This window comes from Allobosea sp. UC22_33 (assembly GCF_042700715.1).
In the GTDB taxonomy this organism is placed as follows: Bacteria; Pseudomonadota; Alphaproteobacteria; order Rhizobiales; family Beijerinckiaceae; genus Allobosea.
The window spans coordinates 3,140,800-3,251,950 of record NZ_CP170556.1 but is presented as its reverse complement, the minus strand read 5'-3'; the positions used below and the strand labels follow the sequence as shown (position 1 = coordinate 3,251,950).

Genomic DNA, 111,151 nt, shown 5'->3' with positions numbered 1-111,151 from the left:
GCTTCCTGGGCACGCGCACCTTCCGCACCTACGACATCGCCGATCTCGTGCCGGTGATCGACTGGACGCCGTTCTTCCAGACCTGGGAACTGAAGGGCCGCTACCCGGCGATCCTGCAGGACGAGAAGCAGGGCGAGGCTGCGCGCGCGCTCTGGGACGATGCGCAGGCGATGCTGAAGCGCATCGTCGAGGAGCGCTGGTTCAACCCGAAGGCGGTGATCGGCTTCTGGCCCGCGAACGCCGTCGGCGACGATATCCGCCTCTATACCGGCGAAAGCCGGCAGGACGAGCTTGCGACCTTCCACGGCCTGCGCCAGCAGCTCTCCAAGCGCGACGGCAAGCCGAACATGTGCCTGTCCGATTTCGTCGCGCCGGAAGGCCTCGCGCCCGACTATATCGGTGCCTTTGCCGTCACGGCCGGCGCGGAGGAGGAGCGCATCTCCGAAAGGTTCGCGCGCGACAACGACGACTATCGCTCGATCATGGTCAAGGCGCTGGCGGACCGCTTCGCCGAGGCCTTCGCCGAGCGCATGCACCAGCTCGTCCGCAAGGAGTTCTGGGGCTATGCGCCGGACGAGACCTTCTCGAACGAGGATCTGATCCGCGAGGAGTATCAGGGCATCCGCCCGGCACCGGGCTATCCGGCCCAGCCCGACCATACCGAGAAGGAAACGCTGTTCCGGCTGCTGGAGGCGGAGCGCCGCATCGGCGTGAAGCTGACCGAAAGCTTCGCGATGTGGCCGGGCTCGTCCGTGTCGGGCCTCTACTTCTCCCATCCGGAGGCCTATTATTTCGGCGTCGCCAAGGTCGAGCGCGATCAGGTCGAGGATTATGCCGCGCGTAAGGGCATGACGATCGAGGAGGTCGAGCGCTGGCTGGCGCCGATCCTCAACTACGACACTGCTGCCTATCGCCTGCAGGCCGCGGAGTAGTTGCCTTCCAACGCGGCGGCGGGCATCACGCCTGCCGCAGCGATGGAGAGCGTTCGTGACGACTGACCAGGCAAGGCTGATCCGCAAGGCGGTGGCGGCGGATGAGCCGCGCATCCGTGCCATCCGCATGGGCGTGCGCGAGAACATCCTCAGCGATCCCTCGAAGGTCACGGACGCGGATGTCGCCTGGTATCGCGAGCAGGCGATCTTCGTCGTCGCTGAGAGCGCCGGCGAGATCGCGGGCTTTGCCTGCGCCAATCATCAGACCGGCCTGATCTGGGCCCTGTTCATCGATCCGACGCAGGAGGGGCGGGGCCATGGCCGCGCTCTGATCGATGCCGCGCTTGCCGGTTTGAAGGCGGCCGGCCATGCCCAGGCCTGGCTCGAAACCGGCGCCGGCACGCGGGCGGAGCGCTTTTATCGCCGCCACGGCTGGCGCGATAGGGGCCGGGGCCTCGACGGCCAGATCGTCTTCACCAAGCTTCTCTGACGCAAGAAAGCCGCCCGATGGGGCGGCTTTCGGCTGATGTTGCGAGATGGGCCGGTTCAGGCCGGAACGGCCGCAGGGGTCAGGCCGCCGAGGCCCGCTTCCCCGGCCTTGGTGCCGGCCGGCACGGCCGCGATCTCGCGCGAGACCGAGCGGCGCTCGGCGTCGATGCGCTCGATCAGAAAGAAGGCGCGTTCGGCGCTGCCGAGCAGGGCGAGGATGGCGCCGCGCTCCACCCACGGGAGCTCCGAGCCCAGCCGCAGGCAGCGCTCGCGCAGGGCGAGGAGCTCGGCATTGCGCGCTTCGGCCATGCCGGTCGCCGGGGCCCGCTCCTGTCCGATCGGGACGATGGTGGCGAGAGCATCCGAGACCTTGTCGAGCACCGTGTCGACGAGCGTTCGGCCCTGCTCGCCGAAGGGCTGGCGCTCGATGCGACGGGCGATCTGGTAGAGCGTCTCGCCGAGGCTTGCGGTGAAATCCTCCTCCTCGATCAGGCTGGCGACGAGATCGGCCCGGGCATAGGGCATCTCGGGCGTGAACATGCCGGAGGTATAGGCGCGGATGTCGCGGTTGAGGATGTCGATCGCGGCATAATGCTCCTCGATCTTGTCCGGCGCATCCGGCTTGCCGCTGGCGATGTCGACGAACAGCCGGGCGGCCTCGAGATAGCGCCCGGTCTCGCGCTGGATCGCCTGCACGGCCTGCGCATGGTCATGCGCCTTCACCAGATAGCGCGGCTGGGAATAGTCCTCGATATCCTCGGCCGAGGTCGCGCCGACCCGCGACAGCACGCGCTCGAACACGCCGACGAAGGGGAACAGGAGGACCGTGTTGAAGATGTTGAAGAAGGTCGAGTAGACGCCGACCGCGACCGGCACGAGCGGGAAGGTTTCCTTGCCGTCCTTGATCACGGGCACGCCCGGATCGCCGCCGAACCACTGCATCGCCCAGGTCAGCACGTCCATCGAGACGAAGAAGAGCGGGATCGTCACCATCACGCCGATGATGTTGAAGGAGATATGGGCGTAGGCCGCGCGCTTGGCGTTCTTCGAGAGGTTGAGGGAGGCCATCCAGGAGGTGATGGTGGTGCCGAGATCGGCGCCGAGCGAGAAGGCGACGGCGGTCTTCCAGTCGAGGATGCCGGCGGCGCCGAGCCCCATGACGATGCCGATGGTGGCCGAGGAGGAGTGGATCATCGCGGTGATGCCGGCGGCGATCAGCACGCAGTAGATCAGGTTGAGATAGGTGTCGGCCCTGAGCGCCGAGATCACGCTCATCACCTCCGGCATGTTGCGCAGGGGGCGCAAGCCGCCGGTCATCAGGTTGAGGCCGTAGAAGATCAGCGCGAAGCCCATGCAGGCGAGCGCGATGTTCTTGACCTTGTCGGTCTTGGCGAAGATGTGCAGCAGGGCGAAGATGCCGGCGAGCAGCAGGCCGAGCGGCCCGAGCGGCAGCGCGATCAGGCCGTTGCCGAGCGTCGTCCCGATATTGGCGCCCATGATCACGCTGATCGCGGGCCTGAGGCCGATGACGCCGGCATTGACGAGGCCGACGACCATGACGGTCATGGCAGTCGAGGACTGGATCACGCCGGTGATGAAGGTGCCGGCGAGCACGCCCTTGGACGGGGTGCCGGCGATGCGCGCAAGCAGCGCCCGCATCTTGTTGACGGCGAGCGACTGGATGCCGTTGCTCATGAATTCGAGCCCGAGCATGAAGATGCCCAGGCCGCCGATAACCGGCACGATGACTTGCGAGAAGATGTCGATCTGCATCGGAGATTCCCGGCGCGGCCGGCGCTGACGCACCGGCGAGGCTTGCGGCGCGGCCGCCACCGTCCCGGCAGGGCCGGGCCGAGTACGGCCGCAGGTGAGGTCTCGATCGATCGCCTTCTTCTAGAGTTTCCCCTGCGACAGTGTTGTGACCGCCGGCGCGACGATATTCGTCGGCCGGTCGTCCGAAGCGGTGTTCCGATGGCTTTGCGTCAGCCCGCCAGCGCGACCCGGCCCACGGCCGCCACGGGCCCGTCGAAGACGCGGACGCAATCGCCCCCGGCCATGCCGGCGACCTGAAGTGCTGCCTCGGCCCCCGCGAAGATCTCGTTCTGCTCGCGATGGCCCTCCGGCGTCAGCAGGGCCGCGCCGATCGACAGCGTGAAGTCGATGACGACATTGCCGCGCGGCATCGGCCGGCACAGCAATTTGCGCGTGCCGGAGAGCATCGAGGCGAGATAGCCCTTGTCGCCGGGCATGCGCAGCAGCAGGGCGAAGGCCCCGGGGCCGGTCTGGTCGATGGCCAGTGCATCGGGGAAGAGCCGGCGCAGCCGCTCGCCGAAATGGCGGATCAGGTCGTCGCCCGCGCCCTGGCCATAGGTCTCGACGAGCGCCGCGAACCGATCGATGCCGAAGATCGCGAGGGCGAAGCGCTCGGGCTCGCGGCCGCGTTCGTGACGGAACTGCCTGAGCGCGTCGGTGAAGTTGCGGCGCGCCGCGAGGCCGGTCGATGCGTTCGCGCGTGCGAGCGCCGCGGTCTCGCTCCACAGGCCCTTCTCGGCCGTGACATCCTGCTTCGAGCCGAAGATGCGGGTCGGCCGGCCCTGCTCATGGCTGACGCCGACGATGAGGCGCATCCAGCGCTTCTCACCGCTCGCGGCCTTGATCCGGCAATCCAGCGCGAAGCCCTGGCCCGTGCCGATCGCCTTGCTGCGCAGCTGGTTCATCTCGCGGCGCGAGCGCTCCTCGTAGAGATCCAGCGTCGCGCTGCGGTAGATGGCGGAGCCGCGCTGCAGGCCGAACAGGTCGTAGACGCCGTCCGTCCAGCTCAGCGTTTCATTGGCGAGGTTGCATTCCCAGGCGCCGACGGCCGCGATTGCGACCGCGCGATCGTAGAGGGGCTGCGTCGCCGCGGTAAGCTGCTGGCTGTTCACGGTCCGCCTCCTGATTGCCTAAGGGCAAGCTAGAGCCGACCCGGTTAAGCGACCCTTGCGCAGCGCGGGAAAATCCGCCGCCTCACTCGCGCCGGAGCGCCTCGATCGGATCGAGCCTGGCCGCGCGCCTCGCCGGGTAGAAGCCGAAGAACACGCCGATCAGCCCGGAGACGCCGACCGCGATCAGGATGGTCTGGACCGAGATCACCGAGGGCCAGCCGGCGACATGGGCGATGGTCAGCGCCGCTGCGATGCCGAGACCGACGCCGACCGCGCCACCGATGGTCGCGAGCGTCGTCGCCTCGATCAGGAACTGGGTCAGCACGGCGCTCTGGCGAGCGCCGACCGCGAGCCGAAGCCCGATCTCGCGGGTGCGCTCGGTGACCGAGACCAGCATGATGTTCATGATGCCGATGCCGCCGACGAGGAGCGACACGGCGGCGACCGCCGCGAGCAGCCAGGAGAGCGTCGTCGCGGCGGCGGTCGCGGTATTGGCGATCTCGGTGAGGTTGCGGACGATGAAGTCGTCCTCCTGATCCTCCGTGAGGCGATGGCGCTGGCGCAGCAGGGCGGTGACCTCGGCGATGCCCGGCGTGATCGCTTCCTCGCTGGCGAACTTGACCATGATGCTCTGGACCGAGCGATCGCGGGCATAGTTGCGCCCGACGATGCGGCGCCTGCCGGTGTCGAGCGGTACGAAGATCACGTCGTCCTGATCCTGCCCCAGCGCCGACTGGCCCTTGGATGCCATCACGCCGATGACCTTGAAGGGCACGTTGCGGATGCGGAACTGCTGGTCGAGCGGGTTCTCCTCGCCGAAGAGGTTGCGCGCCACCGTCTGGCCGATCACCGCGACGATCTCGCCCTTGCGCAGTTCCTCGGGCTCGAACAGCCGCCCCGACCCGATCTCCCATTCGCGGGCGGCGAAGAAATCGAGATCGGTCGCGGTGATCTGCGTCGACCAGTTGGCGCCGGCATAGACGGCCTGGGCGCGGGTGATGAGGACGGGCGCCGCGGCCGTGACGTCCTCGACCTCCTTGAGGATCGCGGCGGCGTCCTCGTCGGTCAGCGTCGAGGAGGCGCCGGCGCCCAGCCTGACGCCGCCCTGCGTGACGTTGCCGGACTGGATGATGGCGAGATTGGCGCCGAGCGACTTGATCTGCCCGGTGACGCGCTCGCGGGCGCCGGCGCCGATCGCGACCATGGCGATGACGGCGGCGACGCCGATGATGATGCCGAGCATGGTCAGCGCCGAGCGCAGGGCGTTGGCACCGATGGCGGACAGCGCCGAGCGGATCGCTTCGGTCAGGCTCATGCCGCGACCTCCGGCAAGCCGATCCCGGCATCGAGCGCGGCCAGCGCGGCGCGGGCGTCGGCCGGCTCCTGCCTCACATCGCTGAGCAGGTGGCCGTCGCGGAAGCGGATCAGCCGGCGGGCATGGCGGGCGACCTCGGCATCATGGGTGACGAGGATGACGGTGACGCCCTCGCGGTTCAGATCCTGGAACAGCGCGAGGATTTCGAGCGCGGTGCGGCTGTCGAGCGCGCCGGTCGGCTCGTCGGCGAGCAGGAGGCGCGGTTCGTTGACCAGCGCGCGGGCGATGGCGACGCGCTGCTGCTGGCCGCCGGAGAGCTGCATCGGGCGGTGGTGGGCGCGCTCGGCGAGGCCGACGCGGGCGAGTGCGGCAAGCGCACGCCGCTTCCGCTCGGCGCGGGCGACGCCGGCATAGACCATCGGCAATTCGACATTGGTGCAGGCGTCGATGCGCGGCAGCAGGTTGAACTGCTGGAAGACGAAGCCGAGCTTGCGGTTGCGCAGCTCCGCGAGCCCGTCGCCGGACAAGGTCTCGACTGCGACGCCGTCGAGCACATAGTGCCCACCGCTCGGCCGGTCGAGGCAGCCGATCAGGTTCATGAAGGTCGATTTGCCCGAGCCTGATGGACCCATCACCGCGACGAGATCGCCGGCCTCGATCGCCAGCGAAACCCGGTCCAGCGCGGTGACGCGGCCGGAATCGAGATCGTAGACGCGGGAGAGGTCGCGGGTTTCGATCAGGGGCATGGCATGTATTCCGTCTTCCGAGACGAAGCCTCACCGTCATGCTCGCCCTTGTGGCGAGCGTCCACGTCTTGAACGCGACGTTTGACCAGCGAAGACGTGGATGGTCGGGACAAGCCCGACCATGACGGGAAGCGCGCGGACAGGTCTTGGTTCCTGACCATCAGAACAGCCGCGGCCCGCGAGCGCGGGGGGCGGTGGGTTCGGGCGCCGTCGTCAGGCGCGGGCCGCCGCCGGTCACGACCTGCGCGCCGTCCTTGACCTCGCCGCCGAGCAATTCCGTGAAGGCGCCGTCGGTCGGGCCGAGCATCACCGGGACGGGCTTGGGCTGGCCGGTTTCGTCGAGCACATAGATGCGTCCCGGCAAGCCCTGACGCGGTGCCCCGCGGCCCTCCTGCATGATCGCCTCGAACCTGGCGCGGCGCTCGGGGTCGAGCACGGCGCCGATCTTCGTGACGATCTCGTTGCGCGCCGTGCGGAAGGCGGCGCGCCGTTCCTCCGGTGACAAGCCCGCCATGGCCTCGCGATTGCCGCGGCGCTCCTTGAGAATTTCTCCGATCGCCTGTTTCTGCTCGGGCGTCGGCTGCAATTCGGTCTCGATCCGTTCGCGCAGGGCTGCAGCCGCTCGCGGCCCGCGTTCGCCGGCATCGGGAAGCGCGACCGGGCCGGTGCCCGCAGCGGCCGGTGCGCCAGCCGCGCCGGCCGGGCGGAAGCGCAGGGCGGCATTGGGCACGCGCAAGGCGTCCGGCCGGTCCTCGGTCACGACCTGGAGATTGGCGGTCATGCCGGGCAGGAGCGCCATGTCGCGGTTCTCGACGCGGATGATGCCGGTATAGGTGACGACGTTCTGGATGGTCTGCGCGCCGAGCCGGACCATCTCGACCCGGCCCTGGAAATTGCGGTTGGGATAGGCGTTGACGGTGAAGGAGACCGGCTGGCCGGGCTTCAGCCGGCCGACATCGGCCTCGTCGATATTGGCGTAGATGTCGATGGTGCGCAGGTCCTGCGCGATCTGGAACAGGGTCGGCGCCGAGAGCGAGGCGGCGACGGTCTGGCCGAGATCGACCTGGCGCTGGACCACGACGCCATCGACCGGCGAGCGGATCTGCGTGCGTTCGAGATCGATCAGGATGTCCCTCAGTTTGGCATCGCGGCCGGCGATCAGGGCCTGGGAAGACTGAACCTGCCCCTCGCCGAGCTGGATATCGGCATCGAGTCCCTTGAGCTCGGCACGGGCCGAGGCGAGCTGGGCCTCGTTCGAGGCGAGCGAGGCCGTCTGGACCTCGACCTGCGTGCGGGCCGTGTCGAGATTCTGCTGCGAGCCGGTGCTGCGGTTGAAGAGCTGGTCCTGCCGCTCGAAGGTGCGCTTGGCGTCGGCGAGCTGGGCGGAGGTGCGGGCGCGCTGGGCCTCGATATCGCGGATGAAGGAATCCGCCTTGATCCGCGCGGCGCGGGCGCGTTCGAGCTGGGCGGTCTTGACCACGAGATCGGCACGGGCCTGCTCGAGATCGGCCTGGGCGGCGTCGCGGCGCGTGCGGATCTGGTCGCTCTGCAGGCGGGCGACGACCTGGCCGGCCTTCACCTGCGAATTATAGTCGGCGAGAACCTCGACGATCTGGCCGGAGAGCTGCGAGCCGACGAGGACGGTGGTGACCGGGGTCAGCGTACCGGTGGCGCGCACGGCCGCCGTGATGCGCCCGCGATCGAGCGCTGCCGTGCGATAGGGCGGCTCATTGGCGTTGCCGCCGGCCGGGCGCAGAGCCCAGTAGCCGCCGGCCGCCGCGAGAACGATCAGCCCGGTTCCGATCAGCCATTTGCGCAAGGTCGTGTCCCCATCCCGCCCACGCCTGGGTACGGGCCATGGAGAGCTTGCCAGAAAGTGCGCCGTCCGGCGAGTTAACTTCCTGCAATCTTTGGCTTAGCCCCAGCTCAGGCGGTGCGCGAGCCTTGCGTGGCGGCGAGCAGGTCGCGCAGCGTCGTGATCGTCGAGGAATCGGCGACGCCGTCGACCTTGTCCGGGCGCCAGTGGCGCTGGAAGGCGGCGACGACCGCCTCCAGCTTCTCGTCGAAGACGCCGTCAACGGTGACGCCATAGCCCAGCATGGCGAACATCGCCTGCAAGGCCTCGACCGGCTGGCCGCTTTCGCCGCGGGCGAAGAAGCGCCCGCCGCGGATCGGGGCCGGTTCCGTCCACAGGCCGACGCCGGCCTCGGCGAAGCGCCGCCACGGGAACTTCTCACCGGGATCGATCTTGCGGCCCGGCGCGATGTCGGAATGGGCGAGCACCCGCTCGGGCGGGATCGACCAGCGCTCGCAGATGTCGCGGCAGAGGTTCAGCGTCGCGACAATCTGCTCCTCGGGATAATCGGGCAGGCCGCCGGGATGGCCGGGATTGGCGATCTCGATGCCGATCGAGCTTGAATTGATGTCTGTCTCTCCGGCCCAGTGCGAGGCGCCGGCATGCCAGGCGCGTCTGCCTTCCGGCACGAGCTGGAGCGTGTGGCCGTTCTCGAAGACGAAATAATGCGAGGAGACCTGCGCGACCGGGTTGCAGAGCCATTGCAGCGCTTCGCCCGCGACCGGCATGCCGGTGTAGTGAAGGATCAGCATGTCCGGCCGGCGGCCCGGCGTACCGTCCGCGTGCTTGCGCTCGCCGTGATTCGGCGAGGGGAAGATCTTGGCGGCGAAGCGGCTGTCGGGCTTGGCTGTGTCGGTCATGCGTCGGCCTTAGCGCATCGTGTGATCGTAATGGAACCGCATCGTCATCCCGGATCGGCGCCGCTTCGCGGCTTGTCCGGGACGACCCACATATTTTCCGAGAATTCCGAATTCAGGCAGGCTCGGGCGCGAGGCTGCGGTTCATGCCGCGTTCGCGCTGGATCATATCCCAGGCGGCGTTGATGGCGGCGATGCGGCGGGTCGCGATGGCGATCGCCTCTTCCGGCAGGCCGCGGGCGATCTCGCGGTCGGGATGGGTTTCGGCGACGAGGCGGCGGTAATGCCGCTTCAGCTCGGCGTTGTCCATCTCGCGGCTGGCGCCGAGCACGAGGTAGGGATCGTCCGGCCGGCGGGCATGGCGCGCCTCGATCCGGGCGAAATCATGATCGGCAATGCCGAAGATCCCGGCGACCGACTGGAGATAGGCGTGCTCGGCCTCGTGGATCGCGCCGTCGGCGGCGGCGATCAAGAAGAGGCCGTCGAGCACGTCCTCCAGCAGGGCGGGCTCGTCCTTGAAGGCGCCGGCGATCTGCGCCGCATAGGCCTCGAAGCCGGCGCTGGTCTGCTTGGCGAGATCGAACAGGGCCTCGATGCGCTGCTGCTGGTCGGGCGGGACCTCGACGATGCGGCGGAACGCGGTGATCTCGTCGCAGGTCACGACGCCGTCCGAGCGCGCCATCTTGGCGGCGAGCGCGACGAGGCCGGTGGTGAAGACCAGCTCGCGCGGCGCCGGGCCGAAGGGCGCGCCTTCGCGGTCGACCAGGACATGGCCGGCGAGCGCGCCGACGAGCGCGCCCAGCGGGCCGCCGATCACGAGCCCGAGCCCGCCGCCGCCCAGAGCGCCCCAGAAAGAGGAAGCCATCACAAAATCGATCCCGGTGAATCCGAATGCGCGATGATGGGAGAAGGGGGCCTGCCCGCGCAAGAGCGCCTGGTGCGACGGCCTGCCGCGCCAAAAAAGCACTTCCGGCTGCGAATGAGGCCGAAATGGGGCGGCTGATTCGCCTGCTTGATTCGCATCCGGAGGCGGGGAGCCGGCGAAGTTTTTTGAGTGAGCGAATACATATGAATACTGAATAGTTAAATATAGAATAAATTCCTGTTTACGCTGTTTCTGAGCGATTTCCTGCGGATCGTGTCAGATTATCAACACATTCGAGCATCAGTTGAGCGCCCCCATCGGCCAGTCATGGCTCAATGGGGTTTAATTCGACATGCGATATATCTGTGGTGGTCTCGCGGCTGCGTGCCTGATTAGCCTCTCCGGGGTTGCCTTGGCCGAGGATTTCGTCAACGCGGAAACGGACCCCAGAGCTATCGTCCTTCGCGACGCCGAGATCGCCCGTGCCAAGGCGGCCGAGAGCAAGGGCGAGGATATCCAGGCCGAGGCTCCCAAGGCGAAGTCCGGCAGCCGCGCGGCCAAGGCAGAAGCCGTCAAGATCGAAACCGACAAGACCGAGACCCGCGCCAGCCGCGCTCTGGCTGCTCCCGCCGGGGCTGAGGGCATCAAGGCGATCGTCGCCCGCCATGCCGCCGCCAACGGCGTGCCGTTCTCGCTGGCCGACGCGGTTGTCCGCGTGGAGAGCCGCTACAATCCCCGCGCCTCGCATGCCGGCAATTACGGCCTGATGCAGATCCGCCATCAGACGGCGCGCGGCATGGGCTATTCCGGCGGCGCCGGCGGGCTGCTCGATGCCGAGACCAATGCCCGCTACGGCATGAAATACCTGGCGCTGGCCTACAAGCTTGCGGGCGGCGACACCTGCCGCACCATCATGAAGTACCAGAGCGGCCATATGGCGACCCGAATGAGCGGCGCCAACCGCACCTATTGCGCCAAGGTGCGCACGATCACCGCCCGCAACTGACCTGATGCAGCCCGGTTTCGCTTGACGCCGGGCGCGCCAGCGCGCATCTCCCCTCGCCAGTCGGCCGGACGGCCGCTCTCGCTCGCGAGGGAGGAAAGTCCGGGCTCCACGGAAACACGGTGCCGGATAACGTCCGGCGGGGGCGACCCCAGGGAAAGCGCCACAGAGATCGAACCGCCCTGCGCTGGAGAGCTTCGGCTTTTCCGGCAGGGTAAGGGTGAAAAGGTGCGGTAAGAGCGCACCGCGGACCCGGCAACGGGGACGGCATGGCAAGCCCCACCGGGAGCAAAACCGAATAGGGACGATGCTGCCCGCGCAAGCGGGCAGGGGCAGGTTTCTGTGCCTTGTCGTCCGGGTTGGTTGCTCGAGGCGCGCAGCAATGTGCGTCCCAGAGGAATGGCCGTCACGTCGGGGGAGCGATCTCCCGGCCATCCAGAACCCGGCTTATAGGCCGACTGGCACCTTGCTTCCCGGCTTTTAGACAGAATTCCCATAAGCGCGTCATCCCGGGCGACCGCAGGGAGACCCGGGATCCATGCCTGAGCGCTTCCGAGGAAGCTTCAGGCATGGATCCCGGATCTTCGCTTCGCTGCGTCCGGGATGACGGCGTGTGCTTGTCGACGACGGGCCTCAGGCCACCGTCGTCTCGACCGGGATATTGCCCTTCGTCGCGTGCGAATAGGGGCAGACCACATGGGCCTTCTTCACGAGGTCCTCGACCGCGGCCTTGTCGAGGCCGGGCACCGAGACGGTCAGCTTGGCGGTGATGCCGAAACCCTGGCCGTCGTCGCGGGCGCCGATGCCGATATCGGCCGAGACCTTCGCGTCATCCGGAATCTTCACCTTCTCCTTGCCGGCGACGAACTTCAGCGCGCCGAGGAAGCAGGCCGAATAGCCCATCGCGAAAAGCTGCTCGGGATTGGTGCCTTCGCCGCCGCCGCCGCCGAGTTCCTTGGGCGTGTTCAGCACGAGCTTGACGTTGCCGGTATCGGTCGCGGCCTGGCCTTCGCGGCCGCCGGTGGCGGAGCCATGGGCGGTGTAGAGCGTCTTCATGATCGAGTCTCCTTGCTTGAGTGAAGCGATGCTTGCTATATAGATTGTGTGCAATTAGATCGTCAACAATTAATTTGAGCAAGGCTGAGAGCGGTTGATTGTGGGGCCGCTTTCGGCTTTCGGTGAAGCAAGGTGATCGGCGAGGGCGCTATGGCGAAGCAGGACAAGGCCGGGGACGGGATGCCGCGTCTGGAGCAGCAGCTCTGCTTCGCGATCTATCAGGTCGGCCATGCCTTCAACCGGGCCTATCGTCCGATCCTGGCCGCGCTTGGGCTGACCTATCCGCAATATCTCGTGATGCTCGTGCTCTGGGAGCAGGATGGGCTGACGGTGAAGGAGCTCGGCGAGCGTTTGATGCTGGATTCCGGCACGCTGACGCCGCTGCTGAAGCGGCTCGAAGCCTCCGGCCTGATCCGCCGCGAGCGCGACGCGCGCGACGAGCGGCAGGTGCGCATCCATCTCGCCGAGAAGGGCGAGGGGCTGCGCGGGCAGGGGCGCTGCGTGCAGGAGGCGATCGGACAGGCGCTCGGCGGGACGGCCGGCGAGGCGGGCCGGTTGCGCGACCAACTCGACCTCGTCCGCGATGCGCTGTTGACGTCGGCGCGCGAGGGCTGAGCCCGCGCCTTTTGCATTGGCTGCCACAGTAGTCATTCCGGGACTGTGCGTAGCGAAGAGCCCGGAATCCACGACCGGGTGAGCGACTTACAACGCGGCATCAAATGTCCCAGCTAGTCGTGGGTTCCGGGTTCGCGCCTGCGGCGCGCCCCGGAATGACAAGGGTGCGCGCCGTTCGTGCCGCTTCCGGGCCGTCATGCTTTGCGCTCACCAAAAAAGAACGGCGCGCTTTCATAAAATTTTTCACAGGGCCGAGGCGCTTTTCCGCCTGCGTATAGGGCCGGATGGCGCCGAATTGCGCGTGCTTACGGATACTTAACCTTAACGAGCTGTGATGGCGGAGAGTCCCCGCCGGTGCGTCGTTGCACCTGCGATTCCATTGACGCCCATATAGGCCCATGCTATCCCAAATCATCCCGTCGAAGCCGGCAGGCAAACCAAGGGTCAGGCTCCGTGTGCCGCGCGGAATTTGGCTTGCAGGCGTGCCTTGCCCGCTTCGACGGGAAGTCCTTTCGCCGCGGGCGCATCTGCGCCGCGACGCCTTGAAGAGCAGGCCGGGAGGCGGCGTTGACGGACCGCTTCGTCTCGAACTTCACGAACCGGCTCGACGCCAAGGGGCGTGTCTCCATCCCATCGAGCTTCCGGTCGGTCCTGGCGAAGGACGGCTACGAGGGGCTCTACGTCCATCAGGGCCTCGACCTGCCGGCGCTGGATGCCGGCGGCAATGCGCTGAGGGCCACGATCGACGACATCCTCGCGCGCTTCTCGCCGTTCTCGGACGAGTGGGAATTGCTCTCGACGGCGCTGAATGGCACCTCGGAGGTGCTGAAGATCGACACGGAGGGGCGGATGGTGCTGAGCGAGGCGCTGAAGGCGCATGCCGGCATCGGCGACGCCGTGACCTTCGTGGGGCACGGCCACAAGTTCCAGCTCTGGGAGCCGGAGCGGTTCCGCGCGCATCTCGAGGCGGCGCGGACGCGCCTGCGCGACGTGAAGCGCACGCTCGGCAGTTTGACCATTCCAACGGGAGGCTCGGGCACATGACGGACCATGGCGACCGTTCCGGCGGAGCCATTGGCGGACCGGTTCGTCATGTGCCCGTGTTGCTTGCCGCGGTGCTCGACGCGCTCGCGCCGCAGGCCGGCGGGCGCTATCTCGACGGCACATTCGGGGCAGGCGGCTATTCGCGGGCGATCCTCGATGCCGCGCCGGACGTGACCCTGCTCGGGCTCGACCGCGACCCCTCGGCGATCGCCGGCGGGGCCGATCTCGTGGCTGCGATGGCCGGGCGGCTGACGCTGTCCCAGGCCAATTTCGGCGAGCTCGCCGAGGAGGCCGAGCGCTTCAGGATGACGCCGCTCGACGGCGTCGTGCTCGATATTGGCGTCTCCTCGATGCAGATCGATCAGGCCGAGCGCGGCTTCTCGTTCCGTTTCGACGGGCCGCTCGACATGCGCATGAGCAGCAGCGGGCAGAGCGCCGCCGACCTCGTCAACGAGGCCGAGGAAGGGCTGCTCGCCAATATCTTCTACCACTACGGCGAGGAGCGCCGCTCGCGCGCCGTGGCGCGGGCCGTGATCGAGGCCCGTCGCAAGGCGCCGATCACGACCACCAAGCAACTCGCCGATCTCGTCGCCAGCATCGTGTGGGGCGAGCCCGGCGGGGCGCATCCTGCGACGCGCGTCTTCCAGGCGCTGCGCATCGCGGTCAATGACGAGCTCGGCGAATTGGTCAGGGCGCTGCACGCGGCCGAGACCGTGCTGAAGCCGGGCGGGCGGCTCGTCGTGGTGACGTTCCATTCCCTCGAAGACCGCATCGTCAAGCAGTTCTTCGCCGAGCGTTCCGGCCGGGTGCCGGCGGGCTCGCGCCATGCGCCGGCCGTGGCCGCCGCGCAGCCGACCTTCAGGCTGGTCGCGAAGGGCGCCGTCGCGCCGACCGAGGCCGAGATGCGGGCCAATCCGCGGGCGCGCTCGGCCAAGCTGCGCGCCGCCGAGCGTAACGACGCGCCGTCGCGCCGGGCCGATGCCGGGCTCGTCGCGCTCTCCACCGTCCCCGACCCGCAGCCGCGCCGGAGGCCCTGAGCGTGATCAAGCTCCTGCATGTCATCGCCATCGGCGCGCTGGTCTCCTCGGCGGTCTATGCCTATTCGATCAAATACGAGACGACGCTGGCGACCGAGCATCTCCAGAAGCTCAAGGGTAAGACCCAGCGCGAGCGCGACGCCATCGCCGTGCTCAAGGCCGAGTGGCAATTTCTCAACCGGCCTGACCGCGTCCAGATGCTGGCCGAGCGCCATCTCGACCTGCAGCCCTTCGTTGTGACGCAGGTGGTCAAGCCCTCCGACATCCCGAACCGCGGCCCGAAGGTCGATACCATCGGCCGCAAGCTCGAGGATCTGGGCTTGGGCCTGCCGACCGAGACACCGCGCAATACCAAGGCGGGCGCGACCACGCCGAGGCCGATGCCATGACCGAACCGACAGAAAACGAGGTTCCGATGGAGCAGCAGCACGAGGCCGCGGAGGGCGCGGTCAAGCGTGGGCGCCTGGCCTGGCTGCGCGACGTCTTCCGCATGAGCGGCGAGAAGAGCGAGCCGCGCGTCGGTCTCGTCATCCTCGGCTTCTCCGCCCTGTTCCTGGCGATCACCGGCCGGCTGGTCTATCTCGGCGTCGCGCCGAACGAGCAGGTCGGCCTGCGCCGCGCCACCTCCAACGCCATCTCGGCCGCCCGGCCCGATATCGTCGACCGCAACGGCGAGGTCATGGCGACCGATATCCGCACGGTCTCGGTCTTCGCCGAGCCGCGCCGCATCCTCGACAAGGACGAGGCGACCGAGCTGCTGACGGCGGTGCTGCCGGATCTCGACGCCAAGGACCTGCGCGACAAGCTCGGCACCAAGAAGGGCTTCGTCTGGGTCAAGCGCGAGATCACGCCGCGCCAGCAGGCGGAAGTGCACCGGCTCGGCATCCCCGGCGTCGGCTTCGTGCCGGAGAACAAGCGCGTCTATCCCAACGGCAATGCCGCCGCGCATGTGCTCGGCTTCGCCAATATCGACAATGTCGGCATCGCCGGCATCGAGAAATACATCGACTCGCAAGGATTGCAGGACCTGAACGGTGCCGGGCTGGCGACCGAGGCGTCCGACCTGAAGCCGGTCAAGCTGTCGATCGACCTGCGCGTCCAGCACCTGCTGCGCGACGAACTCTCCAAGGGGCTTGAACGCTTCAAGGCCATCGCCGCCGCCGGAGCGATCATGGACGTGAATACCGGCGAGGTGATCGCGCTGGTCTCGCTGCCCGATTTCGACCCCGGCAACCCGGTCGATGCGCTGGAGAAGGACCGGATCAACCGGATGAATGTCGGCGTCTACGAGATGGGCTCGACCTTCAAGGCGCTGACCATCGCGATGGCGCTCGATTCCGGCAAGGTCAACATCAATTCGAGCTTCTCGACCGCCGGCGGCATGATGCGGTTCGGCCGGCAGGTCATCAAGGAATACCATGGCACCGGCCGCACGCTGACTGTGCCGGAAGTCTTCCTGCATTCGTCGAACATGGGCTCGATCAAGATGGCGCTGGCCGTCGGCGTCGACGGCCACAAGGCCTTCCTCAGGAAGATGATGCAGCTCGACCGGATGACGACGGAGCTGCCGGAAAGCGCGGCCCCCATCGTCCCGCAGCGCTGGGGCGAGATCAACACCGCGACCATCGCCTTCGGCCATGGCCTCGCCGTCGCGCCGCTCCAGGCGCTGACGGCGGTGGCGGCGCTGGTCAATGGCGGCTATCTGATGAAGCCGACTTTCCTGAAGCGGACCGAGGAGGAGGCGCGGCAGGTCTCGACGCGTGTCATCAAGCCGGAGACCTCCGAGGCGATGCGCTACATCATGCGGCTCAACGGCGAGAAGGGCTCTGCCCGCAAGGCAAATATCGAAGGCTATTTCGTCGGCGGCAAGACCGGCACGGCCGAGAAGGTCATCAACGGCCGCTATGCCAAGAACAAGAACTTCACGACCTTCACGGCGATCGCCCCCTCCGACAAGCCGAAATACCTGTTCCTCGCGATCTATGACGAGCCGAAGGGCTATGCCGAGAGCGGCGGCTATTCGACGGCGGCCTGGAATGCCGGCGTCACCACGGGCAAGGTGATCGAGCGCGCCGCGCCGATCCTGGGGCTCAACCCGCGCTTCGACCCGCCGCCGTCGCCGTTCCCGCTGATGGCGCGGCTCGGCGCCTGGGGTTCGCGCTGATCTCGGCCTATAAGCGGAAGCCATGACGATGACCGGATACAGCCTCGGAGACCTCTTCCCCGAGATTTTCGATGCTGAGGCCGCCAGCCAGCAGGTGCATGGCGTCGCCTTCGACAGCCGCAAGGTGACCGGCGACGACGTCTTCGTCGCGCTCGCAGGCGCCAAGGCGGATGGCGCGCGCTTCATCATGGATGCGGTCGGGCATGGCGCGATCGCGATCGTCTCGGGGGGACCGCGACCGGCGGACCTGCCGGCCGGCGTCGCCTTCGCCCAGGTCGACGATCCCCGGCTCGCGCTGTCCCTGGCTGCGGCGAAGATCCATCCGCGCCAGCCGAAGACCATCGTCGCGGTGACCGGTACCAGCGGCAAATCCTCGGTTGCCGATTTCACCCGCCAGATCTTCCAGGCGCTCGGCCATGAGGCGGCGAGCGTCGGCACGATCGGCGTGGTGACGGCCAAGGGCGCCGATTACGGCTCGCTTACGACGCCGGACCCGCTTTCGCTGCACGCCTCGTTCGACAAGCTCGCGGGCGAGGGCATCACGCATCTCGCGATGGAGGCGTCCTCGCACGGGCTCGACCAGCGCCGCCTCGACGGCGTGCGCCTGAGTGCCGGCGCCTTCCTCAATCTCGGGCGCGACCATCTCGATTATCATCCGAGCGTCGAGGAATACCTCGCCGCGAAGCTGCGGCTCTGGGATCTCCTGCCGGCCGGCGCGCCGGTGGTGATCAACCGCGACGAGCCCTATGCGGAGGAGGCGGCGCAGGCTGCGGCCAAGGCCGGGCATCCGATCATCGGCATCGGCCGCAAGGGCGAGACGCTCACGCTGTTGCGCAACGAGCGCGATGGCTTCCTGCAGCGCCTGACCATCGGTTTCGACGGGCGCGAGTTGACCGTCGCGTTGCCGCTGGTAGGCGACTTCATGGCCGGCAACGCGCTGGTCGCGGCCGGACTCGCCATCGCGACCGGCGAGGACAAGGCTGCTTCCTTGCAGGCCATTTCCGGCCTCAAGGGGGTCTCGGGGCGGTTGGAGCGCATCGGCGAGGCCAATGGCGGGCTCGTCGTCGTCGACTTCGCCCACAAGCCCGATGCACTCGCCGCGGTACTGACCACCCTGCGTCCCTACACGACCGGGCGGCTGATCTGTCTTTTCGGCTGCGGCGGCGATCGCGACAAGGGCAAGCGGCCACTGATGGGCGCGATCGCAGCCGAGAAGGCCGATATCGCCATCGTCACCGACGACAATCCCCGCAGCGAGGACCCGGCGACGATCCGGGCCGAGATCATGGCCGCTTCGCCGAAGCTCAGCGAGATCGGCGGGCGCGAGGAAGCGATCCGCGCCGCGGTGAAGATGCTGAAACCGGGAGATTTGCTGGTCGTGGCCGGAAAAGGTCATGAAACCGGCCAGATCATCGGCGACCGGACGCTGCCTTTCTCGGATCAGGACGTGGTTCGCAAGGCGCTATCGGAGTTGAAATGATGGGCGGCCCGCTCTGGACCGGAGACAAGCTGATCGCGGCGCTGCGGGCGCAGGCCGAAGGCGCCGTGCCGCCGGTCGTGACCGGCGCCTCGATCGACACCCGCACGCTGGAGCCGGGCGACGTCTTCTTCGCCATCACCGGCGAGGCGCGCAACGGGCATGATTTCGTCAAGGGCGCGCTCGACAAGGGTGCGGCGCTCGCCGTGATCGACGAGGCCCATGCCGCTCAGTTCGAGGGCGCGGGGGCTCTCGCCGTCGTGCCGGACGTGCTGAAGGCGATGGAGCATGCCGGCACCGCGCGCCGTGCCGAGCTCAAGGCCGGCATCGTCGCGGTCACGGGCTCGGTCGGCAAGACCGGCACCAAGGAGGCTTTGCGCCTCGTGCTCTCGCGCCAGGGCAAGACCCATGCGCCGGTCGCCTCCTACAACAACCATTGGGGCGTGCCGCTGACGCTGGTGCGCACCCCCGCCGACGTCGCCTATGGCGTGTACGAGATCGGGATGAACAGCCCCGGCGAGATCGTGCCGCTGGCGCGGATGGTGCGCCCGCAGGTCGCCATCGTCACCACGATCCAGCCCGTGCATCTCGCCGCCTTCGCCTCGCTCGAAGGGATCGCCGAGGAAAAGGCGGGTGTCTACTGGGAGCTGGAAAAGGGCGGCACGGCGATCGTCAACGCCGATATCCCGCAATCCGAATTGCTGCGCGACATCGCCAGATCCGGCCCGGCCGGGCAGATCATCACCTTTGGCGAAAGCCCGGATGCCGATGTGAAGCTGATCTCCTGCGCACTGAAGCCCGACCTGTCGACGGTCGAGGCCCGCGTCTTCGGCGAGCCCGTGACCTATCGGCTGGGCAGTCCCGGCAAGCATATCGTGCTGAACTCGCTCGCCGTGCTCGCTGCCGTCCATGCACTCGGCGCCGATCTCGCGCTGGCCGCGTTGGCGCTGGGCGACCTCAAGCCGCCGGCCGGGCGCGGCGCGCGCCAGGTGCTGCAGGCACCGGGCGGCAGGATCACGCTGCTCGACGAAAGCTATAACGGCAATCCCGCCTCGATGCGTGCCGCGATCGAGAATCTCGGCCGTCTGCCGGTCGAGGGCCGTGGCCGGCGCATCGCCGTGCTCGGCGACATGCTGGAGCTCGGGGCGACCGGCCCAGAGCTGCATCGGGGCCTCGCCGAGCCGCTGGTTTCGAACGGGATCGACAAGGTCTTCACCTGCGGCCCGCTGATGAAAGGGCTCCATGAGAGCTTGCCTTCCGCCATGCGGGGGGCTTATGCCGCAACCGCGAGCGAGCTGGAGCCGCTCGTGCTCGATGCGATCCGCGGTGGCGACACCGTCACCGTCAAGGGATCGCTGGGCACGCGCATGGGGCCGATCGTCAAGGCGATCCTCGCGCGTTTTCCTGCCGTGCCTGCCGAAGACTGATTCACAAGAGAACCCGCAGCATGCTCGTCTGGCTCGCCGACTTCGCCGGCACCTTCCCGGTGCTGAACGTCTTCCGCTACATCACCTTCCGCGCAGGTGGGGCGACCGCGACGGCGCTGCTCTTCGTGTTCTTCTTCGGCCCCTCGGCCATCTCCTGGCTCCGGATCAAGCAGGGCAAGGGCCAGCCGATCCGCACCGACGGGCCGGAATCGCATCTTGCCAAGCGCGGCACGCCGACGATGGGCGGGCTGATGATCCTGACCGGATTGTTCGTCGCCGTGCTGCTCTGGGGCAACCTGCGCAACCCCTATGTCTGGATCGTGCTCGGCGTCACCGCGGCCTATGGCGCGATCGGCTTCTATGACGACTATCTCAAGGTCACCAAGCAGTCGCACAAGGGCTTCTCGGGCAAGGCGCGCATCTCGATCGAGATCGTGGTCGCGCTGATCGCCTGCTATTTCGTCATGCAGACGCAGCCGCCGGCGATCGGTTCGGGCTTCGCGATGCCCTTCCTCAAGGAAGCGATCATCCCGCTCGGCATCCTGTTCCCGCTGGTCACCGCCTTCGTCGTGGTCGGCGCCGGCAATTCGGTGAACCTGACCGACGGTCTGGACGGGCTCGCCATCGTGCCGGTGATGATCGCGGCCGGCACCTTCGGCTTCATCTCCTATCTCGTCGGCAACGCGATCTTCGCCAACTACCTGCAGATCCATCATATCCCCGGCGCTGGCGAACTCGCGGTGATCTGCGGCGCGGTGATCGGCGCCGGCCTCGGCTTCCTCTGGTTCAACGCACCGCCGGCCCAGATCTTCATGGGCGATACCGGCTCGCTCGGCTTAGGGGGCCTGCTCGGCACCATCGCGGTCGCGACCAAGCACGAGATCGTGCTGGCGATCGTCGGCGGTCTCTTCGTCGTCGAGGCGCTCTCGGTGATCATCCAGGTCTTCGTGTTCAAGCGCACCGGCAAGCGCGTCTTCCTGATGGCGCCGATCCACCACCATTTCGAGAAGCTGGGCTGGACCGAGCCGCAGGTCGTGATCCGCTTCTGGATCATCTCCGTCGTGCTGGCGCTGGTCGGCCTCGCCACGCTGAAGCTGCGCTGAGAGTGCACGCATGACGCCCGTCACCGTTTTCGCTGGGCGCAAGGTCGCCCTGTTCGGCCTCGGCGGCTCCGGGCTCGCCACGGCGCGTGCGCTCAAGGCCGGCGGTGCCGATGTCGCGGCCTGGGACGACAACGAGAAGAGCCGCGAGAAGGCTGCGGGCGAGGGCATCGCCGTCGTCGATCTCGCCAATGCCGACTGGTCGGGCTTCGCGGCCTTCGTGCTCTCGCCCGGTGTGCCGCTGACCCATCCCGAGCCGCACTGGACGGTCGGCAAGGCCAAGGCTGCCGGCGTCGCGATCATCGGCGATGTCGAATTGTTCTTCCTGGAGCGGGCGAAGATCGCGCCGGGCGCACCGGTCGTCTGCATCACCGGCACCAACGGCAAGTCGACCACCACCGCGCTGATCGCGCATGTGCTCCGGCAAGCCGGGCGCGACGTGCAGATGGGCGGCAATATCGGCACCGCCGTGCTGGCGCTGGAGCCGCCGGCCGCTAACCGCATCCATGTCATCGAGTGCTCGAGCTACCAGATCGACCTCGCGCCCTCGCTGGCTCCGACCGTCGGCATCCAGATGAACCTGACGCCGGATCATCTCGACCGGCACGGCTCGCTGGAGAACTATGCGGGAATCAAGGAGCGGCTGGTCGCGGCGGCCGATATCGCGGTGATCGGCGTCGATGACGAGGCTTCCAAGCAGATGGCGCGCCGCCGCGCCGCCGGAGGCCGCCCGCTGGTCAAGATCAGCGGCGAGCAGCCGCTCGACGAGGGCGTCTTCGCCGGGGTCACGGCCAATCAGGGCCGGCTCGACACGCGCATCGTCGAGGTCAAGGACGGCAAGCCGCGCGTCGTCGCCAATCTCGCCGGCATCGGTAGCCTACGCGGCTCGCATAATGCCCAGAACGCGGCGGCGGCCTTTGCCGCCTGCTCGGCTTTGGGCCTGACAGCTGAAGAGATCGCGGCCGGCTTCAAGAGCTATCCGGGCCTGGCGCACCGCATGGAGGAGCTCGGCCGGATCGGCCGCGTCGTCTTCATCAACGATTCCAAGGCGACCAATGCGGATTCGACCGAGAAGGCGCTGACCTCCTTCCACGGCATCTTCTGGATCCTCGGCGGCAAGGCCAAGGATGGCGGCATCGACAGCCTGCGCCGCTATTTCCCGAACATCGCCAAGGCCTATCTGATCGGCGCGGCGAGCGACCTCTTCGCCGCGACCTTCGACGATGACGGGCGCGTCACTTACGAGCGCAGCGTCACGCTCGACAAGGCCGTGACCGATGCGACGCGCGATGCGCTGGCGGCGCCGGGCGAGGGCGAGATCGCGGTGCTGCTCTCGCCGGCCTGTGCCTCCTTCGACCAGTTCCCGAATTTCGAGGTGCGCGGCGACACGTTCCGCAAGCTGGTCTCAGGATTGCCCGGCTTCGAGCCCTTCGGCGGGAAGCGCTAGTTTCAACCCCGCCGCGCCGCCTCGATCTTGGCGACGTCGATCTTCCGCATCGTCATCATCGCGGCGAAGGCGCGCTTGGCCTCCTCGCCGCCGGCGGAGAGCGCTTCGGTCAGCGCGCGCGGGGTGATCTGCCAGGACAGGCCCCATTTGTCCTTGCACCAGCCGCATTCGCTTTCTTGCCCGCCATTGCCGACGATGGCGTTCCAGTAGCGATCCGTCTCCTCCTGGTCCTCGGTAGCGATCTGGAAGGAGAAGGCTTCGCTGTGCTTGAACATCGGCCCGCCATTGAGGCCGAGGCAGGGGATGCCGAGAACGGTGAAGGTGACGGTCAGCGCGTCGCCGGCCTTGCCGGAGGGGAAATCGGTGGGAGCGCGGAAGACCTCCTTCACCGCGCTGTCCGGGAAGGTCTGCGCATAGAAGCGGGCGGCGGCCTCGGCATCCTTGTCGTACCACAGGCAGATCGTGTTCTTGGCGATGGCCATGATCAGTCCTTTCGCTGTCGAAACTGGTGCGGGTGCAACTCCTCCCATGAGGACGACAATATGTGTCACGAGCGGCCTCCACATTTGATCGGCAGCACGAGTCCGATTTGAGGCGCGGGATCGATCGAAGGGCTGGACCCGCTGCCAGCGTGCCGCCGGGCGCGATGTGCCACTGTGGATGGCAGGCTTTGACACCGCCGATCCAGCGCATCGGAATCAATCGGTTAACCATTCATTGACAGAGTGATTCGCCGGCGAGGTCGACCGATCTCCGCCTCCGAGCCCTCATCCTGAGGAGCGGGCTTTCGTCCGCGTCTCGAAGGATGGTCCAGCTGTCTCCAGAGCTTTCTGGAGCATCCTTCGAGACGCGATCCGTCGGATCGCTCCTCAGGATGAGGGCTCGCCTCAACTTGGCGAAATGCCGACCGATGGAGCCAAACAATGGTCTCGCGCGCGGAACCTTCTCTCAGCGGTCGCTGGTGGTGGTCGATCGATCGCCTCATCCTGACCGCGCTCGTCGCCCTGATGGTCTCGGGCGTCGTGCTGCTGATGGCAGGCGGGCCGCCGGTCGCGGAGCGGCTCGGCCTCTCGACCTTCCATTTCGTCAACCGGCAGGCCGCCTATCTCGGCGCTGCGATGGTGATCTTCCTCGGGGTGTCGCTGATGACGCCGCGCCAGGTGCGCCGCGCCGCGCTGCTGATCTATCTCGGTTCGCTCGCCATGGTGGTGGCGACGCTCTATTTCGGCGTCGAGGTGAAGGGCGCGAGACGCTGGCTGACTCTCGGGCCGTTGGGCTCGGTGCAGCCGTCCGAATTTCTGAAGCCGGCCTTCGTGGTGATGGCTGCCTGGGCCTTCGCCGAAGGCATGCGCCGGCCCGACCTTCCGGGCACGATCCTGGCGCTGCTGCTGCTGCCGGTCACCATCGTGCCGCTCGTCCTGCAGCCCGATTTCGGCCAGACCATGCTGGTCAGCCTGGTCTGGTGCGGCCTGTTCTTCGTCGCCGGCCTGCACTGGTTCTGGGTGGTCGGGCTGGGGGGCATTGGCGCCGTCGGCATCGTCGTCGCCTATGAACTGGTGCCGCACGTCCGCGCCCGCATCGAGCGCTTCATGGACAAGGGGTCGGGCGACTCGTTCCAGGTCGATACGGCGCTGGAGAGCTTCGCGCAGGGCGGCTGGCTCGGCAAAGGTCCGGGCGAGGGCACGGTGAAGCGCATCCTGCCCGACGCCCATACCGACTTCATCTTCGCGGTCACGGCCGAGGAGTTCGGCATCGTGGTCTGCATGCTGCTGGTCGCGCTCTTCGCGGTCATCGTGATCCGGGCGCTATTGGTGGCGCAGAAGGCGGAGGACCCGTTCGTCCGCCTCGCCGTCACCGGGCTCGCGCTGCTCTTCGGCATCCAGTCGGCGATCAACATGATGGTCAACCTGCACATGATGCCGGCCAAGGGCATGACGCTGCCCTTCATCTCCTATGGCGGCTCCTCGCTGCTCTCGCTCGCTGTCGGGATGGGCTTCCTGCTGGCGCTGACCCGGCGGCGGCCGCGCTCCGTCGATTTCGGGCGCTGAGCCGATGGCGACGGGCAAGCTGATCATGCTGGCGGCCGGGGGAACCGGCGGCCACCTCTTCCCGGCGGAGGCATTGAGCCACGCGCTCCACGCCAAGGGCATGCGTGTGGTGCTGATGACCGATACGCGTGCCGCCGAATATGCCGGCAGCTTTCCGGCCGAGGCGGTGCATGCCGTGCCGGCGGCGACGCCGTCAGGGCGCTCGCCGCTGCAGAAGGCGGCGGCGCTGTTCGCCATCGCCAAGGGCACGTTCGCGGCGCGGCGGATCATCCGGCAGGTGAAGCCGGACGTCGTCGTCGGCTTCGGCGGCTATCCGACCGTGCCGCCCGTTCTGGGCGCCTCGCTTGCGGGCGTGCGCACGCTGATCCACGAACAGAACGCCGTGATCGGCCGGGCCAACCGCTTCCTCGCCGGACGGGCCGATGTGATCGCGACCGGCTTCGCCAAGGTCGGCGGTCCGACGGAAGCGCAGCAGGCCAAGTGCCGCCATGTCGGCAATCCCGTGCGCCCCGCCGTGATAGAGGCTGCGGCCCATGATTATGACCCGCCGGGCGAGGGCAAGATCAGGCTGCTCGTCTTCGGCGGCAGCCAGGGCGCGCGCATCATGGCAGATATCGTGCCGCCAGCGATCCAGCTCCTGACCGAGGCCGAGCGGGCGCGCCTGACCATCGTCCAGCAGGCGCGACCTGAGGACGACGAGCGCGTGCGCGGCATCTACGAGACGCTCGGCGTCCCGGCGACGATCGCGCCCTTCTTCAAGGACCTGCCGGCGCAGATGGCGGCGGCACAGCTCGTCATCGCGCGCTCGGGCGCCTCGACGGTGGCGGAGCTCACCGTGATCGGCCGGCCGGCTTTGCTCGTGCCGTTGCCGGGCTCGCTCGACCAGGACCAGGCGGCCAATGCCGCCTTCCTCGAAGGCGTGGGTGGGGCGATCCGCATTCTCCAGCCCGAATTCACGCCGCGCCATCTTGCCGCCGAATTGTCGAAGCTGATCGCACAGCCCGCGCACTTGACGACGATGGCGGCAAACGCGAAGAGCGCCGGCATTCCCGACGCCGCCGACCGCCTCGCCGATCTCGTGATCGCCACGGCCCATACTCCGAACTGACAGGATTCCAGGACCATGAAGCTGCCGCCGAAGCTCGGCTCCATCCATTTCGTCGGCATCGGCGGCATCGGCATGTCCGGCATCGCCGAGGTACTGCACAATCTCGGCTACAAGGTGCAGGGCTCGGACGCCTCCGACGGCGCCAACGTCAAGCGCCTCGCCGACAAGGGCATCACCACCTTCGTCGGCCACAAGGCGGAGAATCTCGGCGAGGCCGAGGTCGTCGTGGTCTCGACCGCGATCAAGCGCGACAATCCGGAGCTGCTCGCCGCGCGCGAGCAGCGCCTGCCGGTGGTGCGCCGCGCCGAGATGCTGGCCGAGCTGATGCGCCTGAAGAGCTGCGTCGCCATCGCCGGCACCCATGGCAAGACGACCACGACCTCGCTGGTCGCGACGCTGCTGGAGAAGGGCGGGCTCGACCCGACCGTGATCAATGGCGGCATCATCAACGCCTATGGCACCAATGCCCGCATGGGCGAGAGCGACTGGATGGTGGTCGAGGCCGATGAATCGGACGGCACCTTCCTGAAGCTGCCGGCCGACGTCGCGATCGTCACCAATATCGACCCCGAGCATCTCGACCATTTCGGCACCTTCGACGCGATCAAGGCGGCCTTCCGCTCCTTCGTCGAGAACCTGCCCTTCTACGGCTTCGCCGTGATGTGCATCGACCATCCGACCGTGCAGGGCCTCGTCGGCCAGATCACCGACCGCCGCGTCGTCACCTATGGCGAGAACCCGCAGGCTGATTTCCGCCTGATCGATATCGATCTCTCGGGCGGGCAGGCGAAGTTCACGCTGCTGATCCGCGACCGCAAGACCGGCCGCGACGAGGTCATCCGCGATCTCATCATGCCGATGCCGGGCCATCACAACGCGCTGAACGCCACGGCGGCGATCGCGGTCGCCTATGATCTGGGCATCCCGGTCCAGCGCATCCGCGAGGCGCTGGCCGGCTTCGGCGGCGTCAAGCGCCGCTTCACCAAGACAGGCGAGTGGAACGGCGCGTTGATCTTCGACGATTACGGCCATCACCCGGTCGAGATCGCGGCCGTGCTCAAGGCCGCCCGCGCCTCGACCAAGAACAAGGTGATCGCGATCGTCCAGCCGCATCGCTATACCCGCCTGTCGAGCCTGTTCGACGATTTCGCCGCCTGCTTCAACGATGCCGATACGGTGATCGTGGCCGATACCTATGCGGCGGGCGAAGCGCCGATCGCAGGCGCCGACCGCGATTCGCTGGTCGCCGGGATCAAGGCGCGCGGTCATCGCCACGCGCTGCCCTTGGAGAGCTCCGACAAGCTCGCCGGGATGGTGGCGGAGCTGGCGGGGCCGGGCGACTATGTTGTGTTCCTCGGCGCCGGCAACATCACGCAATGGGCCTATGCGCTGCCGGGGGAACTGGCGGCGTTGAAGGGGTAAGCCGGAATCGCCGCAATTGCGCCGTCATGCTTGGGCTTGAGCGCTCGCATGACGGGCTGTTCCGTCCCGGACCATCATGTTCTAAAGCGACGCCATGCCCTTCGCAGACCTCTCCTCCGCTATCCGCGCCTCGGCTCCCGATCTGCGGGGCCGGCTCCTCGCCAATCAGGAGCTTTCGGGCCTGACCTGGTTTCGCGTCGGCGGCCCCGCGCAGATCCTGTTCACGCCGGCCGATGACGAGGATCTCGCCTACCTGCTGTCGAAGCTGCCGGAAGAGATTCCGGTCACGGTGATCGGGCTTGGCTCCAACCTGATCGTGCGCGATGGCGGCATTCCCGGTGTCGTGGTCCGGCTCGGCGGCAAGGCTTTCGGCGAGATCGCGCTGGAGAGCGGCGACCGGCTGCGTGCCGGCACGGCGGTGCCGGACGTGAAGGTTGCGCGCGCTGCGGCCGATGCCTCGCTCGACGGGCTCGCCTTCTATCGCGGCATTCCCGGCTCGATCGGCGGGGCGCTGCGTATGAATGCCGGCGCTCATGGCGGCGAGACGACCGATGTGCTGGTCTCGGTGCGGGGCGTCACCCGCAAGGGCGAGATCGTGACGCTCTCCCATGCCGAGATGGGCTTCACCTATCGCAACAGCGCGGCCTCGACCCGCGAGATCATCTTCACTTCCGCCCTGTTCCAGGGGCGGCCGGGCGACCAGGCGGAAATCCAGGCTGAGATGGACCGGGTCACGGCAGCCCGCGAGGCGGCGCAGCCGATCAAGGAGCGCACTGGCGGCTCGACCTTCAAGAACCCCGAAGGCGGCAAGGCCTGGAAGCTGATCGATGCCGCCGGCTGCCGCGGCCTGCGCGTCGGCGGGGCGCAGGTCTCGGAGATGCATTGCAACTTCCTGATCAATACCGGCGGCGCGACGGCCGCCGATGTCGAGGGGCTCGGCGAGGAGGTTCGCCGCCGGGTCAAGGACAACTCCGGCTTCGACTTGCAGTGGGAGATCAAGCGGCTCGGGGTTGCGGCGTAGCCGGGGCTGCCGAGGCGCGGCGGCGTGAGAGGATCATCCCGACGATCGTGGAGCCCAGCACGATCGCGATGCCGAGGAACTGAAGCGGGCTCAGCCATTCGCCCAGAAGCAGGGCGCCGAGGATCGTCGCCATGGTCGGGCTGAGCAGCCCGAGGAAGGCGACGCCGGCACCCAGTGTCGTGATGCCCCTGATCCAGAGCCAGTAGGTCAGGGCCGTGCCGATGAGCACGAGATAGGCGAATCCGAGCCCGTTCAGGGCGGTTGGCACCGGCGGCAAGCCTTCGACGAATAGGGCAATGGGCAGCAGGATCAGGCCGCCGAGCGTGAGCTGCCAGGCCGCGATCGCCAGCGGCGAACCCAGCTTGCCCCAGCGTTCGATCAGCACGGTCCCGGTCGCCATCGATGCCGCGCTTAGGAGCCCGGCGATGATGCCGATCGCATCGGGCTTGGCGTGGGGATCGAGCACCAAGAGCGCGACGCCGACGAGACCGGCGAGTGCAGCGAGGATCTGGCCGCGCCCCGGACGCCGGCGGAGCAGGGGCCAGGCGAGCAGGCCGACGATCAGGGGCTGGGTCGAGCCGACGGTCGCGGCAAGCCCGCCGGGCAGGCGCGCCGCGCTGACGAAGAGCAGGGCGAAGAAGATGCCGATATTGGCAAGGCCGAGCGCCGCCAGCGGGAGGAGCTTGTCGCGCGGCGGCAGGCCAGGGCCGAGCGCCATCAGCAGCAATCCGGCGGGGAGGGCCCGCAGCGCGCCGACGAGCAGCGGATGATCCACCGGCAGCGTCTGGGTGAAGATGATGTAGGTCGTGCCCCAGATGCAGGGCACGAGGATCGTGGTCAGCAAGGTCCGGTTCAGCGGCATCTTGGCCTCCGATCGCGCGTCGCGCTTGGCTCATGGCGGCGCGGCTGCTAGTTTGATTTGATATGAGATAATTCGATATCAAATTATCTGACGTGAAGTTATTTGGCAAGGAGCCGGAATGAGTCAGGAGCGAGCCGGCGTTCAGGGCGGTCCGATGGATTCGATCCTGGCGCAGTGGCGGCGGGAGCGGCCCGATCTCGACACCAGCGTCATGGCGGTCTGCGGCGATCTCTGGCGGGCGGCGGACCGGGTGCGCGAGGGGGTTTCCGCCAATCTCGCGGGGGACGATCTCGATCTCGCCGGCCATGACGTGCTGCTGACGCTTCGGCGCCAGGGCAGGGGGCGGGCGCTCTCGCCCTCCGAGCTTGCGGCAGACATGATGATCTCGACCTCGGCGATGACGAACCGGCTCGACCGCTTGCAGAAGCGCGGGCTGATCGAGCGGCAGCCCGATCCGGCCGATCGCCGGGCGCTGCGGATCGTGCTGACCGAGGCCGGTTTCGCGCTGGTGGACCGAATCGTCGTCAGCCATGTCGCGACCGAGGAGCGGCTGGTCAGCGCGCTTTCGGGGGAGGAGCGGGCGGAACTCAGGCGTCTGCTCGCAAAGATCGGCTAGCGGCTGATTCTCTCGGGACCCGCGTGGTCATCCGGGGCTTGACCCGGGATCCATGCCGGAGCGCTTCCGATCGAGCTTCAGGCATGGATCCCGGCTCTTCGCTTCGCTCCGGCCGGGATGATCCGCGTTTCCTTGAAAACACGCGTGCTCGGTCCCGCTGCGAACGGGTTCCGCAGGGCCTTGTCCCGAAACGCCGACGACGCCCCTTAACGCGGCGTTCGTCTTGGTTAACGCGCTGTTAACCAAGTTTAACGAGGTTGGACGCATCGCAGGAGCGAAGCGTCGATGACCAAACATGTTGCAGTGCTGATGGGCGGATGGTCCGTCGAGCGGGAGGTCAGCCTCAACAGCGGCGCGGCCTGCGCGCGGGCACTGGAAAGCGTCGGCTACCGCGTCACGCGCGTCGACGTGCAGCGCGACATCGCCGAGGTGCTGGCGAAGCTGAAGCCCGATGTCGCTTTCAACGCCCTGCATGGCCGCTTTGGCGAGGACGGCACGATTCAGGGCGTGCTGGAGATCCTGCGCATTCCCTACAGCCATTCCGGCGTGCTGGCCTCGGCGCTGGCGATCCGCAAGGACCGGGCGAAGACCGTGGTGAAGGCGGCCGGCGTGCCGGTCGCGCACGGCGTCAACGTCTCGCGATTCGCCGCCGCCAAGGCGCATGTCCTGCCGCCGCCCTACGTGCTCAAGCCGATCGACGAGGGCTCCTCCGTCGGCGTCGTCATCGTCAAGAAGGGCAGAGAGCATCCGCCGCAGGAAATCGCCCGGCCGGACTGGCCTTGCGGCGAGATGCTGCTGGCCGAAACCTTCATCGCCGGGCGCGAACTGACCTGCGCCGTGATGGGCGACCGCAGCCTCGGTGTGACCGAAATACAAGCCGCAACCGGTGAGTTTTACGACTACGACGCGAAGTACGCGAAAGGCGGCTCGATCCACATCTGTCCGGCTCAAATTTTACCGAAAATTTACCAGCAGATCGAAGAGTGTGCGTTAACGGCGCATCAAGCAATCGGATGCCGGGGCGTCAGCCGATCTGACTTCCGCTACCACGACGAGAGCGACACGCTCGTCTGGCTGGAGGTCAATACGCAGCCCGGGATGACCGAAACCAGCCTGGTGCCCGAGTTGGCTGCCCATGCGGGCCTGGATTTCGGTGAGCTCGTCAAATGGATGGTGGAGGACGCCTCCCTCGATCGGTGAAAGCGATGACGACGAAGACCGTTGCCATGCCCCGATTCGCGCCTGCCCGGCCGCTCTCCCGGCTGCCGGTGGCGCCTGCCGCCCCCCAGCTGCTGGTGGGTGAGCAGCGCCAGGGCCGCTGGATGCGCCGCTCGCGCCGCAGCGCGATCGCGGTGCCGCTGGCGCAGCGCCTGCCGCAGAGCCTCGGCACCTGGCTGGCGCTGGGCTTCCTGACGCTCAGCCTCGGCAGCGGCTTCGTGCTCGGCGGCCACTGGCAGACCATGCAGGACAATTACGGCGAGCCGCGCCACATGTTCGCGCGGGCGCTCGGCTTCGGCATCGACCGCGTCACCATCTCCGGCCTCTCGGGGTTGTCCGAGCAGGAGGTCCTGGTCGCGGCCGGCATCGATTCGAAGACCTCGCTGGTGTTCTTCGACGCCGACGAGGCCCGCAAGCAGCTCGAAGCGACACCGCTGATTCGCGAGGCCGCCGTCCGCAAGCTCTATCCGGGCGAGGTCTCGATCGCGCTGACCGAGCGCGAGCCCTATGCGCTCTGGCAGGTGAAGGGCGAGCTTTTCGTGATCGCGGCCGACGGCACGGTGATCGACAAGATGGACGATGGCCGCTTCGCCTATCTGCCGCTGGTCGTCGGCGCCGACGCCAACAACCGCGCCGCCGAATATCTGGCGATCCGCAGCAAGGCCGGCGCCTTCGCCCAGCATATCCGCGCAGCGACCCTGGTCTCCGGGCGTCGCTGGAACCTGAAACTCGACAACGGCATGGATGTGCGCTTGCCCGAGACCAAGCCGGAAGCCGCGGTGCAGCGCCTCGTGTCGCTGGAGAGCGATTATCGCATCCTCGAGAAGGATGTGCTCGCCATCGACCTGCGCCAGCCCGACCGGGTGACGATGCGGCTCTCGGAAGAGGCTGCCGCGGCCCGCGCCGACCAGCTCAAGAGCAAGGCCAAGAAGAAGGGAGGCGAGGCGTGAACCACGTCACCTCCCAGGGTCTGACTCCCCGCATGCGTCCGCTGTCGTCGCGCAAGAGCGCGACCTTGTCGATTCTCGACATCGGCACCAGCAAGGTCGTCTGCCTGATCGCCGAGCTCAGCCCGGCAGAGACCAACGAGCGGCTGCGCGGGCGCACCCATGTCGCCCGCATCATCGGCATCGGCCACCAGCGCTCGCTCGGCCTGAAGGGCGGCGCGATCGTCGATCTCGAAAGCGCCGAGCGCGCGATCCGTGCCGCTGTCGACGCGGCTGAGCGCATGGCGAAGGTCGAGGTCCAGTCGGTCATCGTCAACCTGACCGGCGGGCGCATCGGCTCGCAGCATTATGCGGCGAGCGTCGACCTGCGCTCCGGCTCGGTCGGCGACAGCGATGTGAAGCGCGTGCTCGCGACGGCCGCGACCCATGCGCTGCGCCCCGGCAAGGCCGTGCTTCATGCCCTGCCGACCGGCTATGCGCTGGACGGCGTGCCCGGCGTGCTCGATCCGCGCGGGCTGATCGGCGGCAAGCTCTCGGTCGACATGCATGTCGTCGCCAGCGAAGCGGCTGCGGCGCGCAACGTCATGCTCGCGGTCGAGCGCTGCCATCTCGAAGTCGAGGCGGTGGTCGCGACTCCCTATGCGTCCGGCCTCTCGGTCCTCGTCGACGACGAATCGGAGATGGGCGTCGTGCTCGTCGATCTCGGCGGCGGCTCGACCTCGCTCGGCGTCTTCTCGGGCGGGCATCTCGTCCATGCCGACGCGATCGCCGTCGGCGGCAACCACATCACCATGGACGTGGCGCGCGGCCTCTCGACCCGCGTCTCGGCGGCCGAGCGGCTGAAGACGCTGCATGGCTCCTGCATCTCCAGCGCCTCCGACGAGCGCGACATGATCGCGGTGCCGCAGGTCGACGACGACGAGCGCGACATGCCGAACCATCTCGCCAAGTCGCATCTGGTGCGGATCATCAAGCCGCGCGTCGAGGAGATCCTCGAACTGGTGCGCGACCGATTGAACAATGCCGGCTTCTCGGCCCAGGCCGGGCGGCGCGTCGTCCTCACCGGCGGCGCCTGCCAGCTCACCGGACTGCCGGAAGTGGCGCGGCGCATCCTCGGCGGCCAGGTCCGGACCGGCCGCCCGCTCGGGATCAAGGGCCTGCCGGAAGCGGGCAAGGGCCCGGCCTTCGCGGCGGCTGTTGGCCTGCTGGTCTACCCGCAGGTCGCCCATGTCGAGCATTTCGAGCCGCGCGCTGCCGGTGCGCGCCATTTCGCAACCGGGACGGACGGCTACTTCTCGCGTGTCGGTCGGTGGCTGAAAGACAGTTTCTAGTGAGTACGGCGCGTCCGGTGGACGGGCCACGGCGTCAAACGTAGCAATCGGGACGGCTCCCGCCAGGCGCCGGACAAAGGATCAAAAGAGGCAACCATGGCGATGAATCTGCAAGCCCCGGACATCCGGGAACTGAAGCCCCGGATCACGGTGTTCGGCGTCGGTGGCGCCGGTGGCAATGCGGTCAACAACATGATCGAAGCCGGTCTCGACGGCGTCGATTTCGTCGTCGCCAACACCGACGCGCAGGCTCTCGCCCTGTCGCGCGCCTCCCGCATCGTGCAGATGGGCCTGCAGGTCACCGAGGGTCTCGGCGCCGGCTCGCAGCCGGAAGTCGGCCGCGCGGCGGCCGAAGAGGTCATCGACGAGATCCGCGATCATCTGGCGGGCGCCCACATGGTTTTCATCACCGCCGGCATGGGCGGCGGCACCGGTACCGGTGCTGCTCCCGCGATTGCCCGGGTCGCCCGCGACATGGGCATCCTGACCGTCGGCGTCGTCACCAAGCCGTTCCAGTTCGAAGGCCAGCGCCGCATGCGCATGGCTGAAGCCGGCATCGGCGAACTGAACGAGGCGGTCGACACCCTGATCGTCATCCCGAACCAGAACCTGTTCCGCGTCGCCAACGAGACCACCGGCTTCGCCGACGCCTTCGGCATGGCCGACCAGGTGCTCTATTCGGGCGTCGCCTGCATCACCGACCTGATGGTCCGTCCCGGCCTGATCAATCTCGACTTCGCCGACGTGCGCGCCGTGATGCGCGGCATGGGCAAGGCGATGATGGGCACCGGCGAGGCGCAGGGCGAGAAGCGCGCGCTGACCGCGGCCCAGGCCGCGATCAACAACCCGCTGCTCGACGACGTCTCGATGAAGGGCGCGCGCGGCCTGCTGATCTCGATCACCGGCGGGCGCGACATGAAGCTCTATGAGGTCGACGAGGCCGCCACCCGCATCCGCGAGGAGGTCGATTCCGAGGCCAACATCATCGTCGGCGCCACCTTCGACGAATCGCTGGAAGGCACCGTGCGCGTCTCGGTCGTCGCGACCGGCATCGACAAGCCGATCTCGTCGCTGGTCGAGAACGACGACACCGAAGCCCGCATCGCCCAGGTCGCCGAGCGCCTGAAGGCGGAAGCCCGCCTGCGCAGCAACGCCGCCGTCGCCACCGCCCGCCCGGTCGCCCCGCCGGCGCCCGTGATCGAGACGGCCCGCGTCGCCCCGGTTCAGATTCCGGAGCCCGCTCCGATCGCCCAGGTCGCGCAGGACATCCGCATCGAGCCGGTGCAGCCGCGCCCGGTCATGGCCGCTGCGCCTGCGCCCGAGCCCGTCCACCATGCCGAGCCGCACCTGCATTTCGACGAGAGCTTCATCCCGCCGATGCCGGAGCGCGCCGTCGTTCGCCCGACCCGCATGCCGCGCGTCGAGGATCTGCCGGCTCCGGGCCAGGCCCAGCTCAACGCGCATCGCGGCGCCCAGCCCGCACCGCAGCCCCCGAGCGCCGTCGAGCAGAAGCGCATGTCGCTGATGCAGCGCCTCGCTTCGGTCGGCTTCGGTGGCCGCAAGGACGAGGAGGCCGAGCAGGCTCCCACCCCCGCGCCTGTCCGCCAGATGCCGCAGGCCCCGATGCCGCAGGCGGCTGCGCCGAGCGCCGCCCATGCCGAGTACATGCGCCGCCCGGCGCCGCAGCCGGCCTCGCGTCCGGCCCAGGGCCAGCTCGACCCGCATGGCCGCGCCGCGCCGACTCGCTCCAGCGAGGAAGACCATCTCGAGATCCCGGCCTTCCTCCGCCGCCAGGCGAACTGACCGGACCCGAGCCCCTCACGGCTTTGTAACAAGCCCGCCGCGGATCATCCGCGGCGGTTTTTTCGTCGTTAGAAAATGTTTATCTTTCAGCGCTTTATATGATCCGCTCCGCCTGAGCAGCGCTGTAACACAGCGAAAGAAAGCGTGATTTTGAGAGGCGGCTCCAAACGCTTATCTTGCGGCGCATCAGAACGACAGCGTCGCCGGGTTCGCTCCGGTGCCGGCCTTGGATAGACATCGTGATCCTGCCACCCCGCCAAGGCGGATGAGAGGCGATCCCGATGATCAGGATTGGATGACGGAATGAGCTTCGATCGGCAGACGACCCTGCGCGCAGCCGTGACCCTGACCGGGATCGGCGTCCATTCCGGAGCCCCCGCCAGCATCTGCCTCAAGCCCTCCAGCGCCAATTCCGGCGTCGTCTTCCTGCGCACGGGCATCGAGGGCATGCCGCCCCAGCTCATTCACGCCAAGCACACCAAGGTCAGCGCCACCGAGCTCTGCACCGTGATCGGCGATCGCGGCCCGGCCTCGGTCTCGACCATCGAGCACCTGATGTCGGCCTGCGCCGGCATGGGCCTCGACAACGTGCTGGTCGAGATCGACGGGCCGGAAATGCCGATCATGGACGGCAGCGCCCGCGAATTCGTCGCGGCCATCGAAGCGACCGGCATGACGACGCTCACCGCGCCGCGCCGTTATCTCAAGATTCTCCAGCCGGTCCGCATCGAGCAGGGCCGCGCCTTCGCCGAGCTTGCCCCGGCCGAGCAGGGCTTCCGGCTGGATGTCGAGATCGATTTCGACAGCGTCGTGATCGGCCGTCAGCGCAAGATCTTCGACCTCGACGCGCAAGGCTATGCCAGCGAGATCTCTAAGGCCCGTACCTTCGGCTTCATGCGCGATGTCGAGCAGCTCTGGAAGGCGGGCTTCGCCCAGGGCGCCTCGCTGGAGAACACCGTCGCCGTCGGCGAGGACAAGGTGATCAACCCCGAGGGCCTGCGCTATGGCGACGAGTTCGTGCGCCACAAGGTGCTCGACGCGATCGGCGATCTCGCGCTTGCCGGCTATCCGATCATCGGCGAGTTCCGCTCCTATTGCGGCGGCCACCGGATGAATGTCCAGATCCTCCAGGCGCTGTTCGCTGATCGCGCGAATTTCGCGATCGTCGAATCCCAGCCGGTCTTCGCGGCGCCGCGCGCCGTGCAGATGGCTGCTGGCGCTCCGGCCGCTTTCGCGCCGGATCTGCACTGAAGCACGGCGGAACGCTGCTTCGCCTTCCTATCGCCCGTTTTTTGTCCCAGATGCCGCGGCACTGCGGAAACACGTCATAACCGATTTTCGGCAGTGGCGCGGGGGAAGCGTCTGAGGTAAGGCATGCTTCCCGGAAGCTGGATCGCCATGCGTCCTACCAGACGCAAAGCGGCGACCCGGTTCCTGGTTTCAGCATCGGATTGTTCCGACGAGTGGCTTCCACTTTTCGGTCCGATGCCTGAGGGACGATCGAAAGAGGACGGACGACGTGAGCGTGACGCGGCAAAGCCTTCCGGCAATCCATCGTGGTCTTTCGGCGCGCAGGGGCCTCGCCCTCGCGCTGGGCGCCGCCATGCTGCTCGGCGGCTGCGATACCCTGTCCTCGCTCAACCCCTTCGACAAGCCCGAGGTCTACAAGCCGGACCTGACGCCGCCGACGCCGGCCGACAAGCTCTATAACGAGGGCCTCGCCCGTCTGCAGAGCGGCGACAGCGAAGGTGCCTCGAAGAAGTTCGAGGATATCGACAAGACCGCGCCGTTCTCGCCCTATGCCCGCAAGGGCCTGCTGATGACGGCCTATACCAATTTCCAGGCGTCGAAATGGGAAGAGGCGATCACCGCCTCCAAGCGCTTCATCGCGCAGAACCCGGCGAGCCCCGACGCGGCCTACGCCCAGTACATCCTGGCCATGTCCTATTATAACCAGATTCCGGACGCGACCCGCGATCAGGAGCGGACGGCCCAGGCGATCCAGGCGCTGGAGCAGCTCGTCGCCAATTATCCGAAGTCGGAATACGTGCTCGACGCCAAGGAGAAGCTCCTGGTGGCGCGCGACCAGCTCGCCGGCAAGGAGATGAATGTCGGGCGCTACTATCTCGAGAAGCGCAATTATACCGGCGCGGTGAACCGCTTCCGCGAAGTCATCATCAAGTACCAGACCACGCGCCATGTCGAGGAGGCGCTGATGCGCCTGACCGAGGTCTATATGGCGATGGGCATCACCAACGAGGCGCAGACGGCGGCCGCCGTCCTCGGGCACAATTTCCCGGACAGCCCGTGGTACAAGGATGCCTATGCCCTGCTGCAGAGCGGTGGCCTGGAGCCGCGCGAGGATCGCGGTTCCTACATCAGCCGCGCCTTCCAGGGTTTCACGCGCACGGTCGGCGGCCTCGTCGGGATCAACCGCTTCTGACGGGATGGGACGCCCCTTGCATGATGGGCCACGGGCGATCCTGCCACATCCGAAAACGGGGTTGAGCGCCGATGCTGGCGCAGCTCTCGATTCGCGACATCGTCCTGATCGACCGGCTCGATCTCGGCTTCCATGAGGGGCTGAGCGTCCTGACCGGCGAGACAGGCGCCGGCAAGTCGATCCTGCTCGATGGCTTCGCGCTGGCGCTCGGCGGGCGCGGCGACGGTTCGCTCGTGCGTCATGGCGAGGCGCAAGGCCAGGTCAGCGCCGTCTTCGACCTGCCTTTGACGCATCCGGCGCGCAAGCTCGCCCAGGCGCAGGAGATCGATACCGACGGCGATCTCATCCTGCGCCGCGTGCAATATGCCGACGGACGCACCCGGGCCTTCATCAACGATCAGCCGGTCTCGGTGCAGATCCTGCGCATGGTGGGCGCGGCGATCGTCGAGATTCACGGCCAGCATGACGACCGCGCCCTGACCGATCCGGCGCAGCATCGCACGATCCTCGATGGCTTCGGCGCGCTGGAGGCGCAGGCCGAGGCAGTCGCGGGAGCGAGCGAGACGCTGAAGCGGGCGCGGCAGGCCCTGCAATCGCAGCGCCTGCGCGTCGAAGCGGCGCGCAAGGAAGCGGATTTCCTGCGCCATGCCGTCGAGGAACTCGGCAAGCTCGCGCCACAGACCGGCGAGGAGGATGCACTCGCTGCCACCCGCCAGGGCATGATGCAGGCGGAGAAGGTCGCCCGCGACCTCAACGAGGCCTATGAGGCCGTCGGCGGCCAGTCCTCTGCCATTCCGACGCTTGCTGCCGTGCTGCGCCGGCTGGAGCGCCGGGCCGGCCAGGCGCCGGAGCTGGTCGATCCTTCGATCGCGGCGCTCAATACCGCGATCGTCGCGCTGGAGGAGGCCGGTGAGGCGCTCGCCGCCGCGACGCGCGCAGCCGAATACGATCCGCGCGAGCAGGAGCGCATCGAGGAGCGGCTGTTTGCGCTCCGGGCGGCCGGACGCAAATACGACGTGCCCGTCGATGGTCTGTCGGTCCTTGCTGCGACGATGGCGAGCGACCTGACTGCACTGGACGAGAGCGAATCGTCACTGTCGCGCCTCGAAGCGGAGCTGAGCGAGGCCGAAGCAGCCTTCGTCGCGCTGGCAGAGGCCCTCTCCCAGGCACGGCAGGGGGCTGCGGCGCGGCTCGACGCGGCCGTGAAGGCCGAATTGCCGCCGCTCAAGCTGGAGCGGGCGCGCTTCATCACCCGCATCGACAGCGACGAGAACGCGCGCGGGCCTGAGGGCTTCGACAAGGTCGAGTTCTGGGTCGAGACCAATCCGGGCACGCGGCCGGGGCCGATGATGAAGGTCGCCTCCGGCGGCGAGCTTTCGCGCTTCATGCTGGCTCTGAAGGTGGTGCTGGCGGAACGCGGCTCTGCTCCGACGCTGGTCTTCGACGAGATCGATACCGGCGTCGGCGGCGCGGTGGCCGACGCGATCGGCGAGCGGCTGGCGCGGCTTGCCGGCCAGGTCCAGGTGATCTCGGTGACGCATGCGCCGCAGGTCGCGGCCAAGGCCGCGCAGCATTTCCTGATCGCCAAATCGGCGGCCGGGGAGGGCGAGGCCTCGCGCACCGTGACGCGGGTCACGGCGCTGGAGGACCAGGCGCGGCGCGAGGAGATCGCGCGGATGCTGGCCGGCGCCTCGATCACCGAGGAGGCCCGCGCCGCGGCCGGGCGCCTGCTGCAGGCGGCGGGCCTGCGCGGCTGAGGCTGTCAGGCCGGCTGCAATTCGTAGCCCGCACCCTTCTTCACGACCCGCTTGAAGCCCTCGACATGGCCGCCCGAGACGAGCCAGTTCTCGTGCGCGGCGCGTTCCAGGATGCCGCGGCGGGAGGCGAGCGCCGTCGCTGCGTCGAAATCATAGACGAAGCCGATATCCGGGTCCGAGGCCTGGAGGTCGGAGAGATGCAGCGCATCGCCCCAGAGCAGCAGGCTCTCGTTCCCGCCCTCGATCAGATAGCCGCTATGGCCGAAGGTGTGCCCGGGCAGCGGGATCAGCGTGATGCCGGGCCGGGCCTCGCCGGCCGGAACGGCACGGATGCGCCCGGCATAAAGCTTCTTCAGGGTCGCCGTGATGGCGAAGGCGCCCTGCTTCTTCTCGGGCACCCGCGCGCGATTGGCCTCGTTGCCGTAGAAGCCGAAATCGGCCTCGGGCACGATGATCTCGGCATTCGGGAAAAACGGCCGGTCGCCGTCGAAGAGGCCGAGCGCGTGATCGCCGTGCAAATGCGTGATCAGGACGCGGACGACGTTCTCGGGTGCGATCCCCGCAGCCGCCATGGCCGCGGGGGCATGGCCCATCGCCGCACCCCAGGAGGGGCCGGTGCCGGCATCGATCAGCGTGATCCCGTCCGGCCCCTTCAGCGCGAAGCAGTTGACGACGATGCTGATCTTCGGCTTGCCCCAGCGCGCGACCACCTCGTCGCGAGCGGCCTCGCCATCAGCATGGATGAGGACATCGAGCGGTGCCTCGAACACGCCGTCATGAAGTACCGAGACTTCGTAGGAGCCGATGCGACGGGACTGCTGGACCATGGCTGTTCTCCGCTTCGGCGTCGCGCATGTCTGGTGAGGTCGGGAAGCTAGTCGGGTGGTCAGCTTGCCGGCAAGGCGCGTCCGGCCGGGCCCAGCCCTGCGCGGGGCGCGGGAATGCCGCATTTCCTTTTGTGTCGCTTTGCTTTATGAGCCGCTGTCATCCGATGGTGCAGCATGCCCGTTAGATCGCCATACGTCCTTCGGGACGACGGGGGGCGATCTAGCTCTTTGTTTTGGCATCGGATTTGCCGAGAAGCGCATTCCGCCTTTCGGTCCGATGCTCTAGTGCCGCCTGAACCCATCGTCACGCTTTCGCGCCGTTCCTTCGTCGGCGCCGCAACCCTTAGGCCTTTATCGTATGTCCTTTTCCCTCACGAGCCCGCCGCTCGCGCGCGCGCTCGCCGATCGCAATTACTCCGACCCGACGCCGGTCCAGAGCGCCGTCATCGAAGACGCCGCCCGCGGGCGCGACCTACTGGTCTCCTCGCAGACCGGCTCCGGCAAGACCATCGCCTACGGCCTCGCCATTGGCGAGACCCTGCTGGGCACCGCCGAGAAGCTCGGCCCTGCGGCCGAGCCGCTCGCCCTGATCATCGCGCCGACGCGCGAACTCGCCCTGCAGGTGCAGCGCGAGCTCGCCTGGCTCTACGCTCAGACCGGGGCGCGGGTGATCTCCTGCGTCGGCGGCATGGACCCGCGCCGCGAGGCGATGCTGCTCGACGAGGGCGCGCATATCGTCGTCGGCACGCCGGGCCGCCTGCGCGACCATATCGAGCGCCGCCGCCTCGATGTCTCCGCGCTGAAGGCCGTCGTGCTCGACGAGGCCGACGAGATGCTCGACCTCGGCTTCCGCGACGATCTCGAATACATCCTGAAGACCACGCCGGCGGAGCGCCGCAGCCTGCTGTTCTCGGCGACCTTCCCGAAGGCGATCGTCCAGCTCGCCCAGAGCTATCAGCGCGATGCGCTGCGCATCGAGGTGGAAGCGACGCGGCGCGGCCATGCCGATATCGCCTACAAGGCCGTGCGCGTCTTCCCGAAGGAGGCCGAACTCGCCGTCGTCAACCTGCTGCGCTTCCATAATGCGCCGGTGGCGCTGGTCTTCTGCAACACCCGCAACGCCGTGCGCCATCTCGAGGCGATCCTGCTGGAGCGCGGTTTCACCTCCGTCGCGCTGTCGGGTGAGCTTGGCCAGAACGAGCGCAACGCGGCACTGCAGGCGCTGCGTGACGGCCGGGCACGGGTCTGCGTTGCGACCGATGTCGCGGCGCGCGGCATCGACCTGCCGGGTCTCGACCTCGTCATCCATGCCGAGTTGCCGAACGATTCCGAGGTGATGCAGCATCGCTCGGGCCGCACGGGCCGCGCCGGCAACAAGGGCACGAGCGTCCTGCTGGTGCCGCAGTCGCGCCGCCGCAAGGCCGAGCGCCTGCTGATGGAAGGCAAGGTCGAGGCCGAGTGGATCGGCCCGCCGACGGCGGAGGAAATTCTCGTCCTCGACCAGGAGCGCCTGCTCTCCGATCCGCTGCTGAGCGGCGACGGCTCCGAGGACGATGCCGGCATGATCGATGCGCTGATGGCGGGCCGTGAGGCGCGCGACATCGCGGCTGCTTTGGTCCGGCTTTACCGCACCCGCCTGCCGGCAGCGGAAGAGGTCGGCGACCCCGGCTTCGGCCGCGACGAGCGCCGCCCGGTCCGTACGAACGAGGATTACCCCGCGAAGCGCCCGTTCGGTGCCGGGCGCGAGCAGGGCGAGGACGGCGAGCGCGCGCGCAAGCCCGCCGGGCCGCGCGGCGACACCGTCTGGTTCCGGCTCGATATCGGCCGCAAGCAGGGCGCCGATCCGCGCCAGCTCCTGCCGATGCTGTGCCGCCGTGGCCGGATCACGCGCGACGAGGTCGGCGCGATCCGCATCTTCGACCGTGAGACCAAGGTCGAGATCGATGCCGACGTGGCCGATCGCTTCTACGATTCGGTCCGTATCCCGGATCGCGACAAGATCGTGATCGAGCCGACGACCGAGGCCGAGCGCCGCCCGGCCAAGGCTTTCGGGGACAAGGCCGAGCGCCCGGCCGCGCCGCGGAAGAGCTGGGGCGACGAGCCGGCTGGCGAGGACAGGCCGCAGCGGCCGCGATTCGAGCCCCGGGATGCGAATCAACGCGCACCGCGGAGCGATGACCGCCAGCCTTATCGCGCCGACAGCAGGCCGCCGCGCGACGACGCGCGCCCGCCCCGCCGCGACGACGGCAAGCCCGGTGGGGGCGGCTCCAAGAAGCCATATGAGGGCAAGGGCAAGCCCTTCGCCGGCAAGCCTTTCGCCGGCAAGCCCGAAGGCGGGCGCCCGGCCGGGGCTAAGCCCTTCGGCAAGGGCAAACCGCGCGGCGGCCCTCGCGGCTGAGATTCAGCATCAAACAAAAGCGCCGTCATCCCGGGTCAAGCCCGGGATGACGGCGCTATTTCTTTGAGGGGTAGCGCGCTTAAAGCGCCGTTGCCGTCGGGCGGTCGCCCCCCGTCCTCCTTCCTCAGCGCAGGCCGAGGAAGGACAGGATGGCGAGCACGACCACGACGAGGCCGACGAGATAAATGATGTTGTTCATGAAAAGCCCCCTGACGGAATGGAGCCTTGCGGCTCGATCTGGCAGGGGGTGAACCCATTTTGGGGACCAAGGTTCCCGTTTGGGCTCGCCGGCCTCAGCCGACGAGCTTGCGGTAGAGATGCCAGGTGGCGTGGCCGAGCACCGGCATGATCACGATCAGGCCGACCAGCATCGGCAGGCAGCCGAGCACGAGCAAGCCCGTCACCATCAGACCCCAGTACATCATGACGCGCGGATTGGCCTCGACGGCAGCGATCGAGGTGCGGATCGCCGTGGGCGCATCGACATGCCGGTCGATGATCAGCGGAAAAGACACGACCGAGATCGAGAAGGCGAGGATCGCCAGCAGCAGGCCGATCGCATTGCCGATCACCATCATGATCCAGCCATCGGCGGTGGTGAACACCGCCCGCAGGAAATCGGGGGTCGAGACGTCAGCCGGCAGGCCGAGCAGGCCGCGATAGAGGAACCAGGCGCTGAAAAGCCAGGCGAGGAAGATTCCGGTCAACATGGCGCCGAGCAGGGCGATCTGACCGATCGAGCGCGAGCGCAGCACCGCGAAGGCGTGAACCCAGGACGTATCCATGCCCTTCTCCCGCCGCCGGCTGATCTCATAGAGGCCGATCGCAGCGAAGGGGCCGAGCAATGCGAAGCCCGAGAGCAGCGGGAAGAGCAGCGGGAAGATATTGTAGCTCACCGTGAGCTGCGCCAGCATGATGCCGGCGATTGGGTAGATCAGCGCGATGAAGGCGAGGTGGCTCGGCTGGGCCTTGAAATCCTCCCAGCCGCGCTGCAACGCTTCGCTCAGGTCCCGCGTGGTGATGGTCCTGACCCGCGGTTGCGAGAGCGAAACAATGTCATGGACAGTGCCGTCGAGATTGGCCATGGCGTAACTCCCGGTTCCGGCCCGGTTCGCCATATGGCTGTCGACGTGAATCTTGGCGTCAACGGCCTGCGGCGTCGAGCTTCCAATTCCCAGCTCGGGAATTATACGCGTGAATGTCTGGTTTGTCGCAGGCTTTCGGAGCGGCGTAGCCTTGCATTCGTCGCAAAGGCTGCTGCCCTTTCTCGTCGCGATCATCTCGCCTAATGCTGTGGCATGAGCGACGCCGAAGATTCCGCCCCCTCCGAAACGCCCATCGCCGCGCTGACGCCGCGCAAGGCGAAGGCCGAGCACAAGCTGCTCGCGGCCGAGGTGCAGGCCGCCAACGACGCCTATTTCCAGGACGACCAGCCCATCATGGACGACGCGGCCTATGACGCGAAGCGTCGCCGGCTCGTCGCGCTGGAAGAGGCCTTTCCGGCGCTGAAGCAGGAGAGCGACGTCAGCGCCAAGGTCGGCGCCAAGCCCTCCGGCAAATTCGCCAAGATCCGGCATCGCGTGCCGATGCTCTCGCTCGACAACGCTTTCTCCGACGAGGCCGTCGCGGAATTCGTGGGGCGGGTCTACCGCTTCCTCGGCCGCAAGGAGGAGGACGGCATCGCCTTCACGGCCGAGCCGAAGATCGACGGGCTCTCGCTCTCCTTGCGCTATGAGAAGGGCGAGCTGGTCGCGGCCGCGACGCGTGGCGACGGCGAAGAGGGCGAGGACGTCACGCTCAACGCCCGCACGATCTCCGAGATCCCCAAGACGCTCGCCGGGCCGGATGTACCCGAGATCGCCGAGGTGCGCGGCGAGGTCTATCTGGGACACGCCGATTTCGCCGGGATCAACGAGCGCCAGCGCGAGAAGGGGCTGCCGGAATTCGCCAATCCGCGCAATGCCGCGGCCGGTTCGCTGCGCCAGCTCGACGTCAGCGTCACCGCCGCGCGACCCTTGCGCTTCTTCGCCTATGCCTGGGGCGAGATGCCGGTGCTGCCCGCTCCGACGCAGTTTGGCGTGGTCGAAGCGTTCCGGCGCTGGGGCTTTCGCACCAACCCGCTGATGAAGCGCTGCGAGAGCGTTGCGGAGCTGATCGCGCAATACCGGTTGATCGAGAGCCAGCGCGCGACGCTCGGCTACGATATCGACGGCGTGGTCTACAAGGTCGACGATCTCGCCTTGCAGGCCAGGCTCGGCTTCGTCTCGCGGGCGCCGCGCTGGGCGATCGCGCATAAATTCCCGGCCGAGCTGGCGACCACCGTCCTTGAAGCGATCGACATCCAGGTTGGGCGCACCGGCGCGCTTTCGCCGGTGGCGCGCCTGAAGCCGGTGACGGTCGGCGGCGTCGTCGTCACCAACGCGACGCTGCATAACGAGGATTATATCCGCGGCTTCGATTCCAAAGGGCTGCCGATCCGCGACGGCACCGATATCCGCATCGGCGACACGGTGACGGTGAAGCGCGCGGGCGATGTCATCCCGCGCGTCGAGGCCGTCGATCTCGCCAAGCGCCCAGCGTGTTCCAAGCCCTATGAATTCCCCACGCTCTGCCCGGCCTGCGGCAGCCACGCGACGCGCGAGCTCAACCCGCGGACCGGGAAGGAGGATGCCATTCGCCGTTGCACCGGCGGCCTGATCTGCCCGGCGCAGGCGGTCGAGCGGCTCAAGCATTTCGTCTCGCGCGACGCGCTGGATATCGACGGGCTCGGCGACAAGCAGATCGAGTTCTTCCATGGCGATCCCGAGCTGCCGGTCAGGGAGCCGGCCGACATCTTCACGCTGGCGACGCGGGACGCAGCGAACCTGAAGAAGCTCAAGGACAAGGAAGGTTTCGGCGCCGTCAGCGCCAAGAAGCTGTTCGATGCGATCGAGGACCGGCGCACGCCGCCGCTCAACCGCTTCATCTTCGGGCTCGGTATCCGCCATATCGGCGAAACGACGGCGCGGCTGCTGGCGCGGCATTACGGGTCGTTCGAGGCATTGAGGGCCGCCGGCATCGCTGCCGCCGACGAAGCCTCGCCGGAGCGGCAGGAACTCGACGCCATCGACAGCGTCGGACCGACGGTGGTCGAGGCGCTCATCGAATTCTTCGGCGAGCCGCATAACGAGGAACTGCTCGACCGCCTGCTGGCGCAGGTTTCGCCGCAGCCTTTGGAGGCTGTCGCCTCGGCCAGCCCCGTCGCCGGCAAGATCGTGGTCTTTACCGGCGCGCTCGAGCGGATGACCCGCGACGAGGCCAAGGCGATGGCCGAGCGTCTCGGCGCCAAGGTCGCAGGCTCGGTCTCCTCGAAAACCGACCTGCTTGTCGCCGGGCCGGGGGCGGGCTCCAAGCTCAAGGACGCCGCCAAGCATGGCGTCGAGGTGATCGACGAGGCCGGCTGGTTCGATCTGGTCGGAGGCTGACCGCCGGTATGGCCGGCGGGTCGTTATCCGGATTTGCCGGGATCAGCGATGACGATTGCGATGGTGGTGGTGGCGCGCGCGATGGCCGCTCCGGACCGCCGTCCGCTGGGGCACGCCGAGCACGCCCTTGACGCCGCCTGCCACGCCGCCCGCGACGCCGCCGACGACACCACCGACCGCACCGCCGAGAGGACCGGCGGCTTCATTGCCGACGCGCGCACCTTGGGCCGCGCCGCGTGGAACGCCCTGGGCGCTGGCCGCGACGGGCAGGATCAAGAGGGCGGCAGTGAAGAGCAGGGTGATCGGGCGCGTCATCGGGAAGTTCCTCGAAAGGGCCATGCCTGTCGTCCTCCGAAGGTCGAGTCAGGCGGCCACGCTTCAGGAACGGCGCGACCAGCCCGGTTGTTCCGGCGCGGGGATCGGGACCTCCGCTTTTCTTCAAGACCGCTGCGGCGCGAGAGGGTTCAAGCCCGCACCATGGAAGGCGTCACGCTGCGCGAGACGATGGCCCGGGAAGGGCGCCGGTCGCCGACGAGTGGGTAAAGCTGTTTCCGGCGGTGGTAGCCGAAGCGAACATCGCGGCAGGCGCCGCTTCGCCGGCAGCCCGGACCTGGCTCGGCGCCAGCCCGGTGATGCGCTTGAAGGCGCGGCTGAAGGAGGCTTCCGATTCGTAGCCCAAACGCTGGGCCACCACCGCGATCCGCAGCTTGTCGCGCGCCAGCCATTGCCGCGCCTGGTGCATTCGCACCTGTGCGACATAGCGGGCCGGCGTCTCGCCGACGACCTCGGCGAAGCGCTCGGCGAAGCCGGAGCGCGAGGCGCCCATCAGTTCGGCGAGGCTTTCGACCGTCCAGTCGGTCTCGGGATGGGCATGGATCGCCGCCAGCACCTTGCCGATCGTCGGGCAGCGCGCCGCCGCGACCCAGCCCTTGGCGGCGCCGCAGCCGCGCTCGACCCAGGCCCGGATGATCGCAGCCGCCAGCACATCGGCGAGGCGGGCGAGGATGCCGCCGGCGCCGACCCGGTCCATCATGACCTCGCGGCCCATCGCTTCCAGCAGATGCGGGAGACCGGGCTCGTCGGCGATGAAATCGCTCATCCGCATTAGGTCCGGCATCAACCGCAGCAGCGGGTGGTCGAGATCGACATTGAAGGTCATGCGGCCGGTGAAGAGCAGCATATGCGCGCCCGAACCGCCGCCCTCGACGTCGAAGACATTGCCATAGGCTTCCAGCACCCGGCAGTCGCATGGCGGGGAGGCGATGACCTCGGGCGCGCTTGCCAGGACATGGCCGCCGCCGCGCGGCAGCAGCACGGCGTCGCCATCGGCCAACTCCAGCCATTCGCCGGCCGGCGTCTTCAGCCAGCAGCCGCCGCGCGAGATGAAATGGAAATAGGCCTGATGGGTGGGCGGGTAGACGACGCCCCAGGGCGCGGCCAGCTGGCAGCGGCTGTAATCGACGCCGTCGAGCCTCAGGCCCCGCAGCATCTCGGTCAGGTGGTCGGCAGAAGCGATCATGGCAATCCTGGACGAACAGTCATGAGATGCGGATGATATAGCATGGAAACTCCATGGGGCCACGCCCATCTTCCGGCAACCTCATGGAGATCCCCATGTCAGATTCCCTGACTGCCACCACAATCGAGTTCGACGACACAGCCGAGGAGGCCCGCGACAAGCCGGCCTGGGCTGCCGTCATATCCCTGACCTTCGGCGTCTTCGGCCTCGTCACCGCCGAGTTCCTGCCGGCGAGTCTTTTGACCCCGATGGCGGCCGATATCGGCGTCTCCGTCGGCGCCGCCGGGCAGGCCGTGACCGCGACTGCGGTCGTCGGCGCCATCGCCGGCCTCGCCGCCGCGATCGTGACGCGCGGCATCGACCGGCGCATCGTGATCTGGTCGCTGACCGGCCTGCTGATCGTCTCCAGCATCATCGCGGCGATCGCCACCAACCTGACGACGCTGCTCTTCGCCCGCGTGTTGCTCGGCATCGGGCTCGGCGCCTTCTGGTCGATGGTCGCGGCGACTGCGATGCGGCTCGTGCCGCCCAGCGCCTTGCCCAAGGCGATGTCGCTGATCTTCGCCGGCGTCTCCCTTGCCACCGTCAGCGCCGCGCCGATCGGCGCCTATCTCGGCAACGTGATGGGCTGGCGCTTCGTGTTCTGGCTCGCAGCGCTGGTCGGCGTTGCGACGCTTATCATCCAGATCGCGGTGCTGCCGCGGCTGCCGGCGCGGGGCTCGCCCGATATCCGCACGTTGTTCCGCCTGCTCGGGCAGCCCAGCATCGCGCTCGTTCTTGGCGCCATCGTCGTGGTGATCTCCGGGCATTTCGCGGGGTTCACCTATGTCCGCCCGTTCCTGGAGCAGATCCCGAAGCTCTCGGTCGAGGCGATCTCGCTCGTCCTGCTGGCTTATGGCGTCGGCGGCTTCTTCGGCAATTTCGCAGGCGGGGCGATCACGGCGCGCAGTGCCAAGGCCTCGGTGATCTTCGGTGCCTTCCTGATCGCGCTGGTGGGCGTGAGTTTGCTTTTCCTCGGCGCGTCGCCGCTCGCTTCGGCCATTGCGGTCGGGCTCTGGGGCTTCGCCTTCGGTGCCTTGCCGGTCGGCTTCCAGACCTGGCTGGTGCGCGTCGCGCCGGAGGACGAGGCCGAATCGGCCGGCGGGCTGATCGTCGCCGCCTTCCAGATCGCGATCGCGAGCGGCGCCGTCTTCGGCGGCCTGCTGGTCGATGGCTTCGGGACGCTCGGCGTCATCGCCTACGCCACGGTTGCGACGCTGGTCGGTGGGGCGGGCGTGCTGCTGCTGGGATCGAAGAGCCCCGAGCGGGTCGGTGCAGGCGCGGCTGCACACGCCCTCTGAGGTTCCACCAGGACCGCAAAACCGATCGGGCGCGTGATGCGCCCGATCACTTTTCTTCAAGACAGCAATGCGGCGGGAGGGTTTATGCTCGCCCCATGGAAGCAGTCACCCAAGGCGAGACGTTAGGCTTGGAACCGCTCGTCGCCGGCGAGCGGGCGAAGCTGTTCCCGGCCGCGCGCTTCGAAGGGCTGGATTGCCTCGCCGCGACCTTCCGCCGCCACGCCTACGCGCCGCACCGGCATGAAAGCTATGTGATCGGCACGATCGTGGCGGGCTGCGAGACGTTTCGGGTGCGCGGCGAGCGACATTACGCCCGCCCGAACCAGATCACCTTCGTCAACCCGCTCGAGACCCATGACGGCGAGCCTTACGGGCCGGGCTACAGCTACCGCATGACCTATCCCGAGATCGGGCTGATCCGCGAGGTTGCAGCTTCGCTCAGCGGCCGGGAGATGATCGGGACGCCGTTCTTTCGCGAGCCGCTGGTCGAGGACTCCGAGGGAGCGGCGCTCTTCGCCGAGGCCCATCGCGCCATCGAGGATGGCGCGGACCTGCTCGCGGGCGAGGAGATGCTGCTGCGCTTCTATGCGCGCTGCCTGGCCCGCCATGCCGACTTTGCCGTCCGTCCTGTGGGCGGGGAGGGCGGCCCGGTGGCCAAGGCGCGGGAACTGTTCGAGGCGCGCTACGATGAGGATCTGTCGCTCGCCGATCTCGCGCGGCTGACCGGCTTGCCGCGCCATCATCTGATCCGGGCGTTTCGGCAGGAGACCGGCCTGACGCCCCACGCCTATCTGGTCGATGTCCGGGTCCGGCGGGCGCGCGAGCGGCTACGGCGCGGCGACATGCCGGGCGATGTCGCCGCCGCGACCGGATTCTGCGACCAGCCGCATCTGACGCGGGCCTTCAAGGCGCGCTTCGGCGTGACGCCCGGCGCCTTCCGCGCGGCGCATGCGGGCTGAACTCAAGCAGCTTCAAGAGAACGAATCCATGTCCACGATGCGTGACGACATCAGGCGCGGCCTGAACGATATCTGGCCGGCTGCGGTGGCCGCGGCGCCGATCGGGCTGCTCTTCGGCGCTGTCGCGGCCAGCAAGGGGCTCTCGCCGCTCGAAGTCTTCCTGATGAGCATCACGGTCTTTGCCGGCGGGGCGCAATTCGCGGCGATCGAGCTCTGGGCGAGCCCGGCACCGGTCGCGGCGCTGGTGTTCTCGACGCTGCTGATCAATGCGCGCCATGTACTGATGGGCGCGTCGCTGGCGCCGAAGCTCCAGGGCTTCAGCCGCTGGCAGAAGTTCCTCAGCCTCTATTACATGGCCGACGAGAACTGGGCGCTGGCCGAGAAGCGCGCCCGCACCCATCGCCTGACGCCGGCCTATTGGTTCGCGATGGTGATCCCCTTCGTCGCCGGTTGGCTGATCAACTCGACGCTCGGCGCGATGATCGGGGCGGTGCTCGGCGATCCCAAGCGGCTCGGCGCCGATTTCGCCTTCACGGCGCTGTTCATCGCGCTCGTCGCCGCCTTCTGGAAGGGGCGCGTGACGTTCTGGACCGTCGCGGCCGCCGGCATCGCCTCGGCCGTGACCTATCGGCTGGTCGGGCCACCCTGGCATGTCGCGGCGGGGGCGCTGTGCGGGCTTCTGGCCGCCTGGCTCGCTGCCGGTGGCGAAGCGGGGACGGTTACAGAGGAGGTCAAGGCGTGAGCGTCGACCCGATCAATCTCCTCGCCTTCCTGGGCATGGCGATCGTGACCTATGTCACGCGCGTCGCCGGGCTGGCTCTCGCCGGGCGGCTCAGCCTTTCGCCGCGGGCGCAGGCCGCCTTCGACGCGATCCCGCCGGCCGTACTGATCGCGGTGATCGCGCCGAGCGCGCTCGCGACCGGCTGGGCGGAGACGGCCGCCGCGGCGGTGACGGCGCTCGCCGCGACGCGGCTGCCGCTGCTGGGTGTGGTTGCGGTCGGGGTTGTCGCGGTGGTCGGATTCAGGATGGTGATGTGAGCCGTTGCGTCATGCTCGGGCTTGAGTCCTGAGCATCTCGTGACCACTCCTGTCATTCCGGGGCGCGCCTTTAGGCGCGAACCCGGAACCCACGACCGGGTGAGACATCTTGCGTCACGTGGCCAACGGCTCGCCCGGTCGTGGGTTCCGGGTTCTTCGCTGCGCGAAGCCCCGGAATGACAACGGTGGTTCCAACCGCGATGCGGCAAGTTTTCTCGCGGTAGAGACGCTTCACAAAGCCCGGCAGGCCTGCTCCAGCCAGGCCTTTGCCTCGCCTTCGACCTGCGGCGACAGCTTCTCCCAGACCTTGGCGTGATAGGCATCGATCCAGGCGATTTCGCCGGCATCGAGCATGTCCTTCTCGATCAGGGCGCGCTCATAGGGGCACCAGGTGATCGTCTCGAAGCCGTAGATCGTCCGCTCGGCGCCGGGGATATTCCGCTCCTCGACGACGATCAGGTTCTCGATGCGGATGCCGTACTCGCCCTGCTTGTAATAGCCGGGCTCGTTGGAGAGGATCATGCCCGGCTCCAGCGGCGTGGTGCCGAGCTTCGAGAGCCGCTGCGGCCCCTCATGCACCGAGAGATAGCTGCCGACGCCATGGCCGGTGCCGTGGTCGAAGTCGAAGCCGCCCTGCCAGAGCGGCAGCCGCGCAAAGGCATCGAGCTGCGCGCCCGAGGTGCCCTTGACGAAGACCAGCCGCGAGATCGCGACATGCCCCTTGAGGACGCGGGTATAGCGGTCGCGCATCTCGGCCGTCGGCGTGCCGATCACCATGGTGCGCGTGATGTCGGTGGTGCCGTCCTCGTACTGGCCGCCTGAATCGACCAGGAAGATGCCGGGCTCCAGCTTGCGGTTCGAGGCATCGCTGACGCGGTAGTGCGGCAGGGCCGCATTGGGGCCGGCGCCGGCGATGGTGGTGAAGGAGACGTCCTTGAGCAGGCCGGTCTTCAAACGCTCGGCCTCAAGCGCGGCGACCGCATCGATCTCGGTCAGGCCGCCCTTCGGCGCCTCGCGCGCAAGCCAGGACAGATAGCGCACCATGACGGCGCCGTCCCGCAGATGGGCGCTGCGGGCGCCATCAAGCTCGGCTTCGTTCTTGCGCGCCTTCATCAGCGCGATCGGGTCGGTGCCTGCATCGGGCGTGCCGCCGGCCTCGCGGATCAGGGTCGCGAGCGCGGAGGCTGCGGTCGTGGCATCGAGCCGGACCTTGGCCTTGGCAGCGCCGAGCTTTGCGATCTGCTTGTCGAGCTCTGCAGGCGGAGCGATCTCGCCGACGGCGCCGATCGCATCGCCCGCTTCGTTGGTGATCTTCTCGGGCGCGAGGAAGACGGTCGGACGGCCCTCGCGCGGGACGATGGAATAGCCGAGCGGCAGCGGTGTGTGCTCGACATCGCCGCCGCGGATGTTGAAGACCCAGGCCAGCGCATGCGGGTCGGAGACGACGAGCGCGTCGACCTTGGCCTCTGTCAGCGCCTTCTGGATGCGGGCGAGCTTGGAGACGCTGTCCTCGCCGGCGAAGGCGGCCGGATGCGCCTTGACCGGCGCCGTCGGCGGTGCCGGGCGGTCGCTCCAGAGCGCGTCGATCGGGTTGGCCTTGACGGCGACGAGGCTGCCGCCGGCTGCGGCGGCCGCCTTTTCGAGGCGGGCGAGGCCGTCGACCGTATGCAGCCAGGGATCGTAGCCGAGCTTGCCCCCAGTAGGCAGGTTCTGCTCGACCCAGCGCTCCAGCGGCGTCTCCTCCATGCGCACCGGCGTGACGACCTTGGTGTCGGTCTGCTCGGCCGACTGGATGGTGTAGCGGCCATCGACGATCAGCGCCGCCTTGTCTGCGAGCACCACGGCATTGCCGGCCGAGCCGGTAAAGCCGGTCAGCCATGCCAGGCGGGCCATATGGGCGGGGACGTATTCGCCCTGGTGCTCGTCGGCGCGCGGGACGACGAAGCCGTCGAGCCCTTGCGCGGCAAGCGCCTTGCGCAGGGCGGCGACGCGGCCGGCGACGAGCTTCGGGTCGCTCGGTTCGGAAAAGGACTGGAAACGGCAGGTCGGCAGAGTCGAATCGGTCATGGCGGGGTCCGGCTTAGGTCGGGCCATCGTCGCCTCGCGTCCGCGAAAGCGCCAGCGCAAATGCGCCGGCGGAGCACTGCCCGTTCCGTGGGACGGCGCTGCCTGCCGGGATCGCATTGTGCCGATTGGTTATGCAATCGACGCAAACATTAACGGATATGGACCGATCGCATGCGTTTTCTGCATATCTTGCATATGCGAAGATATCTTCTCGCAAGTGCGAAATGACCCCACCTTAGTCGCATAAGAGAACGAGGAAGCGACCGGGACTGTCCTTCGTTTTTCGGAGATGGACCCATGACCTACGTGTTGAACAATGCCGACGTGCTGCCCGTACCGGTTCGGACCCGTGGTGAAACCCGCGCCAGCCAACCCGGCCTGATGCAGCGCTTCTATGCCGCGCTCATCGCGAGCCGCACGCGTTCCGCAGACCGCCAGTTGCGCGCCCGCAACCTCCTCGTCAACGAGGCCGAGATCGTGCTGGGCGGCTTCCCGTCCGCGACGCTGTCGAGCGACGTATCCCTGCCTTTCAACCGCTGAATTCACGCCGCCGCGGCCCTGCGCCGCGCAGCTGACAACCCTTCAAGGACCTTCATCATGATCGCCATCATCAAGCACATCTTCGAACAGATCGCCGACGCTGCGAAGTTCACCGCCGCCGTCTGGCACGATGCCCGCAGCCTGCAGGCCGATGCCGAGAAGAAGTACGGCTATATCGGCTTCTGAGCCGACCGAGTAACGACCTCGCGCTTCCCCGGAAGTGCCGGAGGTCAGGCAAGGCGGCGCGGCCTCTGGGCTGCGCCGCCTTTTTTCATGACCAGCGTCGCCCAGCCTTCGCGCAGCGAGTGGCTGGCGAGATAGACGCCTTGGTGCCGATAGGCCGAGACGACGCCGGCGACATCCATCGCCAGCAGGCCCGACAGGATCAGCGTGCCGTTCGACGAGAGTACGCGCGCGATCGACGGGGCGAGCCGCTTCAGCGGGCCGGCCAGGATATTGGCGAAGACGAAATCGAAATGGCCGGGGCGCCAGGCCTTGGCATGGCGCAGGCCCGGCGCGACGTAGAGATCGAGCGCGTTCGGCGCATGGTTCAGCCGGGCGTTATGGGCGGAGACCTCGACCGCGACCGCATCGATATCGCCCGCGACGACTTTGCGCTTGATCTGCTTGGCCAGCGCCAGCCCGAGAATGCCGGTGCCGGTGCCGATATCGATGCCATGGCGGGGCCGGCGCTTCTTCAGTTCGGCGTCGAGCGCGAGCAGGCAGCCCGCGGTGGTGCCGTGGTGGCCGGTGCCGAAGGCGAGCGCGGCTTCGATCTCGATGGCGACATCGTTGGTGCGGACGACGTGCCGGTCATGCGCGCCATGGACGAGGACCCGGCCGGCGCGGACGGGCTTCAGCCCATCCAGGCTGTTGGCGACCCAGTCCTTGGTGTTGACGGTGGTGAAGGGCGTGTTGTCCACGAGCTCGCCGACGATCGGGCGCAGCAGGTCGCGCACCGCGTCCTCGTCGGGCGCGTTGGCGAAATAGATCTCGACCTTCCACGGGATGTTCATCGAGAGCGTGGTGATCCCGTCCGCGACCTCGAAGGCAGAAATCGCCGTCTCGGTCGGGTCGAAGATCTCGCCGAGCAATTCGGTCAGGGTCCGGGCCTGTTCGCCCGAGGTGGAGAGTTCGAGGACGGTCGCGACCGTCGCTGGCAGGAGGCCTTCGCGCATGGCGCGGACTTAGCAGGCGCACCCGCCGCTGTCATCGGAAATGGCCCGGACCGGCGCGGCTAAACCCCGCGTTCAGCATTCCCTGCTACCGGCAGGCCATGACGGCCTCGACGCGCGCGATCATCCTGAAGGCAAGCCTGGCGACGCTGCTGTCGATCGCGGCTTCGCTCGGCCTGGCGGTGACCGTCGTGCCGATGCTCGGCGGGGTCGTGGACGGTACCGCCTGGCTGATGTGCATTCTCTGCCCGCTGCTCATCGCCTGGCCGGCCAGCGCCTGGCAATTCCGGCAGGCGCAGCGCCTGAAGGATGCGCATGGCGAGATCGCGCGACTGCACGGCGCATTGTCGGCGGCGCATGAAGCCTTGCTGGAAAGGGCCCGCCGCGACGGCCTGACAGGGCTCCTGAACCGCGAGAGCTTTCTGGCCGATCTGGAGCAGGCGATGACGCCGGGTGGCGAGGGGACGCTGCTTTTCATCGACGCCGATCATTTCAAGCAGGTCAACGACCGCTTCGGCCACCCTGTCGGCGACGATGCCTTGCGGAGACTGGCGCAGGCGATTGCGGGCGCAGTGGGCGAGGGCGGCCTCTGCGGGCGGCTCGGCGGCGAGGAGTTCGCGGTCTATCTCCCGCAAACCGCCCTGACCGAAGCACAAGCCGTCGCGAAACAGGTTCTCGATGCGGTTCGGCGCCTCAGGATCGTGTCACCCGCCGGCGAGCCGGTCAGCCTGACCGTGAGCATCGGTGCCGCTGGCTGGACTGGCGGCGCCACGATCGAACGATTGATCGCCGAGGCCGATGCGCAGCTCTATCGGGCGAAGCTGCAGGGCCGGAACCGGGCGGTCTGCGCGCTGAACATCGCCGCGGTGGCCTGAGCGGCGCTCGCGTCAGGCGTGCTGCGAGCCTGCCGGAGCTGGGGCGCGAGCTCAGCGCCGCCTTCTGCGGCGTCTGGACCTGGGCCGAGACGTACTACGCCGAGGTTTCGGCAGCGCGGAAAGCGTTTCGGGAGCGGGAAGGCGGCGCCTGAACGCTCAGAGGTCCTTGGTCAGGTAGACCCGGGTCGCGCCGGGTGGCTTCGGGGCGATCTCGCCGAAGACCTGCCAGCCGAGCTTCTTGTAGAACTCGGGCGCCTGAAAGCTGATGGTGAAGAGCACGGCCTTGCTGCAACCGCGCCGGCGCCCTTCCTCCTCGGCCATTGCAAGGATGCGGCTGCCGATGCCGGTGCCGCGCAGGCTCTTCGGCAGATAGACGGTGTCGATGAAGAGCAGGCCGAGCGAGGTGCGCCCGGCCAGCCCGCCGATCGGCTTGCCCGTTTCCGGATCGCTGATGCGGATCTGCAGTTCCTGGCGATCATGCCGGCCAATCGCCGCGTCGTTATAGTCTTTCAGGCCTTCGCCGAGGAGCTTGCGAAAGGCGTCGTCTTCGGCGTCGGTGAGGGTGATCTCGGGAGGCATGGTTGGCTGAAGGCTATTCATTCGGCGGCAATACGGGCCGGGCTCTGGCCAAACGGTATGGCCATCAGGATGGCGTCCCTGGACGATTCGACAAAGTCCGGGTCGGTGCGCAACTCGTCGATTGAGCGCGGTTCGGGAAAATCGGACGCGGTGTCCTCAAACCAGTTTTCCGCTGCGAAGGCGAGAACCTCTTGCGCCTGGGCAAAAGCTTCTTCCAGCGTATCGCCAGCCGTGAACACGCCTTTCACATCCGGAAAGAACACGCCGTAGCAGGATGTTTCGTCCTTATGGACGACTGCAATGTAGTGTCGCATGGCGACGTCCGTTCAATCTCGATCCCAGCCGGCATCCCTATATATCGCATGGACGGTGCCGATTGGAATGTCCCGCTTGGGATGGGGCACGATCACCATGCGTTTCGTCGCTTCGTGCACGAACTTCTGATGCGAGCCGCGCGTGCTCTTCAAAACGAAGCCGTCGCGTTTCAGGCGGCGAATGATGTCGGTGCTGTTGGTGAGCATGGTTGCGTTCGCCCATTCCGTGCGCCGAAATCATGCCAAAGCTTGCTTTTGATTTCCATATGATAGTTTTCATCAGAAATGATGCAAGTTATCGTATGGGAGGCTGAATTATCTCATATCTGAGCTGTGCATCGTCATATTTGATGTGAACTTTCACATCGATCGCGATTCATACTCATATCTGAGCTAGCTGACTTACCCTGCCTTCTGCACAAAGCTATCCAGCACCATCTTCCGGCCGGCCTTGTCGAAATCGACGGTGAGCTTGTTGCCGTCGACGCTGGCAACCGATCCGGGGCCGAACTTGACGTGGAAGACGCGGGCGCCCTCGCCATAGGCGGATTCGCCTGAGGATTTGGCCGTCAGCTCGCCCTCGATCAAGAGCGGGCCGCGCTGGCGCGAGGCGCCGCCGAAATTGCCCTGGCCGAAGCCGCGGCCGCTTTCCGAGAAGCCACTGCCGCCGCTGTTCTTCGCGCGGTTCTCCTGCGCGCGCTGCCAGCCCGGCGTGTTGTAGCTGGAGCCGAAGCTCTCCATCCGGTCGAAGCGCGAAGCGCCGTAGCCGCCCTGCGAATAGCTGGTCGAGGCCTGCTCGACCTCGACATGCTCCTCCGGCAATTCGTCGATGAAGCGGGAGGGCAGGCTGGTCTGCCAGAGGCCGTGGATGCGCCGGTTCGAGGCGAAATAGAGCTTCAGCTTCTTGCGGGCGCGGGTGAGGCCGACATGGGCGAGGCGGCGCTCCTCCTCCAGTCCGGCGCGGCCACTCTCGTCGAGCGCGCGCTGGTTCGGGAACAGCCCTTCCTCCCAGCCGGGCAGGAAGACCGTGTCGAATTCCAGCCCCTTGGCGGCATGCAACGTCATGATCGAGACGCGCGCTTCGGCCTCGCCGTCGCCGACATCCATGACCAGCGAGACGTGTTCGAGGAAGGCCGGCAGGTCGGGGAACTCATCCAGCGAGCGGACGAGTTCCTTGAGGTTTTCAAGGCGCCCTGCGGCATCGGCCGAGCGGTCCTTCTTCCACATCTCGGTATAGCCGGACTCTTCCAGCACCAGCTCGGCGAGCTCGCCCTGCGGCATGTGCTCGGCGCGGGCGGACCAGCGGCCGAAGGCATCGACCAGCTCGCGGAGCGCCGTGCGCGCCTTGGGCTTCAATTCGTCGCTCTCGACGGCGGCACGGGCCGACTGCATCAGCGAGAAGCCGGTGGCGCGGGCATGGTTGTGCAGGAGCTGGACGGTCGCGTCGCCGAGGCCGCGCTTGGGCACGTTGACGATGCGCTCGAAGGCGAGATCGTCGGTCGGCGACACCACGCAGCGCAGATAGGCCAGCGCGTCGCGGATTTCGGCGCGTTCATAGAAGCGCGGGCCGCCGATGACGCGATAGGGCACGCCGGCCTGGACGAAGCGCTCCTCGATCTCGCGCATCTGGGCGGAGATGCGCACGAGCACCGCGACCTCGGCGAGGTTGTGCTTCTTCGATTGCATCGCCTCGATCTCGTCGGAGATCAGGCGGGCCTCTTCCTGGCTGTCCCAGGCGCCGGTGATGGTGACCTTCTCGCCGAGTGCGTCCTCGGTGCGCAAGGTCTTGCCGAGGCGCCCCTCGTTGCGGGCGATCAGCTTGGAGGCGGTGGCGAGGATATGGCCGGTCGAGCGGTAGTTGCGCTCCAGCCGGATTACGGTTGCGCCGGGAAAATCGTGCTCGAAGCGCAGGATGTTGTCGACCTCGGCGCCGCGCCAGCCATAGATCGACTGGTCGTCGTCGCCGACGCAGCAGATGTTGCGACGGCCCTGGGCGAGAAGCCTCAGCCAGAGATACTGCGCCGTGTTGGTGTCCTGGTACTCGTCGACCAGGATGTAGCGGAAGCGGTCGTGATAGGTCTGGAGCACGTCCGGATAGTCGCGGAACAGCGTCAGGCAATGCAGCAGCAGATCGCCGAAATCGACGGCGTTCAGAGCCTTGAGCCGCTCCTGATAGGCGGCATAGAGCTTGCCGCCCTTGCCGTTGGCGAAGACGGCGGCCTCGCCGGCGGGAACGTCCTTGGGGGAGAGGCCGCGGTTCTTCCAGCTATCGATGAAGCCCGCCAGCATCCGGCCGGGCCAGCGCTTCTCGTCGATGCCCTCGGCCTGGATAACCTGCTTCATCAGGCGGATCTGGTCGTCGGTGTCGAGGATGGTGAAATCGCTGCGCAGGTCGAGCAATTCGGCGTGGCGGCGCAGGAGCTTGGCCGAGATCGAGTGGAAGGTGCCGAGCCATGGCATGCCCTCGGCGACCGGGCCGACGAGATGAGCGACGCGCTCCTTCATCTCGCGCGCCGCCTTGTTGGTGAAGGTGACGGCGAGGATCTGGGAAGGGTAGGCGCGGCTGGTCGAGATCAGATGGCCGATGCGGGTGGTGAGCACGCGGGTCTTGCCGGTGCCGGCTCCGGCCAGCACCAGGACTGGGCCGTCCGTCGCCTCGACCGCCTGGCGCTGCTCCGGGTTGAGACCCGCGAGATAGCCGGCCGCCGGCTGCGCGGCAGCGCGCGCGGCGAGCCCGCCGGGGCGGGGCGGAGGAGCGGAAAAGGGGTCTGCGTCGGACAAGGGTGTGCGCTGCTCGTGCGTGATTCGTTCTCCGGCGAATATAGGGCGTCGCTGTCAGGATTGCGCCCTGCCGGAGCGATCATTTTACAGCCCGTTCCACAGGGAGGTGGCAGCATCCTCCCGCTTGCCGGGTCAGCGCGCCGGCAGCAGGTATTTCAGGCCCTGCGTGAAGCCGCGCGGCGCGACGGTGAGGTGATCCTCATCGTCGAGGACGACCGACTTCAGATTCAAGCTCGGGTATTTCCGGCCGCGCAATGCCGTCTCCAGCGCCCGGTTGTCGGCGACCATGTCGACCGTCTGGCTGTAGCGCCGGTCGCCTTTGCGCAGTGCCTCATGGGCGCCGACATAGAGATAGATCTTGGCTTTCAGGTCGCTGTTCCGGGCGGCGTAGCGTGTCTCCAGTTCCAGAGTGTGGCGCTTGTCGTACCAGAGCGAAGGGCTGCCGAGGATATAGCCGCTGAATAGGTTGGGCTCGGTGAACAGGATCTGCGCGCCCAGCAGGGAGCCGTAGGAGTGGCCGAGAAAGAGCGCTCTGGCGGGATCGGTCCGATAGCGGGCGGTGATGAACGGCTTCACCTGATCGCGCAGGTAGGTCTGGTAGGCCGGTCCCTCGCCGTGAACCGCGCCGGCCGGCGCCGAGCTCGGCCCGTTCGGCGTGGGGGTGTAGTCGCGCCGGCGGCTGACCGCGCCATCCTCGCCCTTGGCATAGGATAGCCCGACCAGGATGAACTCCTCCACCTTGGGACCATCGAGGTTCAGGCGGCGATTGATCTGGCGGATGATCGGGAAGGCGTAGTCGGCGTCGGTGACGTAGAGCACGGGGTAACGTCGCTGCGGCTCCTTCGCATAGGAGGGCGGCAAGGCGACGAAAACCTGATAGCCGCGGCGCGAGACCGGATCGGGCACATCCCAGACCTCGCTGTCGGGGATCTGGTACGGGCGGCCTTCGCCCGGCTGAACCTTCGGAACGGCTTGAATCTGGGCGTGCGCAGGAGCGACGGAGACACTGAGGCCGGCGATGAGGGCAATCAGCAGGGCATTCGGAAGGCGTTGCAGCACGGGGATCTCCGTCGTCACGCGCCGATCGCAGCGCGCGGGGCGAGGTGAGGCAGGAACTCGGGCAGCAATCGGGCGGATTCGCAATCGGCGGATGCCGGCATAGTCTGGTGGTTAACGGCAGAGCGGTTCGCTGATCGGAGGGAAGGCCATGGCTCAGATGTCGCACGCCGATCAGGTGACCAATCAGGTGCCGGTGCTGGCCGGTTATGACGCCTTCGCCGCCGATCCGGTGCTGCCGGATATCGTCTCGGCCTTCGGCGCCGACTGGGCGCGCGAGCGCCTGCATGAGGCGGGGCGGACGGTCGGTTCGGCGCGGGTGCAGGAGCTGGCCTGGCTCGCCAATCGTTACACGCCGGAACTCCGGGCCTTCGATCGCTTCGGCAACCGGATCGACGAGATCGCCTTCCACCCGGCCTGGCACGAGCTGATGGGGCTCGCCATCGGGCAGGAGACGCATGCGCTGGCCTGGAACCGGCCGGAGCCCGGTGCGCAAGTGGCGCGGGCTGCCTTGCAATATCTCTGGTACGGCGCCGAGAGCGGCATCTGCTGCCCGATCAGCATGACCTATGCCGCCGTGCCGGTGCTGCAGCAGGATGCGGGGCTGTGGGCGCAGTGGGGGGCGCTCGTCACGTCGAACCGCTACGATACGCGGCAGGGGGCGGCGCATCTGAAGACGGGCGCGACCGTCGGCACGGCGATGACGGAGACGCAGGGCGGTTCGGATCTGCGCCAGACGCAAACCGTGGCCGAGGACAATCGTGACGGCACTTTCTCGCTGCATGGGCGGAAGTGGTTCTTCTCGGTGCCGCATTCCGACGTGTTCCTGACGCTGGCGCGGACGGGCGAGGGCATCTCCTGCTTCGTCGTGCCCGGCTGGCTGCCGGATGGTGCCCGCAACGGCGTGGCGATCCAACGCTTGAAGGACAAGGTCGGCAACCGCTCGAACGCTTCTTCCGAGGTCGAGTTCAGGGGCGCGATCGGTCATCTGATCGGCGAGCCCGGCCGCGGCATCCGAACCGGGCTGTCGATGAACCATAATTCGCGGCTCGATATCGCGGCGGCATCCTCCGGGCTGATGCGGATGGCGGTGTCGCTGGCGGCGCATCACGCGCAGCATCGCCGCGCCTTCCAGAAGGCGCTGATCGACCAGCCGATCATGCAGAACGTGCTGGCCGATATCGCGATCGAGGCGGAGGCCGCGGCCTGGCTCGCCTTCCGGCTGTTCGCGGCGCTCGACCGGCAGGATGAGTCTGCGAGCGAGCGCCTGCTGGCGCGGGTCGGGGCGCCGATCGCGAAATACTGGATCACGCGGCGCGCGCCTGCGGTCGTCACCGAGGCGCTGGAATGCCATGGCGGCAACGGCTTCATCGAGGAGAACCCGATGGCGCGGCTCTATCGGGAGGCGCCGCTCAACGCGATCTGGGAGGGCTCGGGCAATGTCATCTGCCTCGACGTGCTGCGTTCGCTGGCGCGCGAGGAAGGAGCGGTCGACGTGCTACGGGCAGAGCTGATGGCGGCTGCGGGCGCGGACCGGCGCTACGATGCGGCGCTGAAACGGCTGGAGGGTGCGTTGCCGGAGATGATGCGCAACGAGGGGCAGGCGCGCCGGTTGACGGAGAGGCTGGCGTTGATGCTGCAGGGCTCGTTGCTGCTGCGGCATGCGCCGGCCGCAGTGGCGGATGCCTTCATCGCGACGCGGCTGGGCGACGGCTGGTCGGGGCAATTCGGGGATTTGCCGCTGAGTGTCGATGCTGCGGCGCTGGCGCGGCGGGCGGTGCCGGCGGTTTCATAGAGCGCTGTCGTCATGCTCGCCCTTGTGGCGAGCATCAACGTCTTGAACGCGACCTTCGATGGATGAAGACGTGGATGGTCGGGACAAGCCCGACCATGACAGTGTGGCTTCGCTAGGCTTCAGGCTCGAACGTCATCGCCTCGCCATTGATGCAGTAGCGCAGGCCGGTCGGCGGCGGGCCGTCCGGGAAGACGTGGCCGAGATGGCCGCCGCAATTGGCGCAGTGCACCTCGACGCGGAGCATGCCGTAGCTGCGGTCTTCGGTGGTGCCGACCGAGCCTTCCAAAGGCTGGTCGAAGCTCGGCCAGCCGGTGCCGCTCTCGAATTTCTTGCCGGACTTGAACAGCTTCTGGCCGCAGCCAGCGCAGGAAAAGGTGCCGGCGCGCTTCTCGTAGTTGAGCGCACAGGACCCGGCGCGCTCGGTGCCGTGGCCGCGCAGGATGCGATATTGCTCCGGCGTCAGCCGCGCGCGCCATTCGGCGTCGGTGAGCTGGAAGGGGAAGGACTCGTCCTGCTTCTTCTCGGCTCCGAACATGCTCATCAGACCCATTGCGATCTCCTTCCTGGCGGGAGCGCCTCATCGGTTTTCGTGCCGCCAATATGGGGCTTTGCGCGCCGGATTTCAGCCCCACCCGGCGCTCCCGCTTTCACGAAGCCGTGCCGGCCGTCACCGGACCGTCACGCGACTCCTCTAGCAGCCCGGCCACCCGCACAGGGAGGAAAACCGGTGACGCAACAGGCGACCCAAACGGCACGCGCGGCCCGCCGCATGACGAGCTCGGGCCTGGGACAGGCCGTCCGGCGCAGCAAGACACTCTCGAAGGCCGGCATGCTGGAATGGCTGTTCGCCCGCGCCTTCTCGGGGCTGGTCTATCCGCAGATCTGGGAGGACCCGGTCGTCGACATGGCGGCGCTGCAGCTCAAGGCCGGCGACCATGTCGTGGCGATCGCGTCCGGCTCCTGCAACATCCTGTCCTATCTGACGGCGGCGTCGATCAGGGTCAGCGCGGTCGATCTCAACGCCACCCATATCGCGCTCGGCAAGCTCAAGCTCGCGGCACTGGCGCGAATGGAGCGGCAGGAGGATTTCCTGCGCTTCTTCGGCCGGGCGAAGGATCGCGCCAATGTCGCGCTCTACGATCGCGAGATCGCGGGTCATCTCGACGCCGTCTCGCGCGGCTACTGGGAGGGGCGGGGGCTGAACGGGCAACGCCGGATTAATCTCTTCGCCAAGGGGTTTCATCGCTACGGCCTGCTCGGGCGCTTCATCGGCACCGGCCATGTGCTGGCGCGATTGCTCGGCGGCAATCCCAAGGCGATGCTGGCGGCGCGCGATCTCGCAGAGCAGCGGGCGCTCTACGACAAGCATCTCGCGCCGGTCTTCGAGCGCAGGCTGGTGCGCTGGCTGGTGCGTCAGCCGGCCTCGCTCTACGGGCTCGGCATTCCGCCGGCGCAGTACAAGGCGCTGGCCGCCGATGGCGAGGACGGCATTCTCGGCGCGCTGAAGCTCCGGCTGGAGCGCCTGGCCTGCGATTTCGACCTGAAGGACAATTACTTCGCCCAGCAGGCCTTCGGGCGGCGCTATGGCTACGGGCCGGATGCGGCGTTCCCGCCCTATCTCCAGCCACGGCATTTCGCGGTGGTGAAGGAGCGGGCTGCCGGCGTGTCCTATCGCCAGAGCGCGGTCACGGCCTTCCTGGAAGACCAGCCGGCCGAGAGCTGCGACGCCTATGTGCTGCTCGATGCGCAGGACTGGATGAACGATGCCGATCTGACGGCACTGTGGTCGCAGATCACGCGGACGGCCCGGCCGGGCGCGCGGGTGATCTTCCGCACCGCCGCCGACGAGCGTCTGCTGCCTGGCCGGATCCCCGCTGCGATCCTCGATCAATGGTATTACGAGGAAGAGCGCAGCCGCGAGCTTTGCCGGCAGGACCGCTCGGCGATCTATGGCGGCTTCCACCTCTATGTGCTCAAGGGGCAGACGCGGTGAGTGCGGCGGAGGCGTCGGCCGGCTCGGCCGCCGGGTTGATGGACCGGATCTACCGGCACCAGCGCCATATCTACGACGCCAGCCGGAAGTTCTACCTGCTCGGCCGCGACCAGCTCATCGATGGGTTGCAGCCGCCTTCCGGCGGGAGCGTGCTGGAGATCGGCTGCGGCACCGGGCGCAACCTGATCAGGATCGCCAAGCGCTATCCGGACTGCGCCTGCCATGGGCTCGACGTCTCCAGCGCGATGCTGCTGACGGCGCAAGGTTCTATCGCAAAGGCGGGGCTGGAGCCGCGGATCAGGCTCGCGCAGGCCGATGCGACCAGCTTTGATCCCCAAGTGCTGTTCGGCCGCGCCGGCTTCGACCGGATCGTGATCTCCTATGCGCTGTCGATGATCCCGCCGTGGCAGGGTGTGGTGGCCGAGGCGCTCCGCCGGCTTAGCCCGGGTGGCTCGCTGCATATCGTCGATTTCGGCGATCAGGCGGGCCTGCCAGCGCCGTTCAAGGCGATGCTGCTGCGCTGGCTCGGCCTGTTCCATGTCACGCCGCGCGAGGATTTGCCCGAGGTCGTGCGAGCAATGGCCGAAGCGGCCGGGGCCGATTGCCGGGTCAGTGCGCCCTATCGCGGCTATGCGGTGCATGCGGTGGCGACGGGACGCGGCGTAGTTGCGCGTCGGTCTTTTGTTCTTGCATCGGCTTCGTCCGAAAACCGCGTCACACTTTTCGGGCCGATGCTTTAGCGCCTATGCTCGTCGGCGATGGATGCCGCCGACGCCCCGCCCGACCAGAGTCGCTTCGAAGCCCTGCGCGACCGGCTGCGCCAGCTGTATCACGGCCGCTCGCCGGCTGCCTTGCGCTTCCAGGCGATCACGACGGTCGTCGATCTCCTGATCATCGCCTTCTTCATCCTGACGCCGTTGCTCAGGGAGAACCCGGCCTTTCTCTGGATCGACTATTCGGTCGCGGTGATCATGGTCGCCGAGATCGCGGCGCGGTTGCTGGCCTCGACCAACATGCTCAGGCTGCTGCGCCAGCCGACCATGCTGCTCGACCTCTTCATCCTGCTGACGCTGCTCATGCCGCAATGGCTGGAGAATTTCGGCTTCCTGCGCATCCTCAGGCTGTGGTCGCTCTCGCATAAGGGCATCGTCTGGGCGCAGTTCCGCGAAACCCGCTTCCGGGAATGGGAGAACGTGGTCCGGGCGCTGAGCAATATCGCGACCTTCCTCTTCGTGGTGACCGGCTTCGTCTACACCTTCTTCTTCCGGCACGAGGGCGGGTTGGAGAGCTATGTCCAGGCGCTCTATTTCACGGTCGCGACGGTGACCACGACCGGCTTCGGCGACGTGACCCTGCCGGGCATCGCTGGCAAGCTGACCTCGATCCTGGTGATGATCGTCGGGATCACGCTGTTCGTGCGATTGGCGCAGGCGTTGTTTCGCCCCAACAAGGTGCTGTTTCCCTGTCCCGAATGCGCCTTGCAGCGCCACGAGCCGGATGCGGTCTATTGCAAGGCCTGCGGGCACAAGCTGAAGATTCCCGACGACGATCCTTGAGGAGCGCAGATGCGCAGCCCTCATCCTGAGGCGCGCTGTTGACTGGCCCTTCGTCGAGGTTTTGCGACATGTCTGTCATTCCGGGGCGGCCGCAGGCCGAACCCGGAACCCACGACTGGGTGAGCCTCGGCGATCATGTGGCTTAAAGCGCTCACCCAGTCGTGGGTTCCGGGTTCTCCGCTGACGCGAAGCCCCGGAATGAGAAGGGACGTAGTGCAAAGCTCCGCCGATCAACTGTCAGCATGCTTTAGTGCCGGGTTTCGGTCGCCGTCTCGGTCTCGCGCTCCTCGGCGGCCTCGTCGACCCGTATGGCGGATTTCCGGGGCATGCCGATGATGCGGCCGATCGTGGCCGGCAGCGGCATCATGCTATGGGCCGCCTTCATCAGGGCGATATTGGCGAGGATATCGGCCGGGAAGGGCGTGACCTTGCGATTGATCATGTCGACATGCAGCGACAGGTTCTCGCTGGTCGCCGCGAGCCAGCCCTCGTTGGCGTGCCGCATCTCCAGATAGTAATGCAGGCGCTTGTCGTCGAAGGCGATGAGCTGCGCGGTGACACGGACGAGATCGCCCTCGGTCAATTCGCGCTTGTAGAGGACATGGCACTCCGCCGCGAAGGTGGAGGCGTGGCGCGTCTCGACATAGTCGCGGGTGAGGCCGACCAGCGAGAAGACCTCGTCGACCGCGCGGTCGAACAGCACATGGTAATAGGCCATGTTGAGATGGCCGTTATAGTCGATCCATTGCGGCTCGACCCGCATCGCCGACGAGACGAAGGGTGCGAAGAACAGCGCCGGGGCGCGCGTATCGTGTTTCATGTTCGCCTCCCTGACAGGCGCCTCGTTCAAGGGCCGGCGGCATTATTGCCGCTGCCCATTCGACCGTCGCATGATCTAGTATGCATCGCTCGCAATGGGCGTCAGCATTTTGGGCCGGCCAGTATGGCAGGACCATGTCGAAGCGTAACCAATTGCGAAAACGATCCGATCGAAATCTAACCGCCAAAACCGGATGTTGACAATGAGCCTGCCCGCCGCCGCTCCTCATGACAGCCCTGTCCCGGCCGCAGTGCTGCCGCCCTCGCCGGAGGTGATCACGGCGGTGACGCAGGCGCTGGCGGCGAGCTTCGGCAACCGGCTGGTCACCAGCCTCGCCGTGCGCCAGCAGCACGGCCATACACTGACCTGGATCCCGAACCAGCCGCCGGATGCGGTGGTGTTCCCGCAGAGCACCGAAGAGGTCTCCGGGATCGTCAAGCTCTGCGCCGCTCATGGCGTTCCGGTTATCGCTTTCGGCACAGGCACTTCGCTCGAAGGCCATGTCAACGCCGTCTTCGGCGGCGTCTGCATCGACATGTCGCAGATGAAGCGGATCATCGCGGTCCATGCCGAGGATCTCGACGTCGTCGTCGAGGCCGGCGTCACCCGCAAGGAGCTTAACGAGCACCTGCGCGACCAGGGCCTGATGTTCCCGATCGATCCCGGCGCGGATGCCTCGCTCGGCGGCATGGCGGCGACGCGTGCTTCCGGCACCAATGCCGTCCGCTATGGGACGATGAAGGACAATGTCCTGGCGCTGACCGCGGTGATGGCCGACGGCTCCATCGTCAAGACCTCGACGCGGGCCCGCAAGACCTCGGCCGGCTACGATCTCACCCGCCTGCTCGTCGGCTCGGAAGGCACGCTCGGCATCATCACCGAAGTGACGCTGAAGCTGCACGGCATTCCAGAAGCGGTTTCCGCCGGCGTCTGTCCGTTCCCCTCGGTGAAGGCGGCCTGCGACGCGACCATCATCACGATCCAGTCCGGCCTGCCGGTCGCGCGCATCGAATTGCTCGACGACGTGATGATCCGCGGCGTCAACCTGCATGCCAAGCTCGGCCTGCCGGAGACGACGATGCTCTTCGTCGAGTTCCACGGCACGGAAGCCGGCGTGAAGGAGCAGTCCGAGCGCTTCGGCGAGATCGCGGCCGAGTTCGGCGGCGGGCCGTTCGAATGGGCGACCAAGGCCGAGGACCGCTCGAAGCTCTGGCAGGCGCGCCATGACGCCTATTGGGCGGCCAAGGCCCTGCGCCCCGGCTTCGACTCGGTCGCGACCGATGTCTGCGTGCCGATCTCGCGGCTGGCCGAATGCGTCGAGGAGACCAAGCGCGATATCGAAGCCTCCGGCCTGATCGCGCCGATCGCCGGGCATGTCGGCGACGGCAATTTCCACACGCAGCCGCTGGTCAACCTGGCGGATACGGCGGAGGTCGAGCGGGCGCAGGCCTTCATCGACCGGCTGGTGAAGCGGGCGCTCGCGATGGGCGGCACCTGCACCGGCGAGCACGGCGTCGGCCAGAAGAAGATGAAATATCTGGAGCAGGAGCACGGGGCCGAGGCGCTCGCGGTGATGCGCACGCTGAAGCGGGCGCTCGACCCGCGCAACATCCTCAATCCCGGAAAAATCGTCGCCCTGTGACGCCGTTGCGGCTTGCGCTACCTGCGGGGTTCGCCGAAATGTCGTGATCTCGCCGCGACTTGCGGGCAGGATGGGACATTGCGGCTCTGGCCGCCCTTGCGATGAAACGGACCTGTCGTTCCGGACAAGCCGCCTTTGGCGGCGCCGATCCGGAATCCATCGAAGGGCGTATCGCTCTAGGATGGATTCCGGGGCAAGCCCGGGATGATGGCATGGTCCGGTCGCAAGGTCGGGGCGGGCCGGAAAGCGACACCATTCCACGAGCGACAGGGGCAGGCAGCGGAATTTGCGTGAGAGTCTGACAGTTCTGGCGGGGCTGCTGGTCCTGGCGCTGCTGGCGGCCCTGATCGGCCCCGGCTTCGTCGACTGGCGTAGCTATCGGCCGCAGATCGAGACCCGGTTGAGCGAGGCGCTGGGCGTCGAGACGCAGATCGGCGGCGGGATCGGCCTGCGTTTGCTGCCGTCTCCGCGCATCGCGCTGGAGGATGTCCGGATCGGGCCGGGCGACGGCTCGGCGAGTTCCGCCAGGGCCGAGCATGCGACCGTGGAGCTGGCACTGGCGGCTTTGGCGCGCGGGGAGTTCCGCTTCTCCGAAGCCCGGCTGGATGGCGCTGCCGTTTCCCTCTCGCTGGATGAGGCGGGCATCATTCGCCTGCCCGAGCGCCGCGGCACGGGCATCCCGGCCGGGGCGAGCCTCGACCGCCTGACGATAAGCCGGTCGACCCTGATCTGGCGCGAGGCCGGGAAGCCCGCCGTCGTGCTGTCGCCGATCGCGGCCGAGATGTCGGCGGTGAGTCTCGCCGGCCCCTGGCGCTTCGAGGGCGAGGTCGCGGGCGCGTCGCTGCGCGTCACCACCGGCGAGATCGAGGCCGACGGGCGGCTGCGGACCAAGGCCTATCTCACCGGCGAGGACCTGCAGCTCGGCTTCGACGGAGCGCTGCTCTTTCCGAAGGGGGGCGAGGGCGTCGGAGCGGAACTGGATGGCGCCTTCAATCTTTCGCCGGGCGGGGCGGTCGCGCTCGCCGGCCGGGTCAAGGGCGGCAGCCGCCAGCTCGACCTGTCCGGGCTTGCTCTGGACGTCGCGGGCGGCGCGGCGCGGCTGGAAGGCGAGGGGCAGTACCTCCCCGGCACGGGCAAGGGCTCGCTGGCATTGCGCGCGCGCCGGCTCGATGCCGACGCGCTGGCGACGGCGCTGGCCGAACGGCAGGGTTTCGAGCGCGCCTTGCAGGGGCTGCCGGGTGCCTTCGACGTCAGCCTCGATCTCGACCAGTTGATCTGGCGCGGCGAGGATTTTTCGACCCTCGCCTTGCGCGGGCATCTGCACGATGGCGGCTTGAGCGAGGCCTCGGCGTCCGTGCGGGTGGCCGGTGCCCTGCTGGGCGCAAGCGGCAATCTCAATGCGGAGGGCGCTTCGGGCCGGCTCAACGTCAAGGCCGACGATGCGCGGCGCGTCGGGCTGGTGTTGTCGCGGGCCGGGCTCGACCCGGCGCTGGCCGATTTCATCGCTAGGCTTGGGCGGATCGATGCCGATATCGTCGGGGCCTGGACGGGCACCGGCGGCCGGTTCCAGCGCCTGCTGGTCGCGGGTTCGTCGGGCCTGCGCCTCGATGCCTCCGGCGAGATCGCGCCGAACCGGATCGCCGCGAAGGCGGCCGTGAACGGGCTCTCGCTCGATACTCTGCCGCCCGGCAACAGCCTCTCCGGCCTGCTCCGGCAGCGCGACGTGGCGCTGGAGCTTGCGCTCACCAATGTCCGGTTCCGCAATGCCCCGCCGGGTTCTGCCAATCTCGACCTCAGGCGCGAAGGCGATGTCTGGCGGCTGAGCCGGTTGTCGGTCGACGGCTTCGGCGGCGTTGTCGTCACCGGCGCAGGCGCGCTGCTGGCGGAGGGCGGCGAGATTTCCGGGCGGGTCCGGGCGCCGCGTTTCGAGACGCTCACCGCGCTGGCCGGGCCGCTGCTGCCGGAAACGGCAATCCAGGCGCTTCAGCGTGTCGGCGAGGGGCTGGCGCGGCTCGATGCGGGCTTCCGCCTGACGCGGGCGGCTTCCGGTGAGACCAGCCTGTCGGCGGAAGGCACGGCTGCGGCCGGCAGGCTCAAGCTCGACGGCCGGCTCGACAAGGCAGGCAACTGGAGCAGGGCTGCGCTCGGCTTCGAGCTCAACGACCGGAGGCAAGCTTTTGCGGCCTTGGGTCTGCCATTGCCGCAGCAGGGCGGGGCGGGACGTTTCGCTCTCGAACTGGATGGTGGCAAGGCGACCGGCTCGCTCGCGGGGCAGGGGCTTTCTGTTGTCGTCGAGGATGGCGAGCAGGGCCCGCGACTGACATTGCAAGCGGACGGGCCGGGGCAGGTTCTCGCGGAAGGGCCGGCGCGCCTGCTGCCTGATGGCGTGATCGATGCGTCCGCGCGGCTCGCCCTCTCCGAGGAGGCGATCCGGCTCGACGAGATCACCGCCAATCTCGGCGGCATGGCGGTGACTGGCGCGCTGCTGCTGCCGCGCGAAGGGCGCGCCTCCGGCCGTATTGCGGTGCCGGCTGCCGATCTGCGCCCGCTGATCGGCGCCGCGCTTGGGCAGGTGGCGGCGACGCCGAACGCGCTCTGGTCGACGGGGCGCTTCGGGCGCGTGGCGGGCTTCCCCGACTTCGATATCGCGGTCGAGACCGGGACTCTCTTCGCCTTCGATGGCGGGACGATCCGCAACGCGAGCTTCGCCCTGCGCTCGGATCAGGACGGGCTCCGGATCGACGACATCCGCGGCAGCTATGGCGGCGGGCAGGTCGCGGGGCGGCTCGGCCTGCGGCGCGACGGCGGGCTCGCCCAGCTTAATGGGCGGCTCAGCCTGATGGCGGTCGATCTCGGCGAATTCACCAAGGGCGCGGTGGGCGGCAAGGCCTCGGGACAGGTCGAGTTCGGCGGTTCGGGCGAGACGCCGGCGCGGCTGGTCGCCGGCCTGAGCGGCGCGGGCAGCCTTGCTCTGACCGGCACGCGCCTCGCGCGGTTCGATCCCAATGCCTATGCGCGGATCATCGCCGGCACAGGCGAGGATGCATCAGAAAGCGATGCGTCGCGCCTGCGGGACCGTCTCAGCGAGGCGCTCGACAAGGATGCCTGGGCGCTCGGTGACGTCTCGCTGCCCTTCACGCTGGCCGGCGGATTGGTCCGGCTCCAGCCCTTCGCCTTCGAACGCAATGGACTGCGTGCCGAGGCGACGGGCATCCTCGATTTGCGCGCGCTGACCGCCGATCTCAGGCTTGGCCTGAGGCCGCTTGGTGCCCTGCCGAAGGGCTGGCCGGGCGACGCCCCGCAGATCGGCATCGCCTGGCGCGGGCCCTTGTCGAACCTTCGGCGCGAGAGCGATGTCAGCGCGTTGTCGAACACGGTGGCGGCGCGGGCTCTGGCGCGTGAGATCGAGCGCGTCGAGGCCTTCGAGGCGGATGCGCGCGAGCGGGCGATGTATTCGAGGCGCCTGCGGGCCGAGCGCGAGATGCGCGAGAACGAGCGGAAGCTGGGTGAGTTCCTGAAGGCGCAGGAAGAGGCCCGCATCGCCGAGGAGAAGCGCCAGGAAGAGGCGCGTCGTGTCGAAGAGCAGCGCCGTCAAGCCGAGGAGAAGCGTGCCGAGGAGTTGAGGCGCGCCGAGCAAGCGCGGGCGGAGCTGGAAGCGCGCCGGAAGGCGGAGGCCGAGGAACGGGCCCGCGCCGCGGCCGAGCGGGCGGCTGCTGCTGCCGAACGGGCTGCAGCACAACCCGCGCCGCAGCAGCCGCCCGTGCAGCCCGGTCCTCTCGTTTTGCCGGGAGCGCCGCTCAGCAGTTCGCCGGAAGGCGCAGTCCAGTCGCCTACCGGTGGTGTTGCACCATCGCAGGTCCAGCCCGGAACGCAGCCGCGCAGCGCGCCGTTGCGTTGAAAGCTTGATTCAAGCACTTCGCGATTTGATTCCGAATTTTCTCGCAAGTATTTGAATATGCTGATTTTTGGATTGGTGATGTGGCGGTCGTCGATCATGCTGGTCTGACATGCGGAACCCTCGTCATTCCGGGGCGCACCGCAGGTGCGAACCCGGAACCCGACGACTGGGTGGGACATCTCATTCCTCGTTGCAGACGGCTCACCCAGTCGTGGGTTCCGGGTTCTTCGCCATGCGAAGCCCCGGAATGACAAAGGTGGTTTTGACCGGGAGCTGGCCGGCCGTTGACCGCACCGCCTACGAGCCGCCAACCAACTTCCGATAATGCGCGAGCGCATGCAGCCGTAAAGCGGAGGAGAGGTTCAGCTCCCCTCGTCCGGAATCGACCTCGGCGACGAGGGCGGCGATCGGGCGCTCCTCGCTTGCCGCGATCTCCTTCAGCGCTTCCCAGAAGGGGGCTTCCAGCGAGATGCTGGTGCGGTGGCCGGCGATGCTGAGCGAGCGCTTGCGCTCGGGCTTCATGCCGGCTCCGGCTCGTCGCGGTCGCGCTTGTGCCCGTCGATATGGCGGGCGGCCTTGTCGCGCTCGGCCTCGGTCAGCTTGCGCTCGGCCTTGGTGCGGCCGAAGGAGATGCGGTTCTGCTCGGCCGTCTTTTCAGCCTCCGCGCGCGCCTTCTGCTTGCGGACCTGGCGGAGGTTGATGATCTCGGCCACCGGACCCGCCACGCGTCAGTGGGGGCCGAGCATCAGCTCGGGCTTGACCGTGGCGTCGAAGAGCTCGGCGTCGACGCCGGCCTTCAACGCTTCCTCGCGGAGCGTCGTGCCGTTGTGATGGGCGGCCTTGGCGATGCTGGCGGCCTTGTCGTAGCCGATCGCAGGCGCCAGCGCCGTCACCAGCATCAGCGAGCGCGAGAGCAACTCCTTGAGCTGGCCTTCGTTGGCCTCGATGCCCTCGACGCAATTGACGCGGAAGCTCTCGGCCGCGTCGGCCAGCAGTCGCACGGACTGCAGGAAGGCAGCGGCGATCACCGGCTTGAAGACGTTGAGCTCGAAATGGCCCTGGCTCGCGGCAAAGCCGATCGTCGCCTGATTGCCGTGGACCTGGGTCGCGACCATGGTCAGCGCCTCGGCCTGGGTCGGATTGACCTTGCCCGGCATGATCGAGGAGCCCGGTTCGTTCTCCGGCAGGCTGATCTCACCCAGACCCGAGCGGGGGCCGGAGCCCATCAGGCGGATATCGTTGGCGATCTTGAACAGATCGGAGGCGAGCGCGGCCAGTGCGCCATGGGCGGCGGCGAGCGCGCCGTGGCTCGCCAGCGCCTCGAACTTGTTGTCGGCGCTGCGGAAGGGCAGGCCGGTCAGCGTCGCGATCTCCTTGGCGAAGAAGGCGGCGAAGTCGGGATGGGTGTTGAGGCCGGTGCCGACGGCGGTGCCGCCCTGCGCCAGCGCATAGAGCCCACCGAGCGCCGCCTCGATCCGGCCGATGCCGAGATGGAGCTGCATCGCATAGCCCGAAAATTCCTGGCCGAGCGTGACCGGGGTCGCGTCCTGCAGATGGGTGCGGCCGATCTTGACGAGGTGCTTGAAGGCCTCGGCCTTGGCGTTCAGCGCCTTTTCGAGACTGCGCAGGGCCGGCAGCAGGCGGCGCGTGATTTCCAGCACCGCCGCGATATGCATCGCGGTCGGGAAGGCGTCGTTCGAGGACTGGCCGCGGTTGACATGGTCGTTGGGGTGGACCGGGCTCTTGGCGCCGAGCCCTGCGCCGAGCAGTTCATTGGCGCGGTTCGCCAGGACCTCGTTGGCGTTCATGTTCGACTGGGTGCCCGATCCGGTCTGCCAGATCACCAGCGGAAAATGCCCGTCGAACTTGCCGGCGAGCGCCTCGTCCGCCGCATGGGCGATGGCGCCGGCGACGCGCTGGTCGAGCAGGCCGAGCTTCGCGTTGACATGGGCGGCGGCCTTCTTGACCAGCACCAGCGCATGGACCAGCGGCAGCGGCATGCGCTCGCTCTCGCCGCCGATCTTGAAATTCTCGAGGGAGCGCTGCGTCTGCGCGCCCCAGTATCGATCCGCAGGCACCGCGATCGGGCCGAAGGAATCGGTTTCGGTGCGCGTCTGCGTCATGGCGTCCGTCGTCAGGGCTTCTTGCGGAAGGAATCGAGGCTGACCACCTCGGCGCTGCCGCGGCTATCGTCGCCCTCAGTGGCCGGTTCGGCCTTCGCCGATGCGGCGGCGGGCTCGGCGGCAGGCGCCTTGCCCTTGGCCGCCGGAAGTGCGGCCGGCACGATCTTGACCGGCGCGGGCGCGGCCTCGGCGGGCTCGGCCTCCTGCGGTGCGGTCTCCTCCGCCTGGTCCTGCGCCTCGAATTTCAGGCCGAACTGGACGGAAGGGTCGAAGAAGGTCGAAATCGCGTCGAAGGGCACCAGCAGCCGCTCCGGCACGCCGGAGAAGGACAGGCCGACCTCGAAGGAGTGCTCGCTGACGTTCAGGTCCCAGAACTGATGCTGCAGGACGATCGTCATCTCGTCGGGGTGCTTCTCGCGCAGCCGCTGCGACAGGCGCACGCCCGGCGCCTGGGTGCGGAAGGTCACATAGAAATGGTGCTCGCCCGGCAGTCCGTCGCGCGCGGCCTCCGTCAGGATCTTGCGGACGACGCCCTTCAGCGCGTCCTGCACCATGAGATCGTAACGAAGAACATCCTTGGACATCGAGTCGTGGTTTCCGCTTGTTGCGTTCCGGCGGGAACAGCCGGCAGGCCGTCAGGAAAAGAAGTGGAGGCTTCTGTTGCCAGGCGCCTCCGAGCCCCGCCTTACGCGGCTAAACGCAAGGGCTTTGGTTTGGGAACCAGCACCGCTTACGCGGCGACAGCAACCCGAGCATTGTTGTCGTTGGCAACTATGCTTTGGCCCGATAACGGCGGAACCATGCCGAGCAAAGGGATAACCTTTACACCCTCGTCGATCCTGTTTCGCCCCCGCCGCAGCCCTGCAACCGCTCAGTTGCAAGTTCCTGCTGCTCGCGCCGCAGGATTTGTCCCTGTGCTCGCGCCGCAGGGCTGTGGTGGAGGCGCCGGGTACTGCCCCCGGGTCCGAAAGGCTTATTTCGAGATCCGTTTATCGCCATAGCCGTTCTTGCGAGCGGCACCTGCGAATATAGGGAAGCCTGTGGCGTTGGGAAAGGGTTCTCATGCGTTTTCGACAAAGACTGCGACATCCGCGCCTCAATCGAGAATGCGTCCATTTCTGATGTCGATATCGAGGCTCATCTCGTCATCCTCGGCGGTGCGGCCGGCGACCTCCCAGCGATCGTCCAGGCGCACGATCTCCTCGACATGGACGAGGCCGGCGCTCCAGGCGATGTCGCGGGCCTGGCGCTCCGAGATCGTCATGTCGGCGAATGTCTCCTCGCCATGCGCCGACAGGGCGATCAGGGCGTTGAGAGCAAGCGCCGCCAGCAGGCTGCGCGGCAGGTTCAGGGTCCGCATATCGACTATCCCACGAATCAAGCGCGCGATGAGCGGCGTCGATTGGGGCGGGTTTGCGGACGGACGAGGCTCACGCATTGTCGCGTTTGCGTGAGGCGGAAAGGCTCCCGCCATGGATTGGCAGGGCCTGCCGCAAACGCTGGGGATGCCTGCCAGCGCGGCGGGGCCAAGCGGGCTTCGAACCGCTATAGTCGAGCGCCTTCCAGAGAGTCGCCATGCGCCAGTATCACGACCTGCTCCAACGCGTCCTGACCGAGGGCGTCCGCAAGGACGACCGCACGGGGGACGGGCACGCTCGCCGTCTTCGGCCATCAGATGCGCTTCGACCTGTCGGAGGGGTTTCCGCTGGTCACGACCAAGAAGCTGCACCTGAAGTCGATCATCCATGAGCTGATCTGGTTCCTGCGCGGCGACACCAATGTGCGCTATCTCCAGGAGAACGGCGTCACGATCTGGGACGAATGGGCCGATGCCAACGGCGATCTCGGCCCGGTCTATGGCCGGCAATGGCGGTCCTGGGCAGCGCCGGACGGGCAGGTGATCGACCAGATCGCCTGGCTGGTCAACGAGATCCGCCGCAACCCGGATTCGCGCCGGCTGATCGTCTCGGCCTGGAATCCGGCCGATATCCCGAAGATGGCGCTGGCGCCCTGCCATTGCCTGTTCCAGTTCTTCGTCGCGAACGGGAAACTGTCCTGCCAGCTCTACCAGCGCTCGGCCGACGTCTTCCTCGGCGTGCCCTTCAACGTCGCGAGCTATGCGCTGCTGACCCATATGGTGGCGCAGGTGACGGGGCTTGACGTCGGCGAGTTCGTGCATTCCTTCGGCGACACGCATCTCTACGTGAATCACCTCGACCAAACCCGGCTGCAGCTGTCGCGCGAGCCACGCGCGCTGCCGAAGCTCTCGCTCAACCCGGCGGTGACGCGGCTGGAGGATTTCCAGTTCGCCGACGTCATGATCACCGATTACGACCCGCATCCCGGCATCAAGGCTCCGATCGCAGTATGACCCTCACCATCCGCTCCGCCCGTCCCGGCGAGGCCGGGCTCGTGCTCGGCTTCATCCGCGAGCTCGCCGAATACGAAAAGCTGCTGCACGAGGTCGTCGCGACCGAGGCGGATATCGCGGAAGCTCTGTTCGGCGGGAATCCAAGGGCGTTCTGCGACATCGCCGAGTGGGACGGCGAGCCGGTCGGCTTCGCGGTCTGGTTCTACACCTATTCGACCTTCTCGGGCCGGCACGGCATCTGGCTGGAGGACCTGTTCGTGCGGCCGGACCAGCGCGGGCGCGGCATCGGCAAGGCGCTGATCGCCGGGCTGGCGCGGCGCTGTGTCGCGGAGAAGCTGCCGCGCCTTGCCTGGTGGGTGCTGAACTGGAACGAGCCCTCGCGCGTTTTCTATCGGGCTCTCGGCGCCACGGCGCAGGACGAATGGACCGTGAAGCGGCTGGAGGGCGAGGCGCTCGCGCGACTGGGCGCGGAGGTCTGAGCGATGGAAAAGCGTCCGGTCGTTCTGGTCGCAGCCGTCGCCGAGAATGGCGTGATCGGCGATGACAACCGGCTGATCTGGCGGCTCAAGGCCGACATGAAGCACTTTCGCAGCCTGACGCTGGGACGCCCGGTGCTGATGGGACGCAAGACCTTCCTGTCGATCGGTAAGCCCCTGCCGGGGCGCGAAATCGTCGTGCTGACCCGCGATGCCGGCTTCACGGCCGAGGGCGTAAGGGTCGCCCATTCGCTCGACGAGGGGCTGGAGATCGGGCAGCGGCTCGCTGCGGCCAGCGGGACGGATTCCGTCGTGGTCGCCGGCGGCGCCGATATCTATCGCCAGGCCCTGCCGCTGGCGGACCGGCTGGAACTGACCATCGTGCATGCCAGGCCGTCCGGCGATGCGCTCTTCCCCGATTGGGAGCGCGATGCCTTCGAGGCCGGTGCCAACGATCACCATCCCGCCGACGCCGAGAACGAGTACCCCTATACCTTCGTCACGCATCGCCGGCGCGGCTGATCGCCGCTTTCCGTTCACGATGAATGGCTTGCGCCGTTGACGAATCCATGGCCCATGACCAAGTCAGCCCAGCGCCTTCGCCCGAAGGCGCTGACAAGCGGCCGTCATTTGCTTATGGCTTGGCCTCGACAGAACGAAAGGGAACGGCTCGAGAATGCCTTGGAGCAATCAGAGCGGCGGTGGCAGCGGCGGGGGAGGTCCCTGGGGTCAGCGCGGAGGTAATGGCGGCGGCGGTCCTTGGGGCGGCGGTTCCGGCGGCGGCGGGGGCAATGGCAACCCGCCCGATCTCGAGGAAATGCTGCGGCGCGGCCAGGACCGGCTGAAGAACCTCGTTCCCGGCGGCAATATTGGCGGACGCGGGCTCCTCCTCGGAGGCCTGCTCCTGATCCTGATCTGGCTCGGCTCCGGCATCTATTTCGTGCGGCCCAACGAGGTCGGCCTCAACGTCGTCTTCGGCCGCTTCGCCGGCAAGACGGGCGAAGGCCCGAACTGGAACTGGCCCTATCCGATCGGCAACGTGATCAAGCCGCAGGTGACGAACGTCATCACCACCGAGGTCGGCTTCCGGACGGTCGAATCGGTCAGGGCCTCGCGCCAGACCGACGTCATCGAAGAGAGCCTGATGCTCACCGGCGACGAGAACATCGTCGATATCGACTTCATCGTGCAGTGGCAGATCGACCCGGCCGCGCCCGAGAACTACGTCTTCAACATTCAGGATCCGCCGGGCACCGTGAAGGCCGTGGCCGAGAGCGCGATGCGCGAGATCATCGGCCGCCGCAACATCCAGCCGGTGCTGACGACCGATCGCGGCGCGATCGAGACCGAGGTGCGCCAGCTCATGCAGGACACGCTCAACGGCTACAATGCCGGCGTGCGCATCAGCCTCGTCCAGCTCCAGAAGGTCGACCCGCCGCAGCAGGTCATCGACGCCTTCCGCGACGTCCAGGCGGCTCGCGCCGACCAGGAACGCCTGCGCAACGAGGCGCAGACCTATGCCAACCGCGTCGTGCCCGAGGCGCGCGGCCGCGCCGCGCAGCTGACGCAGGCGGCTGAAGCCTTCAAGGAGCAGACCGTCGCCGAGGCGCGCGGTCAGGCGAGCCGCTTCAACGCGGTCTACGAGCAATACAAGAACGCTCCGGCCGTGACGCGCGAGCGTCTCTTCCTGGAGACGATGGAACGCGTGATGGGCGGGACGGACAAGATCATCCTCGACTCGACGGGCGCCGGGCAGGGCGTCGTGCCTTACCTGCCGCTCGACCAGCTCCAGCAACGGCGCCCGGCTCCGGGCCAGCAGCAGGGAGGGGCTCTGCGATGAACTCCCCCGTGTTGCGCGGCGTCCTCTTCTTCGCCGTCGTCATCGTCGCCGTCGTGCTCTACGCCTCGACCTTCGTGGTCTCGCAGACGCAGTCGGCGCTCGTCCTGCGCCTCGGCGCGATCCGCAGCGTCGTCACCGCGCCGGGCCTGTACTTCAAGCTCCCGGCCCCGTTCGAGCAGGTCACCCTGCTCGACAACCGCATCCTCGATCTCGACCTGCCGGCCCAGGAAATCATCGCCTCGGACCAGAAGCGTCTCGTCGTCGATGCCTTCACGCGCTACCGGATTTCCGATCCGCTGCGCTTCTACCAGGCGGTCAACAACATCCCGCGCGCCAACTCGCAGCTTGCCTCGATCGTGAACGGCAATGTCCGCTCGGTGCTGGCGGAAGCCACGTTCACGGCGATGGTGCGCACGGACCGTACGCGCCTGATGAACCGCATCCGCGACGACGTGAACCGGGAGGCCGCCCGCTTCGGCATGTCGGTCGTCGACGTCCGCTTGCGGCGCGTCGACCTGCCGGCGGCGAACTCCGCGGCGGTGTTCCAGCGCATGCAGACGGAACGCCAGCGCGAGGCGGCGGAAGCGCGCGCTCTCGGCGGCCAGCAGGCGCAGGAAGTGCGCGCACGGGCCGATAGGGACTCGACCGTGATCGTGGCGGAGGCGCAGCAGCACTCCGACGAGATTCGCGGCGCGGGCGAGGCTGAACGCAACAAGGTCTTCGCCGAGGTCTTCGGCAAGGATCCGGAGTTCTTCTCCTTCTACCGCTCGATGCAGGCCTATGAAGCCAGCATCAAGCCGGGGGACACGCGGATGGTGCTGACGCCGGATTCGCCGTTCTTCCGGTATTTCAACGGCCCGAACGCGCAGCGTCAGGACGGTCAGGCGGGCGCTCCGGCGACGCCTGCCCAGCCTGCGCCTGCCCGGCCCTGATCATGGCGAGCGACGCGGATGCTTGATTTCGTCGCGGCGCTCGGCCTGGTCTTCGCTATCGAGGGCATTCTCTTCGCCGCGATCCCGCATCTGGCGAAGGATGCCCTCCGTAGCGCGGCGGAAACCCCGCCGGACCGGATGCGGCTCATCGGCATCGGCTCGGCGGTGCTGGGCGTGATCCTGGTCTGGGTCGCGCGCGGCGTCTGGTAGATGCGGGGGCAGGCACATGATCGTGTTCGATGACATGATCGTGCGTCGCCCTTCCGCCGCATTTCGGAGTTCAATCATCGGGCGCGCTCGCCTGCCTCGCGGCATCGGGCGCGCCTGCCTGCATCGATCGGCACGCATCCTTCAGAACATGAGGACCCCTATGGCATCGAACACCCTTTCCGCAGCCAGGCCCGTCCGCATCGCTCTCGCTGCCGGCGCCGCCGGGCTCGCGCTGCTGGCCTCGCCGGTGCTGGCGCCGGGGCATGCGCAGGCCAATACGCCGCTCCTCCAGGGGCAGACCTCGCTTGCCGACCTCGTCGACAAGGTCATGCCCGCGGTGGTCAACATCGCGGCCGTCACCACCAACGACACGAAGGGCCGCAACCTGCCGCAATTGCCGCAGCTCGGCCCGGACACGCCCTTCGGCGACCTGTTCGAGGAATTCTTCAACCGCCGCAACCAGCAGGGCGAGCGTCAGGCACCGCAGCAGCGCCGCTCGCAATCGGCCGGCTCCGGCTTCGTGGTCGACGCCTCCGGCATCGTGGTCACCAACAACCACGTCATCGGTGACGCCAACGAGATCACGGTGATCTTCAACGACGGCCTGCGCCTCAAGGCCGAGGTCATCGGCAAGGACAGCAAGGTCGACCTCGCGGTGCTGCGCGTGAAGCACGACAAGCCGCTGCCGGCGGTCAAGTTCGGCGATTCCGACAAGATGCGGATCGGCGATCCCGTGATGGCGATCGGCAATCCGTTCGGCCTCGGCGGCTCGGTGTCATCGGGCATCGTCTCGGCCCGCAACCGCGACATCAGCCAGGGCCCGTACGACACCTATATTCAGACCGACGCGGCCATCAACAAGGGCAACTCCGGTGGCCCGCTGTTCAACATGGCCGGCGAGGTCATCGGCATCAACACGGCGATCCTGTCGCCGACGGGCGGCTCGGTCGGCATCGGCTTCGCCGTGCCCTCGACGCTGGCGACCAATGTCGTCGACCAGCTCAAGGAGTTCGGCGAGACCCGGCGTGGCTGGCTCGGCGTGCGCATCCAAACCGTCGACGACGCCACTGCGGAGGCGCTGGGCCTCGGCACGGCGCGCGGCGCGCTGGTCGCCGGCATCGACGAGAAGGGCCCGGCCAAGCCCGCCGGCCTCGAAACCGGCGACGTGATCGTCAAGTTCGACGGCAAGGACGTGAAGGATTCGCGCGACCTGCCGCGCATCGTCGCGGCGACGCCGGTCGGCAAGGACGTGCCGATCCTGGTGATCCGCAAGGGCAAGGAAGAGACCAAGACGGTCAAGCTCGGCCGCCTCGAGGACGGCGAGAAGGTCCAGACGGCTGCGGCGAACAAGCCGACGGCCGAACCGGCGAAGCCCGCCGTCACCAGCGCGCTCGGCCTCGAGTTCTCGCCGCAGACGGACGAGCTCCGGAAGCGCTACACGATCAAGGATGGCCTCAAGGGCGTGGTCATCACCAAGGTCGATGCCAACTCGAACGCGGCCGACAAGCGCATCCTCGTCGGTGAACTGATCGTCGAGGTCGGCCAAGAGCCGGTCAACGCGCCGCAGGACGTGACGAAGCGGCTCGATGCGCTGAAGAAGGAGGGCAAGAAGTCCGCCCTCCTGCTCGTCTCGAACGGCCAGGGCGAAGTTCGCTTCGTCGCTGTGTCGATGAACTGAGCCTGGCGTCATCCAGGGAAAGCGAAGGGCGGCCCGGTGGGCCGCCCTTTTCATGTCCCGTCCGCAACCGGTGGCGAGGTGCGTGCGCTGGCGCGGGCCGGCTAAACACGGTTAGAGCTTGGCAGCATCCGGAGACCAAGATGAAGATCAGCGAAATCCCCTTCGTCACCACCGACTGGTCGACGATCCCCGTGGAGCGCCATGCCGGCGACAGCGGCGAGGCGACCTGGCGCGTCCAGCATTTCGGCCCGGAGGACAACCGCATCCGGGTGCGGATGGTCGAGTATTCGCCGGGCTATGTCGCCGACCACTGGTGCTCGAAGGGGCACATCATCCTGTGCCTCGAAGGCGAGATGGAGACCACGCTCGCCGACGGGCGCGTGCTGCCGCTGAAGGCCGGCATGAGCTATCAGGTCGCGGATAATGCCGAGGCCCATCGCTCCGCGACCAAGACCGGCGCGAAGCTCTTCATCGTGGACTGATCAGCCCCGGACGATCTCGTTGCCGGTATAGCCCTGGGCATAGAGCAGGGCGGTGAGATCGGCATGGTCGAGCCGGGCATCGGCCGCGGCTGCGACAGCCGGCTTGGCGCGGAAGGCTGCGCCCAGTCCCGCTTCGCCGAGCATGGCGAGATCGTTCGCGCCGTCGCCGACGGCCATGGTCTGCTCCGGCGTCAGCTTGAAGCGGGCGCGCAAATCGACGAGCGCGTCGAGCTTGGCCTGCTTGCCAAGGATGGGATCTGCGACGGTGCCGTTCAGGATGCCGTCATCAGCGAGCAGCGTGTTCGAGCGATGCTCGTCGAAGCCGATAGTCGCTCCGATCGGCCCGGTGAAGACGGTGAAGCCGCCAGAGACGAGAGCCGTGTAACCACCATTAGCCCGCATGGTCTGGACGAGTTCGCGCCCGCCCGGCGTCAGCGTGATGCGGTCGCGGATGATCTCGCCGACCACGGATAGCGGCACGCCTTTCAGCAGGGCGACGCGCTCGCGCAAAGCCGGCTCGAACTCGATCTCGCCGCGCATGGCGCGCTCGGTGATTTCTGCGACATGCCCCTTCAAGCCCACGACGTCGGCGAGCTCGTCGATGCATTCCTGGCCGATCATCGTCGAATCCATGTCGGCGAGGAACAGCGCCTTGCGGCGGGTCGCCGCCGGCTGGACGATGACGTCGATTGGCGCGCCGTCCAGAGCGGCCCGAATATCGGCTTCGAGCTTGCGCGTATCGGCGGCTTCCGCGAAGAGGTCGGCAGCGACCGCGCCATCGAGCACGGCCGTGCCGGTGATGCCGGGCACGGCGCTGGCGATGCGGGCGAGCAGGGCGTCGTCGAGGAGCGCCTGGCCGTGGGCGGATACGAGTGTGGCGACGAGCATGCGAGGAACCGGGTGAAGGCGGCAGGGCAATACGGCGCGGTGCTCATCGCAGGTCCGACCGCGAGCGGCAAGTCCGCGCTGGCGATCGAGATCGCGCGCCGCACCGGCGGCACTGTCGTCAATGCCGATTCCATGCAGGTCTATGCCGATCTGCGCGTTCTCTCGGCCCGGCCGAGCGAGGCGGAGGAGGCAATGGTGCCGCATCGCCTCTACGGCCATGTCGACGGCGCGGTGAACTATTCGGCGATGCGCTACGCCGCCGATGTGGCGACGTTGCTTGAAGAGCTGCGCGCGGCGGGCTCGCTGCCGATCCTGGTCGGCGGTACCGGGCTCTATTTCAAGGCGGTCACCGAAGGTTTCTCGGCGATGCCGCCGGTTCCGGAAGACGTGCGAGCCGCGTTTCGGGCTCATGCCGAAGGGCGCGAGACGGGCGCGCTCCATGCCGAGCTTGCGGCCTGCGACCCTGCCATGGCCGAGCGACTGCGGCCGAGCGACCGGATGCGGATCATGCGAGCGTTGGAGGTCTTCCGGGCCACGGGGCGTTCGCTCGCGAGCTTCCAGGGCGAGCGCAAGCCGGGGCCGCTCGGCGATCTGCCGACGCTGCGCCTCTTCGTGCATCCCGAGCGCGAGGCGGTGAAGGCGCGGATCGATCGGCGTTTCGAGGTGATGATGGGTGAGGGGGCGCTCGACGAGGTCGCGCGCCTGAAGCAGCGCGGGCTCGATCCGCTGCTGCCGATCATGCGGGCCCATGGCGTGCCCGGCCTGATCGCCCATCTCGACGGCGCGATCACGCTGGAGGAGGCGATCCGGCGTGGCCAGGCCGATACGCGCGCCTATGCCAAGCGGCAAGTGACGTGGTTCCGGCACCAGATGTCGGGCTGGGAGGCTGTTGCGCCCGAGGCTGCGCTGGAACTGGCTGCTCGACGCCTGGAGCTCTGAGCGTCAGGCCGCTTCGGCGACCTGGGCGGGCTCGGCGATGCCGAGGCGGTTGCGGCCCTCGTTCTTGGCGCGATAGAGCGCCTGGTCGGCGCGGGCCGTCAGGGACGCCAGCGCCTCGCCGGGATGAAGCGCGGCGATGCCGAGGCTTGCAGTCACCTTCAGTGCCAGGGTTTCCGAGACCGGCAGCGAACGGGCGAGCAAGGCGTCCTGAATCTGGCGGGCCCTCGCTATGGCGGAGTGCAGATCGCAGCCTTGCAACAGAATGCCGAATTCCTCGCCGCCGAAGCGCCCGACGAGATTCTGCTCGTTGCGGAGCTGGCAGAGCAGCAGGTCGGCGAAGGCGCGGATCACCGCATCGCCGGCCGGATGGCCATAGGTGTCGTTGACCTGCTTGAAATGATCGAGGTCGACGATGATGAGGGCGATATCGCTGCCTTCCGCCTCGCTGGCGGCGATCGCGGCATTGGCCTTCTCGGTGAAGGAGCGGCGATTCAGCAGCGCGGTCAGCGGGTCGGTTTCGGCGAGGCGTCGCAGCTCTTCTTCACGCTCCTCGCGCAGGCCGATTTCCTCGGAGAGGGCGCGGCGGGTGGCGCGTTCGCGGCCGATCTCCAGCGCCAGCGTGGCGGCGCGCATCTGCAGGGTCTGGTTGGCGACCGTCAGGTCGGTGATGTCGGTCAGCGTCAGGAGGAGGCCGTCGCCGAGCGGGGCGACCGCGACCTTGAGCCAGGTCGTCGTCCCGTCACGCGTGTAAGAGGTTTCCAGGCTGTCGGCGCGCTGCAGGTCGATGGCATAGAGGCAACGGCGCCAGATCGAGGGGTCGGAGAGGAAGGGCAGGCTCTCGCGGCCATCGGTGTCGAGGAGATCGGTTTCGGGGCGCCCGCTCAACTCGGCCGCGCGCCGGTTGGCGGTGACGACGACGGCCTGCTCGATCTGGCCGGCCGCGTCGCGGATGGCGCGCAGCGCGACGATGCCGCTGGGCGAGCTTTCGAGCACGGCATTGAGCAGATCCTCGCGGAACTGCAGCGGCCGGCTGAAGGCGACAATGAAGCGGCGCCCGTCCCGCGTCACGGTTGGCAGAACCAGCCGCTCCCACAGCGCGACGCGCACCGTCTCGGTCGAGCGATGGACGGTATAAAGCGGCCGATCCTCGGCCAGGGCCTGGTCGAAGCTGTCGATCGAGAAACGGGCGACGCGCTCGCGCATGTCGGACAGGCGCTGGCCGAGGCGGCTGGCGCCGGAATAGCGGATGATCTCACGTCCGAAATGCAGCCAGCGATAGTCGCCGTCGTCCGTCGGCTCCAGGATCATCAGGTCCTGGCCGAAATCGGGCAGCAGCGCGGCGGCGAGGTCTTCATAGCCCACGGGTTCGCCGTCGCGACGATGGAGCGCGAAACGGCGCAAAATCGGTGCGATCTCCGGCGCGTGTCCGCGGGCCGCGATATTCTCCGTGTGGACTTCGTAGTACATATCCGTCCCGGTTCGAGCGCGCGGAGGCTAAGCTTGGACGGATTGAGAAAGTGTTCCCTTGGGGCATGGCATTTTCCGCACCGGGCGAATGGCCGGTCCTTAGCCATGTTAACGCTTGACCGGCTGCACAGCCTCCGTTAGCGTTCGGCAACTTTCGTCAAGGATCATGTGCGCAATGCGCAAGCTTATTCTCGTAGAGGTGCGCTGGTAGGGGCCGGTTTTCGAACCGGGCGTCCCCGACGCCAGCGCACGCCCAGGCCCCTCCGAGGGCCTTTTTTATTGCCCGCGTTCCAGACAGATCAGAAGACCAGCCGCAGGAGAGCGTAATGAGCGAGATGATGACCGGCGCCGAGATGGTCGTCCGCGCGCTTCAGGATCAGGGTGTCGAGCACCTGTTCGGGTATCCGGGCGGCGCCGTACTCCCGATCTACGACGCCATCTTCCAGCAGGACAAGGTCAAGCACGTCCTCGTCCGCCACGAGCAGGGCGCCGTGCATGCGGCCGAGGGCTATGCCCGCTCCGGCCCCGGCAAGGTCGGCTGCGTGCTCGTCACCTCCGGCCCCGGCGCGACCAATGCCGTCACCGGCCTGACCGACGCGCTGCTCGACTCGATCCCGCTCGTCGTCATCACCGGCCAGGTCCCGACGCATCTGATCGGCTCGGATGCCTTCCAGGAATGCGACACGGTCGGCATCACCCGCTCCTGCACCAAGCACAACTATCTGGTGAAGAGCATCCACGACCTGCCGCGCATCCTGCACGAGGCGTTCTACGTCGCCGCCAACGGCCGTCCGGGCCCGGTCGTGATCGACATCCCCAAGGACATCCAGTTCGCCTCAGGCTCCTATACCCGGCCGCGCGACAACCAGCACAAGACCTACCGTCCGGTGGTCAAGGGCGACCTGAACAAGATCAAGGCCGCGGTCGAGCTGATCGCCGGCGCCAAGCGGCCGATCTTCTATACCGGCGGCGGCGTGATCAATTCCGGTCCGCATGCCTCGGCGCTGCTGCGCGAACTGGCGCGCCTCACCGGCTTCCCGGTCACCTCGACCCTGATGGGACTCGGCGCCTTCCCGGCGGCCGACAAGCAGTGGCTGGGCATGCTCGGCATGCACGGCACCTATGAGGCCAACCTCGCGATGCATGACTGCGACGTCATGATCAATATCGGCGCGCGCTTCGACGACCGCATCACCGGGCGCATCGACGGCTTCTCGCCGCGCTCGAAGAAGATCCATATCGACATCGACCCGTCCTCGATCAACAAGACGGTCAAGGTCGATATCGGCATCGTCGGCGACTGCGCCCATGTGCTCGAAGACATGGTCCGGATCTGGCGCGAGACCGGCGCCCAGACCGACAAGACCGCGCTCGCCGCCTGGTGGACGCAGATCGAGGGCTGGCGCGGGCGCAAGAGCCTCTCCTACAAGCGCTCGGACACGATCATCAAGCCGCAATACGCCCTGGAGCGCCTGTACGAGCTGACCAAGGATCGCGACACCTACATCACGACCGAGGTCGGCCAGCACCAGATGTGGGCGGCGCAGTACCTGCACTTCCAGGAGCCGAACCGCTGGATGACCTCGGGCGGCCTCGGCACGATGGGCTACGGCCTGCCGGCTGCGATCGGCGTGCAGATGAAGCACCCCAAGGCGCTCGTCATCGACGTCGCCGGCGAGGCCTCGATCCTGATGAACATGCAGGAGATGTCTACGGCGGTGCAGTACCGCTTGCCGGTGAAGATCTTCATCCTCAACAACGAGTACATGGGCATGGTGCGCCAGTGGCAGGAATTGCTGCATGGCGGGCGCTATTCCGAGAGCTATTCGCAGTCGCTGCCCGACTTCGTGAAGCTCGCGGAAGCCTATGGTGGCCACGGCATCCGCTGCTCCGACCCGGCCAAGCTCGACGCCGCGATCATGGAGATGATCGAGACGCCCGGACCGGTGATCTTCGACTGCCTCGTCGCCAAGGAAGAGAACTGCTTCCCGATGATCCCGTCGGGCAAGGCCCATAACGAGATGATCCTGCCCGATTTCGAGGGCGATACCGGGCAGATCATCGACGCCAAGGGCAAGCAGCTCGTCTGAGCCCATCCAGCCTCCCTCAGCCCTCATCCTGAGGAGCCGCGCAGCGGCGTCTCGAAGGATGTTTCAGCGGGTGGGGAGGTATCTGGATCATCCTTCGAGACGCGGGCTTTGCCCGCTCCTCAGGATGAGGGCTGAGGGTCCGATTGAAGGAAAACACCATGGCCACCATCGGTCTGATCGGCGGGATGAGCTGGGAGTCGACCGCGGTCTACTACCGGCTGCTCAACGAGGGCGTGCGCGCCCGTGCGGGCGGCCTGCATTCGGCCGACGTGCTGCTGCATTCGGTCGATTTCGCACCGATCGCGGAAATGCAGGCCAAGGGTGACTGGGCCGCGGCCGGCGCGGCGCTGGCCGCGAGCGCGCGCCGCCTCGAACAGGCCGGGGCCTCCTGCCTTGTGCTCTGCACCAACACGATGCACAAGGTCGCGGACCAGATCATCGCCGCGACCAAGCTGCCCTTTCTCCACCTTGCCGATGTCACGGCGCGGGCGGTGCTGGCTTCGCCCTCGCGGCGGCCGCTTCTGCTGGCGACGCGCTTCACGATGGAACAGGGCTTCTATCGCGACCGGCTGAAGGCCTTCGGCGTCGAGGCGCTGGTGCCGCAACCCGATGAGCGCGACGACGTCCATCGCATCATCTACGAGGAATTGTGCCGGGGACGGATCGAGCCCGCCTCGCGCGAGCGCTATCGTGCCATCGTCACACGCGCCGCAAAGGAGGAGGGCGCCGATGGCGTCATCCTTGGCTGCACCGAGATCGGCCTTCTGCTGTCGCAGGACGATGTCTCCGTGCCGGTTTTCGATACCACCGCGCTGCATGTCGCAGCGGCGCTCGATTTCGTCGATGAATGGAAGGCGGCCGCGGCATGAAGCTGTTGATCGGCAACAAATGCTATTCGTCCTGGTCGCTCCGGCCGTGGCTCCTGATGCGCGTGGCCGGCATCGCCTTCACCGAGCAGCTCGTGCCGCTCGACGAGCCCGGTTTCAAGGAGGCGGTCTTTGCCGCTGCGCCCGGCAGCGGCGGCACCCTGCCGATGGTCGTCGATGGCGATATCGCCGTCTGGGAGACGCTGGCGATCTGCGAATATCTCCATGACACCTATCCCCAGGCCGGCATCTGGCCGCGGGACAAGGCGGCGCGCGCCCAGGCGCGTGCCATCTCCAGCGAGATGCATGCGGGCTTCATGGCGCTGCGCAGTGCCTGCCCGATGAATCTGGGCAAGCGCTTCGCCGGTCGCGATCGCGGTCCGGGCGTCGCCCGCGATGTCGAGCGGGTCACCGGGTTGTGGCGGCAGGCGCGCGAGCGCTTCGGCGCCGGCGGGCCGTTCCTCTATGGCGAATTCTCCGCGGCCGATGCGATGTATGCGCCGGTCGTCACGCGGCTGGATACCTACGGCATCGCGGTCGATGCGGTCTCGCAGGACTACATGCAGGCCGTGCTCGCGCTGCCCGCCTATCGCGAGTGGCTTGCCGCCGCGCTGGTGGAGCCCTGGATCGTAGCGCATGACGAGGTCGATGAACCCGCCCTCGTCGATCTCCGCAGCCACTGACTTATTCCATTCCCCTCGATTTCTCCGCTCCAACCGCCTCACAGGTCCGCCATGTCGAAGCCCGCCAGCCATTATCCGAATGCCCCGAAGGCCCAGCCGACCGCGCGCCATACCCTGGCGGTGATCGTCGACAACGAACCGGGCGTTCTTGCCCGCATCGCCGGGCTGTTCTCGGGCCGCGGCTACAATATCGAGAGCCTCACCGTTTCCGAGACCGAGCATGAGAAGCATATCTCGCGCATCACGGTGGTGACCTCGGGCACCGCCAATGTCATCGACCAGATCAAGGCTCATCTCGACCGGCTGGTGCCGGTGCATCGCGTCGTCGACCTGACCGAGCAGGGCGAGGCGATCGAGCGCGAGCTCGCGCTGGTCAAGGTCGTCGGCAAGGGCGACCACCGTGTCGAGGCGATGCGCCTTGCCTCGGCCTTCGGCGCGCGCGTGCTCGATGCCTCGCTGACCTCCTTCGTCTTCGAACTGACCGGCGCGACCGAGGAGATCGAGCGCTTCATCAAGACGATGACGGCGGTGGGGCTGACGGAAGTCTCGCGCACCGGCATCGCCGCGATGAGCCGCGGCCCGGACTCGATGTAATCACCGGCCTCTGCCGGTGACACGCCGCTACGAGATCGCGATCGCCGGCTGCGGGCCGGCGGGGCTTGCGGCTGCCTTGCTGCTGGAGCGCGCCGGGCATCGTGTTACGCTGGTCGAGCGCTTCGCGACGCCCCAGCCGCTTGGCTCGGGCCTGATCCTGCAGCCGACCGGGCTCGCCGTCTTGCGCGAGCTCGGCCTTGCCGATGCACTGATCGCACGCGGCAGCAGGCTCGATCGGCTCTACGGGCTGGGGTCGGCTGATGGCTCTGTCGTGCTCGATGTGCGCTATGCGGCGCTCGGCCCTGACGCCTTCGGCCTCGGTATCCATCGCGGCAGCCTGTTCGAGGCTTTGTTCGATGCGGTAGCGGCACGCGGCATCGCGGTCGAGACCGGCTGCGAGGTCACTGATGTCGAGACCGGCAGCGGCGGGCAGGTTTCGCTCGTTTTGGAGAATGGCCGGAAGCTCGGGCCGTTCGATCTTGCCATTGATGCCTTGGGCGCGCGCTCGCCGCTGATCGGCCGGGCGTCGAAGCCGGTCAGGAAGCGTCCGCTGGCCTATGGCGCGGTCTGGGCCAATGCGCCGCTGGCGGATGGTTTCGATCCCCACGCGCTTGAGCAGCGCTATCACCGCGCAAGCGTGATGGTCGGGGTGCTGCCGATCGGCCGGCGGCCTGACGACGAGGTGCCGCTGGCCTCTTTCTTCTGGAGCCTGAAGCCGGCCGATCATGCGCAATGGCAAGCGCGCGGCCTCGATGCGTGGAAAGCGGATGTGCTCCGGCACTGGCCGCAGACGGCGCCGATGCTGGAAACGATCACGTCGGCCGAGCAATTGCTGCTGGCCTCCTATCGCCACCATACCTTGCCGGTCCCCGCCGGTCGCGGCCTCGCCTTCATCGGCGATTCCGCCCATTCGACCAGCCCGCAACTGGGGCAGGGCGCCAATATGGGTTTGCTGGATGCGTTCGCATTGGCAATGGCCGTGAACGAGGCTGCGGATATCGCAGGGGCGCTCGAACGTTATGCGGTGCTGCGGCGCTTCCATGTCCGGCTCTATCAGGTCGCGAGCCGCCTGTTCACGCCGTTCTACCAGTCCGACAGCTACCTGCTGCCCTTGCTCCGCGACCGGCTCGTGCCGCCCTTGGCGCGGCTGCCGGGGATCGACAGGCAGCTGGCCCTGCTCGTCGCGGGGCTGTATGGCGATCCCTTGCGGGCCTTGAAGCTGGGGCCGGCTTTCCCGGCAAACCCCACTCTTGCGAGCGTAAGGGCATGACGACACCGAGCCTCGAACAGATCGCGCTGCTGCTCGGCATCGTCGGTTTGGCCTGTTTCGCCTGGCCGATCGTGATGCGCCTCTCCGGCAAGGCACAGGCCGAGGAGCTGGGGAGCGGCAAGAGCCTGCGCTCGCCACTGTGGTGGGCCGGCTTTCTTCTGACCATCGCGGCGATCTTCCTGCAGCGCATTGCCAGCCAGCAGGCCGGCTGAGGCTCAGCCGCTGAAGCCGCCTTCGTCGAGGAAGGTGCGCTCCTGCGCCGTGGTCTCGCGCCCCAGCACGGGGTTGCGATGCGGGAAGCGGCCGAAATCGCGGATGATGTCGCGGTGGATCTCGGCATATTTCACCCCCTCGGGATCGTCGGCGGCCGCGCAGAGTTCGATGCAGCGTTCCTGATCGGCGAGCCCTTCGGAATGCATGAAGGGCATGTAGAAGAAACGCTTCTCCGGCGGCTGGTAGGCCTCATCGAATCCTTTCGCGATCGCATGCTCGGCGACTTCGACCGCTTGCGCATCTGTGGCGAAGGCGCGCGGGCTGCCGCGGAACATGTTGCGCGGGAACTGGTCGAGCAGGATCAGCAGGGCATAGACGCCTTCAGGGGTTTCCTCCCATTCCGCCAGTTTGCCCGCTGCCGCCGCCTCATGGGCCGTGAGGAAGCGGCTCGTGATCTCGGCGTCGAAGGCCTCGTCCTTGGCGAACCATTTCTCGGGGCCGGCCTCGCGCCAGAAGCTGACGACGTCATGGGCGTTGGGCAAGGTCATGAAAGGCTCCGCTTCTCGAATTCCGATGGCCCAGAGATAATTCTTCTTCGGCCAACCGCCAGTCGCGAATAACGCTTGCGGGCCGTCCGCCGCTGCGATAGATGCCTGAACCGTAACGTACGGTACTGGATTTCTCCCGCCCATGATGCAGGCTGCCGCAGAGACGCAAGGCGAGGCGCTGACAGCGCGCCAGCAGGCCGTGCTCGATGCCGTGCTGGGCCTGATGGTCGAGAAGGGCAGCGGGCTGACCATGACCGCGGTGGCGCGGCGCGCGAGCTGCTCCAAGGAGACGCTCTACAAGTGGTTCGGCGACCGCGACGGCTTGCTGACCGCGACGGTGCAGTGGCAGGCCTCGAAGGTGAGGGCGGGCAATTTCGACCGGCAGAATCTCGATGCCGGCGCACTGCGCGAGAGCCTCAAGGGCTTCGCCGCGAACTGGCTTGAAGTGATCACCTCGCCGACCTCGATCGCGCTCAACCGCATCGGCATCAGCCAGGCGGCCTCGCGCGACGGCAATCTCGGTTCGATCGTGCTGGCCAATGGCCGTTTCGCCATCGGCGAGCGCCTGAAGCCCGTGCTCGATGCCGGGCGCGAGGCGGGGCTGCTCGCCTTCGACGATACCGAGACGGCTTTCCGCACCTTCTTCGGCCTCGCCGGCCGCGACGTCCAGATCCGGCTCCTGCTCGGCGATACGCTGACCTTGAGCCGGGCCGAGATCGCCGCCGATTCCGAGCGGGCGACCGAGCAGTTTCTCACCCTCTACGGCGCGGGGCGACACGCCTCGGGCCGGGACAAGATCAACGCGTAACCCAAGGAGACTCCCATGCGCGTCTATTACGATCGTGATGCCGACATCAACCTGATCAAGGGCAAGAAGGTCTGCATCGTGGGCTACGGCTCGCAGGGCCATGCGCATGCGCTCAACCTGCGCGATTCCGGCGTCAAGGACGTCATCATCGCGCTCAAGGCCGGCTCGGCCACGCGCAAGAAGGCCGAAGAGGCCGGCTTCAAGGTGATGACTCCGTCGGAGGCCGCCAAGGTCTCGGACATCATGATGATGCTGACCCCGGACGAGCTGCAGGGCGACATCTATCGCGACGAGCTGCACGCCAACATGAAGGAGGGCGCCGCTCTCCTGTTCGCGCACGGCCTCAACGTCCATTTCAACCTGATCGAGCCGCGCAAGGACCTCGACGTGCTGATGGTCGCCCCGAAGGGCCCCGGCCACACCGTCCGTTCCGAGTATCAGCGCGGCGGCGGCGTGCCGACCCTGATCGCGATCCACCAGGACGCGACCGGCAACGCCCATGACCTCGGCCTGTCCTACGCCTCGGCCAATGGCGGCGGCCGCGCCGGCATCATCGAGACCACGTTCAAGGAAGAGTGCGAGACCGATCTCTTCGGCGAGCAGGTCGTGCTCTGCGGCGGCCTGGTCGAGCTGATCAAGGCCGGCTACGAGACGCTGACCGAGGCCGGCTACGCCCCCGAGATGGCCTATTTCGAGTGCCTCCACGAAGTGAAGCTGATCGTGGACCTGATCTACGAAGGCGGCATCGCCAATATGAACTACTCGATCTCGAACACCGCCGAATACGGCGAGTACGTCACCGGCCCGCGGATCATCACCGCCGAGACCAAGGCCGAGATGAAGCGCGTCCTCACCGACATCCAGTCGGGCAAGTTCACCCGTGACTGGATGCTTGAGAACAAGGTCAACCAGACCTCGTTCAAGGCGACCCGCGCCCGCTACGCCGCTCACCCGATCGAGGAAGTCGGCGCCAAGCTCCGCGACATGATGCCGTGGATCAAAGCCAAGGCTCTGGTCGACAAGACCAAGAACTGATCTGGCGGCAGCCCGCGTCGGCTATGGCAGGTGCGGGCTTCCCAGATTGATTCAGGGTCTTCCGGGCTTGATTCCGGAATTTCCTGCAATCTATTGACCTAATTGGGTTTTCTTGTTTTCGGGCGGTGGTCGAGAGGCTGCCGCCCGTTTCCTTTGGGGCGCTGGCTGGAACCCTCCCGGCGCCCGGACGTTTTCCTTGCGGTGCATGGCCGGAAAGGCCAGCGACAGACCAAGGGAGACGGTCATGACGGTCGATACGCGACCCAGAGTCCCGGTTCAGGATCCCGAGCTTCTGCGTGGCGGCGATCCGATTACGCCGATGCGGGCCGACGATCACAGCGATGCCGACCCGGCGGTGGAAACGCCGGTGGAGGCGCGGCAGGGCTTTCTCGGCCGGCCGGTGCTGATGGTGCTGATCGGCGGGCTCGTGCTTGTGACGATCGCGTGGTTCGCCGTGGAGAAGCTGGTCTACTGAGTTTTGCGAAACCGTTCGTGTTTGCCCGATGAAGGGGAGGCAGTGATGGAACTCTTGCGCATTCTTGAAACGCCCGTGGCTATCCGCGTCGTGATGGCGCTGTCGCTCGCGATGATGCTGGCGGTGATCCTCGGCCTCGCCTGATCCACCGCCTCGAGAGACCCGAATTGAATGAAGCCTCCGGCGCCAGGCGCCGGAGGCTTTTGCATTGGAAGGCCGATCAGAAGGTGATCTTGTCCTTGATCTCGGCCTCGACATTCGCGGGCAGGGTGCCGCGTTTCACGAGGTCGGCGAAATCCTTGAACTTCGCCTTGCCGCGCTCCTCGATGATCTTCTTGGAGCGGGCCTCGCCGATGCCCTTGAGCGTATCGAGCTCGGCGGCGGTCGCGGTATTGATGTTGATCTTCTTGGCCTGGGCGGCGGCGGGCGTTGCGACGGCCGGGGTCGCGGGCTTCGCGGCGGGCACAGCCTGCGCTGTCGGGGCGGCGGGTGCCGTGACGGGAGCTGCTGGCTTGGCCGGAGCGGGAGCCTGCGTCGCGGTCTGGGCGAAGGCCTGGCCGCCCATGGCGGCAAGCGCGACGAGGGGGATCAGGAAGCGGGACATCGTCATGACGTGAGACCTCGTGGGTCGGCCCGGAAACGTCGCATCCGTCGGGAGCCGGGTCCCTCCGCCGGACGACGCTGGCGGCGCGGGGCCGTTCAGCGTGTCGCGCCGGGCTTCACCGTGGGGGTGTGCCGCGATGCGACGACGTGAAGAAGCGCCTTTCGGTTTGAACGATCCCCGAATGCCGCGTTCACCGGGCAGTCAGGTTTGCGGGGGGCTCAACGGGCGAGGAATTCGCTGAAGCGGCCCACGGCGTAGAGCAGACCGAAGCCCCAGGCGAAGGAGGCCAGCCAGTTGGCGAGCTGGAAGGCCCAGAACGGCATCGCGACAATGCCGGCAACGATGGCGATGACGGCCCGCAGCGGCCCGAAGAAATGGCCGATCAGGATGCTGGCGATGCCCCATTTCTCGAAGAAGGCATGGCCGCGGTCGAGCAATTGCGGATTGTTCCGGAATGGCCAGTATTCGTGGATTCGGGGGCCGAGATGGACGCCGGCGACATAGGATACCCAGAAGCCGCTACCTGCGCCGAGCGAGGCCGCCAGAGCGAGCGGCACGAGATTGAGGCCGGAAGCGCCCGCAACAGCGCCGAAAGTGGTGAAGAAGACGGTCGCAGGAACCAGCCAGGAGAGAATCGCGACGCATTCCGCGAAGGCGACCGCGAAGACGATCGGGATCGCCCATTGCTGATGGGTCTGCATGAAGTCGACGAGCGCCTTCATGGCTTGTTCGAGTTCGGCCATGGCGTTCGGCTCGGCTCCAGCGGGGTCGGGTCGGTCTCGCCATATGGCCGTGTCGCTGGAACGATGCAAGCGACGGGCCGCCGCAGGGCCGGGCGTTGCCTTCCCCGAATGATCGCCTATTAAATTCGGCAACGTGAAAAAAGCTGACGGCGGGGCCAAGCCTGCGCCCGACGGGGAAACGGATTTCATGGAGTTGCAGGATCGCCCGCATGCGCATGCGGGCTCAGGAGCGGTTTCGTCGGGCGATCCGGCGGTGGCGCTCGGCGGCGTCGACATCACCTTCCATCTCGCCGATGGCGGCCGCTACCAGGCGGTCAAGGGCATCGACCTCAAGGTTCATCCCGGCGAGTTCGTCTCGATCGTCGGGCCGACGGGCTGCGGCAAGTCCACGCTGCTGAATGCGGCCGCCGGCCTGCTTGCGCCTTCGGCCGGCTCGGTCGGCATCTTCGGCAAGCCGCTCTCGGGGCTGAACCGCCGCGCCGGCTATCTCTTCCAGCAGGACGCCCTGATGCCGTGGAAGACGGCGCTGGAGAACGTCAAGGTCGCGCTGGAGCCGATGGGCGTGCCCGAGCGCGAGGCCGACCAGCGGGCGCGCGAATGGCTCGGCCGCGTCGGCTTGCGCACCTTCGTCGACCGCTATCCGCACATGCTCTCCGGCGGGCAGCGCAAGCGCGTCAGCCTGGCGCAGATGCTGATCCGCAACCCCGAAATCCTGCTGATGGACGAGCCCTTCGGGCCGCTCGACGCGCAGACTCGGCAGATCATGGGCAATTTGCTGCTCGATCTCTGGTCGCGCGACCGCAAGGCGCTGATGTTCGTGACCCACGATCTGGAAGAGGCGATCGCGCTCTCCGACCGGGTCGTGGTGATGTCGGCGGGGCCTGCGGCGGGGATCGTCGCCGATTACAAGGTCGACCTGCCGCGTCCGCGCGACATCGCCGATATCCGTCTGGAGAAGGCCTTCCACGAGATCCATCGCGATATCTGGGCCTCGCTGCGCGTCGAGGTGCAGAAGGCCTATGCGATGGGCGAGGGGCGCGAGCTCGTCGGGGGAGACGCGTCATGAAGCGGATGAAGCTCATCTCGCTGCAGATCCTGGTGATGCTGGTCTTCCTCGCTATCTGGCATGTGGTGACGACCACGAGCCTGTTCGGCGACGTGAAGACGATGCAGTTCTTCTTCTCGACGCCCTCAGCCGTGCTGACGCGCACCTTCAAGCAGCTGACCAGCGGGGACATCTATTACCATCTCGGCATCACGCTGACCGAGACGGTGCTCGCCTTCGTCATCGGCTCGCTCGCCGGTATCCTGTTCGGCTTCGCCTTCGCGCGGCGCGAGCTGCTCTCGGCGGTGTTCGACCCCTATATCAAGGCGGCGAACGCCCTGCCGCGTGTCGTGCTGGCGCCGATCTTCGCGCTCTGGTTCGGGCTCGGCATCTGGTCGAAGGTCGCGCTCGGCTTCACGCTCGTCTTCTTCATCGTGTTCTTCAACGTCTACCAGGGCGTGCGCGAGGTCTCGCCGACGATCCTGGCCAATGCCCGCATGCTAGGCATGAACGAGCGACAGCTCTTCAGACATGTCTATTGGCCCTCGGCCCTGACCTGGATGTTCTCCTCGCTGCATACGTCCGTCGGCTTCGCGCTGGTCGGCGCGGTGGTCGGCGAATATCTCGGCTCGTCCGCGGGGCTGGGCTACAAGATCCACGAGGCCGAGAGCGTCTTCGACGTCACCGGCGTCTTCGCGGGCATGCTGATCCTGGCGATCTTCGTGATCGCCATCGACTCGCTGGTGACCGTGGTCGAGAAGCGATTGCTGGTCTGGCGCCCGGGGCAGAGCTCGACCACGACGACATGAGAGAAAGCGCGCTCATCCCGGACGCGCAGCGGCATTGCATGCCGCAACGCGCACGGGATGAAGCGGCGGAGTTGCCCGGCTCCACCGATCTCGCCTATCGTCTCTGCCGAATGCGCCCCGCAGAAGCGCTTTTCCATTCAACCGGAGGTTTCGCCATGAAGTTCACCCGTCGCGGCGCGCTGGCTGCGCTCGCCCTTTCGACCGCGCTTGGCGCGGCGCCGCATGCTGCGCTCGCCCAGAATGCCGAGAAGCCGAAGCTCACGCTCGGCGTCGGCGGCAAGCAGCTCCTGTATTATCTCCCGCTGACGGTCGCGGAGAAGAAGGGCTTCTTCAAGGACCAGGGCCTCGATGTCGAGATCAACGATTTCGGCGGCGGCGCCAAGTCTCTGCAGGCGCTGGTCGGGGGCTCGGTCGATGTCGTGACCGGTGCCTATGAGCACACGATCCGCATGCAGGCCAAGGGCCAGGATATCCGCGCGGTGATCGAGCTCGGTCGCTTCCCGGCCATCACCATCGCCGTGCGCAAGGACCTCGCCGACAAGGTCAAGTCCGCCGCCGATTTCAAGGGCCTCAAGATCGGCGTGACCGCGCCGGGCTCCTCGACGGCGCTGACTGCGCAATACGCCATGGTCAAGGCCGGCCTGAAGGCGACGGATGCCGCGATCATCGGCGTCGGCGCTGGCGCCAGCGCGGTCGCGGCGATCAAGCAGAAGCAGGTCGACGTGATCTCGCATCTCGACCCCGTCACCTCGAAGCTTGAGGCCGATGGCGACATCGTCTCGCTGATCGATACCCGCACCGAGGCCGGCACCAAGGCGCTGTTCGGCGGCTCGAACCCGGCCGCCGTGCTCTATCTCAAGAACGATTTCGCCGAGAAGAACCCGGTCACGACCCAGAAGCTGGTCAATGCGCTGATGAAGTCGCTGAAATGGCTGGAGACGGCGAAGCCCGAGGATGTCGCGGCGCTGGTCCCGGAAGAGTATCTGCTCGGCGACCGGCCGCTCTATCTTCAGGCGGTCAAGAACTCGCAGGAGAGCTATTCGCGTACCGGCATCTCGACCCCTGATGCGATGAAGAGCATGTACGACTCGCTCAAGCTGCTCGATCCCGAGCTGACCAATTCCAATGTCGACCTGACGAAGACCTTCATCGACAGCTTCGCCAAGAAGGCCGCCTCCGGCTCCTGAACTTATGCACGAGCGCGCGGCCTGTCTTTTGGCAACGCGCTCGATCTGCGCTAGGTGCATGCTGCGCTTGTTGGCGCGGGGGGAATCACGTGAGCGGCGAGTACGCCTTTCTGGATGGCGGCGGCGAGATGGCCGCTGCCATTCGCGACCATGACTGGAGCAGCACGCCGATCGGGCCGATCGCGGGCTGGCCGGCTGCGCTGAAGATCGCGGTCGGTATGATGGTCAATTCGCGCTTTCCCAAATGCATCGTCTGGGGCGCGGACCTGATTACGATCCACAACGGTGCCTTCCGCCCGATCCTGGGCGACAAGCCCTCCGCGCTCGGGCGCTCGTTCCGCGATGTCTGGTCGGAGGTTTGGGGCGATATCGGCCCGCTTGTCGACAAGGCCTTCACGGGCGAGGCGATCTTCATCGAGGATTTCCCGCTCACCACCGATCGCTACGGCCACCCGGAAGAGGTCTGGTTCACCTTCTGCTACAGCCCGATCCGCGACGAGGCAGGCCGCGTACTCGGCGTGATCGACACGGTGATGGAGACGACCGGCAAGGTCCAGGCGGAGCGAAACGGCCGCCTGCTCAATGCCGAACTCGCCCACCGCATGAAGAACACGCTGGCGATGATCGCGGCGATCGCCAGCCAGACCTTCCGTTCGGCCGAAACGCTGGAGGAGGCGCAGTCGATCCTCAGCGACCGCATCGCGACGCTGGGCGAGGCGCATAACATCCTGACCCAATCGAGCTGGAGCAGCGCGCCGATCCGCGCCGTGATCGAGGGGGCGCTGGCGCCGCATCGCTCGGATATCGGCACGGTCCGTGTCGAAGGTCCGCCGCTGCAGTTGACCGCCGACCAGGCGATGACGCTGGCGCTCGCCGCCAACGAACTCGCCACCAACGCGGTCAAATACGGTGCGCTTTCGGTCGAGACCGGCGAGGTTATGATCCGCTGGTCCGTCGGCCGGCCGCAGAGCGAGGATGCCTTCCGCTTCGAGTGGATGGAGAGCGGCGGGCCGCCCGTCGCCAAGCCGCGGCGCCAGGGTTTCGGCTCGCGGCTGGTGGAGCGCGTCATGGCGCAGAAATTCCATGGCGAGGTCGAACTGGACTACCGGCCGGAAGGCTTGCGCTATGTCCTGACCACGACCATGGCCAACATCACGCCGCGGGAATAGCCCCTCTGCGCGAACGATGGATCGCTTCACCGCTTTCAATTTGCGCCTCGTGTGAGAGCGGTTAGGTTCGCGGTCCCACCGCGAACGGGGTATCGCTTCGGACCATGAATATTCTCTCGATCCAGTCCCATGTCGCCTATGGCCATGTGGGCAACGCCTCCGCGACCTTTCCGATGCAGCGGCTCGGTGTCGACGTCTGGCCGATCCACACGGTGCAGTTCTCGAACCATACGGGCTATGGCAGCTGGAAGGGCCGCGTCTTCGATGGCGGCATGATCGACGAGGTGATGGAGGGCATCGCCGAGCGCGGCGTGCTCGCCTCGTGCGACGGGGTGATCTCCGGCTATATGGGTTCGGCCGATATCGGCCATGCCATTCTCTCGGCGGTGGAGCGGGTGCGCGCCGCCGATCCGAAGGCGCTTTATTGCTGCGATCCTGTGATCGGCGATGTCGGGCGCGGCGTCTTCGTGCGGCCGGGTATCCCGGAATTCATGCGCGAGCAGGCGGTGCCGGCCGCCGACATCGTGACGCCGAACCAGTTCGAGCTGGAATTGCTGACCGATGTCGAAATCAAGACGATCGCCGATGCCCACCGCGCGGTGGAAGCGCTGCGCGATGCCGGCCCGAAGGTGGTGATGGTGACCTCGCTCGTCACCGAGGAGACGCCGGGCGACTCGATCGACCTGATGGCGGCCGATGCCAAGGGCAGCTGGCGGGTGCGCACGCCGAAGCTCGATGTCAGCGTCAACGGCGCGGGCGACGCGATCGCGGCCCTGTTCTTCACGCATTACCTGCGCGAGGAATCGGCGGCGGCCGCGCTGTCGAAGGCGGCATCCTCGATCTACGGCCTGCTGAAGCGCACGAAGGAGGCGGGCTCGCGCGAGATCCTGACCGTGGCGGCGCAGGACGAGTTCGTGACGCCCTCGCAGGTCTTCGAGCCGCAGGCGATCTGAGCGCATCGCGATGAAGCTGCGCGTCGGGACCTTCAACGTCGAGAACCTGCTGACGCGGCATCGCTTCGAGCCGGGCGGGCGTACCGAGACGTCCGCGGCGATGTCGCTGTTCCACTTCCCGCGCGCCGACGAGCGCGACGCCGTCGAGCGTTCGCTGGCGGTGGCGCTGGAGGACGACAAGCGCCAGATGACGGCGCTCGCCATCGCCGAGGCGCAGGCCGATCTGTGGATGCTGCAGGAGGTCGATTCGCTTGCCAGCCTGCAGGCCTTTTTCGCGAACTATGTCCATCGCATCGCCGACCATCGCTACGGCCATTTCACACTGATCGACGGCAATGACCGCCGCAACATCGATATCGGCTTCGCGGCGCGGCGCGACCTGTTCGGACAGGGGCAGGTCACGGTGCGCTCGCACAAGGACCTGACCTTCGCGCAGGCCGGGGTGCATGACCGGGAGCTCGCGATGCTCGGCATCGGGCCGCAAGCCAAGGTCTTCGCGCGCGACTGCCTGGAGGTGGAGCTGAGCTTCGCCGGACGGCGGCTCAGCCTGTTCGGCTGCCATCTCAAGTCGATGAACAACGGCCGCGAGGATGGGCGCACCGCGACGCTGCCGGTGCGCCGCGCCGAGGCGCGCGCTGTGCGCTGGCTGGTCCAGCAGCGCTTCGGGGGCGGCTGGCGCGAGACCAACTGGATCGTGCTCGGTGACCTCAACGGCTATCGCTACGGGCTGGGGCCGCGTGCCGAGGTCGTCGACGAAGGCGCCAGCGGCATCGAGCCGCTGCTCGACGGTTTCGCGATCGATCCCATGGACACGCTGCCGGTGCATGAGCGCTGGACGCATTTCCGGCGCTACTGGTCCGAGAGCCAGGAGCGGCTGGTCGATAGCCATATGCCGCTCGACCATATCCTGCTCTCGCCGACGCTTGCGGCAGCAAATCCCCGGCCTGCCATGCAGATGATCCGGCGCGGCCTGCCTTATCGCGTGCCGCTCGATCCGCGCGAGCCCGACCGCTCGATGGCGGCACTCGCGACCTGCGCGAACCGCTATCCGCGCGCCGGTTGGGACCGGCCCAAGGCCTCCGACCATTGCCCGCTCACCATCGATCTCGACATTCCCGAAGGCTGACCCGATGAAACGCCGCTTCGTCACGCTCGACGTCTTCACCACGCGCCGCCATGCCGGCAATCCGCTAGCGGTGGTGCTCCAGTCGGAAGGGCTGGACACCGAGGCGATGCAGGCGATCGCCCGGGAGTTCAACCTGTCCGAGACGGTCTTCGTCGCCCCGCCGGAGAAGCCGGAGCATCGCGCCTCCGTCCGAATCTTCACGCCTGGTGGCGAACTGCCCTTCGCCGGCCATCCGACCGTGGGCACGGCGGTCTGGCTCGCGCTCAGCGACGAGGCCGAAGGCAAGCCAGCCGACATGCTGGTGCTGGAGGAGAAGGTCGGGCCGGTCTCCTGCGCGGTTTCGATCAAGGGCAGCCATGCGGGGCACGCGACCTTCACCTTGCCACGCTTGCCAGAGCGGGCGGGTGAGACCGGGGCGCCGGCTGCGATTGCGGCGGCACTCGGGCTCCAGGCCGGCGATATCGGCTTCGGGGCGCATGTGCCGACGCTTTTCAGCGGAGGCGTGCCGTTTCATTGCATTCCGGTGGCGAGCGGCGAGGCGATCGGCCGTGCGCGGCTCGAACGCGGGTATTGGTCGGCGGCCTTCGGCCATGGCGGGGCCTTCCTCTACACCCGCGAGACCGCCGAGCCCGGTCACGATTTTCACGCGCGGATGTTCTGGCCGGGCGCCGGCATCGGGGAGGACCCGGCGACCGGTGGCGCAGCGGCCGCTTTCGCCGGCGCGGTCATGGCCTATGACAAGCCAGGCGACGGCGACCACCGCCTCGTCATCGAGCAGGGTTATGAGATGGGCCGGCCGTCGCAGATCACGCTGGAATTGAGCGTGCGCGGCGGCGCGCTGGTCTCCGCCCGCATCGGCGGTTCGGCGGTCTTGGTCAGCGAGGGCGTGCTGCTGTGACAGATGGCGTCGAGAACGGCACCATCGTCCGGCTGTCGCGGGTCGATGCGCTGGTCGAGCCCTACGACTGGGCTTTCGCGCGCGAGAACGCGCAGAAGATCGCGGCGCATTGGGCCGATATCAGCGCCGGCAAGCCGACCATGTTCAATGGTCGCGTCATGCTGCAGCATCGGGCCGCGATCCGCGACGGCGTGTTCGAGGCCGGCTATTTCGAGACGGATTACGCTGCCTTCATGACCTGGCGCGATGTCGGCCATCCCGGCCCTGTCATCCGCAACGGCTTCGCCATGGCAGCGCTCAGGGCCAATGACGGCGCCTTTCTCTGCGGCAAGATGGGCGAGCACACCGCCAATGCCGGCAAGGTCTATTTTGCTGCCGGCACGCCCGATCGCGAGGATGCCCGCCCTGACGGGACGCTCGATCTTGCCGGCAGCGTCACGCGCGAGCTCGGCGAGGAGACCGGCTTGCGCGTCGAGGAGCTCACAGTGGGCGAGGGCTGGACGGCGCTGATCGAGCCGGGCCGGATCGCCTTCATGCGCGAGGTTCGCATCAATCTGCCGGCCGACGAGGCGCGCGCGCTGATGCTGGAGCGGATGCGGCACCTCGACGAGGAGGAGCTGTCCGACATCGTCATCGTGCGCGATCTCACAGAGACCGAAAAGCACGACATGCCGCCCTTCATGCGCCGCTATCTCGCACATATCTTCGACGGCAAGTGATCCTGCCTGTCCTGCGAAAGTGATCCGATGACCTCTGCTGAAACCGCCTATCCCGAAGCCCTGCCTTTGCCGGCCGAAAACCCCTTCGCGACGCGCTGGGAGACGCCGTTCCGGCTGCCGCCTTTCGCGGCGATCAAGCCGGAGCATATCCGCCCGGCTTTCGAGGCGGCGCTCGCCAAGCACAAGGCCGAGATCGCGGCGATCATCGCGGATAAGGCCGCGCCCGATTTTGCCAACACGATCGAGGCGCTGGAGCGGGCGGGCAGGGCGCTCTCCCGCGTCGGCGGCGTGTTCTACAACCTGACCGGCGCCGATACGAACGAGGCTTTGCAGGCGATCGAGCGCGAGTTGTCGCCGATCACCTCGCGGCACTGGTCGGCGATCATGATGGACGAGGGGCTCTTCGCCCGCGTCGATGCGGTCAATGCGAAGCGCGATACGCTCGACCTCGGCCCAGAGCAGGCGCGGCTGTTGGAGCGCAGCTACAAGGGCTTCATTCGCTCGGGCGCGAAGCTCGGCGCCGAAGACAAGAAGCGCCTCGCCGCGATCAACGAGCGGCTGGCCGGGCTCGGCACGCAGTTCAGCCAGAACGTGCTGAAGGACGAATCCTCCTACGCGCTCTTCATCGCGGACGAGGCGGGGCTCGCTGGCCTGCCGGAGTTCGTGAAGGCGGCGATGGCGCGCGCTGCGGCCGATCGCGGCAAGCCCGGCCAGCACGCCGTGACGCTGTCGCGCTCGATCATCGAGCCTTTCCTGACTTTCTCGACCCGGCGCGACCTGCGCGAGGAGGCCTTCATCGCCTGGAGCAAGCGCGGCGAGAATGGCGGCGAAAGCGACAACCGCGCGATCGTCGCCGAGATGGTGAAGCTCCGGGCCGAGAAGGCGAAGCTCCTGGGCTATCCGACCTTCGCGCATTTCAAGCTCGACGACGCCATGGCGAAGACGCCGGAGCATGTGCGCGGGCTGTTGGAGCTGGTCTGGAAGCCGGCCAAGGCGCGGGCGGCGCGCGAGGCGGCCGATCTTGCGGCGCTTGCCCAGAGCGAGGGCGAGAACGGCCCGATCCGGCCCTGGGACTGGCGCCACTATGCCGAGAAGGTCCGGCAGAAGACCTATGCGCTCGATGAGGCCGTGCTGAAGCAATATCTCCAGCTCGACCGCGTCCGGCAGGCGGCCTTCGACGTCGCCGGCAAGCTGTTCGGGTTGTCCTTCGTGGAGCGGCCGGAGCTTCAGGGCTACCATCCGGACGTGCGCATCTTCGAGGTCACGGAGACCGCGAGCGGGCGCCATATCGGCCTGTTCGTCGGCGATTACTTCGCCCGTGCCTCGAAGCGGTCCGGCGCCTGGATGAGCGCCTTCCGCGGCCAGCGCAAGCTCGACGGCGAGACCCGGCCGATCATCGTCAATGTCTGCAATTTCGCCAAGCCCGCCGAGGGCAAGCCGGCGCTGCTCTCGCTCGACGATGCGCGCACGCTGTTCCACGAGTTCGGCCACGCGCTGCACGGCCTGCTTTCGGACGTGACTTATGGCTCACTTGCCGGCACCTCGGTCGCGCGCGATTTCGTCGAACTGCCCTCGCAGCTCTACGAGCACTGGTTCATGACGCGTGAGGTGATGCGGGAATACTGCCTGCATGCCGAGACGGGCGAGCCGATCCCTGAGGCCCTGATCGAGAAGATCGAGAAGGCCCAGACCTTCAACCAGGGTTTCGCCACGGTGGAATATACCTCCTCGGCGCTGGTCGATCTGGCCTTCCACTCGCTGGAGGCCCCGGCCGAGGTTGATCCGCTCGCCTTCGAGGCGGCGGAGCTTGCCCGCATCGGCATGCCCGCCGAGATCACCATGCGCCACCGGACGCCGCATTTCACCCATGTCTTCTCGGGCGACGGCTATTCGGCCGGCTATTACAGCTATCTCTGGTCGGAGGTGATGGATGCCGACGCCTTCAACGCCTTTACCGAGACCGGCGACGTGTTCTCGCCTGCGGTCGCGGAGAAGCTGAAGCGCTACATCTATTCGGCCGGCGACACCCGCGATGCGGCGGAGGCCTACACGCTCTTCCGCGGGCGGCTGCCGACGCCGGATGCGCTGCTGGAGAAGCGCGGGTTGGCGGCCTGAACCGCTGCCGTCATTCTCGGGCGAAGCTTTGCTTCGACCCGAGAATCTTATGACTAGAAGACACTGGTTTCCGAGATGCTCGGGTCGAGCCCGAGCATGACGAGCCTAGCTCAGCCGGGATAACCGAACTTCGCTTTGGTCGCGCGGATCTGGCCGGTCGCGCCGGCGTCGTTGCCGGCCGAGCAGGTCGTGCGGGCGCGCGAAATCTCGCCGCTGACCCGGTCATGCACGCTCTTGGTCGTGTGACCGGTCGCCAGGTCGTTGTCGATCACTGCCTGGAAGCGCTCGACCTCGCCGGAGCAGCCGCTGCCCGAAGGCATGCGGAAGGTGTTCGGCGTCACGCCGGGCGCGGCCTGCGACGGCGCCGGAGCCGGAGGCGGGCTTCCGGAGGGCGTCTGGCAGGCGGAGAGCAGGAGCGCGGCGAAGGCCGTGACGAGGACGGTTGAGACACGCATCGGGAAAGCTCCGGCTGATCGTGCCGGGACCATGACCGATTCCTCCGGCGCGGCAAAGCTCCGGTCAGTCGCGCTCGGGCATGAAGAGCGCGACGAGCGTGAAGAGGGCGGCGGCGCCAGCCGCGAGCCAGATCGCGTCGAGCCCGATGCGGCCATGGGCGACGGCGCCCGCGATCGCGCCGCTGAGCAGGCCCAGCCAGAGCACGAAATGACGCAGAAAGGCGAGCTTCGGCCCGCCGAGCAGGGCGCCGGCAATGCGCTGGCCCATCTTCACCAACGTGCCGGTCATGTAGGTCAACCCGATCGTCACCTCGCCGTCGCGCTGGAAGACGCTGTTCTCCGCGCCCATCGCCATGGCGAGCACGCCGGCTCCCGCCATACCGAAGCCGATCATGTCGAGGCCGGCCGAGAGCAGCAGGGCGAGCGTGAGGAAGGCCAGCACGGCCGCCTTGCGCTGGCGCCCGGCAAAATGACCGGCGAGCGAGCCGCCGACGACACCGAGCACAAAAAGCCCGAGGATCGTTGCCGCGAGCAGGATGCCGCCGGCATGGCGACCGGCGAGCTCGATGGCGAAGCGGGTGGTGTTGCCGCTCATGAAGGAGACGAAGAAGCCGCCGAGGCTGAGAAAGCCGAGTGCGTCGACGAAGCCGGCGAGGCCCGACAGGCAGAAGGCGAGGCCGATGACAGGCCGGTCATAGCGCATCATGGCACGGCGCTCCGCTCATCCACGCCGGGCCCCAGCTCAACGCGACCGCCGGCCGAATCGCGCGCTGCCATCTTAATTCACAGAAGCTGCCTGTTCTTATTTCAAATCGGCATGCGACATATGCTTGCGCAGACCCTCCTGCTTCGGTTACATCCTGTCCTGTCGATTTGAGGAACGCCTGTGGTTTCGACCGCCCGCCATGACCTGACGAAGGACTGCGCCGCTGCGCAGGTCGTCGGCATGTGCGCTCGCGCTCCGTTCTCGCTTCTTGGCCTTCTTCTCCTTAGCTGCCCCTGAGGGCCGGCCGGGCATGCTGCCTGGGCGCTCAGGGGAGTGACGAGAACCGCCGACAGAAAACCCAGCGCCCGCCTTGTCCAAGAATTCCGCGGCGCGCCGACACCCGGAAGCAGAACCATGACCAACCCGACCCAGACCGGCTCCTCCAAAGACCGCGTCCTGATCTTCGACACCACCTTGCGCGACGGCGAGCAATGCCCCGGCGCCACCATGACCTTCGAGGAGAAGCTGGAAATCGCCGAGATGCTCGACGCCATGGGCGTCGACATCATCGAGGCCGGCTTCCCGATCGCCTCCGACGGCGACTTCGAGGCGGTGTCCGAGATCGCCCGCCGCCTGAAGCGCGCGACCGTCGCGGGCCTGGCCCGCGCCATCAGCATCGATATCGCCCGGGCCGGCGAGGCGGTGCGCCATGCTGCGAAGCCGCGCATCCACACCTTCGTCTCGACCTCGCCGATCCATCTGGAACACCAGATGCGCAAGACGCAGGAGCAGGTGCTGGAGATCATCACCGCGACGGTGACGCAGGCGCGCAATCTGGTCGACGACATCGAATGGTCGGCGATGGACGCCACCCGCACGCCGATCGACTATCTCTGCCGCACGGTCGAGGCGGCGATCAAGGCCGGCGCGACCACGATCAACCTGCCCGACACGGTGGGCTACGCCACGCCGGACGAATATCGCGCCATGTTCAGGGCGGTGCGCGAGCGCGTGCCGAATGCCGACAAGGCGATCTTCTCGGCGCATTGCCATAACGACCTGGGCCTGGCCGTCGCCAATTCGCTGGCGGCGATCGAGGGCGGTGTGCGGCAGGTCGAGTGCACGGTCAACGGCATCGGCGAGCGCGCCGGCAATGCCGCGCTGGAGGAGATCGTAATGGCGCTGCGCGTGCGTGGCGACGCGATGCCCTACGACACCGGCATCGACGCGACCCAATTGATGCGCATCTCCAAGGCTGTCTCGAACGCCTGCTCCTTCCCGGTGCAGTACAACAAGGCGATCGTCGGGCGGAATGCCTTCGCCCATGAGAGCGGCATCCATCAGGACGGCATGCTGAAGAACAACACCACCTACGAGATCATGACGCCGGAATCGGTCGGCGTGACCAAGACCTCGCTGGTGATGGGCAAGCATTCCGGCCGCGCCGCCTTCCGCTCGAAGCTGAAGGAGATGGGCTACGACCTGGGCGACAACCAGCTCGAGGACGCCTTCACCCGGTTCAAGGCGCTGGCCGACCGCAAGAAGCATGTCTACGACGAGGATATCGAGGCGCTGGTCGACGATAACATCGCCACCGCCCATGACCGCATCAAGCTGATATCGCTGACCGTGATCGCCGGCACGCGCGGCCCGCAGCGCGCCACGATGAAGCTCGATGTCGACGGCAAGCACGTCACCGAGGAGGTCGAGGGCAACGGCCCGATCGATGCGATCTTCAACGCGATCAAGGTGATCGTGCCGCATGAGGTGACGATGGAGCTCTACGACGTCCATGCCGTGACCGAGGGCACCGATGCGCAGGCGGAGGTTTCCGTCAGGCTGTCGCGGGACGGCTCGTCGGTGACCGGCCGTGGCGCCGATCCGGACACGCTGGTCGCTTCGGCGAAGGCCTATCTCGCCGCGCTCAACAAGCTGATCGCGCGGGGCGGGCGCCTGCACGCGCAGGCGGCGGAGTAAGCGAGGGGCATCGCGCTTAGGGAAAGGGTGTCATCCCGTGCGCGCCGCAGCGTGAAACGCTGCGGCGCGCACGGGACCGCGTGCCGCTTGGGGCGCCCTTCCTTACACTCCCCTCAAGGGCGCCTCTTCCTGCCAACGGTCCCGTGTCTGCGCAGCGGCACTGCGCGCCGCAGCGCGCACGGGATGACGGCGCTGCATCGCCCGTTGATCGCGCACAGCACGCTACTCTTCGATTCCAGTGGATGACGCCGGCGCGATCTGGCGCCGGCTCGGTTTTTGCCTTCATCTGCGCTTCCGGTGCGGTCGCTCCCCCGGCGGCCCTGGGGAGCGCGATGCCGATGGGCTATTTTCCGAACTGGACACTGAAAACCTCCGGCGCCGTGATGCCGGACGAGCGGCTGCCGACCGGCCAGACGGTGGTCGCCGGCCTGCAGCATGTCGTCGCCATGTTCGGCTCGACGGTGCTCGCACCCGTGCTGATGGGCTTCGACCCGAATGTCGCGATCTTCTTCTCGGGTATAGCGACGCTGCTGTTCTTCGTGATCACGCGCGGGCAATTGCCGAGCTATCTCGGCTCCTCCTTCGCCTTCATCGGCGTCGTCATCGCCGCGACCGGCTATGCCGGCTCCGGCCCCGATCCGAATATCGGCGTCGCGCTCGGCGGCATCATCGCCTGCGGCGCGGTCTATGCCGTGATCGGCCTGATCGTGCAGGGTGTCGGCACGGCCTGGATCGAGAAGCTACTGCCGCCGGTCGTGACCGGCGCCGTCGTCGCCGCAATCGGCCTCAACCTGACCTCGGTCGCGATCAGCATGATCTCGGCCAGCCCCTATACCAAGTGGATCGCGCTGTTCACGGTCGTCTCGGTGGCGTTGGTCGCTGTCTATGGGCGCGGCCTGCCGCAGCGCCTGCCCATCCTGATCGGCGGAACTCGCGGCCTATGTCCTCTACGCCCTGACCGCCACGAGCTTCGGCGCGCCGCCCGTGAATTTCGCGAAGGTCGGCGAGGCCTCCTGGTTCGGATTGCCGCATTTCGTGGCGCCGGTCTTCGATGCCAAGGCGATGACGCTGATCGTGCCGGTCGCGATCATCCTGGTCGCCGAGAATCTCGGCCATATCAAAGGCATCTCGGTGATGACCGGGCGCAATTTCGACCACCTGATCGGCCGTGGCTTCTTCGCCGACGGTCTCGGCACCATGATCGCCGGATCAGGCGGCGGCACGGGCGTCACGACCTATGCCGAGAACATGGGCGTGATGGCGGTGACGCGGGTCTATTCGACGCTGGTCTTCGTCGCGGCCGGCATCATCGCGCTGCTGCTCGGCTTCTCGCCCAAGTTCGGCGCGGTGATCGGCACGATTCCCGTGGCGGTGCTCGGCGGCCTCGCGGTCGTGGTCTTCGGCCTGATCGCCGCGACAGCCGGCCGGATCTGGGTCGAGAACAAGGTCGACTTCTCCGAGCCGAAGAACCTGATCACGGTCGCGACCGCGCTGATTCTCGGCGCCGGCGACCTGAAGCTGCCGATCTTCGGCTATGAGCTCGGCGGAATCGGCACCGCGACCTTCGGCGCGATCGTGCTCTACCACCTGCTGAACCGCCGCACGGCCTGACAATCCACAGCGCGGCGGGGCCTTTTCCGCCGCGTTTGAAAAAACTGTCACAGATGGGTGGACAGGGGGCGGGGCCTTTGCTACACGCCCCCTGCCTGACGCGGCCAACACCGCTGACCGGCGGCGCTTCGTGGCGTATGGGTGATTAGCTCAGTTGGTAGAGCAGCTGACTCTTAATCAGCGGGTCGTAGGTTCGAGCCCTACATCACCCACCACGACCTCACATTCCTGACATCGCTGGCCTTCTTGTTCCGAGTTGATCTCGGAGGCTGCGCCTATCGGCGCGCTGGTTTGCCAACCCGGTTTGCAAAGCTTCCGAGGCTTGCTCTCTTTGGCGCGCAAGCCCAACGGCGTGCTATCTTTTGCCTTGAATCGGTGACGGAGCGAGCGGCAGCGTGGGCGAATTCGAACTGGTGCTGCGATTGCTGGCCGGCCTTGTGGCTGGTGTCGCGGTGGGCTGGCAGCGGACACTCCAGCGCAAGAGCGCCGGCCTCAGGACCTTCGGGCTGGTCGGGCTCGGCACCGCCGCCGCGGCGAGCCTGTTCAGCGAAACCCTGCATCCCGATGCCGCGAGCCGCGTGGTCCAGGGCGTGCTGACCGGCGTCGGCTTTTTCGGGCGCTGGCCTGATCATCCGCCGCGATGGCGACCTGATGCCCCATGGCCTGACCACGGCGGCGGCGATCTGGGTGACGGCTGCGCTCGGCTGCTCCGCAGGGCTGGGCAAATGGCCGGTGACGCTGGCAGCCACGGTTCTGGCGCTCGTCCTGCTGTTTCTCGATCATTCGCTGGAAAGCCGCTTGCAGCGCCGCCATCCGCTGCCGGGCGATGACGGCACGTCTCGGCCGCCGGACTAAGCAGCGACGCTTCCCTGAGCGGGGAGGGAGCCTTTTGGCGGCTCGGGCGTTCCTGTCCGAAAGGACAGGTTTCACATGATGCAGTTGGATCAAGGCCTTGCGGCCGCTCCCGGCAATACGCCGGCCATTCCGAACCCGCCGCCCGAGGTTCCGCCGTTGACGCCGAGCGAGGTTACGCCGGCCCCTCCCGTGGAATCGCCCCCGGACGCAGAGCCGCAGGGCATCCCGACCGAGCCGCCGCCGGAACTGCCGCCGAATGCGCCGCCGGAGGCTCCCCCGGCGACGCCGATCGATCTGCCGCCGGGGCGCGATCCGCGCCAGCCGCAGGAATAGCCGCGCTTCAGAGCTTCGGGGCGTTGCCGGCGCCGATATCCCAGTAGAGCCCTGCCATGGCGACGAGCCCCTCGCGGGCGATCGCGGCCGGCAGGTGCTCGTCCGGGGCGTGCTGTGAGCAGCCCGGATAGGAATGCGGCACCCAGATCGTGCGCAGCTTCAGGATCTCGGCGAAGATGTCGTTCGGCAGCGAGCCGCCGAGATTGGGAAGCAAGGCCGGCTTCTTGCCGGTGCTCTCGGCGATCGAATCGATCGTGAAGCGCACCCAGGCATCGTCGGGGTCGAGCCGCGTC

Annotated in this window: 104 protein-coding genes, 1 tRNA gene, 2 other RNA genes and 3 pseudogenes (2 of these 110 running past the window's edge); 73 read left to right on the top strand and 37 right to left on the bottom strand. The window is 67.4% G+C overall.

Features of this window, described 5'->3' with window-relative positions:
- Positions 1 to 932 carry the end of a methionine synthase gene (gene metH / locus ACFJGT_RS15710; RefSeq protein WP_377838981.1) on the top strand. It extends 2,821 nt beyond the left edge of the window, so the window shows 932 of its 3,753 coding nt (coding positions 2,822-3,753); its start codon lies beyond the left edge, outside the window; it ends in the stop codon at positions 930 to 932.
- Between the two features lie 55 nt (positions 933 to 987).
- Positions 988 to 1,422 carry a GNAT family N-acetyltransferase gene (locus ACFJGT_RS15705; RefSeq protein ID WP_377838977.1) on the top strand — a complete coding sequence of 145 codons (435 nt, stop codon included), beginning with the start codon at positions 988 to 990 and terminating at the stop codon, positions 1,420 to 1,422.
- A gap of 56 nt (positions 1,423 to 1,478) precedes the next feature.
- Here ACFJGT_RS15705 and ACFJGT_RS15700 read toward each other — a convergent pair whose 3' ends face one another.
- The 7 genes from ACFJGT_RS15700 to ACFJGT_RS15670 form a co-directional block, all read right to left on the bottom strand.
- Positions 1,479 to 3,194 (bottom strand): Na/Pi cotransporter family protein, encoded by a 1,716-nt coding sequence (locus ACFJGT_RS15700; protein WP_377838973.1) that lies wholly within the window; start codon positions 3,192 to 3,194, stop codon positions 1,479 to 1,481.
- A gap of 209 nt (positions 3,195 to 3,403) precedes the next feature.
- A complete protein-coding gene (locus tag ACFJGT_RS15695) occupies positions 3,404 to 4,345 on the bottom strand; it encodes a diguanylate cyclase domain-containing protein (protein ID WP_377838969.1) in 942 nt (313 codons plus the stop codon).
- An 82-nt stretch (positions 4,346 to 4,427) separates the two neighbouring features.
- Positions 4,428 to 5,660: an ABC transporter permease gene (locus ACFJGT_RS15690; protein WP_377838960.1), complete on the bottom strand. Its 1,233-nt coding sequence runs from the start codon at positions 5,658 to 5,660 to the stop codon at positions 4,428 to 4,430.
- Positions 5,657 to 6,406, bottom strand: a complete 750-nt coding sequence (locus ACFJGT_RS15685) for an ABC transporter ATP-binding protein (protein ID WP_377838955.1) — start codon at positions 6,404 to 6,406, stop codon at positions 5,657 to 5,659. Before ACFJGT_RS15685 ends, ACFJGT_RS15690 begins: the two co-directional genes overlap by 4 nt.
- Positions 6,407 to 6,566: 160 nt before the next feature.
- A complete protein-coding gene (locus ACFJGT_RS15680; RefSeq protein ID WP_377838951.1) occupies positions 6,567 to 8,225 on the bottom strand; it encodes an efflux RND transporter periplasmic adaptor subunit in 1,659 nt (552 codons plus the stop codon).
- A gap of 107 nt (positions 8,226 to 8,332) precedes the next feature.
- Entirely contained in the window at positions 8,333 to 9,121 is a 789-nt protein-coding gene (locus tag ACFJGT_RS15675) for an N-acetylmuramoyl-L-alanine amidase (protein ID WP_377838947.1), read from the bottom strand.
- A 112-nt stretch (positions 9,122 to 9,233) separates the two neighbouring features.
- Positions 9,234 to 9,983 carry a TerB family tellurite resistance protein gene (locus ACFJGT_RS15670; protein WP_377838942.1) on the bottom strand — a complete coding sequence of 250 codons (750 nt, stop codon included), beginning with the start codon at positions 9,981 to 9,983 and terminating at the stop codon, positions 9,234 to 9,236.
- 412 nt (positions 9,984 to 10,395) lie between these two features.
- On the opposite strand from ACFJGT_RS15670, the gene ACFJGT_RS15665 reads away from it, so the two are divergent.
- Entirely contained in the window at positions 10,396 to 10,989 is a 594-nt protein-coding gene (locus ACFJGT_RS15665; protein WP_377838938.1) for a lytic transglycosylase domain-containing protein, read from the top strand.
- 56 nt (positions 10,990 to 11,045) lie between these two features.
- Positions 11,046 to 11,452: RNase P RNA component class A (gene rnpB / locus ACFJGT_RS15660), an RNA gene on the top strand.
- Between the two features lie 167 nt (positions 11,453 to 11,619).
- Here the strand turns inward: rnpB and ACFJGT_RS15655 are convergent.
- Positions 11,620 to 12,042 (bottom strand): organic hydroperoxide resistance protein, encoded by a 423-nt coding sequence (locus tag ACFJGT_RS15655; protein WP_336811371.1) that lies wholly within the window; start codon positions 12,040 to 12,042, stop codon positions 11,620 to 11,622.
- Positions 12,043 to 12,192: 150 nt separating this feature from the next.
- On the opposite strand from ACFJGT_RS15655, the gene ACFJGT_RS15650 reads away from it, so the two are divergent.
- The 9 genes from ACFJGT_RS15650 to murD all read left to right on the top strand — a co-directional run bounded on the left by ACFJGT_RS15650 (position 12,193) and on the right by murD (position 22,353).
- Positions 12,193 to 12,657 (top strand): MarR family winged helix-turn-helix transcriptional regulator, encoded by a 465-nt coding sequence (locus tag ACFJGT_RS15650; RefSeq protein WP_377838932.1) that lies wholly within the window; start codon positions 12,193 to 12,195, stop codon positions 12,655 to 12,657.
- Positions 12,658 to 13,224: 567 nt separating this feature from the next.
- Positions 13,225 to 13,701: a division/cell wall cluster transcriptional repressor MraZ gene (locus tag ACFJGT_RS15645; RefSeq protein WP_377838928.1), complete on the top strand. Its 477-nt coding sequence runs from the start codon at positions 13,225 to 13,227 to the stop codon at positions 13,699 to 13,701.
- On the top strand, positions 13,698 to 14,738 hold the full coding sequence (gene rsmH, locus ACFJGT_RS15640; RefSeq protein ID WP_377838925.1) for a 16S rRNA (cytosine(1402)-N(4))-methyltransferase RsmH: 1,041 nt from the start codon (positions 13,698 to 13,700) through the stop codon (positions 14,736 to 14,738). The genes ACFJGT_RS15645 and rsmH overlap by 4 nt, the downstream gene beginning before the upstream one ends.
- Before the next feature lie 2 nt (positions 14,739 to 14,740).
- Positions 14,741 to 15,127: a hypothetical protein gene (locus ACFJGT_RS15635; protein WP_377838920.1), complete on the top strand. Its 387-nt coding sequence runs from the start codon at positions 14,741 to 14,743 to the stop codon at positions 15,125 to 15,127.
- Positions 15,124 to 16,902, top strand: a complete 1,779-nt coding sequence (locus ACFJGT_RS15630) for a peptidoglycan D,D-transpeptidase FtsI family protein (protein WP_377838917.1) — start codon at positions 15,124 to 15,126, stop codon at positions 16,900 to 16,902. Before ACFJGT_RS15635 ends, ACFJGT_RS15630 begins: the two co-directional genes overlap by 4 nt.
- 28 nt (positions 16,903 to 16,930) lie before the next feature.
- Positions 16,931 to 18,382: a UDP-N-acetylmuramoyl-L-alanyl-D-glutamate--2,6-diaminopimelate ligase gene (locus ACFJGT_RS15625; protein WP_377848999.1), complete on the top strand. Its 1,452-nt coding sequence runs from the start codon at positions 16,931 to 16,933 to the stop codon at positions 18,380 to 18,382.
- Positions 18,382 to 19,806 (top strand): UDP-N-acetylmuramoylalanyl-D-glutamyl-2,6-diaminopimelate--D-alanyl-D-alanine ligase, encoded by a 1,425-nt coding sequence (locus ACFJGT_RS15620; RefSeq protein WP_377848998.1) that lies wholly within the window; start codon positions 18,382 to 18,384, stop codon positions 19,804 to 19,806. The genes ACFJGT_RS15625 and ACFJGT_RS15620 overlap by 1 nt, the downstream gene beginning before the upstream one ends.
- Before the next feature lie 20 nt (positions 19,807 to 19,826).
- Complete coding sequence (gene mraY, locus ACFJGT_RS15615; protein ID WP_377838913.1) at positions 19,827 to 20,909, top strand: phospho-N-acetylmuramoyl-pentapeptide-transferase; 1,083 nt, start codon at positions 19,827 to 19,829, stop codon at positions 20,907 to 20,909.
- A 10-nt stretch (positions 20,910 to 20,919) separates the two neighbouring features.
- Complete coding sequence (gene murD / locus ACFJGT_RS15610) at positions 20,920 to 22,353, top strand: UDP-N-acetylmuramoyl-L-alanine--D-glutamate ligase (protein WP_377838907.1); 1,434 nt, start codon at positions 20,920 to 20,922, stop codon at positions 22,351 to 22,353.
- Positions 22,354 to 22,355: 2 nt separating this feature from the next.
- Here murD and ACFJGT_RS15605 read toward each other — a convergent pair whose 3' ends face one another.
- Entirely contained in the window at positions 22,356 to 22,829 is a 474-nt protein-coding gene (locus ACFJGT_RS15605) for a VOC family protein (protein WP_377848997.1), read from the bottom strand.
- Between the two features lie 447 nt (positions 22,830 to 23,276).
- On the opposite strand from ACFJGT_RS15605, the gene ACFJGT_RS15600 reads away from it, so the two are divergent.
- The 4 genes from ACFJGT_RS15600 to murB all read left to right on the top strand — a co-directional run bounded on the left by ACFJGT_RS15600 (position 23,277) and on the right by murB (position 27,952).
- Positions 23,277 to 24,401: an FtsW/RodA/SpoVE family cell cycle protein gene (locus ACFJGT_RS15600; RefSeq protein ID WP_377838901.1), complete on the top strand. Its 1,125-nt coding sequence runs from the start codon at positions 23,277 to 23,279 to the stop codon at positions 24,399 to 24,401.
- Between the two features lie 4 nt (positions 24,402 to 24,405).
- Entirely contained in the window at positions 24,406 to 25,509 is a 1,104-nt protein-coding gene (murG, locus tag ACFJGT_RS15595; RefSeq protein ID WP_377838897.1) for an undecaprenyldiphospho-muramoylpentapeptide beta-N-acetylglucosaminyltransferase, read from the top strand.
- Positions 25,510 to 25,524: 15 nt separating this feature from the next.
- Positions 25,525 to 26,931 (top strand): UDP-N-acetylmuramate--L-alanine ligase, encoded by a 1,407-nt coding sequence (gene murC / locus ACFJGT_RS15590; RefSeq protein ID WP_377838894.1) that lies wholly within the window; start codon positions 25,525 to 25,527, stop codon positions 26,929 to 26,931.
- 94 nt (positions 26,932 to 27,025) lie between these two features.
- Positions 27,026 to 27,952 carry a UDP-N-acetylmuramate dehydrogenase gene (murB, locus tag ACFJGT_RS15585; protein ID WP_377838890.1) on the top strand — a complete coding sequence of 309 codons (927 nt, stop codon included), beginning with the start codon at positions 27,026 to 27,028 and terminating at the stop codon, positions 27,950 to 27,952.
- On the opposite strand, the gene ACFJGT_RS15580 is transcribed toward murB, so the two are convergent.
- Positions 27,927 to 28,814 (bottom strand): EamA family transporter, encoded by an 888-nt coding sequence (locus ACFJGT_RS15580; RefSeq protein ID WP_377838886.1) that lies wholly within the window; start codon positions 28,812 to 28,814, stop codon positions 27,927 to 27,929. The two genes, murB and ACFJGT_RS15580, sit on opposite strands and share 26 nt — an antisense overlap.
- 118 nt (positions 28,815 to 28,932) lie before the next feature.
- On the opposite strand from ACFJGT_RS15580, the gene ACFJGT_RS15575 reads away from it, so the two are divergent.
- From ACFJGT_RS15575 to recN, 8 genes are all read left to right on the top strand, one after another.
- Positions 28,933 to 29,430: a MarR family winged helix-turn-helix transcriptional regulator gene (locus ACFJGT_RS15575; RefSeq protein ID WP_377838884.1), complete on the top strand. Its 498-nt coding sequence runs from the start codon at positions 28,933 to 28,935 to the stop codon at positions 29,428 to 29,430.
- A gap of 285 nt (positions 29,431 to 29,715) precedes the next feature.
- Positions 29,716 to 30,630, top strand: coding sequence for a D-alanine--D-alanine ligase (locus ACFJGT_RS15570; protein WP_377838881.1), 915 nt, complete (start codon positions 29,716 to 29,718; stop codon positions 30,628 to 30,630).
- A gap of 5 nt (positions 30,631 to 30,635) precedes the next feature.
- The gene (locus tag ACFJGT_RS15565; protein ID WP_377838877.1) at positions 30,636 to 31,598 is read left to right on the top strand and encodes a cell division protein FtsQ/DivIB; all 963 of its coding nucleotides are present in this window, start codon (positions 30,636 to 30,638) and stop codon (positions 31,596 to 31,598) included.
- Positions 31,599 to 31,630: 32 nt separating this feature from the next.
- Positions 31,631 to 32,926 (top strand): cell division protein FtsA, encoded by a 1,296-nt coding sequence (ftsA, locus tag ACFJGT_RS15560; RefSeq protein WP_199089931.1) that lies wholly within the window; start codon positions 31,631 to 31,633, stop codon positions 32,924 to 32,926.
- Positions 32,927 to 33,022: 96 nt separating this feature from the next.
- Positions 33,023 to 34,729, top strand: a complete 1,707-nt coding sequence (gene ftsZ / locus ACFJGT_RS15555; protein ID WP_377838874.1) for a cell division protein FtsZ — start codon at positions 33,023 to 33,025, stop codon at positions 34,727 to 34,729.
- Positions 34,730 to 35,032: 303 nt separating this feature from the next.
- Positions 35,033 to 35,980 carry a UDP-3-O-acyl-N-acetylglucosamine deacetylase gene (gene lpxC, locus ACFJGT_RS15550; RefSeq protein ID WP_377838873.1) on the top strand — a complete coding sequence of 316 codons (948 nt, stop codon included), beginning with the start codon at positions 35,033 to 35,035 and terminating at the stop codon, positions 35,978 to 35,980.
- 298 nt (positions 35,981 to 36,278) lie between these two features.
- A complete protein-coding gene (locus tag ACFJGT_RS15545; protein ID WP_377848994.1) occupies positions 36,279 to 37,172 on the top strand; it encodes an outer membrane protein assembly factor BamD in 894 nt (297 codons plus the stop codon).
- A 71-nt stretch (positions 37,173 to 37,243) separates the two neighbouring features.
- Complete coding sequence (recN, locus tag ACFJGT_RS15540) at positions 37,244 to 38,929, top strand: DNA repair protein RecN (protein ID WP_377838872.1); 1,686 nt, start codon at positions 37,244 to 37,246, stop codon at positions 38,927 to 38,929.
- Positions 38,930 to 38,934: 5 nt separating this feature from the next.
- Here recN and ACFJGT_RS15535 read toward each other — a convergent pair whose 3' ends face one another.
- A complete protein-coding gene (locus ACFJGT_RS15535) occupies positions 38,935 to 39,756 on the bottom strand; it encodes an MBL fold metallo-hydrolase (protein WP_377838871.1) in 822 nt (273 codons plus the stop codon).
- A 358-nt stretch (positions 39,757 to 40,114) separates the two neighbouring features.
- On the opposite strand from ACFJGT_RS15535, the gene ACFJGT_RS15530 reads away from it, so the two are divergent.
- Entirely contained in the window at positions 40,115 to 42,154 is a 2,040-nt protein-coding gene (locus ACFJGT_RS15530) for a DEAD/DEAH box helicase (RefSeq protein WP_377838870.1), read from the top strand.
- A 293-nt stretch (positions 42,155 to 42,447) separates the two neighbouring features.
- Here ACFJGT_RS15530 and ACFJGT_RS15525 read toward each other — a convergent pair whose 3' ends face one another.
- Positions 42,448 to 43,239, bottom strand: a complete 792-nt coding sequence (locus tag ACFJGT_RS15525; RefSeq protein ID WP_377838869.1) for a DUF2189 domain-containing protein — start codon at positions 43,237 to 43,239, stop codon at positions 42,448 to 42,450.
- Between the two features lie 213 nt (positions 43,240 to 43,452).
- Here ACFJGT_RS15525 and ligA point away from each other — a divergent pair, with 213 nt between their 5' ends.
- On the top strand, positions 43,453 to 45,618 hold the full coding sequence (gene ligA, locus ACFJGT_RS15520) for an NAD-dependent DNA ligase LigA (protein WP_377838868.1): 2,166 nt from the start codon (positions 43,453 to 43,455) through the stop codon (positions 45,616 to 45,618).
- 42 nt (positions 45,619 to 45,660) lie between these two features.
- On the opposite strand, the gene ACFJGT_RS15515 is transcribed toward ligA, so the two are convergent.
- Together ACFJGT_RS15515 and ACFJGT_RS15510 are read right to left on the bottom strand one after the other, a co-directional pair.
- A complete protein-coding gene (locus ACFJGT_RS15515) occupies positions 45,661 to 45,933 on the bottom strand; it encodes a hypothetical protein (RefSeq protein WP_377838867.1) in 273 nt (90 codons plus the stop codon).
- A gap of 172 nt (positions 45,934 to 46,105) precedes the next feature.
- The gene (locus ACFJGT_RS15510) at positions 46,106 to 47,137 is read right to left on the bottom strand and encodes an AraC family transcriptional regulator (RefSeq protein ID WP_377838866.1); all 1,032 of its coding nucleotides are present in this window, start codon (positions 47,135 to 47,137) and stop codon (positions 46,106 to 46,108) included.
- Between the two features lie 95 nt (positions 47,138 to 47,232).
- On the opposite strand from ACFJGT_RS15510, the gene ACFJGT_RS15505 reads away from it, so the two are divergent.
- The 4 genes from ACFJGT_RS15505 (at position 47,233) to ACFJGT_RS15490 (ending at position 50,474) form a co-directional block, all read left to right on the top strand.
- Positions 47,233 to 48,477, top strand: a complete 1,245-nt coding sequence (locus ACFJGT_RS15505) for an MFS transporter (protein WP_377838865.1) — start codon at positions 47,233 to 47,235, stop codon at positions 48,475 to 48,477.
- Between the two features lie 128 nt (positions 48,478 to 48,605).
- A complete protein-coding gene (locus ACFJGT_RS15500; protein WP_377838864.1) occupies positions 48,606 to 49,436 on the top strand; it encodes an AraC family ligand binding domain-containing protein in 831 nt (276 codons plus the stop codon).
- A 28-nt stretch (positions 49,437 to 49,464) separates the two neighbouring features.
- The gene (locus tag ACFJGT_RS15495; RefSeq protein ID WP_377838863.1) at positions 49,465 to 50,178 is read left to right on the top strand and encodes an AzlC family ABC transporter permease; all 714 of its coding nucleotides are present in this window, start codon (positions 49,465 to 49,467) and stop codon (positions 50,176 to 50,178) included.
- Positions 50,175 to 50,474 carry an AzlD family protein gene (locus ACFJGT_RS15490; protein ID WP_377838862.1) on the top strand — a complete coding sequence of 100 codons (300 nt, stop codon included), beginning with the start codon at positions 50,175 to 50,177 and terminating at the stop codon, positions 50,472 to 50,474. Before ACFJGT_RS15495 ends, ACFJGT_RS15490 begins: the two co-directional genes overlap by 4 nt.
- A 231-nt stretch (positions 50,475 to 50,705) precedes the next feature.
- On the opposite strand, the gene ACFJGT_RS15485 is transcribed toward ACFJGT_RS15490, so the two are convergent.
- A complete protein-coding gene (locus ACFJGT_RS15485; RefSeq protein WP_377838861.1) occupies positions 50,706 to 52,541 on the bottom strand; it encodes an aminopeptidase P family protein in 1,836 nt (611 codons plus the stop codon).
- Between the two features lie 297 nt (positions 52,542 to 52,838).
- Here ACFJGT_RS15485 and ACFJGT_RS15480 point away from each other — a divergent pair, with 297 nt between their 5' ends.
- Positions 52,839 to 53,081 (top strand): hypothetical protein, encoded by a 243-nt coding sequence (locus ACFJGT_RS15480; protein ID WP_377838860.1) that lies wholly within the window; start codon positions 52,839 to 52,841, stop codon positions 53,079 to 53,081.
- Between the two features lie 57 nt (positions 53,082 to 53,138).
- The gene (locus ACFJGT_RS15475; RefSeq protein WP_377838859.1) at positions 53,139 to 53,267 is read left to right on the top strand and encodes a hypothetical protein; all 129 of its coding nucleotides are present in this window, start codon (positions 53,139 to 53,141) and stop codon (positions 53,265 to 53,267) included.
- Positions 53,268 to 53,311: 44 nt separating this feature from the next.
- Here the strand turns inward: ACFJGT_RS15475 and ACFJGT_RS15470 are convergent, their stop codons facing one another.
- Positions 53,312 to 54,259, bottom strand: a complete 948-nt coding sequence (locus tag ACFJGT_RS15470) for a 50S ribosomal protein L11 methyltransferase (RefSeq protein WP_377838858.1) — start codon at positions 54,257 to 54,259, stop codon at positions 53,312 to 53,314.
- Between the two features lie 98 nt (positions 54,260 to 54,357).
- On the opposite strand from ACFJGT_RS15470, the gene ACFJGT_RS15465 reads away from it, so the two are divergent.
- Positions 54,358 to 55,131 (top strand): GGDEF domain-containing protein, encoded by a 774-nt coding sequence (locus ACFJGT_RS15465; protein WP_377838857.1) that lies wholly within the window; start codon positions 54,358 to 54,360, stop codon positions 55,129 to 55,131.
- A gap of 156 nt (positions 55,132 to 55,287) precedes the next feature.
- Here ACFJGT_RS15465 and ACFJGT_RS15460 read toward each other — a convergent pair whose 3' ends face one another.
- The 5 genes from ACFJGT_RS15460 to ACFJGT_RS15440 form a co-directional block, all read right to left on the bottom strand.
- Entirely contained in the window at positions 55,288 to 55,710 is a 423-nt protein-coding gene (locus ACFJGT_RS15460; protein WP_377838856.1) for a GNAT family N-acetyltransferase, read from the bottom strand.
- 17 nt (positions 55,711 to 55,727) lie between these two features.
- A complete protein-coding gene (locus ACFJGT_RS15455; RefSeq protein WP_377838855.1) occupies positions 55,728 to 56,024 on the bottom strand; it encodes a type II toxin-antitoxin system HicB family antitoxin in 297 nt (98 codons plus the stop codon).
- Positions 56,025 to 56,036: 12 nt separating this feature from the next.
- The gene (locus tag ACFJGT_RS15450; protein ID WP_377838854.1) at positions 56,037 to 56,231 is read right to left on the bottom strand and encodes a type II toxin-antitoxin system HicA family toxin; all 195 of its coding nucleotides are present in this window, start codon (positions 56,229 to 56,231) and stop codon (positions 56,037 to 56,039) included.
- 195 nt (positions 56,232 to 56,426) lie between these two features.
- Complete coding sequence (locus ACFJGT_RS15445; RefSeq protein ID WP_377838853.1) at positions 56,427 to 58,805, bottom strand: ATP-dependent helicase; 2,379 nt, start codon at positions 58,803 to 58,805, stop codon at positions 56,427 to 56,429.
- A gap of 132 nt (positions 58,806 to 58,937) precedes the next feature.
- Positions 58,938 to 59,864, bottom strand: a complete 927-nt coding sequence (locus ACFJGT_RS15440) for an alpha/beta hydrolase (protein ID WP_377838852.1) — start codon at positions 59,862 to 59,864, stop codon at positions 58,938 to 58,940.
- Between the two features lie 148 nt (positions 59,865 to 60,012).
- Here ACFJGT_RS15440 and ACFJGT_RS15435 point away from each other — a divergent pair, with 148 nt between their 5' ends.
- Positions 60,013 to 61,656 (top strand): acyl-CoA dehydrogenase family protein, encoded by a 1,644-nt coding sequence (locus ACFJGT_RS15435; RefSeq protein WP_377838851.1) that lies wholly within the window; start codon positions 60,013 to 60,015, stop codon positions 61,654 to 61,656.
- A gap of 112 nt (positions 61,657 to 61,768) precedes the next feature.
- Here the strand turns inward: ACFJGT_RS15435 and msrB are convergent, their stop codons facing one another.
- Positions 61,769 to 62,197, bottom strand: coding sequence for a peptide-methionine (R)-S-oxide reductase MsrB (gene msrB, locus ACFJGT_RS15430; RefSeq protein WP_377838850.1), 429 nt, complete (start codon positions 62,195 to 62,197; stop codon positions 61,769 to 61,771).
- Positions 62,198 to 62,425: 228 nt separating this feature from the next.
- Here msrB and ACFJGT_RS15425 point away from each other — a divergent pair, with 228 nt between their 5' ends.
- Genes ACFJGT_RS15425 through ACFJGT_RS15415 form a run of 3 tightly spaced genes read left to right on the top strand, consistent with a single transcriptional unit; the run spans position 62,426 to position 65,205 of the window.
- Positions 62,426 to 63,649, top strand: a complete 1,224-nt coding sequence (locus ACFJGT_RS15425; RefSeq protein WP_377838849.1) for a DUF3419 family protein — start codon at positions 62,426 to 62,428, stop codon at positions 63,647 to 63,649.
- Between the two features lie 38 nt (positions 63,650 to 63,687).
- The gene (locus ACFJGT_RS15420) at positions 63,688 to 64,389 is read left to right on the top strand and encodes a class I SAM-dependent methyltransferase (protein ID WP_377848993.1); all 702 of its coding nucleotides are present in this window, start codon (positions 63,688 to 63,690) and stop codon (positions 64,387 to 64,389) included.
- 18 nt (positions 64,390 to 64,407) lie between these two features.
- Positions 64,408 to 65,205, top strand: a complete 798-nt coding sequence (locus ACFJGT_RS15415; protein ID WP_377838848.1) for a potassium channel family protein — start codon at positions 64,408 to 64,410, stop codon at positions 65,203 to 65,205.
- 247 nt (positions 65,206 to 65,452) lie between these two features.
- Here ACFJGT_RS15415 and ACFJGT_RS15410 read toward each other — a convergent pair whose 3' ends face one another.
- Positions 65,453 to 66,025 carry a thioesterase family protein gene (locus tag ACFJGT_RS15410; RefSeq protein ID WP_377838847.1) on the bottom strand — a complete coding sequence of 191 codons (573 nt, stop codon included), beginning with the start codon at positions 66,023 to 66,025 and terminating at the stop codon, positions 65,453 to 65,455.
- Positions 66,026 to 66,227: 202 nt separating this feature from the next.
- Here ACFJGT_RS15410 and ACFJGT_RS15405 point away from each other — a divergent pair, with 202 nt between their 5' ends.
- Entirely contained in the window at positions 66,228 to 67,667 is a 1,440-nt protein-coding gene (locus ACFJGT_RS15405) for an FAD-binding oxidoreductase (protein WP_377838846.1), read from the top strand.
- Positions 67,668 to 67,953: 286 nt separating this feature from the next.
- Positions 67,954 to 71,565: an AsmA family protein gene (locus ACFJGT_RS15400; RefSeq protein ID WP_377838845.1), complete on the top strand. Its 3,612-nt coding sequence runs from the start codon at positions 67,954 to 67,956 to the stop codon at positions 71,563 to 71,565.
- Between the two features lie 297 nt (positions 71,566 to 71,862).
- Here ACFJGT_RS15400 and ACFJGT_RS15395 read toward each other — a convergent pair whose 3' ends face one another.
- From ACFJGT_RS15395 to ACFJGT_RS15370, 6 genes are all read right to left on the bottom strand, one after another.
- On the bottom strand, positions 71,863 to 72,087 hold the full coding sequence (locus ACFJGT_RS15395; RefSeq protein ID WP_377838844.1) for a ribbon-helix-helix domain-containing protein: 225 nt from the start codon (positions 72,085 to 72,087) through the stop codon (positions 71,863 to 71,865).
- Entirely contained in the window at positions 72,084 to 72,278 is a 195-nt protein-coding gene (locus ACFJGT_RS15390) for a DUF4169 family protein (RefSeq protein ID WP_377838843.1), read from the bottom strand. Before ACFJGT_RS15390 ends, ACFJGT_RS15395 begins: the two co-directional genes overlap by 4 nt.
- Before the next feature lie 15 nt (positions 72,279 to 72,293).
- Positions 72,294 to 73,688 (bottom strand): class II fumarate hydratase, encoded by a 1,395-nt coding sequence (gene fumC / locus ACFJGT_RS15385; RefSeq protein WP_377838842.1) that lies wholly within the window; start codon positions 73,686 to 73,688, stop codon positions 72,294 to 72,296.
- Between the two features lie 11 nt (positions 73,689 to 73,699).
- Positions 73,700 to 74,272: an SspB family protein gene (locus tag ACFJGT_RS15380; RefSeq protein WP_377838841.1), complete on the bottom strand. Its 573-nt coding sequence runs from the start codon at positions 74,270 to 74,272 to the stop codon at positions 73,700 to 73,702.
- Between the two features lie 62 nt (positions 74,273 to 74,334).
- Positions 74,335 to 74,746, bottom strand: a transfer-messenger RNA (tmRNA) gene (ssrA, locus tag ACFJGT_RS15375).
- 38 nt (positions 74,747 to 74,784) lie between these two features.
- Complete coding sequence (locus ACFJGT_RS15370; RefSeq protein ID WP_377838840.1) at positions 74,785 to 75,048, bottom strand: hypothetical protein; 264 nt, start codon at positions 75,046 to 75,048, stop codon at positions 74,785 to 74,787.
- Positions 75,049 to 75,263: 215 nt separating this feature from the next.
- On the opposite strand from ACFJGT_RS15370, the pseudogene ACFJGT_RS15365 reads away from it, so the two are divergent.
- From ACFJGT_RS15365 to ACFJGT_RS15330, 8 genes and pseudogenes are all read left to right on the top strand, one after another.
- Positions 75,264 to 76,059 (top strand): annotated as a pseudogene (locus ACFJGT_RS15365) (thymidylate synthase).
- Complete coding sequence (locus tag ACFJGT_RS15360) at positions 76,056 to 76,538, top strand: GNAT family N-acetyltransferase (RefSeq protein ID WP_377838839.1); 483 nt, start codon at positions 76,056 to 76,058, stop codon at positions 76,536 to 76,538. Before ACFJGT_RS15365 ends, ACFJGT_RS15360 begins: the two are co-directional and overlap by 4 nt.
- Positions 76,539 to 76,541: 3 nt before the next feature.
- Entirely contained in the window at positions 76,542 to 77,057 is a 516-nt protein-coding gene (locus ACFJGT_RS15355) for a dihydrofolate reductase (protein ID WP_377838838.1), read from the top strand.
- Between the two features lie 154 nt (positions 77,058 to 77,211).
- Positions 77,212 to 78,375, top strand: a complete 1,164-nt coding sequence (gene hflK / locus ACFJGT_RS15350; protein WP_377838837.1) for an FtsH protease activity modulator HflK — start codon at positions 77,212 to 77,214, stop codon at positions 78,373 to 78,375.
- Positions 78,372 to 79,307, top strand: a complete 936-nt coding sequence (gene hflC, locus ACFJGT_RS15345) for a protease modulator HflC (protein WP_377838836.1) — start codon at positions 78,372 to 78,374, stop codon at positions 79,305 to 79,307. The genes hflK and hflC overlap by 4 nt, the downstream gene beginning before the upstream one ends.
- An 18-nt stretch (positions 79,308 to 79,325) precedes the next feature.
- Positions 79,326 to 79,517 (top strand): DUF2065 domain-containing protein, encoded by a 192-nt coding sequence (locus ACFJGT_RS15340; protein WP_291653024.1) that lies wholly within the window; start codon positions 79,326 to 79,328, stop codon positions 79,515 to 79,517.
- A 160-nt stretch (positions 79,518 to 79,677) separates the two neighbouring features.
- On the top strand, positions 79,678 to 81,195 hold the full coding sequence (locus tag ACFJGT_RS15335) for a DegQ family serine endoprotease (protein ID WP_377838835.1): 1,518 nt from the start codon (positions 79,678 to 79,680) through the stop codon (positions 81,193 to 81,195).
- Between the two features lie 140 nt (positions 81,196 to 81,335).
- On the top strand, positions 81,336 to 81,677 hold the full coding sequence (locus tag ACFJGT_RS15330) for a DHCW motif cupin fold protein (protein WP_377838834.1): 342 nt from the start codon (positions 81,336 to 81,338) through the stop codon (positions 81,675 to 81,677).
- On the opposite strand, the gene serB is transcribed toward ACFJGT_RS15330, so the two are convergent.
- Positions 81,678 to 82,565, bottom strand: a complete 888-nt coding sequence (serB, locus tag ACFJGT_RS15325) for a phosphoserine phosphatase SerB (RefSeq protein WP_377838833.1) — start codon at positions 82,563 to 82,565, stop codon at positions 81,678 to 81,680.
- A 12-nt stretch (positions 82,566 to 82,577) separates the two neighbouring features.
- Here serB and miaA point away from each other — a divergent pair, with 12 nt between their 5' ends.
- Positions 82,578 to 83,504, top strand: a complete 927-nt coding sequence (miaA, locus tag ACFJGT_RS15320) for a tRNA (adenosine(37)-N6)-dimethylallyltransferase MiaA (RefSeq protein WP_377838832.1) — start codon at positions 82,578 to 82,580, stop codon at positions 83,502 to 83,504.
- Between the two features lie 3 nt (positions 83,505 to 83,507).
- On the opposite strand, the gene ACFJGT_RS15315 is transcribed toward miaA, so the two are convergent.
- Positions 83,508 to 84,971, bottom strand: coding sequence for a diguanylate cyclase (locus tag ACFJGT_RS15315; RefSeq protein WP_377838831.1), 1,464 nt, complete (start codon positions 84,969 to 84,971; stop codon positions 83,508 to 83,510).
- A 326-nt stretch (positions 84,972 to 85,297) separates the two neighbouring features.
- On the opposite strand from ACFJGT_RS15315, the gene ACFJGT_RS15310 reads away from it, so the two are divergent.
- The 6 genes from ACFJGT_RS15310 (at position 85,298) to ACFJGT_RS15285 (ending at position 90,686) form a co-directional block, all read left to right on the top strand.
- Complete coding sequence (locus ACFJGT_RS15310) at positions 85,298 to 87,061, top strand: acetolactate synthase 3 large subunit (protein ID WP_377838830.1); 1,764 nt, start codon at positions 85,298 to 85,300, stop codon at positions 87,059 to 87,061.
- A 158-nt stretch (positions 87,062 to 87,219) separates the two neighbouring features.
- On the top strand, positions 87,220 to 87,930 hold the full coding sequence (locus tag ACFJGT_RS15305) for an aspartate/glutamate racemase family protein (RefSeq protein WP_377838829.1): 711 nt from the start codon (positions 87,220 to 87,222) through the stop codon (positions 87,928 to 87,930).
- Positions 87,927 to 88,610, top strand: coding sequence for a glutathione S-transferase family protein (locus ACFJGT_RS15300; RefSeq protein ID WP_377838828.1), 684 nt, complete (start codon positions 87,927 to 87,929; stop codon positions 88,608 to 88,610). Before ACFJGT_RS15305 ends, ACFJGT_RS15300 begins: the two co-directional genes overlap by 4 nt.
- 51 nt (positions 88,611 to 88,661) lie before the next feature.
- Positions 88,662 to 89,204: an acetolactate synthase small subunit gene (gene ilvN / locus ACFJGT_RS15295; RefSeq protein WP_377838827.1), complete on the top strand. Its 543-nt coding sequence runs from the start codon at positions 88,662 to 88,664 to the stop codon at positions 89,202 to 89,204.
- Between the two features lie 16 nt (positions 89,205 to 89,220).
- Complete coding sequence (locus ACFJGT_RS15290; protein WP_377838826.1) at positions 89,221 to 90,474, top strand: FAD-dependent oxidoreductase; 1,254 nt, start codon at positions 89,221 to 89,223, stop codon at positions 90,472 to 90,474.
- Entirely contained in the window at positions 90,471 to 90,686 is a 216-nt protein-coding gene (locus ACFJGT_RS15285; protein WP_377838825.1) for a hypothetical protein, read from the top strand. Before ACFJGT_RS15290 ends, ACFJGT_RS15285 begins: the two co-directional genes overlap by 4 nt.
- Positions 90,687 to 90,689: 3 nt before the next feature.
- Here the strand turns inward: ACFJGT_RS15285 and ACFJGT_RS15280 are convergent, their stop codons facing one another.
- The gene (locus ACFJGT_RS15280; protein ID WP_377838824.1) at positions 90,690 to 91,235 is read right to left on the bottom strand and encodes a DUF924 family protein; all 546 of its coding nucleotides are present in this window, start codon (positions 91,233 to 91,235) and stop codon (positions 90,690 to 90,692) included.
- 145 nt (positions 91,236 to 91,380) lie between these two features.
- On the opposite strand from ACFJGT_RS15280, the gene ACFJGT_RS15275 reads away from it, so the two are divergent.
- From ACFJGT_RS15275 to ACFJGT_RS15265, 3 genes are all read left to right on the top strand, one after another.
- Positions 91,381 to 92,043, top strand: a complete 663-nt coding sequence (locus tag ACFJGT_RS15275) for a TetR/AcrR family transcriptional regulator C-terminal domain-containing protein (protein ID WP_377848992.1) — start codon at positions 91,381 to 91,383, stop codon at positions 92,041 to 92,043.
- 15 nt (positions 92,044 to 92,058) lie between these two features.
- Positions 92,059 to 93,078: a ketol-acid reductoisomerase gene (gene ilvC / locus ACFJGT_RS15270; RefSeq protein ID WP_100963369.1), complete on the top strand. Its 1,020-nt coding sequence runs from the start codon at positions 92,059 to 92,061 to the stop codon at positions 93,076 to 93,078.
- 244 nt (positions 93,079 to 93,322) lie between these two features.
- Positions 93,323 to 93,553 (top strand): hypothetical protein, encoded by a 231-nt coding sequence (locus ACFJGT_RS15265; RefSeq protein WP_377838823.1) that lies wholly within the window; start codon positions 93,323 to 93,325, stop codon positions 93,551 to 93,553.
- Between the two features lie 220 nt (positions 93,554 to 93,773).
- Here ACFJGT_RS15265 and ACFJGT_RS15260 read toward each other — a convergent pair whose 3' ends face one another.
- Positions 93,774 to 94,163, bottom strand: a complete 390-nt coding sequence (locus ACFJGT_RS15260) for a ComEA family DNA-binding protein (protein ID WP_377838822.1) — start codon at positions 94,161 to 94,163, stop codon at positions 93,774 to 93,776.
- A gap of 212 nt (positions 94,164 to 94,375) precedes the next feature.
- A complete protein-coding gene (locus tag ACFJGT_RS15255) occupies positions 94,376 to 94,900 on the bottom strand; it encodes a DedA family protein (protein ID WP_377838821.1) in 525 nt (174 codons plus the stop codon).
- 187 nt (positions 94,901 to 95,087) lie between these two features.
- Here ACFJGT_RS15255 and ACFJGT_RS15250 point away from each other — a divergent pair, with 187 nt between their 5' ends.
- From ACFJGT_RS15250 to ACFJGT_RS15210, 9 genes are all read left to right on the top strand, one after another.
- On the top strand, positions 95,088 to 95,966 hold the full coding sequence (locus ACFJGT_RS15250; RefSeq protein WP_377838820.1) for an ABC transporter ATP-binding protein: 879 nt from the start codon (positions 95,088 to 95,090) through the stop codon (positions 95,964 to 95,966).
- On the top strand, positions 95,963 to 96,754 hold the full coding sequence (locus tag ACFJGT_RS15245) for an ABC transporter permease (protein WP_377838819.1): 792 nt from the start codon (positions 95,963 to 95,965) through the stop codon (positions 96,752 to 96,754). The genes ACFJGT_RS15250 and ACFJGT_RS15245 overlap by 4 nt, the downstream gene beginning before the upstream one ends.
- A gap of 155 nt (positions 96,755 to 96,909) precedes the next feature.
- Positions 96,910 to 97,941, top strand: a complete 1,032-nt coding sequence (locus ACFJGT_RS15240; protein ID WP_377838818.1) for an ABC transporter substrate-binding protein — start codon at positions 96,910 to 96,912, stop codon at positions 97,939 to 97,941.
- 89 nt (positions 97,942 to 98,030) lie between these two features.
- A complete protein-coding gene (locus ACFJGT_RS15235; RefSeq protein WP_377838817.1) occupies positions 98,031 to 99,110 on the top strand; it encodes a sensor histidine kinase in 1,080 nt (359 codons plus the stop codon).
- A gap of 104 nt (positions 99,111 to 99,214) precedes the next feature.
- Complete coding sequence (gene pdxY / locus ACFJGT_RS15230; protein ID WP_377838816.1) at positions 99,215 to 100,063, top strand: pyridoxal kinase PdxY; 849 nt, start codon at positions 99,215 to 99,217, stop codon at positions 100,061 to 100,063.
- Between the two features lie 10 nt (positions 100,064 to 100,073).
- Positions 100,074 to 101,189 (top strand): endonuclease/exonuclease/phosphatase family protein, encoded by a 1,116-nt coding sequence (locus ACFJGT_RS15225; protein WP_377838815.1) that lies wholly within the window; start codon positions 100,074 to 100,076, stop codon positions 101,187 to 101,189.
- Between the two features lie 4 nt (positions 101,190 to 101,193).
- Positions 101,194 to 102,087, top strand: coding sequence for a PhzF family phenazine biosynthesis protein (locus tag ACFJGT_RS15220; protein WP_377838814.1), 894 nt, complete (start codon positions 101,194 to 101,196; stop codon positions 102,085 to 102,087).
- On the top strand, positions 102,084 to 102,806 hold the full coding sequence (locus ACFJGT_RS15215; protein WP_377838813.1) for an NUDIX hydrolase: 723 nt from the start codon (positions 102,084 to 102,086) through the stop codon (positions 102,804 to 102,806). The genes ACFJGT_RS15220 and ACFJGT_RS15215 overlap by 4 nt, the downstream gene beginning before the upstream one ends.
- Positions 102,807 to 102,833: 27 nt before the next feature.
- Positions 102,834 to 104,921, top strand: a complete 2,088-nt coding sequence (locus ACFJGT_RS15210) for a M3 family metallopeptidase (RefSeq protein WP_377838812.1) — start codon at positions 102,834 to 102,836, stop codon at positions 104,919 to 104,921.
- A 110-nt stretch (positions 104,922 to 105,031) separates the two neighbouring features.
- On the opposite strand, the gene ACFJGT_RS15205 is transcribed toward ACFJGT_RS15210, so the two are convergent.
- Together ACFJGT_RS15205 and ACFJGT_RS15200 are read right to left on the bottom strand one after the other, a co-directional pair.
- Positions 105,032 to 105,376, bottom strand: coding sequence for a hypothetical protein (locus tag ACFJGT_RS15205; protein ID WP_377838811.1), 345 nt, complete (start codon positions 105,374 to 105,376; stop codon positions 105,032 to 105,034).
- Between the two features lie 64 nt (positions 105,377 to 105,440).
- On the bottom strand, positions 105,441 to 106,082 hold the full coding sequence (locus tag ACFJGT_RS15200) for a YoaK family protein (protein WP_377838810.1): 642 nt from the start codon (positions 106,080 to 106,082) through the stop codon (positions 105,441 to 105,443).
- A gap of 414 nt (positions 106,083 to 106,496) precedes the next feature.
- Between ACFJGT_RS15200 and ACFJGT_RS15195 the strand changes: the two genes are divergently transcribed.
- The 6 genes and pseudogenes from ACFJGT_RS15195 (at position 106,497) to ACFJGT_RS15170 (ending at position 110,858) form a co-directional block, all read left to right on the top strand.
- The gene (locus tag ACFJGT_RS15195; RefSeq protein WP_377838809.1) at positions 106,497 to 108,059 is read left to right on the top strand and encodes a 2-isopropylmalate synthase; all 1,563 of its coding nucleotides are present in this window, start codon (positions 106,497 to 106,499) and stop codon (positions 108,057 to 108,059) included.
- Between the two features lie 332 nt (positions 108,060 to 108,391).
- A pseudogene (locus ACFJGT_RS15190) lies at positions 108,392 to 109,670 on the top strand (solute carrier family 23 protein).
- A 139-nt stretch (positions 109,671 to 109,809) separates the two neighbouring features.
- Positions 109,810 to 109,885 (top strand) — tRNA-Lys (locus ACFJGT_RS15185).
- Positions 109,886 to 110,065: 180 nt separating this feature from the next.
- Positions 110,066 to 110,227: pseudogene (locus tag ACFJGT_RS15180) on the top strand (MgtC/SapB family protein); the annotation flags it as partial.
- 94 nt (positions 110,228 to 110,321) lie between these two features.
- Positions 110,322 to 110,525 carry an MgtC/SapB family protein gene (locus ACFJGT_RS15175; protein WP_377838808.1) on the top strand — a complete coding sequence of 68 codons (204 nt, stop codon included), beginning with the start codon at positions 110,322 to 110,324 and terminating at the stop codon, positions 110,523 to 110,525.
- A 75-nt stretch (positions 110,526 to 110,600) separates the two neighbouring features.
- Entirely contained in the window at positions 110,601 to 110,858 is a 258-nt protein-coding gene (locus ACFJGT_RS15170; protein WP_377838807.1) for a hypothetical protein, read from the top strand.
- A gap of 7 nt (positions 110,859 to 110,865) precedes the next feature.
- Here the strand turns inward: ACFJGT_RS15170 and ACFJGT_RS15165 are convergent, their stop codons facing one another.
- Positions 110,866 to 111,151, bottom strand: partial view of a M20 family metallopeptidase gene (locus ACFJGT_RS15165; protein WP_377838806.1) — the final stretch only. 1,103 nt of this gene lie beyond the right edge of the window; 286 of the gene's 1,389 nt are visible here — the last part of the coding sequence; its start codon lies off the right edge, out of view; the stop codon is at positions 110,866 to 110,868.

What these genes read in the sequence shown, in the direction of transcription:
- ACFJGT_RS15700 (WP_377838973.1), bottom strand. Translation starts at nt 3,194, where the DNA reads ATGCAGATCGACATCTTCTCGCAAGTCATCGTGCCGGTTATCGGCGGC.
- ACFJGT_RS15690 (WP_377838960.1), bottom strand. Translation starts at nt 5,660, where the DNA reads ATGAGCCTGACCGAAGCGATCCGCTCGGCGCTGTCCGCCATCGGTGCC.
- ACFJGT_RS15685 (WP_377838955.1), bottom strand. Translation starts at nt 6,406, where the DNA reads ATGCCCCTGATCGAAACCCGCGACCTCTCCCGCGTCTACGATCTCGAT.
- ACFJGT_RS15675 (WP_377838947.1), bottom strand. Translation starts at nt 9,121, where the DNA reads ATGACCGACACAGCCAAGCCCGACAGCCGCTTCGCCGCCAAGATCTTC.
- ACFJGT_RS15670 (WP_377838942.1), bottom strand. Translation starts at nt 9,983, where the DNA reads ATGGCTTCCTCTTTCTGGGGCGCTCTGGGCGGCGGCGGGCTCGGGCTC.
- ACFJGT_RS15655 (WP_336811371.1), bottom strand. Translation starts at nt 12,042, where the DNA reads ATGAAGACGCTCTACACCGCCCATGGCTCCGCCACCGGCGGCCGCGAA.
- ACFJGT_RS15650 (WP_377838932.1), top strand. Translation starts at nt 12,193, where the DNA reads ATGGCGAAGCAGGACAAGGCCGGGGACGGGATGCCGCGTCTGGAGCAG.
- rsmH (WP_377838925.1), top strand. Translation starts at nt 13,698, where the DNA reads ATGACGGACCATGGCGACCGTTCCGGCGGAGCCATTGGCGGACCGGTT.
- ACFJGT_RS15630 (WP_377838917.1), top strand. Translation starts at nt 15,124, where the DNA reads ATGACCGAACCGACAGAAAACGAGGTTCCGATGGAGCAGCAGCACGAG.
- ACFJGT_RS15625 (WP_377848999.1), top strand. Translation starts at nt 16,931, where the DNA reads ATGACCGGATACAGCCTCGGAGACCTCTTCCCCGAGATTTTCGATGCT.
- ACFJGT_RS15620 (WP_377848998.1), top strand. Translation starts at nt 18,382, where the DNA reads ATGGGCGGCCCGCTCTGGACCGGAGACAAGCTGATCGCGGCGCTGCGG.
- mraY (WP_377838913.1), top strand. Translation starts at nt 19,827, where the DNA reads ATGCTCGTCTGGCTCGCCGACTTCGCCGGCACCTTCCCGGTGCTGAAC.
- murD (WP_377838907.1), top strand. Translation starts at nt 20,920, where the DNA reads ATGACGCCCGTCACCGTTTTCGCTGGGCGCAAGGTCGCCCTGTTCGGC.
- ACFJGT_RS15600 (WP_377838901.1), top strand. Translation starts at nt 23,277, where the DNA reads ATGGTCTCGCGCGCGGAACCTTCTCTCAGCGGTCGCTGGTGGTGGTCG.
- murG (WP_377838897.1), top strand. Translation starts at nt 24,406, where the DNA reads ATGGCGACGGGCAAGCTGATCATGCTGGCGGCCGGGGGAACCGGCGGC.
- murC (WP_377838894.1), top strand. Translation starts at nt 25,525, where the DNA reads ATGAAGCTGCCGCCGAAGCTCGGCTCCATCCATTTCGTCGGCATCGGC.
- murB (WP_377838890.1), top strand. Translation starts at nt 27,026, where the DNA reads ATGCCCTTCGCAGACCTCTCCTCCGCTATCCGCGCCTCGGCTCCCGAT.
- ACFJGT_RS15580 (WP_377838886.1), bottom strand. Translation starts at nt 28,814, where the DNA reads ATGCCGCTGAACCGGACCTTGCTGACCACGATCCTCGTGCCCTGCATC.
- ACFJGT_RS15575 (WP_377838884.1), top strand. Translation starts at nt 28,933, where the DNA reads ATGAGTCAGGAGCGAGCCGGCGTTCAGGGCGGTCCGATGGATTCGATC.
- ACFJGT_RS15570 (WP_377838881.1), top strand. Translation starts at nt 29,716, where the DNA reads ATGACCAAACATGTTGCAGTGCTGATGGGCGGATGGTCCGTCGAGCGG.
- ACFJGT_RS15565 (WP_377838877.1), top strand. Translation starts at nt 30,636, where the DNA reads ATGACGACGAAGACCGTTGCCATGCCCCGATTCGCGCCTGCCCGGCCG.
- ftsA (WP_199089931.1), top strand. Translation starts at nt 31,631, where the DNA reads ATGCGTCCGCTGTCGTCGCGCAAGAGCGCGACCTTGTCGATTCTCGAC.
- ftsZ (WP_377838874.1), top strand. Translation starts at nt 33,023, where the DNA reads ATGGCGATGAATCTGCAAGCCCCGGACATCCGGGAACTGAAGCCCCGG.
- lpxC (WP_377838873.1), top strand. Translation starts at nt 35,033, where the DNA reads ATGAGCTTCGATCGGCAGACGACCCTGCGCGCAGCCGTGACCCTGACC.
- recN (WP_377838872.1), top strand. Translation starts at nt 37,244, where the DNA reads ATGCTGGCGCAGCTCTCGATTCGCGACATCGTCCTGATCGACCGGCTC.
- ACFJGT_RS15535 (WP_377838871.1), bottom strand. Translation starts at nt 39,756, where the DNA reads ATGGTCCAGCAGTCCCGTCGCATCGGCTCCTACGAAGTCTCGGTACTT.
- ACFJGT_RS15530 (WP_377838870.1), top strand. Translation starts at nt 40,115, where the DNA reads ATGTCCTTTTCCCTCACGAGCCCGCCGCTCGCGCGCGCGCTCGCCGAT.
- ACFJGT_RS15525 (WP_377838869.1), bottom strand. Translation starts at nt 43,239, where the DNA reads ATGGCCAATCTCGACGGCACTGTCCATGACATTGTTTCGCTCTCGCAA.
- ligA (WP_377838868.1), top strand. Translation starts at nt 43,453, where the DNA reads ATGAGCGACGCCGAAGATTCCGCCCCCTCCGAAACGCCCATCGCCGCG.
- ACFJGT_RS15515 (WP_377838867.1), bottom strand. Translation starts at nt 45,933, where the DNA reads ATGACGCGCCCGATCACCCTGCTCTTCACTGCCGCCCTCTTGATCCTG.
- ACFJGT_RS15510 (WP_377838866.1), bottom strand. Translation starts at nt 47,137, where the DNA reads ATGATCGCTTCTGCCGACCACCTGACCGAGATGCTGCGGGGCCTGAGG.
- ACFJGT_RS15505 (WP_377838865.1), top strand. Translation starts at nt 47,233, where the DNA reads ATGTCAGATTCCCTGACTGCCACCACAATCGAGTTCGACGACACAGCC.
- ACFJGT_RS15495 (WP_377838863.1), top strand. Translation starts at nt 49,465, where the DNA reads ATGTCCACGATGCGTGACGACATCAGGCGCGGCCTGAACGATATCTGG.
- ACFJGT_RS15485 (WP_377838861.1), bottom strand. Translation starts at nt 52,541, where the DNA reads ATGACCGATTCGACTCTGCCGACCTGCCGTTTCCAGTCCTTTTCCGAA.
- ACFJGT_RS15480 (WP_377838860.1), top strand. Translation starts at nt 52,839, where the DNA reads ATGACCTACGTGTTGAACAATGCCGACGTGCTGCCCGTACCGGTTCGG.
- ACFJGT_RS15475 (WP_377838859.1), top strand. Translation starts at nt 53,139, where the DNA reads ATGATCGCCATCATCAAGCACATCTTCGAACAGATCGCCGACGCTGCG.
- ACFJGT_RS15470 (WP_377838858.1), bottom strand. Translation starts at nt 54,259, where the DNA reads ATGCGCGAAGGCCTCCTGCCAGCGACGGTCGCGACCGTCCTCGAACTC.
- ACFJGT_RS15465 (WP_377838857.1), top strand. Translation starts at nt 54,358, where the DNA reads ATGACGGCCTCGACGCGCGCGATCATCCTGAAGGCAAGCCTGGCGACG.
- ACFJGT_RS15460 (WP_377838856.1), bottom strand. Translation starts at nt 55,710, where the DNA reads ATGCCTCCCGAGATCACCCTCACCGACGCCGAAGACGACGCCTTTCGC.
- ACFJGT_RS15455 (WP_377838855.1), bottom strand. Translation starts at nt 56,024, where the DNA reads ATGCGACACTACATTGCAGTCGTCCATAAGGACGAAACATCCTGCTAC.
- ACFJGT_RS15450 (WP_377838854.1), bottom strand. Translation starts at nt 56,231, where the DNA reads ATGCTCACCAACAGCACCGACATCATTCGCCGCCTGAAACGCGACGGC.
- ACFJGT_RS15435 (WP_377838851.1), top strand. Translation starts at nt 60,013, where the DNA reads ATGGCTCAGATGTCGCACGCCGATCAGGTGACCAATCAGGTGCCGGTG.
- msrB (WP_377838850.1), bottom strand. Translation starts at nt 62,197, where the DNA reads ATGAGCATGTTCGGAGCCGAGAAGAAGCAGGACGAGTCCTTCCCCTTC.
- ACFJGT_RS15425 (WP_377838849.1), top strand. Translation starts at nt 62,426, where the DNA reads ATGACGAGCTCGGGCCTGGGACAGGCCGTCCGGCGCAGCAAGACACTC.
- ACFJGT_RS15420 (WP_377848993.1), top strand. Translation starts at nt 63,688, where the DNA reads ATGGACCGGATCTACCGGCACCAGCGCCATATCTACGACGCCAGCCGG.
- ACFJGT_RS15415 (WP_377838848.1), top strand. Translation starts at nt 64,408, where the DNA reads ATGGATGCCGCCGACGCCCCGCCCGACCAGAGTCGCTTCGAAGCCCTG.
- ACFJGT_RS15410 (WP_377838847.1), bottom strand. Translation starts at nt 66,025, where the DNA reads ATGAAACACGATACGCGCGCCCCGGCGCTGTTCTTCGCACCCTTCGTC.
- ACFJGT_RS15405 (WP_377838846.1), top strand. Translation starts at nt 66,228, where the DNA reads ATGAGCCTGCCCGCCGCCGCTCCTCATGACAGCCCTGTCCCGGCCGCA.
- ACFJGT_RS15395 (WP_377838844.1), bottom strand. Translation starts at nt 72,087, where the DNA reads ATGAAGCCCGAGCGCAAGCGCTCGCTCAGCATCGCCGGCCACCGCACC.
- fumC (WP_377838842.1), bottom strand. Translation starts at nt 73,688, where the DNA reads ATGACGCAGACGCGCACCGAAACCGATTCCTTCGGCCCGATCGCGGTG.
- ACFJGT_RS15380 (WP_377838841.1), bottom strand. Translation starts at nt 74,272, where the DNA reads ATGTCCAAGGATGTTCTTCGTTACGATCTCATGGTGCAGGACGCGCTG.
- ACFJGT_RS15370 (WP_377838840.1), bottom strand. Translation starts at nt 75,048, where the DNA reads ATGCGGACCCTGAACCTGCCGCGCAGCCTGCTGGCGGCGCTTGCTCTC.
- ACFJGT_RS15360 (WP_377838839.1), top strand. Translation starts at nt 76,056, where the DNA reads ATGACCCTCACCATCCGCTCCGCCCGTCCCGGCGAGGCCGGGCTCGTG.
- ACFJGT_RS15355 (WP_377838838.1), top strand. Translation starts at nt 76,542, where the DNA reads ATGGAAAAGCGTCCGGTCGTTCTGGTCGCAGCCGTCGCCGAGAATGGC.
- hflK (WP_377838837.1), top strand. Translation starts at nt 77,212, where the DNA reads ATGCCTTGGAGCAATCAGAGCGGCGGTGGCAGCGGCGGGGGAGGTCCC.
- hflC (WP_377838836.1), top strand. Translation starts at nt 78,372, where the DNA reads ATGAACTCCCCCGTGTTGCGCGGCGTCCTCTTCTTCGCCGTCGTCATC.
- ACFJGT_RS15340 (WP_291653024.1), top strand. Translation starts at nt 79,326, where the DNA reads ATGCTTGATTTCGTCGCGGCGCTCGGCCTGGTCTTCGCTATCGAGGGC.
- ACFJGT_RS15335 (WP_377838835.1), top strand. Translation starts at nt 79,678, where the DNA reads ATGGCATCGAACACCCTTTCCGCAGCCAGGCCCGTCCGCATCGCTCTC.
- ACFJGT_RS15330 (WP_377838834.1), top strand. Translation starts at nt 81,336, where the DNA reads ATGAAGATCAGCGAAATCCCCTTCGTCACCACCGACTGGTCGACGATC.
- serB (WP_377838833.1), bottom strand. Translation starts at nt 82,565, where the DNA reads ATGCTCGTCGCCACACTCGTATCCGCCCACGGCCAGGCGCTCCTCGAC.
- ACFJGT_RS15315 (WP_377838831.1), bottom strand. Translation starts at nt 84,971, where the DNA reads ATGTACTACGAAGTCCACACGGAGAATATCGCGGCCCGCGGACACGCG.
- ACFJGT_RS15310 (WP_377838830.1), top strand. Translation starts at nt 85,298, where the DNA reads ATGAGCGAGATGATGACCGGCGCCGAGATGGTCGTCCGCGCGCTTCAG.
- ACFJGT_RS15305 (WP_377838829.1), top strand. Translation starts at nt 87,220, where the DNA reads ATGGCCACCATCGGTCTGATCGGCGGGATGAGCTGGGAGTCGACCGCG.
- ACFJGT_RS15300 (WP_377838828.1), top strand. Translation starts at nt 87,927, where the DNA reads ATGAAGCTGTTGATCGGCAACAAATGCTATTCGTCCTGGTCGCTCCGG.
- ilvN (WP_377838827.1), top strand. Translation starts at nt 88,662, where the DNA reads ATGTCGAAGCCCGCCAGCCATTATCCGAATGCCCCGAAGGCCCAGCCG.
- ACFJGT_RS15285 (WP_377838825.1), top strand. Translation starts at nt 90,471, where the DNA reads ATGACGACACCGAGCCTCGAACAGATCGCGCTGCTGCTCGGCATCGTC.
- ACFJGT_RS15280 (WP_377838824.1), bottom strand. Translation starts at nt 91,235, where the DNA reads ATGACCTTGCCCAACGCCCATGACGTCGTCAGCTTCTGGCGCGAGGCC.
- ACFJGT_RS15275 (WP_377848992.1), top strand. Translation starts at nt 91,381, where the DNA reads ATGCAGGCTGCCGCAGAGACGCAAGGCGAGGCGCTGACAGCGCGCCAG.
- ilvC (WP_100963369.1), top strand. Translation starts at nt 92,059, where the DNA reads ATGCGCGTCTATTACGATCGTGATGCCGACATCAACCTGATCAAGGGC.
- ACFJGT_RS15265 (WP_377838823.1), top strand. Translation starts at nt 93,323, where the DNA reads ATGACGGTCGATACGCGACCCAGAGTCCCGGTTCAGGATCCCGAGCTT.
- ACFJGT_RS15260 (WP_377838822.1), bottom strand. Translation starts at nt 94,163, where the DNA reads ATGACGATGTCCCGCTTCCTGATCCCCCTCGTCGCGCTTGCCGCCATG.
- ACFJGT_RS15255 (WP_377838821.1), bottom strand. Translation starts at nt 94,900, where the DNA reads ATGGCCGAACTCGAACAAGCCATGAAGGCGCTCGTCGACTTCATGCAG.
- ACFJGT_RS15250 (WP_377838820.1), top strand. Translation starts at nt 95,088, where the DNA reads ATGGAGTTGCAGGATCGCCCGCATGCGCATGCGGGCTCAGGAGCGGTT.
- ACFJGT_RS15245 (WP_377838819.1), top strand. Translation starts at nt 95,963, where the DNA reads ATGAAGCGGATGAAGCTCATCTCGCTGCAGATCCTGGTGATGCTGGTC.
- ACFJGT_RS15240 (WP_377838818.1), top strand. Translation starts at nt 96,910, where the DNA reads ATGAAGTTCACCCGTCGCGGCGCGCTGGCTGCGCTCGCCCTTTCGACC.
- pdxY (WP_377838816.1), top strand. Translation starts at nt 99,215, where the DNA reads ATGAATATTCTCTCGATCCAGTCCCATGTCGCCTATGGCCATGTGGGC.
- ACFJGT_RS15225 (WP_377838815.1), top strand. Translation starts at nt 100,074, where the DNA reads ATGAAGCTGCGCGTCGGGACCTTCAACGTCGAGAACCTGCTGACGCGG.
- ACFJGT_RS15220 (WP_377838814.1), top strand. Translation starts at nt 101,194, where the DNA reads ATGAAACGCCGCTTCGTCACGCTCGACGTCTTCACCACGCGCCGCCAT.
- ACFJGT_RS15210 (WP_377838812.1), top strand. Translation starts at nt 102,834, where the DNA reads ATGACCTCTGCTGAAACCGCCTATCCCGAAGCCCTGCCTTTGCCGGCC.
- ACFJGT_RS15205 (WP_377838811.1), bottom strand. Translation starts at nt 105,376, where the DNA reads ATGCGTGTCTCAACCGTCCTCGTCACGGCCTTCGCCGCGCTCCTGCTC.
- ACFJGT_RS15200 (WP_377838810.1), bottom strand. Translation starts at nt 106,082, where the DNA reads ATGATGCGCTATGACCGGCCTGTCATCGGCCTCGCCTTCTGCCTGTCG.
- ACFJGT_RS15195 (WP_377838809.1), top strand. Translation starts at nt 106,497, where the DNA reads ATGACCAACCCGACCCAGACCGGCTCCTCCAAAGACCGCGTCCTGATC.
- ACFJGT_RS15175 (WP_377838808.1), top strand. Translation starts at nt 110,322, where the DNA reads ATGCCCCATGGCCTGACCACGGCGGCGGCGATCTGGGTGACGGCTGCG.
- ACFJGT_RS15170 (WP_377838807.1), top strand. Translation starts at nt 110,601, where the DNA reads ATGATGCAGTTGGATCAAGGCCTTGCGGCCGCTCCCGGCAATACGCCG.